We start from the raw sequence: 113,668 nt of genomic DNA on the forward strand, positions 1-113,668 counted from the left end.
CCGCCGAAGCTGCAGCTGTTCGATGCGCGCGGTAACCGGCGCGACGAGGTCGAATTCCATCCATCCTATCACGAGCTGATGGCGAACAGCGCTCATGCCGGTCTCCACAATTCCACCTGGACGGCCGAGGGCAAACCCGCAGCCGGTGCGGTGGAAGTGGTGCGCGCGGCAAAATTCTATATGGCTGCGCAGGTCGAGACCGGACATCTCTGTCCGATCACCATGACCCGCGCCTCTGTGGCGGCGCTCGCGGTGCAGCCGGACATGCTGGCGAAAGCGATGCCGGTGATTGCGACCCGCAGCTACGACCCGTCGGTTGCGCCGTGGTGGACCAAGCGCGGCATCACCCTGGGCATGGGCATGACCGAGAAGCAGGGCGGCACCGACGTGTCCATCAACCAGACCCGCGCTGTCCGCGATGGTGACGCCTATCGTATCACCGGTCACAAGTGGTTCATGTCGGCGCCGATGTGCGATGCGTTCCTGGTGCTGGCACAGGCGGATGGCGGACTGACATGCTTTTTTATGCCACGCTTCCGTCCAGACGGCTCGGTCAACACGATTCATTTCCAGCGGCTGAAGGACAAGCTCGGCAATCGCTCCAATGCTTCGTCCGAAGTGGAATTTATCGAGGCTTATGCCCGGCGTGTCGGTGACGAAGGAAACGGCATTCGCACCATCATCCAGATGGTGCAGTTAACACGGCAGGATTGCGCCATCGCCTCGGTCGGCTTGATGCGCTCGGGGCTGGCACATGCGCTGCATCACACACGTCATCGCAGCGTGTTCCAGAAACGTCTCGTCGATCAGCCCTTGATGCATGCGGTTCTTGCCGATATGGCGCTACATGTGGAAGCGTCGTTGGCATTGGTGATGCGGCTGTGTCGCGCGTGCGATGAAGCCCCATCTAACCCGAAAGCGGCGACATGGATGCGGCTTTTGACGCCCGCGGTGAAATATTGGATCTGCAAGAGCTCGCCGGGCTTTCTGTATGAGGCGATGGTGTGTCTGGGGGGAAACGGCTATGTCGAGGAGAATATTCTGCCTCGTCACTATCGCGAGGCGCCGGTTAACGCGATCTGGGAAGGGTCCGGAAACGTGATGTGCCTCGACGTGCTGCGGGCGCTGGCCCACGAAGGCGAGGCGGCTGTCGCCGTGCTCGAAGACTTCGTGGTGGATACCAATGGTTTGCCCGGTGCGGCGGAAGCGGTAGCATTTCTTGCCAAGACTTTCCGTCGGCCCGACTGTGAGCGCGTCGCGCGCCAGGCGGTGGAGACGCTCGCGCAACTGGCCGCGGTCGCGGCGCTCAACCGGACCTCGCCAAATCAGGCCGCGCTGTTTGCGACGACACGGCTCGGCGGCACGCATGGGCGCCTGTTCGGAACGGCTGAATTGTCCGCCGCCCAGAGCCGCGATCTGCTAGAGCGGGCGCTGCCGTGAATCGGGGGTAAGCAAATGTCGAGCGGATTAAGTATACCCGAAAGTGATCCTGTGACGCCGCCGACGTTGGCTCCTTCACCGCCCCGCATCCCGCAAACGTGGAAATTTCTCGGCACCAGCCTGTGGGGGATCGTGGTATTCGCCGCGATGTTTGCAGGACAGCTATCCGTCCTTGCTTATTTCCTGATCACCGATCGCGCGCCGTTCAGTTTCGACGAGGTCAAGGAATTGGCCGGCGGAGGTCTGACCATCTCACTATCGGTCATCATGGGGCTGCCTGCGGCCTTGCTCGCCCTGTGGATCGCGATCCGGCTGTCGGGGGTGCCGTTCGCCGATTATCTCGCGCTACGCTGGACCTCATGGCGCTACCTGCTGCTTGGCATCGTCGCTATGGTCGTGCTTGTCATCGGCTGGGAGGGAATATCCAATGCGGTGGGACACGAAAGTTCGGCTGCATTCATGGTCGATGTGGCAAAGTCGGCCCGCGCCGATGGCGCGCTGTGGCTTCTGATCGTTTCATTTTGTGTCGTGGCGCCTGTCAGCGAGGAACTTCTGACGCGCGGATTCCTGTATCGCGGCTGGTCGGAGTCGTTCTTGCGTCCCACCGGCGCGATCTTGCTGTCATCGATGGTATGGACCGCGATGCACCTTCAATACGACTGGTTTTTCTTCGGGCAGATTTTTTCGATCGGATTGCTGTTCGGTTACCTGCGATACCTCAGCGGTTCGATCTGGCCGACCGTGATCCTGCATGGCCTCAACAATCTTGCGGCGACGCTACAGACCTTATGGCTCGCCAATCAGCCGTGATCGTCCGGTCCGGACGAGCGCCGCTGCGCCGCAAGCCGGTCCAACGCACCCTGCAGAATAAAGATCGCGGCATGCTCGTCGATCACCTTGGCGCGCCTTGCGCGGCTCATGTCCAATCCGATCAACTCGCGCTCGACGGCGACCGTCGAGAGACGCTCGTCCCATAGCCCGATTGCGAACTCGGTGAGTTTTGCCAGATTGCGCGCAAAAGCACGAGTCGACTGCGCGCGTGGCCCCTCACTGCCGTCCATGTTGATCGGCAATCCAAGAATGAAACCTTCCGCGCGACGTTCGCTTGCAATGGCGAGAAGCCGCGCGGCATCGACCGTGAACGTTTTGCGTTGGATGGTTTCCACGCCGGTGGCGAGGCGACGATCCGGATCGGACACCGCGACGCCAATGGTTTTGGTGCCGAGGTCGAGTCCGACAAGCGCTCCGCGCTCAGGCCAATGCGCGGCAGCTTCGATCAGCGGAAGGACGGATGCAGGCATGGGACCGCATATCATGGGCAAGACAGGCAGGGCAAAAGGGGGCTAACGAACCGTTTGTGCAACCTTCGCAATCACGGATGGTTGCGGTGCGAAAGCCGGGTCTGCTATAGGCGTAACGCTTGTAGGGTGCCAATGCCTTACAACAGACGCCTGCGGGGCCTAATATGTCCGTCGATGCCGCTACCGTCCGCCGCATCGCGCATCTCGCGCGCATAGCGGTCGATGACACCGAGGTTCCCCATCTCCAGGGCGAACTGAACGCGATCCTTGCCTTCGTTGAGCAGTTGCAGGAAGTGAACGTCGACGGTGTCGAGCCGATGACGTCTGTGACGCCGATGGCGATGAAAATGCGGCCCGACCTGGTGAATGACGGCGAGATCGCGGACAAGATCGTCGCCAACGCGGCGGTGACTCACGACCACTTCTTTCTGGTGCCGAAGGTCGTCGAATAGCAGGGTTTGATTCGATGTGTCTGCTCTGTGGCGATGAAAAGTCGTATCGGGCTTATATGGACTACCTCGACGCCATGGAACGCGAGGGCCGCACCGCCGATCTCGACGAGGCGATGAAGGCCGTTTTCGAAAGACTTCAGGCAAACGATACGACGTTTGCCGATGACCCTAGGAACGACAGAACCCTATCGCCTTTTTTTTGCAGCGCGGTTCATAAATGACAGACCTGACTTCGCTTACGCTGGCCGAGGCCCGTGACGGTCTCGCGGGCAAATCGTTCACCGCGCTTGAATTGGCCGACGCGCATCTTGCGGCGATGGAGCGGGCGCGCGTTTTGAACGCCTATGTGCTCGAGACGCCGGAGCAGGCGAGGGCGATGGCGCGCCAGGCCGACGGCCGGATTGCCAAAGGCGAGGGCGGACCGCTCAATGGCCTTCCGCTCGGCGTGAAGGATCTGTTTGCGACGGAAGGCACACGGACCACGGCGTGTTCGCGAATCCTGGATGATTTCAAGCCGCCTTATGAATCCACGGTGACGTCGCAGCTCTTCACGCGTGATGGCGCGGTGATGCTTGGCAAGCTTAACAATGATGAATTCGCGATGGGTTCGTCAAACGAGACCTCGTGCTTCGGTCCGGTGCTCAATCCGTGGCGGCGGCAAGCCTCCGACGCGAAACTGGTGCCCGGTGGATCATCCGGCGGATCGGCTTCGGCGGTGGCGGCCGGACTATGTCTCGGAGCAACCGCAACCGATACCGGCGGCTCCATCCGCCAGCCCGCAGCCTTCACCGGTACCGTCGGCATCAAGCCCACCTACGGGCGTTGCTCCCGCTGGGGCATTGTCGCGTTTGCGTCGTCGCTCGATCAGGCCGGGCCGATTGCGCGTACCGTCCGCGACGCAGCGATTCTGCTGCGCTCGATGGCAGGCCATGATCCCAAGGATACGACTTCAGTCGATCGTGCCGTGCCCGACTATGAAGCCGTGGTCGGCAAATCCGTCAAGGGAATGAAGATCGGCCTTCCCAGGGAGTACCGGCTGGACGGAATGCCCGCCGAAATCGAGAAACTGTGGTCGCAGGGAGCCGACTGGCTGAAAGCCGCTGGCGCCGAACTTGTGGAGGTGTCGCTGCCCCACACGAAATACGCGCTGCCCGCTTACTACATCGTCGCACCGGCCGAGGCGTCCTCAAACCTCGCGCGCTACGATGGCGTCCGTTACGGCGCCCGTGCAGCGGGTAACAACATTGTGGAAATGTATGAAAATACGCGTGCGACAGGCTTTGGCGCGGAGGTCCGCCGTCGCATCATGATCGGAACCTATGTTTTGTCGGCGGGTTACTACGATGCCTATTACCTCCGCGCACAAAAGGTTCGTACCTTGATCAAAAAGGATTTCGAGGATTGCTATGCAGCGGGGGTCGACGCGATCCTCACTCCGGCGACGCCGTCCGCCGCCTTCGGCATCGGCGAGAAGGCTGGCTCCGATCCGATCGAGATGTATCTCAACGACATCTTCACTGTGACGGCAAACATGGCGGGCTTGCCGGGTATTTCCGTGCCTGCGGGCAAGGATGCTCAGGGACTTCCGCTCGGACTGCAACTGATTGGTCGGCCGTTCGACGAGGAGACGCTGCTTTCGCTCGGCGCGATTATCGAGCAGGCTACCGGGCGCTTTAAACCCGAGGTGTGGTGGTGACTCCAGATGCTTTCAAAGCCAGCCTGACGAGTGCGGACCCGCCGGGGGGAGTTTCGCCACAACTTACGGCGTTGTGGTGGGCTGCCAAGGGTGACTGGAATAAGGCGCATGTCATCGTGCAGCCGCTGGTAGGGCCGGAGGCCGCCTGGGTGCACGCCTATCTGCATCGGCTTGATGGTCGCGAGATCGGCAACGCCGCTTACTGGTATCGCCGCGCCGACAAGCCGTTTGCGAAAGGTTCGTCCGAGGACGAGTGGAACCAGATCGTCGCGGAATTGCTGGGCGGCCAAAGCGGCTAGCTCATTCGGGGGTGGTTGCCCCGCCAATTTCATTGCCGCTTTATGCGCGGTATCAGCGCCGCAAATTGACCACAACGGGAGGTAGGCCGGTCGAGACGGATTGCCATTCGCCGCGCCCCGAACCATAGTCGGCGCGCGATTGGCGGGGCGACTTTAGGACCATGCGTTCAGCATTAGTCATCGGACTGTGTGCGATGCTGCTTGGTTGCGCATCGATCCAGAACGCGCCTGTCAACCAGCCGGGCAGCAGCGCCGATCTCGCGAGCCAACTGCACGAAAACTTCGAAGCACGCACCGCCACCGACGACGATCTGGTCGCGCTGTCGTTTTCAGGCGGCGGTACGCGGGCGGCAGCTTTTTCCTTCGGCGTGCTGGAAGAACTGGCGCAGACGCCAGTGCGCGGCGGCGGCGCATCCATGATCGACCGCATCGATTTCATTTCCGGAGTGTCGGGAGGGTCGGTAACCGCTGCGTATTTCGGATTGCGCAAACGAGCGGCCATAGCTGACTTCCGTGAAAAATTCCTGCTGCGCAATGCCGAGGAGGGGCTTCAAACCAACCTCAACCTTGCCACGCTTAGCAAAGCGTTCGCCGGCGGTATCAACGATTCCAACGGCCTGCCGCGCTGGCTCGATGCCAACCTGTTTCATGGCGCGACCTTCGCCGATTTGCGAAAGACGGTACGCCCGCGGGTGTGGATCAACGCCTCCGACATCTACAATCGCACGCCCTTTGTCTTTGGTGTGACTGCGTTCAGCGCAATGTGCAGCGACCTCGAGTCCTATCCGATGGCAAACGCGGTGGCAGCGTCGGCGGCAGTGCCCGTCGCGTTCGCGCCGGTGGTGATTCAGACCTTTCCGGGTCGATGCAAGGATCCGCTGCCGGCCTGGATCGTGAAAGCGCGCGACAATCGCAACGCGCCGCCGATGTTGAGCGCCTTTGCGAAAGCGATCAGTCGCTATCATGATGGCGAAATTCCCTACATCAAGCTGCTCGACGGCGGTCTGGTCGACAACTACGGCTTGGCCGGTTTCACCATCGCGCTGCTGTCGGCGCGAGCACCCTATGAACCGCTGTCGCCCGAGCAGGCCGTCAAAATCCGGCGCGGACTGTTTGTGGTCGTGGATGCCAAGACCGGCGTTTCAGGCAACTGGATCAATACCATTGAAGGTCCAAGCGGCGCCGATCTGGTCAAGGCGGCGGCGAATACCGCGATCGATGCCAGTGTGGGCGCGGGTTACACCGCCTTCGAGCGCACCATGGGTGATTGGCAGGCGGCGCTGGTCCGTTGGCGCTGTGGTCTGACTGCGGCGGAGCGCGCCCGTTACGGGGCGCGCCCCGGTTGGAACTGTCACGATCTGAAATTTTTCGTTGGCCGCGTCGGCTTCGATCAACTTGATTCCGCGCGCGCTGCTCGCCTCGAGACCGTTCCGACCCGATTCCACTTGCCGCCGCAGCAGGTGGACGAGGTCATCGCGGCAGGCCGGGACGCATTGCGGGCAAGCTCCGCGTTTCGCATGTTTGCCGGAAGCAAGTAAGCGAGCGTGGACATCCCGCGTAAGATGGGGTTTCCCAATCGCGAACCCCGGAGTAAAAGCCGCGCATGAACGCACCTGTCAAACCGTCTAACTTGATCAAAGGCGCAACCGGCGACTGGGAGATGGTGATCGGGCTTGAAGTCCACGCCCAGGTCACTTCCAACGCAAAGTTGTTTTCGGGCGCCTCGACCGCCTTCGGCGGCGACCCCAACAGCCATGTCTCGCTGGTCGATGCGGCGATGCCCGGAATGCTGCCGGTCATCAACGAGGAATGCGTCCGCCAGGCGGTGCGCACCGGGCTTGGGCTGAACGCGCAGATCAACCTGCGCTCGGTGTTCGATCGCAAGAACTATTTCTATCCCGACCTGCCGCAGGGCTATCAGATCAGCCAGTACAAGTCGCCGATCGTCGGTGAGGGTGAAGTCGTGGTCGATCTTGCTGATGGCACGAGCTTTGTGGTCGGGATCGAGCGGCTACATCTCGAACAGGACGCCGGCAAGTCTCTGCACGAGCAGCATGCGGACATGAGCGCGATCGACCTGAACCGCTCCGGCGTAGCGCTGATGGAAATCGTATCCAAGCCTGACATGCGTTCATCCGAACAGGCCAAGGCCTATGTGACGAAACTGCGGACGATCCTGCGCTATCTCGCCACCTGCGACGGTGACATGGAGAAAGGCAGCCTCCGCGCCGACGTCAATGTCTCGGTGCGCCGGCCGGGCGAGCCCTTCGGTACGCGCTGCGAGATCAAAAACGTCAACTCCATCCGCTTCATCGGTCAAGCGATCGAACATGAGGCGCGGCGTCAGATCGGCATTCTCGAGGATGGCGGCAGCATTGATCAGCAAACCCGGCTGTTCGATCCGGATAAGGGCGAGACCCGCGCGATGCGCTCTAAGGAAGAGGCGCACGACTATCGCTATTTTCCAGATCCCGACCTGCTGCCGCTGGAGTTTTCGCAGTCCTTCGTCGATGCGTTGAAGACCGATCTGCCGGAGTTGCCGGACCAGAAGAAGGCAAGGTTCATCGCGGATATCGGCCTGACACCCTATGACGCAGCCGTGCTTGTCAACGAGCATGAGAGCGCCAACTTCTACGAGGCGGTTCTGGCCGGTCTTGCGAACGCGCGACGCGATGGGAAAGTTGCCGCCAACTGGGTGATCAACGAACTGTTCGGACGCCTCAACAAAGAGGGCCTGAGCATCGCGGCATCGCCGGTATCGGCGCCCCAACTCGCTGCGATCATCGACCTGATTGGCGAGGGAACCATCTCCGGCAAGATCGCTAAGGATCTGTTCGAGATCGTTTGGATCGAGGGCGGCGATCCGCGGGTGCTGGTCGAGGCGCGCGGGATGAAGCAGGTCACCGATATGGGTGCGATCGAGAAGGCGGTCGAGGATATCGTCGCTGCCAACCCGGACAAGGTCGCGCAGGTCCGCGCCAAGCCACAGATGATCGGCTGGTTCGTGGGTCAAGTGATGAAAGCGTCCGGCGGCAAGGTCAATCCGCAGGCGGTGAATGATCTGCTCAAGACCAAGCTTGGTCTGTAACCTTCGACCGTAGTTTCTACGCGGCGCGGCTGCATTCCTCGCCCCGACCCATGGTGCGACGGCGCCTGCGTTTGTTTGGCGAAGCGTTGCGGGCCTGGCTGAAGGAGTTGGCCTCGCATGGCGCGGAGTGGCGCTACGTTACGCCTGCCAACCGATGCAGAAGGCTTTGTCAAAAGCTTCAAAGGCCGCTTCGCGCCTAATGGCTCAACGAGCATCTGTTCGTCAGCCCGACAAGGCCCGCCAGTCATCGAGGACTGAAGGAGCGACTACAACACCAACCGCTCGCAAACGTCTTCACGGGCTCGTACCAACTGAGTTCGCAACCTGTCCCAACGAGCCGACAGCGCCCGGAAGAGTAGTGAGAGCAGGATCAATTTTGCGAATCGTATTTCACGATTCGCAAAAGCGATGCGTCATGGCGGGCGCCGAGCGGTGGCTTTCAAGCTTGTCGGTGAAAATATTTTTATTGCCAAAAGTTGCGACTCGGAGTCCGCACCTATATCGATTTCACCTTCGCCCCGACTCGTCACGATGCGTGCTGCGCATCTATCGCTGATTTGTTGAATGCAGAATATCGCTGCGGCGCAGTGGTTTTCTTAAAAATATTGAGAAGCGCCTGCGCAGGGTTTCTTAGCTTGCTGGCGCCTCTCGTCAACGAGTCTCCGCATCATCGCGGTGCGCGCTGCCGTCTTGCCGCTGTAAGGCGTCAACACTTCCTTAAGCGAGACGCTGTTTTTTTCAATATGTTGGTGTATTCGAAGGATGTGCACTTCGATTCCCGAGTGCATGCAGCGACTAAGCCATCTCACTACATCTGGAGGGCAACATGGCCAAGAAAGCGAAGAAGGCGAAAGCGAAAACGAAGAAGGTGAAGAAGACCAAGAGCGCAGTGAAGAAGACTGCGAAGAAGACCCGTAAGGTCGCCAAGAAGAAGAAGTAAGTTCGCTTTGGAATCGCCGGCAGCTTGATGCCGGCGAAGTCGTAGGAGCCGAAGAGAGTTTGTTTCCAAACAGATTTTAATTCGGGCTTTGGCGACGAGAGAGGGTGTCGGCGAGACATCAGGTCAAACGGTCGGATCGTCGTTTCGGAACTCCCCCCGCGACAACCGATCCGAAGGAAGGGCGCGGTGAGTTTCACCGTCGGTCTTCGTCGACGCGGATATCAAGATCCGCGATCACTTGCAGCCTCGGCTGCGGTGAGAGTTGGTCCTGACGTGTTCACCGACGCCCTCGTCCTGCGCTGGCGTGGCTCAGCCCCGGCGCTGCCATTTTCCATCATTTGCAGTTGATCTGTCGCGGGAAGGCGGCGAATCGTGATGCCTACGGCGTCCGGCCTCCTGCTTTAGCGAGCGCGGTTGGATCCGGGCTGTGGCGATGGTTAGCAGTTTGCCAAATGAAACAGTAAATCGAATCCTGTGAAATTACAAAAACCCCTGTCACATAAGGGCTTTTTGATTCGATGCGATTCCTGTCCGCGCCGGCGTTCACGTTCGATTCATCCCAATACTTAAACTGCTCTTCAAATTTAACCTCCATGATCCGTGTGTCTGGACGGCACGCCGGCGAACGGCGGTTGGATCTGGCGGGGCGCCAACAGGTGGATGGGCCGCACTCGAAGCAGGGGTGGCAAAAAAAGGAACAGAGGGATGTTTCAGGGGCAGATCGACTACGAGACGGCGGTGCCAGTAAGCGCTGACGCTATTCAGGATATTCTTTTTGAACAGGGCCTGTATTGGGCGAGCGGTCGGGCCGGCCTGGTCGATCTGGTGGCCGCGCATAAATGGTTCAATCTTGCAGCGGTTAAGGGACATACTGAAGCGGCCGCGATGCGTCGCGAGGTTGCGGCGCTGATGTCCGAGGCCGAGATTGTCATGGCGCAACGCGACGCGCGGGCCTGGATGACGGTGCACTGAGCCGCTTTGACTTTCGCGTCCAATGCGCCGCGGGAGTCTTGCCGCTTGGTATCGCCTTCGGGTTGCTTGCGATTGAATCTGAAATCACGGGCAGCAACGGCACTGGAGCTGTGCCATATGGCCACCGACAACTAAGGTCTCTCGGTTCCGCCTGGCGACGCAGCAAGCGTCTCGAGAAGGGCGCGCACGAAAGGGCTGTGCCAGCATAGCTTCGGCGATGTCGGTGCGGGTTTTGGAATTCCTTCCATCGTTTGTTTCATAGCTGCACGAATGGACTGCGCACCTCCTTTCAAGGGCCTCTGAAGCAGGCGCGCGCGTCGACGTCGGCGAGGGCAAGATTCCTCTCAGGAAGGGAAGGCGGCAAATCCCCGACCGACCCATCAGTGTTATTGATCGAGGCTGCGGCTAGACACCTGCAGAAAACACACGAGGCCCAGTAGAACGAGGCATTCTGTTTGTTCGCCAAGTACGCGCGAGCAACTGGCTTGGACTGTTTCCGTTGCTCGATTGCGAGGGGCTTCGTTTTCAACCGCTCGTTGGCGTGCGCTGCATGTTTGCCAGAGATCGTGCACCAATCAGCGCCAGCCATGAGCGTGAACGGCGTTGCCGCTAATAGGCTAATGAGATGTAAAGCGTGCGATCATTCATCTTTCGCAGCCTCCACATCCTGCGACCTGACGCTGAGGTGATGCGACCCGTCGTCACAGATCGTTGCACGGCACGCGCCACCCGCAGCTCTCCGCTGCCACCGACATCTGCTGCGAAGCGCGGCGGTGAGGACGCCTGGAGGCACTAACCTGACCGAGCAAAGGGCTGGTTTCGAACTCGGGCCGCCGCAGGCCAGCTAATCGTTATCGTCGAGTTCAGCGTCCCAGCCACGCGCCCTTGCACGGGCGATGGCCTCGGCATAAACGCGCTTGTGGCGATCGGCCAACTCCGGTGGCAACGCGCTGGGAACGTTGCCGTATTGATCCCAAAGCTGGTCCACTTTGCTCATCAACGCCTGCATCTGGCCGGCGTCCCAATTCGCGCAGTCTTGTGTTTCGGGAATGAGACCGAACACGCGCGCATCAAGCACGGTTCGCCCGAGCGGGGTCATCCCATGTCTGTCTTGGTCGAGTCCGACGTATTTGGCCATGGACGATTCTCTTGCATGAAAAACGATTCGCCGAGTGCTGGCGGTAAGCGTTGTTATCAGCTCGCCTTAGGGACTGAATAAGAAAATCAAATTTGCTTATTCAGTCTATCCTTTATGATGTTGCGGTCGGCCTGCTTGGCCAGCCGGGGCTGCGGGGCCCCCGAATGCTTCGGCATCGCGCTATCCCGATCGAACAAGGAGTGTTGCCGTGGACCAATGGGTCTCTTGGTGTCTAGTGGTGTTGCCGTTGCTACCGGCACTATCGGCGATCGTCGCCCCGCTAGCCGGAGCCGGTCGGCCGGCACAGGCGGCGCGCATCAGCGTGACGATGACCGCTGTCACCTGCGCTGTCGCGCTGGCGATGCTGGTGGCGGTGCTGAGCGCGTCGGAGAGCGAGGTGGTGCTGGCTCGACTCGGGCCGGCGGCTCTGTTGCTCGACCATCTCGCGGTGGCGATGGCGGTGCTGGTGGCGGCTATCAGCTTGGTGGTGCATGTCTATTCGGTGCGCTACATGGCCGACGAGCCCGGCTACGTGCGGTTTTTTGCCAAGCTTGACCTGATGACGGCCGTGATCCTGCTGATGGTTATCGCCGCCGATCTGGTCACGCTGCTGGTCGCCTGGTTCCTGATTGGGGTGCTGCTGTTCTTTCTGCTCGGCTTCGACACCAGTCGCAAAGCCAGCGGCCGCTATGCGTTGTGGACGTTTCTGACCTATCGCGTGGGCGATCTGCCGCTGGTGGGCGCGGCTTTGCTGTTGTGGCATGGCTATGGAACGGCTCAGTTGCCGGAACTGTTCACACGGATCAGCGCCGATCCGGGCGTGCAACTCGGCGGAATAGCGGTGGTGCCGGTGGCGGCGCTGCTGCTGGCGCTGGCTGCGTTTGCCCGCTCGGCGCAGTTCCTGTTGCATACTTGGCTACCTTACACAATGGACGGTCCCACGCCGGTGTCGGCACTGATGCATGCGGGCATCGTCAACGCCGGGGGATTTTTATTCAACCGCTTCGCTCCGGTGTTTGTTCACGCGCCCAACGTGCTGCACCTTGCCTTCGTCGTCGGGCTGGTGACGGCGCTGATCGGCTCGGCGCTGATGCTCACGCAAAATGACGTCAAGAAATCCTTGGGCTATTCCACCATGGGGCAGATGGGCTTCATGATCATGGAATGCGGGCTGGGCGCATTTTCGCTCGCCGTCTATCACCTCATCGCACATGGATTGTTCAAAGCCACGCTGTTTCTAGGCTCGGGCAATGTCATCAGCGAAAGCCGCCACGAGGATGGCGTGCCGCCCGATGATATCTATAGCTTCGTGGTCGAGCGCCGTCCCCTGCGCGAAGTTAAGAAGGTGCCTTGGCTGTTGGCCGCGCTCGTCACCGTGCTGGTGCCGGCGCTGGTGCTGGGCTTGTCACACGGGGTGGTGGCGGAGGACTTCTTCCATAAGCAAGGCTCGGTGGTGCTGCTGTTCTTCGGCTGGGTCACTGGCGCGCAATTGTTCTTCTCCATTCACAAGCTGCCCAGCGAGAACGCGTGGGGCTTGCTGACCATGATCCTTCTGTCATTTTTCATCGTGGTGGTGGGCTATACACTCATCGCACATGCGTTCGAGGCCTTCCTCTACCCGGATCCGGTGCTGCGCGACGCCATCTATGCCGCGGCGGGTATCAACGACCTCGCTTTCGGCATCCTTGTGCTGTTCTTCACTGCGTTGCTGGTCGGCGCCTGGCTGGTGACATTTTATGCGCAGTCGCTCGAAATTGGGGGGAAACCCGGCACACGGTGGAACGCTATTTACCTCAATCTCTACGCCCTGTTCTCGCGAGAGTTCTATGTGTCCGTCATTTACACCCAACTGTCACGCGGCCTGCTGGCCGCGACCAAGCGGGTGAATATTTGGCTGCGTTGGGTCTGACCGCCATGATCGCTCTGCTCCTTGCCTTGATCCTGCTGCCGCTGTTTCCCCTGAGCATGTTGTTCAACGCCGGGCTCCAGGCGCTACCCGTGTGGTTGCGCGCTCCAGTGCTTTTGGCGTTTCCCATTGCGGGGGTGCTGTTGCTCGACCGGGCGGCCGCGCCACCCGAGCAATACATAACTCCCCTGCAGCTATTGGCAGCGTTCACCGCGCTGCTCTATGCATGGCGGCTGCTTGCGGTGCAGGAGGTGTTCATTTGGGCGCGGCTGCAGGCCACCTCTGCTTGGCCGCTGGTGTGGCTGGCGTGGCTGCACGGTCTGCACGGTAAAGCCCTCATGTTCGTGGCTCTGGCGGTGACAATCCCCGCTGCGCTGCTGATGGTTCTCGGCTCCAGCCTGAGCGAGCGTCTCGGAGGGGCGTATCTCGGACTGCGTGGGCGCATCGGCCCGGCCTTTCCGCGCCTGACCTGCGCCTTGGTGCTGACCTTGCTCGCGGCTCTGGCGGCACCTCCTTTCCCCGGGTTCTTCGCTATGTTTGCGGTGCTGCAGCAGATTCCCGCTGGTCTGGTGGCTGTCGTGCTTGCGGTGTGGTTGCTGTGGAGCTGGGCGGTCGCAATCTTGTGGCAGCATGGCCTGTTCGGGAAAGAATGGCCGCGCCCGGCGGGCGCAGTTGACTTGTCACTCAGCACTGGCCTGTTGCTGATGCTCGCAGCCGTTGCCGCAGTGCTGGGTTCGATCGGAGGGTGGTCATGGTGGATGCATTGAACCTCGGCCGGCGTCTGCGGGTACGCTCGACCGCCTATGTGGCGGGTGAGCCGGTGCCGTTTTTCTGGCCGATGCGTACCTTCATTCACCACAACCCGCTCTACGGCCTCGAGCACATGCCGTTCGAACAGGCGGTGCGCCGCGGTGCGGAGCTGTTCCACGCGCGCATGTTCCTGCCGCGCAGCAACTATCAGCAGTGGCAGCGCGACGGCAAAGTACGGAAGGATACGCTCACCGAGGAAATCGGGCGACGGTTGCAGGACTTGCCTTCGGTGCCGGGCATCGACTGGCCTCGCTGGCTGTACGCGCTGATGCAGTTGCCGCATGACCGCGACGTGGTGGTGCGGGGCGTGCGGGCTAAGGACGTGCACGCTGCGCTGCACGGTCGGCCGTCTTCCGCGGAGGCTGTCGACGTTGCGGCGCTGCTGCCGGATCTTGAGCAGCGCCTGCACGCGCGCACATTGCCCGAGGCGGTCGACGCAATGTGGGGCACCGGCCTGGCCGACGAACTCGACGAACTGGTGATCAAAAACTGCCTGGATTTTTTCGACGAAGACCAGTCTGCCTGGCGTATGCCCGGGCGCGAGCGCGGCCTGTTCGTTGCCTGGAGCGAGCTCACGCGGCGCAATGCGCGTATGTTCCTGCGCGGGCTACACATGCCACGCATTCTCGATCTGGTGCAGGACGCCGAGAGCGCCGTCGTGTACGTCATGGAGGAGATGGGAATCAGCGCCGATACTTGGCCGATCTACTTCACGCGCGTGCTCACCCGGTTGCATGGCTGGACCGGCTTTGTGCGTTGGCGCGCGTCGGCCAAGCACTACTATTGGGCGCAGCAGTACCCCGCCGACATCGTCGATCTTCTGGCAATTCGGCTCGTAATGGGCTTGGCGTTGCTGCAGGAGAGTGCGCGCAGTCGCGGCACGCCGGTCCGGCGTGAGCAGCTCAATAGCGTGTTGCGCGAACGTGGTGCGGAAAGCGTACTGCGCTATGCGCTGCACAGTGGCGAGGTGTTGCCCAATTGGGCGCAGCGCATCGACGACACGCTGTCGCGCGGCAACGGCACCCGCTGCCATGATCTCCTGCAACGCTACTGGCCGTTGTGGCATACTCAACTTGGGCAGGAACAAGCCGCCGCGTTGCGCGAGCTGGCCACCGCGGCGAATGCCACCGCGGCGCTCGATGCGTTGACGCCGGAGGACGTCGCGGGTCTGTTGCAGGGCTTGCGGGAGTTCGCGCAGCAGGAAGGCATGGTGTGGACCCTGGCGATGGAGGCGCAGTCCATCGACCGGCTGCTTACGCAGGTGCAAGCGCCGCAGGACTCGCCGTCCGACAAGGCGCCGTTCGCGCAGGCCTGGTTCTGCATCGACGTGCGCGCCGAGCCTATCCGCCGCCACCTGGAGCGCGTGGGAAATTACAAGACCTTCGGCATCGCCGGATTCTTCGGTGTCCCCGTGGGCTTCCTCGGCTACGGCAAGGGCAGCGAGAGTCACTATTGTCCGGCGGTGATCACGCCCAAGAACCTGGTGCTGGAGCTGCCTGCCGCACTAGATCCCAACAACGAAGATTTCCTCACCACCCTCGGCCATGCGCTGCACGATCTCAAGAAATCGGTGCTCTCGCCTTACGTCACGGTGGAGGCGGTGGGTATGCTGTTCGGGTTGGACCTGTTCGGCAAAACCCTGGCGCCGCTGGCCTACAACCGCTGGCGCAGCCGCATCGATACAGAAAAGCCGGTCACCCGCTTGTTGGTGGACAAGCTCACCCGCGAGCAGGCCGACTCCATCATTCGCACGCTGCAGCGAGCGATGATCGTTAAGGCGCTGCATGAGGAACTGAAAATCGAGCGCGAGCGGGTGGATGACGACATGATCCGCGAACTGCGCGAAATCGCGCTGCGCCACCGCGACGGGCCGACGCGGTTGCGCACGGAGTTCCGCGTGCCTCAGACGCAGGAGGTCGAGTTCATCGACAAGCTGCGCGAGGCATATGGTGTCGATGCCGACTACACCAATCATCAGCTCGAACGGTTGGGGCGCATAGGTTACTCGCTCGACGAGCAGGTCAACTATGTGCACACGGCCCTGACGATGATCGGGCTGACCCATACCTTCGCGCGCTTCGTGCTCGTTGTCGGCCACGGTGGGAAGACCGAGAACAACCCCTACGAGTCGGCGCTGGACTGCGGCGCCTGCGGAGGCGCGAGCGGCCTGGTTAATGCCCGGGTGTTCGCGCAGATGGCCAACAAGGCCGCGGTGCGCGAGCGGCTGGCGGCCATGGGCATCACCATTCCGGAAGACACCTGGTTCATGCCCGCGCTGCACGTCACCACCACGGATGCCATCGAGTTGGCCGACCTCGACCTGCTGCCGCCGCGCCATCTGGTGTATCTGGAGCGCCTGCGCGAAGGCCTGCGCGCGGCCTCGCGCCTGACGGCGGCCGAGCGCATGCCCAAGCTGTTGCCGGAGGCGAAGGCGATCGAGCCGGCGGAAGCCTGGCGCCTGGCGAACCGCTTGGCGGTGGATTGGGCGCAGGTCCGGCCGGAGTGGGGGCTGTCGGGGAACGTATACGGCATCGTCGGCCGGCGCGCGCTCACCGAAAACGCGGATCTAAAGGGCACCGCCTTTCTGTTATCTTACGACTGGCGCTGCGACCCTAAGGGCCGGCTGCTGGAAAATCTGCTCGCTGCCCCGGTGGTGGTGGGCCAGTGGATCAACCTCGAACACTTCTTCTCCACCGTGGACAATGCCCATCTGGGCAGCGGCAGCAAGGTCTACCACAATGTGTCCGGACGCTTCGGCGTGATGACCGGTAACCTGAGCGATCTGCGGACCGGCCTGCCAATGCAGACGGTCATGCGCGAGGGACGTCCTTACCACGAGCCGATGCGCCTGATCGCGCTGATCGAGGCGCCGCTGGACTTTGCCGGCCGTGTGCTCGAACGCGTGGTCAAGGTCAAGAGTCTGGTGCTTGGCGGGTGGATTCGCGCCATCGTCATCGACCCCACTCAGGGTTACAAGCCTTTTGTCTTCAACAATGGCCAGTGGGAAGAGCGTCCGGCTCTGATTGCTCCTGCCGAGAAGGAACACTCCGCATGAACGAGATCAAACTGCATCCGCTGAAAAAGCTTGAAATCATTCTCCAGGGCGAGCACAGGGAATTCGCCACCGACTTGCTCGATCGCGCTGGGGTCAAGGGCTACACCATCATCGGCAATCTGTCCGGGAAGGGTGCCCACGGCATGTACGAAGGGCATTTGATGTTCAATGAAGATGACGTTCTCATCATGATCATCGCCGCCGTGCCGCAAAGTCTGTTCGATCCGCTGCTCGAGGGTTTCCAGCCGTTTTTCGAGGCCCATTCAGGAGTGCTTTTCGTCAGCGACATCCAGGTCGGTCGCCTGGTCAAGTTCATGGCGTGAGCGGAATTGCTGCGGATGCTTGGGCGAGGCCAGCGGCCGCGCTTGCTGGCTGATGAACGCCAGAAAGGACTGCGCCACCGCCGACAGCCGCTTACCCTTGCGATGCACGACGAACCATTGCCGCACGATGGGGAAACTCTCCACATCGAGGGTGACCAGGCGGCGTATCGCCAGCTCCAATTCCAGGGTGTGCAGCGACAGGATGCCCAGCCCCAGTCCAGCTTCGACAGCCTGCTTGATGGCCTCGTTGCTGCTCATCTCCATTACCGAGTGGAATTCCACCCCAAGACGCGAAAAATGACGCTCCGCGGCGTTTCGTGTGCCCGAGCCGGGTTCGCGTGTAATGAACGGCTGGTGACCCAATTCCACCAGCGGAATCTTCCGGCGTCCGGCCAGCGGATGCTCGGGCGAGGCGATGACCATTAGCGGGTTGTCGAGAAATGCGCGCGCGACGAGCTCACCGTCCTCGGGCGGCTGTCCCATGATGGCCAGGTCCTGGTTCGCCGCTGAGAGCGTCTCGAGGATATGCGTCTGGTTGGACACCTGCAGCCGCACCTGCACCCTCGCATGGCAGGCGCAGAAAGCTGCGATGAGCTTTGGCATGAAGTAGTTGGCCGTGCTGGCCACGGTGAGGTCGAGTTCTCCGCGATGGACGCCACGGAACTCCTCCATCGCCGACTCGAGGTCGCGCATCTTGGCGCCGAGGAGCGTGGTATGACGGTGCAACTCGCGACCTGCATCGGTCGGATGGATCTTTTTCCCGACGTGGTCGAACAGCGGTACGCCGATCTGCTCTTCCAGCTGTCGCATCTGCATCGAGACCGCCGGCTGCGTGAGGTGCAGCGCTTCGGCCGCGCGTGTAAAGCTCTGCTGTTGCAACACAGCGTCGAAGATCTGGAGCTGTCTCAGGGTCAGATGCATGGTCGATACATAAGTGACACTAATGCATTCGATCAAAAATATCAATTAGTGTTTATGCCCATCCTCTTCTATGTTCTTTACTCGTGAATCGCTGGGCTGGCTGAATCACAGGCCTTGCTGAGACCCACGAACGTCATCCCCGGGCCGGGTGGGGGGATGGCCACCGCACCGCGGTAGGTCCTCGCCCGTCGTTCGCTTATCGCAGTTCGCTTACCGCAAAAGCGCGCATGAAGGAGTCCTCGAATATGGCAGTCAAATCGTACCAGGCGGGCGTCACGCAATATCGGCAGAGCTACTGGCAGCCGGATTACATGCCTCTCGACACCGATATTTTGGCGTGTTTCAAGATCACGCCGCAGCCTGGGGTGGATCGCGAAGAAGCGGCGGCGGCGGTTGCTGCCGAATCGTCCTGCGGCACGTGGACCACAGTGTGGACCGATCTGCTGACCGACCTCGATTACTACAAGGGACGCGCCTATCGCCTCGAAGACGTGCCGGGCGACGATACCTGCTATTACGCTTTCATTGCCTATCCCATCGACCTTTTTGAAGAAGGTTCGGTTGTCAACGTGTTCACCTCGCTGGTGGGCAACGTGTTCGGGTTCAAGGCTGTCCGGGCTCTGCGTCTGGAAGATTTGCGCTTCCCCATCGCTTACGTGAAGACCTGCGGTGGTCCTCCGCACGGTATCCAGGTCGAGCGCGACAAGCTTAACAAGTACGGCCGCCCGCTGTTGGGTTGCACCATCAAGCCGAAGCTTGGTCTGTCCGCGAAGAACTACGGCCGCGCCTGCTATGAAGCGCTGCGTGGCGGTCTGGACTTCACCAAGGACGACGAGAACATCAACAGCCAGCCCTTCATGCGCTGGCGTGATCGGTTCGATTTCGTGATGGAGGCGGTTCAAAAAGCCGAACAGGAGACCGGCGAGCGGAAAGGTCACTATCTCAACGTGACCGCGCCAACGCCTGAGGAAATGTACAAGCGCGCCGAGTATGCCAAAGAAATCCGCGCTCCGATCATCATGCACGATTACCTCGCTGGCGGGCTTTGCGCCAACGCGGGTCTGGCGAACTGGTGCCGCAACAACGGAATGCTGCTGCACATCCACCGCGCCATGCATGCGGTGATCGATCGCAACCCGCATCACGGTATCCACTTTCGCGTATTGACCAAGATCCTGCGTCTGTCGGGCGGCGACCATCTGCACACCGGCACCGTCGTGGGCAAGCTCGAAGGCGATCGTGCTTCCACCCTGGGCTGGATCGATCTGCTGCGCGAATCCTTTGTTCCCGAAGACCGCTCGCGCGGCATCTTCTTCGATCAGGATTGGGGCTCGATGCCGGGCGGCTTCGCCGTGGCGTCCGGTGGTATCCACGTTTGGCACATGCCTGCGCTGGTCACGATCTTCGGCGACGATTCAGTGCTGCAGTTCGGTGGTGGCACGCTGGGCCATCCCTGGGGCAACGCCGCTGGCGCGCACGCCAACCGTGTGGCGCTCGAAGCCTGCGTCCAGGCGCGCGGCGAGGGTCGTCATCTGGAGAAGGAAGGCAAGGATATCCTCACCGCTGCCGCCGCTCACTCGCCCGAACTGAAGATCGCCATGGAAACGTGGAAAGAGATCAAGTTCGAGTTTGAAACCATGGACAAGCTCGCCGTCGCCAACAAGTAACCGGTCGCCGGCTAGGGTCGGCAGCGCCCCCATTGGGCGCCGCCGCCCAGCAAAAATCGAAAGGACTAAGTCATGGCTGTTCAAGCTTACCGTTCGCTCAAGAAATACGAGACCTTCTCCTATCTGCCGCAGATGACGCCCGAGCAGGTGCGCCGTCAGATCGCCCACGCGATTGCTCAGGGTTGGAATCCGGCGGTCGAACACACCGAAAAGGGCACGCCCGCCAAGGCGAGCTACTGGTACATGTGGAAGCTGCCGCTGTTCGGCGAGCAGTCCGTTGACGCCGTAGTGGCCGAAATCGAGGCCTGCCACCGCGAGTTTCCGGATCAGATGGTGCGTTTCGTTGCGTACGACAATTACGCCCAGAGCCAGGGCATGGCGTTCGTGGTGTATCGCTGATGAAGTGGGCGCTGGAGCCAACTCGATTCGGCGCCCATGATTTGAACGTGGCGCGGCGCTTTGGCGCCGCTCCTTCATCGGGTTCTTTGTGCTGAGGTCCGAATGACAAACGTCGCCCCCGGTCATGCCACTGCAACTCTATCCGGCCGTGAACTGGCGCTCCAGCGCCGGCAGGCTATGGCGCGTCACGGCAAGGCCGGGACCGTCTCGATGGCGCAAACCGTCAAGCATTCCGCCGCCGGCCGCTTGCAGCTAAATGCGGCGCATCTTGTTAGCGCGCATCACGGCGGTGCTGCTACGGCCGCATCGGCGGTGGCGTCTGCATCGGCCGCATTTAATCAACCGGTGACATCGAAGTCCGCGGCGCGAATCCGACGGCAGGCGCTGTCCACGGTTGGTAAGGCCGGGTTGAAGAACGCCGGGCAGGGCGCGGCATCTCGTCCGGCGGCGCATTTGCGCCCGAGCCGTACGGCTCAAGCTGAGGTGCGTGGCTCCGATTGCGGTTGCGGCTGCGGCGGGCAATGCAGTTGCGGCGGACAGTGTGGCTGTAGCCACGGCGCGCAGCGGAAGGAAGCAGCGCAGATTGAAGCGGTGCAAATCGATACTCCGGCGGTCGCGCGTGCAGCCGTGAGCGCGCCGGAGGCGACCGGCCGCGCGCTCGCTAAAATGCGCCGTGCTGCGCTGAACCAAGATGGCAAAAAGGGTCTGAAGCGCATCGCCCAAGCGACGCGGATCGCCGCTTCGATGCCGGCGCAGGATTGGCAGAGTGCCATGCTGAAAGGCGCAACCGGCCGTCAGGTCGCGATGCAGCATCGGTTGGTGCGGGCGCTGGCGGGCCGAATCGACAAGACGTCGGGTGCCGGTACGCGCCCGACCGGTCGGGTGCGCGCTCGTAACGTGGTCGATGCGCCGGCCAAGGTCGAGGAGGGGCGCACGCTCTCTGGGCAGACCGTCACCGGTACCCAGGTCGAACGCAATTCCAAGGTGACCGGCAATGAGCCGGGCTCCTGCCGCGCGATTACCGGCACCGAGTATATCGGTTTCGAGCAGTTCCAGACGATCTGTGGCACCCGGCCCGAGCCGGCAGCGCCCAAGGTCGCGATCAGCAGCACGCTGCGCGAGCAACGCATCACCGGCACCGCGCTGGGGCGCTCCACCAAGACCACGGGCGATGAGCCGGGTGCGTGCCGTCCCGTCACTGGCACGGAATATCTCTCGAGCGAGCGCTTTGAGCAGTTCTGTTCGACGCGGCCGTCCGCCCCGCTGGGGAAGGTGGCGCTCACCCGTACCGACAAGGGCCAAACCGTCACCGGTGCGCTGGTCGATCGTCCGCGCCGCGTCACAGGCGTCGAGCACGGCGCCGATCGCTCTATCACTGGCACGCGTTACAGCCAGGGAGAAACCGACGACGCGCCCCCTAAAGTGGCGGTCACGCATACAGCTGCGGGCAAGCCTGTCACCGGCACGGTGGTTGGCCGCAGCGAACGGCAGACCGGCGACGAGGCTGGAAGCTGCCGTTCGATTACCGGCACCGAGTATCACACTGTTGAACAGTTTCGCGATTTCTGTCGAACGCCGCCACCAGGGGGAGGCCCGCGAAAGGTCAGCGTGATGTCCACTCGCGACGAACAGGTCGTCTCGGGGACCGCAGTTGATCGGTCGGCCAAGGTAACCGGCAATGAGGTCGGTTCCTGCCGCAGCATCACCGGCAGCCAGTACTACACCACTGCCGATTTCGCGGGGCTGTGCCAGACGCAGAGCCCCAAGAAGGTGGCGGAGATGCAGACGCTGCGTGGTCGTACTGTGACCGGCTCGGAGGTTGCCCCAAGCCCAAAATTGTCCGGTGACGAGTCTTATGGGTGCGAACCCGTCACCGGCACGGACTACATTGGCACCCGCCAGTTAGCCGCAGTATGTCCAGTCGAAGCGTTGCCGGTAGTCTCGCCGGTCAGCAAGGTCGTGGTCGACACCACGCTGCGCGGCCAGACGATCACGGGCGTTGCTGCTGGGCGTGCGGAACACGTCACCGGAAACGAGGCCGGGACCTGTGCGCCGATCAGTGGCACCCCATACATCGGTCAGGGCCAGTACACGGGGTTCTGCGAGGCGCCGCAGCGTCAGCAACAGGCTGCGCGGGTACGCGACAGCGCGGTGATTCCGGCCACCTTCGTCACCGGCGATAGGCCGGGCGCGGGCGGGTCGCAGGTCACCGGCGACGAGCGTGGCGCTTGTGAGCCGATTTCGGGAACGCCTTATCTCGGGCTGGACAATATTGCGTCCGGGCAATGTGCGATGAGTGATCGCTTCCGCTCGCGGAGTGTGGATCAGCGTCCGCCCGCTCCCCGGGATTTCAGCGTTACCATTCCGGCGCGGCAGGCGCGCGAGCGGCAGACCGAGGTCATTACCGGCAGCGGCATGGGCAGTTCGCGCATCACAGGTCCGATCAACAAGGCCGATGGCCTGATCACCGGCACACCGGAATTCCGGCACGGTGACCAATCGCGCCGTCCGCGTGACGAAGAGCATTCGCTTCCTGCTGCTCGTCGTTTGAGCGGCGAAGGCAGTCAGCAGGGTCGGCGCGTCTCGGGAGATGCTTGGGACGGTAACAGCCGTGTCACTGGTACCGAGGGTTCGTCCAGCCTTGCGCGCAATCCTTCTATGCGTGGTCAGCCGCGTGGAGTCGGGGTTAGTGCCGTGACGTTTCGCGGAGTCGAGCGGCCGGAAGTGCCAGACTCGGTGATTACGGGTTCTGCGGGGAACGCCCGTGGTGGCGCCGTGGTGACCGTCTCCGGCGGGGCGCGCGGCTGAGGATCGCGGATATGAACACGCGCAAACGCCTTCAGGCCCTGCGACGAGAAGCCAGCCCAGTTGCTGTGGCGGCTCCCGTGGCGGCGGCCATGCCCGATCATCCGGCGTGTATGATCGGCGGCGGGCAGATGTGCGAGCATGCGCTGGTTGATCGCGATCTCAATCGCATGCTGTTCGATTACGAGCGAACCGTGCGCTCGCGGTTTACCCGCATCGTCGATGTGCTCAAACATATCTCGACGTATCAGCACGACGGAAATTTCACGGAGCGCGCGCAGCAGCTTGCCCACGAGCAACTCGGCTTCGATCTGCCGTCGCAGGTGCTCGAGGACGCCTGGGTGTGCGGGCTGGATTTGTCCGCACTGCACTCGCGCTGCATATTCAGCGCTCTGAAGGCGAGTGTTGACAATGCGTCGACAGAGCAGGCCGGCTGGCGCCAACGTCTCCCGCTCGATGAGAACTTCCTTCGTTCGTGCGGCTACCACACCGTGGACATTAGCCCTTGTTCCGACGGCCGGCTGCAGGGCGTCAGCCCCTACGTGCTGCGCATTTTGCCTGGGCCAAATGTGCGGGTGAAGGCGTATGCCGGCGCACTGTTCGATGTCGACGTCGATGTATCAGACTGGGCGCAGCGCGAAGTCGAGCGGCTGTCGGGCGCTATGGTCGATGGTGATCGCCTGAATTACCTCAAGATCGCCGTCTATCATTTCAGCAGTTCCTCGCCCGACGGCCAGGGTTGCGCTGCTCACGGCAGTAACGACCGTCAGGCCACCGAGGCGGCGCTGCACCGCCTGCAGAATGAGTTGCGGACGGCAATCGACCAGACTTTCGGTGCGGGCGCCGCGCCAGATGTGTTGCTTATCGGCGTTGACACGGATCTGGATGCGTTGCGCATCCATCTGCCCGATGGCTTCGGCGAGCTTAACGCGCACCGCTACTTCGAAACCGCGCAGGTCTACCGCGACACCCTCGGGCTAGCGCCCGATGCGGCGCGGGCGCGTATCGCTGGGATCGTTGCCGATGCCGAGGGCATGGGTGGCTGGGGCCAGGGCAACGGCCGTATGCACGAGGGTATGCGCCGCCTGGTGCTGGCGCTGGCTGAGGCCAACCTGTCGCAGGTCGAGTACGTCATCAAGCACCACACCGGGCGCTACGCGACCATCGGGCACGACGAGGAATGCATCGTTGCCGGTGAAGCGCTGCGGCCGCTGCAATTGCGCAATCTGTTTTATTTCGCTCACCTCAATACAATCGAGGAAGGCGCGCCCGACATGGATGTCGGGATCAATATCTTCTCCAAGCTCAACGTGGCGCACGGCCTGCCCGTGCCGGTTCTGGTGCATTTCGAATACGACGTGCGGATTCCTCAGTCGCGCGAGCGGGCGATCGCGCGGGGTCGGCGGGTGCGTGACGCGATCGAGTCGCGTTACCCCGATCTGGCCGCCCGGGGTCTACTCAATTGCGCGATTGCGGTGAGCGAACGTGGCGGCGACGAGCGCTGCGCCTTCGTCGCCGACGACGCTGTCGATGATCATTGAGGACGTATGAGCCATGAAGATCATGCGTGTAAGTACCACCCTCGTGTCGACCAATCGCATCCATGCCATGGGTCATCGTCCGTTGCTTGTCGTGCAGGAAACGCCGAATGGACCGCGCAGCGTCGCGGTCGATGCCGTCGGCTGCATCCCGGGCGACTGGGTGATTTGTGTCGGGTCCTCCGCGGCGCGCGACGCGGCTGGGGCCAGGGATTATCCATCCGATCTGACCATCGTCGGTATCATCGACCATTGGAATCCGGAGGTGGCGTGATGGAAGTCTGGCGCGTGGTCGATGAATTGGTCTGCACCCGGCGTGTGCCAGAGATGAACTCTGCTTCGCTTCGGATTCTGAGGGGTCAGAAGGGAGAACTATCGGTGGCGACCGACCCGGTCGGAACGCCGCCTGGCAAGTGGGTATTCACTGCTGCCGGCACAGCCGCACGTATGGCCATGCCTGATCGAACAGTGGCCACCGACCTGACTATCTGCGGCATCATTGATGGCTGGGAGGAGGAGTGATGACGCGGTGAGCAAAGAGCAAAACGGCGCGCGCGTAGCGGGCGCCAGGGTGCAGTGACTGGCTTGTGATTCTTTTATTTCGACACAACAAGGAGTGAACAGATGGCTGAAACAATGGGTATTGCGCTGGGCATGATTGAAACTCGCGGACTGGTTCCTGCGATCGAGGCGGCGGACGCGATGACCAAGGCTGCCGAGGTGCGTTTGATCTCGCGTCAGTTCGTCGGGGGCGGCTACGTCACCGTGCTGGTGCGTGGCGAAACCGGTGCGGTCAACGCGGCGGTGCGTGCCGGGGCTGACGCCTGCGAGCGCGTGGGCGACGGTCTGGTGGCCGCGCACATCATTGCCCGCGTGCACAGCGAGGTCGAAGGCATTCTGCCGAAATCGCCGAGCGCTTAAGCTCGGCTTTTTCTCCTGCTGGTAATTGGAAGGACAACGACATGGCAACACACGTGAACGGCATTGCCCTGGGCATGATTGAAACCCGCGGGCTGGTGCCCGCGATCGAGGCGGCCGACGCGATGACCAAGGCCTCCGAAGTGCGGCTGATCGGCCGGCAATTTGTGGGCGGCGGCTACGTAACCGTGCTGGTGCGCGGCGAAACCGGTGCGGTCAACGCGGCGGTGCGTGCCGGGGCTGACGCCTGCGAGCGCGTGGGCGATGGCTTGGTGGCCGCGCACATCATCGCGCGAGTGCATAACGAGGTTGAGGGCATCTTGCCGACCCAACCCGAGGTCAACGGCGGTAGCCGCGGCGGTCGCGACGCCGAGCTCACGTCCACCCGCAGCTGATCCTGCGCGGAGGACGTCGTGGCGGTCGATCGGCGAACCTGGCTGGCTCGCACGCGCGCTCAATCGAGAGTTGGCGGCGTGCAGCAAGTATCTCGTCCAAGCGTGCTCGCACGCTCCTGGGGAGATGCCGAAAATTTGGCACGCAAGCGGCGCGCCGGGCCGGAGCGGCCGGGTCATGCCGAGCGTTTGACGGCGCGGCAGATCCTGTTGGGTATGACACCTTGCGGCGGGCAGTTGCCCGCGGCGCGGCTGGGCCGGACAACGGTTCGGGTCGAGACTCTGCAGTTGTCGACGCGTTGACATACGCGCCGTCGGCTGCGCGGTAACGATACCGCGTCGCTATTCGAAGCCTTGCTACAGGAGGCGCTAGCGCATCTCGATCACGTAACCCAGATCGAACCGGGGTAGGACGCCCATGACTGATGATTTCCAAGGTTGGGAGCGCCGCGACAAGCCGCCGACGTTGTTTCGTCGCTTTGCGTTTGCGCAATATGCGCAGACCCGCGCTTTCCTCGACGCGCTTTCGGCACTGTCCGAGGAGATTCAGCGCCATCCGCAGAACATCAACTTCGGCACCACCTACGTCAACATTACGATCGGGGCGGCCGACGGCGCCGCATTGAGCGCCGAGGACGAACAGTTCGCCGGGCGTATCGCTGCTCTGGCCGGGCGCGGGGAGTGAGCGATGGGCGGGCCACTGGTCATCGCGGTGATCAACCAGAAAGGCGGCGCCGGCAAGACCACCGTGGCCATGCATCTCGGCGCGGGGCTGGCGCGGCGTGCATCCGCGGTTGTGGTGGATCTGGATCCGCAGGGCTCGGCCACGCAATGGGCCGCGGCAGGCACGCAATCCTTTCCGGCCACGGTCAAGCACTTGCGCGTGGGTGTGGGCGCGGTCGATCTGCGGCGGGACTTTCGCGCCTATCCGTTCGTCGTGTTGGACTGCCCGCCAGCGGTCGAGAGCCGTGCGGCGGCGCTGGCGCTGCAAAGCTGCGACGTGGCTGTCATTCCGGTGCTGCCTTCGCCGATGGATCTGTGGGCCAGCCTGCGGCTACCGCAGGATATCGATGAGGCTCGGCGACTCAACCCGGGGCTCCGAGCCTACTTGCTGCCGAATCAGATCGAGGCGCGTAGCGCGCTATCGGCGGCGATGCAGGAGGCGCTGGCCGAGTTCGGGCTGCCGGTGATGCGTACCCCGGTGCGCCGCCGCGGCATCTACAAGACCGCTGCGCTTGAGGGCGTATCGGCATACCAACTAGGGGCGCGCGGCCAAAGTGCGGTCGCGGAGATCGAAGGCCTCATAGAGGAGATTCTTGCATGACCAGCATCAAAGACAAGCTCGCCAGCAGCGTCCGTCAGGCCAAGACTGGCGCGGAGCCTATCCCTGAAGAAAAGACCGAGACCCGCAAGACGCCGCGCTCGGCTTCGACCACTGCAAAGGCCGCTACCAACAAGCGCGCCCCTACAGAATCACTAGCGGCGGAGCCGCCGGATAGTAAGCACGAATTGTTCCCCGACCGCATTTGGCCGGATTGAGATTTCCAGGAACCCGATCATGCGTGACGATCCCACCAGGCGCGGCTACCTTCCGCGACGAAACCCAGCCTTCCACGTGCCCGCGGATTCCCCTGCGCCGAGCGGCGCGGCCCGCCGCGCCGTGACGGATACGGCCGGCGCTGCGGCCGGGCTCGACGCTTACCGCGTCGCCAAGGAGCCCTACTACCGTGCGGTAGCCGATGAAATCGAGCTTTATGAAGCCGCCTATTCGGTCCGTATGCCGATGATGCTGAAGGGCCCGACAGGCTGCGGCAAAACGCGCTTTGTTGAATACATGGCGTGGAAGCTCCGCAAGCCGCTGGTCACCGTGGCGTGCAACGAAGACATGACCGCCAGCGATCTCGTCGGCCGCTTTTTGCTCGACGCCAACGGCACCCGCTGGCAGGACGGACCTTTGACCATGGCGGCCCGTTTCGGCGGAATTTGCTATCTCGACGAAGTGGTCGAGGCGCGCCAGGACACCACGGTCGTGATCCACTCTCTGACCGACGCGCGGCGCATTCTGCCGCTCGAGAAAAAGGGCGAGATCGTCGAAGCGCATCCGGATTTCCAGGTCGTGATCTCTTACAACCCCGGCTACCAGTCGCTCATGAAGGATCTGAAGCAGTCGACCAAGCAGCGGTTCGGCGCGCTGGACTTCAACTACCCTGAGCACGAGGTCGAGGCCGAGATCGTCGTGCACGAGAGCGGCGTCGACTTGGAAGCGGCAAAAAAGCTGGTCCACATCGCCGAACATGCGCGCAACCTCAAAGGCCATGGGTTGGACGAGGGCATCTCGACCCGCATGCTGATCTACGCCGGCTCGCTGATTTCCCGTGGCGTCGCGCCGCTGGCCGCCTGCCGCGTGGCTTTGGTGCGCCCCATCACCGACGATCCCGATATGCGCAACGCGCTCGATTCCGCGGTGACGACATATTTCTAAGCGGCTTCGACGGCTTGCGGGCGCGAGTTGAGAAAGGAAACGAGAGGTCGGCCGGGCTAGAATTACCAGGGCAGTCCGAACTTACACATCATGGCCATCCACCTAGACGAATTCCAGGAGCTTCTCGACGAACTGCCCGGCCGTGCGCAAGAATTGTTGCGCGCCTCCTGGAACGAGGCTGCGCGCACCCTCAGCCCGCGCGGACTGGATAATTATCTCAAAGGCGCGGTAGCGCTGCATGAGCTTGGTCGCGGCGAAGACCTGGTGGTGAGTTTCATCCAGTCCATGCCGGAGGTCGGGCGTGCCATCGGCGAGGAGGTGCTGCCAGATCTGGTCAACTTCCTGTTGAGCATGGCATCCAAAACCTCGGGGCAGGTACTGGCGCTGATCGCCAGTACCGCGCCGCTCGCAGCCCACCGAGTGGGCGATGCCGAACTGTTTCGCCAATACCTCAATGTGCTCGAGATCGTGCTGGCGCAGGCTCCGCGCGGCCTGCGGCCGATGCTGGAAAATCTCGACCGTCTGCTCAGCCAGCTCACGCTGGGTGGCTTGCGCCGCTGGGTGCAATGGGGAGCGCAGGCGTACAAGGCGGATTTCGAAGGGCAGGCGACGTATTTCGGACTGCAGAGCGCCGATGCGATGGCCGTGCTGCAGCAAGAGCGCAAAGGCACGCTGTTCGTCGACATCCAGCGGCGGCTCAACATCTACATGCGTGCGATCTGGGGTCGCGATTTTTTTCTGCGCCCAACCGCCGGCGATTACGAGAGCCGCGAAGGGCTCAGGCCGTACATCGAGCATTATGTAATCCACATCGCAGACGCCTATGACGACTATAAACCCGAGGGCGATGCGACCGCGCCCGAACGGATCGTCAGTGCGCTTGAGGTCTACCGCGCCGCCATCAACCATTGCGCTGCGCATCTTGTATTCACGCAGACACCGCTTTCGATGCAGCAGCTGTTGCCGGTGCAGATGGCGCTGATCGAGCTGTTCGAGGATGCGCGCGTGGAGGAATTGGCGATTCGAAAATTCCCCGGGATGCGCCAAGCCTGGTTGGCGCTGCATCCGGTGTTTGACTATTCGGCCCAGCCGCAGACCGTGGGGGAGTTGCTTGATCGTCTCGCCCGCGCCTTGCTCGATCTCAACGCGACCGACCCGCATCCGTTTGTGCAGCAGGGTGTGGCCGCGTTTCGTGCCCAGTCTGATCTGGACAGCAATCAGGTGAGCTGGAATTTGGGCGTGGATTTATCGCACCGCCTGTTCGAACTCGACCTGCCTACCTACAACAAGCTTACGGATGCGCTCAGCGCCATCTACCGTGATGACAATCGCGCCGTCTGGTTTCTGGAGGAATACGACGAGGCGCAGGTGATGGCTGCCACCTGGGAGACCCGCCAGCAGGTGCGCAGAAAAGTCAACGTGATGGAAATGGTCAACGAGGTGGACGTCGAGTTTTCCGGCGACGATGCGCAGGAGGTTTGGGAGCTTCCGACCGAGTTCTATCTCGATCAGGAGAACGTCAGCATCAACTCGTTGGAAGGCCGTCCGCCGGTCTCCGAGCCTTTCCACTATCCTGAGTGGGACTATCAGATCCAGCTCGAGCGTCCAAACTGGGTGACGTTGCTTGAGTACCACCCGGTGATGGGCGAACTGGAGGTGATCGAGGGTATCATCCTAGAGCACAAGCCGGTGATCTCGCGTCTCAAGTTCCTGATCGAGTCGATGGTGCCGCAAGGTATGCAGCGCATTCGTCACGTGGAGGATGGCGACGAGATCGACATCAACGCCGCGGTGCGCGCGATGATCGATATTCGCATCGGCCAGCAGCACGATCCGCGTATCATGATGCGCTACAAGCGAGCGCTGCGCGATCTGGCGGTGCTGGTGCTGCTGGACATGTCCGAGTCGTCAAACGAAAAGGTGCGTGGCCACGACTACACAGTGATGGACCTTACGCGCGCCGCCACGGTATTGCTGGCAGGTGCGCTGGATCGTATCGGTGACCCGTTTGCCATCCATGGGTTTTGCTCTGACGGCCGGCACGATGTGCATTACCACCGCTTCAAGGATTTCGATCAGCCGTATGACGATGTAGTCAAGGCGCGGTTGGCGGGGATGAAAGGACGGCTCTCCACTCGCATGGGCGCAGCGTTGCGTCATGCCGCCCACTACCTGGCGCTGCAGCCCAGAAGCAAACGTGTCATATTCGTCGTCACCGACGGCGAGCCGGCTGACAACGACGTCACCGATCCGAAATACCTGCGCCACGATGCTAAGGCCGCAGTGGAAGAACTGAGCCGTCAAGGTATCACGGTCTATGGTCTGTCGCTCGATCCGCATGCCGACCAATACGTGTCGCGCATTTTTGGCATAAAGAACTTCACCGTTATCGATAAGGCTGAGCGCCTGCCGGAAAAACTGCCCATGCTCTACATGAGCCTGACGCGGTGAGGGTGGGCTGAGAATGAAGATCACCCTGCGAACCTACGTGTTCATGGACGCGCTGCAGCCGCAGCTGGCGTCCTATATCGCGACGTCCTCGCAAGGTTTTCTACCGGTGCCTGGCGATGCCTGCATGTGGATCGAGGTCGCCCCCGGCATGGCGGTGCACAACCTCTCGGATATTGCGCTGAAGAAAACCAACGTGCGCATGGGTGAGCAGGTCGTCGAGCGCGCTTTCGGTTCGATGGAGCTCCACTTCCGCAATCAGAGCGAAGTGCTCGCCGCGGGCGAATTGATCCTGCGGCAGCTCAACACCACGATGGATTCTCGGCTGCGCTGCAAGATAGCGTGGAACGAGATCATCCGCGCCATCACGCCCGACCACGCCACGCTGATCAACCGCCAACTGCGGAAGGGCTCGATGATCCTGCCCGGCAAGAGCATGTTCATCCTGGAGGTCGAGCCGGCGGGCTATATCATGTATGCCGCCAATGAGGCCGAGAAGGCAGCGCACATCACCTTGGTGGATGTCAAAGCCTTCGGTTCTTTCGGCCGGTTGACCATGATGGGCAACGAGGCCGAGGCCGAGGAAGCACAGCGCGCCGCAGTGGCCGCGATAGAGCGCTTGAATCAGCGCGCCGTCCCGCACGGGTGAGCTTATGGAAATCGACTCTATCGCAAAGAAACTGCTGTTCTCCACCGTGCGAGTGGATACCGAACTCGAGGACGGCAGCGCCGGCTCGGGCACGGCCTTCATCCTCAGCCACGCCCACGCGAAAGGCAGTACGCCGTTTATCGTCACCAACCGGCACTTGGTCGAGGGCGTGCGTCGCGGTGGCCTAGTGTTCACTCAGACGAGCGAGGGCAAGCCGGCATTCGGTCAGCGCTTTCAACTCAACATCGACGACTTCCCCGCGGCGTGGTTCGTCCATCCCGACCCCGCGGTCGATCTCGCTATCGTGCCGCTGCGGCCGCTCGAGCGTGCGGCGCGCGATCTCGGCGTGCAGCTGTATTACCACGCGATCGACAGCCAGCGCATTCCCGATGCGGCAACGGTGCGGGGCTTCGATGCGCTGGAGGAGGTCCTGTTCGTCGGCTATCCCAGTGGGGTATGGGATCAGGTCAATCTCATGCCCATCCTGCGCAGGGGCACCACCGCCACGGCGCTGGAGCTCGATTTTGAGGGGCACAAGCAATTCCTGATCGACGCCGCGGTGTATCCCGGATCGAGCGGCAGCCCGGTTTTTGTGATGCGCGACGATCCGCTGCGCCCGCGCGGCGACGCTGCGCGTACGATATGGTTTGCTGGCGTGGTGGCGGAGGTATTCTTCCGAGAAGAAGCCAACCAACTCGTGCCGGGGCCGGTACCGACGCAGACCGCGTCCGGGTTCATCGGTGCGGAAATGATCGACCTTGGCTTGGTGATCAAATCCGAATCCGTGCGCGAGCTCATCGACGCATACGTACAGAAATGGCTGTCTGACTGAAACAGTCTACGCGGCAGCTCGAAGCTTGTTGAGATAGCAAAGTTTATTCGTGCAACGGGCGATGATGCGGGTCGCCCGGAATAGCTTGCAGCAAAAGCAACTACGCTCAAGAAGTGCGACGCTTGTCAGCTAAACATCGACCATCAATGAACTGACATGCGCACGATATCTCGTCCGAATGAACGCCAAGCACTAGGTCGAAGCTATTTCAGGATAGCCCCTTAGCTGATCGAATAAGACGATCCCAGAATGATATCGTCCCAAGACAAACCTAGTTCGACCCGCTTGGCTTCCGCTTTTTTCGCAGCCGCCAGAACCTCACCGTCTTGAGACGATCCTAGCATTCCAAGAATCTTCGAGATCAATTTCAACCGTTCGTTTTTCTGCTGCACAGGCGACTCAGGTCCTCTGCGCCTAAAGCTCCGAGCTTCCCTTTGTCGCGACGCGAGAGCCCATCTCCCATCGAGACGGACGACTTTGCCCACGGCTTCCAGAGTTCGAAGCGCACGATGAACTGATGCAATCATCGACCTGCTGCGCACCCCGCCGTTGACGACGTGAGCGAGGTCAAGTGTCGAGAGGGTGATGATCAATTTGTCCGACAACGCATCGAGTATCGCACGTTGAATCGCGCCAAAGCCCCGGGACATTTGAAATCTCCACTGTCGAGCACCTAAACGTTATTTCGATGCAACGCTTAGAATCAAGAAACAAGCGCCAATCTCGATGAACCACCACGTAATGCGATCACGCTTCTGCGAGACCCACGCGGCCTTCACGTCTAGATGCTGACGTTGCTCACGCTAATCCCGGTGATTTGGTATTCGGTGAAACTGCTGCGCTTCATCTTTGGTTCGGTCGCGTCTAAGCAACAGCGTTGACCGAAATGTGGGTTGTGGAGCATCCGTACTGATTTTTTCACTGCGTATGAATTCGCGCTTTGGTGGTAGGCCGCGATATATTCCTCTTATTAGACGCATTTTGTTCTAAATGGGCACAGACCCGCGGAGGTTACCCTTGTGGCAAAGCTCTATTACTCCGAATATTCCGTCGTTGGCGCATTCGAATCCCCCGCGCAAATGGCAGTGATTGGACAGATTGTTCTGGGCTTGATCTGAATGAGGGAGACCAGATCGTCGTCTCCTACACGACTGGCGGCTCAGGGCAGGCATCGACTCGAATAAACGCATCGGCCACCAATGCAGACACCTACCCGGTGCGTCATTGCCGTCCCCATAACGAGTCGGGCTATTTCGACAAAGCAAGGGACCAATACAGCGGTACAGGCGAGATGCCGAGTCCAGCATAGAGCCCGGCCAAAAGCCGGGCTCTATTTGGTTTACCAGCGCCGCCCAAGACGAGGATAACGCCAAGGGCGTCAATAAGGCCGTGGCGCATAGAAGCGGCCGGGCAGGATGGTAGGTTATCATCCTCGCGGGCTGCGGCCCGTCCGGGCTGACCGAGTATGACATGGCCGGATGCGCGGTGCGCAGCGGTGGCCCGTTGATCTTAAGCAGAGAGTTGCCGACTGCACTGTCGATCAGGCGAAGTTAAAGCGAAACCGGGAGCGCTAAGACGAGCCGCCTGCAAAAAGACCCCGTGAGGCGTACAGCGGGCCACCCGGCGATACTCGGCCCTATCAGGTGCCACCGCTATACTCAGTATCTTGTTGGCCCTGAGGATGTTTCGGGTCGATCATATCTGCCCTTACGGCTTTCCTGATTTCGGCCATCCTGATTTCGTCCTCGTCGGCCTGCTCGCTCGGATTTTGACTTTGTTTCTGCTGCTGCAGGTCCGGATTTTTCTCGTTCTGATTGGACATGGGGAGCTCCTTTTTTTGTTGCCCCCACGGCTGAACATATAGTGACAGCCGGTACGCTCTTGCAGAGTCGGGCCACTTTTTTTTGTCCCTCGTCAGCTTCCGCTTTTCCCACCATTTGGCCTGAGCGCCGTACGCCGGATCGCCCGAGGGCGGGGTTACATCCGGAACTGTGAAAACCCTGTGCGGTTGTTGTTCCTAGACAGGCATGGAGTGCAGGCAACATGGCATCCCCACATGACAATCCCCCCAGGGGGAAGGACCAGATAAGGCGCGTCAACAACACCACGATCGGCTGGGCTATCGGAGTTGCAGTGCTCGTGATGCTACTCAGTCTCTCAGTCTTAACCGGGCACGGCACGCCACCGAAATCCGGCGCGAATGCGCCGAATAGCTCAACGCAGACACAACCGCAGAGATGAGCTCGCCTTAGATCAGGCTCCCGATAGAGGCCGGCGGGCCTCGAACCGAAGCGCATTCTGGCGGCCCAGCTCCTTCGCCAGGGCCCTTGCGCATCCCGCCTGGGACCGGCGTAGGCACAAATCTCAGGTCGCGCTCGAGGGACAGTAGGGCGTCAGCTTCCACATCGCGAAAATGCGCGAAGGGGATTCGCCGGAATGGCTGGCGGCCGAGCTTTCGGACGGGGTGGTTGGTGAGCATGTCTGGCGGCAGCCGCGCCACATGCGGGAGCATTTTGCGAAGAATATTGCAGGAAACCTGCATAAAACATTGATTGGCGGAGCCGGAGGGATTCGAACCCTCGATAGGGCTTTACAACCCTATAACGGTTTAGCAAACCGCCGCCTTCAGCCACTCGGCCACAGCTCCGTTGGTGACCGATATGCCTGACACGCTCGCCAGCCGCAAGCACAGGATCGCGAGATAAGGCGTCGTAATGGAATCCATGGGACTATGTGACGCAGATATGTGATGCCGATGCTGATCGGCGCCACCTGACCCTGCATTTGCGGTGCAGAAGTACAGGTCTTCGCATTGTATTATACAGCATACAACGTTGAATTCGTGTAGCTTTTTCGCGTTTGAAACGGCGATCCACTGATCGAATCAGGTGTCTATGATTTGCGATGTTTGAAAAGGGGAGGCGAACAGCCTGTCATGTGGGGCGGAAGTGCCGTTTTAGACGCCTCAAACACGCTATAAGAAAAATATACTACAAACCAATGGCTTATCGAAAAAATTCAAGTGATTGGTGTGTGTTATTTGCGCAACATGCCACCAAAAATCGTTTCGACTTATTCCATTTCGAAGCTTCCTTCATTGCGTGTGCAAGACGGTTCGGTAATTCTGATCGTGCGACGGAGGGGGGCATCCCAAAGTCGTTCTGTTTTAGATGGTCGCTGTTGGTCGCCCGTTTGCGTCCCTCCTCGTGTTGAGCGGGGGTCAGCAAGCACGAATGCTATCGGTTAGTCCGCAATTGGGGAAACGCTCTTGAGTGCTGCGTTTAGCGGACCCGGTCGCCCTGCAGAGCAACTTGGAGGTTTGACGATGAATTTGATGAAGAGCCTTTACCTCGGCTCGGCGGCAGGGCTGGTCGTCATGAGCGGGGCTCACGCTGCCGATCTTCCGTTAAAGGCCAAAGCGGTCGAATACGTGAAGGTCTGCTCCCTGTATGGCGCGGGCTTCTATTACATCCCCGGCACCGACACCTGCATCAAGCTCGGCGGCTATATGCGCGCCGATCTGGGCGTCAATACGAATACGATCTTCCAAGGCAACACTGGGCTTCAGGCCGGTGCGCAGAACCGTAGCTCCAACGATTTCACTTGGCGCGCGCGATCGGATCTGACCATCGACACCCGAACCGCGACAGAGTACGGCGTGGTTCGTACCTTTTTCGAGGGTGTCTTCACCTGGACCTCGGGCGGCTACCAAGGTGTGCGCGTCGGCGGGAGTGCATATGACGGAAACCCGAACGGCGGCGTACTCGGCGGCCAGCTTGGTGTGTTCCACGCCTTCATCCAGTTTGCTGGCTTCACGATCGGTAAAGCTGCCTCTCAGTTTAGTGCTCCCTGGGGGCAATATCCCGGAAACGTCTATGACGGTCTTGTCGGCGGTGGCGGCGCGCTCACGGGTGTGAACCAGTTCACTTACACAACAGAGTTCGGCAACGGCGTATCAGCTTCGATCGGGGTGCAGGATCCGAGCGCATACTACCAGCCCGGCATTCAAAACCTCGGGATAACACCGCCCGGCAACGCCGTCCTCGATGTTCAACCCCCCTTCTTCGGTCCCGTCCCCTATGGCACCCCCCAGCTCGGCTACGGCCTCAGCGCTTATGGTGGAACCACTTTTCCGGATATCGTCGGCCAGCTCCGCGTCGATCAAGCCTGGGGTATGTTCCAGGCCTCGCTCGCAGGGCATCATAACAACCCGGCTTACTACACTGGCGTTGAAACCAGCGGCGGTCCCGGAGGCAAGTGGGGTTGGGCCGGTCAAGGCGCTCTGACGATCAAGAACATCCCGACTGGTCCGGGTGACGTGATCAATGTCTCGGGTGTCTACACCAACGGTGCAACCCGCTACAACATCCAGGACATGACCGCTTTGGCAGGTGCTAACCTCATCTACGGCGGCGGCGGCGGCATTAGCAGCGTTGGCTTCGGCTTTGCGCCCGATTCTGTCTATGCACCCAACGGCCAGCTTCAACTGGTCTCGACCTGGGGCATGCGCGGCGCCTTCACCCACAACTGGAGTCCGCACTGGAGCAGTTCGGTATTCGGCGCCTACGCAGCGGTCAGCTTCACCGGTGAAGCCAAGTCATATATGTGCGGTGTCTCAATTCCGAGGGCCCTTGGTGCGGGTTTCACCTCCTGCAACCCCGATTTCAACATCGCGCAGGTCGGTGCGAACCTTCGCTGGACGCCAGTCAAGAACCTGACGTTCACGACGGAAGGAGTGTACTCCATGTTGGATCAGAAGCACGCCGGTGTGGCGAATCTTCCAAACAACTACGCGGTCTACAAGGCGACAGGCGGTTATCAGCTGAAGGATCAGGACATCTGGACTGTTATGTTCCGCGCTCAGCGCACCTGGTAAGACACATCGTCTGACGACACACTCTCATAAACCCCCGGCGGGAGACCGCCGGGGTTTTATTTTGTGGCGAAGCCAGATGTTTGCTCAGTTTCAGGAAGGTGCTGCGCCGCCGCTGAGCGGGACAAGGACGACGATCGTCTGAACCACTGATAAGAACCTTCCGACGCATTTGGCTGCGAGTCGCGAGCAACCTGGATACTTTCATCGGCGACGGAGATAGCGGCGACAAATCCGATATTACGGCGTTCACGCGTGGATGCGGTACTGCTGGAGTGTCCCTAGCGCTTTTTAGCGAAGTAGATGCCGGTTCGCGCGAAGAAAATGCGTTAAACAACAATCCAGAGCTCGCTTCTGATTCAGCTAGAAGCAAAAATGCTCTCCAATGGGACGGACTGATCCGGCCTGCGCGCAGGCTCCGTTGCTTCAGGCACTCGCGTCAATCTTGTTCCGCAAACGAAGGTCCGCAGCCGGCAAGGAGGATCACCAAGGACGTTTCCTCCACGTGGACTGTGCCCCGCACGAGGCGTTATCCGCCTCCAAACGTCACTGGTTAGCGCCGCGCTGCAAGTCCGCCTCGATCTGTAACTTCGAGCCGCCGCCAAAGCGGGCGCGATAGACCTGCAGGTTTTCCATTATTCGCTGCACGTAGTTGCGCGTCTCCGAGAACGGGATCAGTTCGACCCAGTCCACCGCATCGACTCCCGGATCCCGCGGATCACCGTAACGCGCGATCCATTTTTGGACGCTGCCGCGGCCGGCATTGTAGGCCGCGAACGTGATGATGTAAGAGCCGCGATAGTCTTCGAGCAGGCCGCCGAGCTCCGCTGCGCCGAGTGCAGCATTGTAGGCGCTGTCGGTCTTCAGGCGATGAAGGTCGAAGCTGGCGCCGTACTTCTTGCAGACATACCGTCCAGCATCCGGCGTCACTTGCATCAGCCCATAGGCGTGCGCCGGCGAGACCACCGACGGATTGAAGGCGCTTTCCTGTCGGGCAATCGCATAGATGATGCTGCGCTCCACATCCGGTCCAATTGATTTGACCGGCGGCATTCCACTGACCGGGTAGGCATAGAAATCGAATGGCAATCCGCGATTTAGCGCGGCCTTGCCGGCGAGCAGCATTCCCTGCGCGTCGCCATGACGTGCGGCGAGTTCGCCAAGCCCCAACACCGCATCGGGGTCGCCGTTTGCGCCTATATCGGCAAGGATCGGAATTGCGAGGTCGTCTTTGCCGAGAGCGTAGAGAAGCACCGTGGCGCGGACTATCTCTAGCCGCTCGATTCCCCGTGACTGGCTGCTTGGAACGCTGTGCAGTTCGATCTGCGGGAGCCCGAGCTTGGCGCGTGCGAGTTGACCATAGTAACTGGTGGATTGTTCCGCCGCCGACGCGTAGGCGCGACGAGACTCCTGAATCCGGCCTGCCGCTTCGGCGGCGCGACCCTGCCAGTAGCCGGCCCGCGCCAGCGCGGTCGGATTGACGCTGCCGACGCCGATGCGCGCAAAATGCCGGGCGGCCGTATTGGGGTCCTTCAGGAATCGGAGAGCTATCCAGCCGGCGGTAAACTCTTGTTCCGTTTTGTAGATATCGCGCGCGGGGAGCGCCGCGTCGCGGGCGATGAGATACGCGGTGCGGTAGTCTCCGACGTCGATCATCTTGCGCGCAAGGAGCCGCCGCTCGATCCACCACTGATCGACATTGTAAAGCCGGTTGGGATCCCGCGGCGCGCTCTGCATCAGCCGCGCAGCTTCCGCAAACTTCTCTTCACGACGCAGTAGCTGAATGTAGGCCAAGACATAGCCAGGATCGCTGTGCAGTTCGTGTGGCACTCTCTCGAGCAGTGCACGCAGGCTGGACGATTTTTGATCGGCCGCAATTCGCGCCCTGGCGAGGGCCTCTTGCGACCTTCCGAGACGCTGCGCCGCACGCATTCCGACTTCGCGGTCCTCGCCGTAAAGCATATAATCCATGCGTGCCTTGTGGTCGCTCGGCGTAATCAGCGCTCCGAACATCTCCAGCGCTTTTCCCTCGACCGCGGCCGACATCGTATCTGTCCGCCAGGCCTCGCGGACCAATTGCTCGGCGCGGGCGCGGTCTCCGCGTGTGAGCAGTGCGCTTGCCAGAGCAAAGCGTCCTTTGCCCGACAGTGGTCGTTCATTTTCGAACCAGGCCATCACAGTGGCGCTGTCGCGATGGTCGTCCCATAGCGCAGCTTCCGCGCGCCGGCGCAGGAATGTCTGCGAGGGCCAGCTTGGATTGGCGTCGAGGAAGGCGCGGTAGCGCTCGGTCGGCGCGCCGTTGTCGTTGCTGCGCAGGATGATCCACTCGGCGAGCTTGCGAGCCACCGGGTCTGTCATGGTGGCCTGGACCTGGTTGGCCTCCGAAAATCTATTCTTGCGGGTAAGGTCTATGACATTCTCAAGCGCAGCGACATCGGTGCGCGACGTCGATGACGTTGCGGCCATCGCAGCTCTTGGAGCGGGCTTGCGAGCCGGTGGCGCGGGAAGCGTGGCGTGCTGACGTGTGGCGGGTTGAATGATCGAGGCTGCGGGGGCCTTGCTTTTGCTCGGAGCGACGGTCTTGCCGTGCCCATGGCCGGAGGCGGGTTTTGGAACGGCGTGGCCTGAAGGTTTAGACTTCGGCGCGGGACTTTTGGCGACTTTCTCCGCATGGGCGATCCCCGCCCAGAGCGCGGCCGCCACCAGACTCGCGCTTAAAGCCGCAGTTCGTAGCTTTGATGCACGGGCAGGCGATGTCACGACAAATCCCTTTTTCAGCGAATTAAGCAGGCCCCTAAAATCTTATTTACTATTTCATTGAATGTGTGGACAAAACACTAAAACCCCGACATTGCGATCATATGCCTCGACAACGGCGGAATCGCGGCCATGGCTTCAGCCGTGGACCTTTCGTGGCAGCGTCAGACCCGATATGACTGATCCAGCATCAAAATCGGCAGACGGCGAAGCCGCGCAACGTGTTGGAGCGGACTAATGGCAAGCAAGGCGAAGTTCCAAGGATCGTATACGGCTCTGGTGACGCCATTCAAGAACGGCTCCGTCGACGAGGCCGCCTTTCGCAGTCTGGTGAGTTGGCAGATCGCCGAAGGAATCCACGGGCTTGTGCCGGTCGGCACAACTGGTGAGAGTCCGACGCTGAGCCACGACGAACACCGCAAGGTCGTGGAATGGTGCATCGAGGAGGCCGGGGGTCGTGTGCCGGTGATCGCGGGCGCGGGTTCAAATTCGACTCGCGAAGCCGTCGATCTGGCCTTGCATGCCGAGAAGGCCGGCGCTGACGCGGTGCTGGTGGTGACGCCGTATTACAACAAGCCGACCCAGGAAGGTTTGTACCAACACTTCAAGACCGTGAACGATGCGGTTGGTATTCCTATCATTATCTACAACATTCCCTCGCGCTCGGTCGTCGATCTTTCCGTCGAGACAATGGCGCGATTATTCGAACTGAAGAACATCGCCGGCGTCAAGGATGCTACCGCTAATCTGGCGCGGGTCTCGCTGCAGCGCCGGGCGATGGGGCCAGAATTCATCCAGTTGTCGGGCGAGGATATGACGGCGCTCGCCTTCATGGCGGCGGGCGGACATGGTTGCGTCTCCGTTGTCGCGAACGTCGCGCCAAAATTGTGTGCGGGCCTGATGTCCGCCGTCCTGAAGGGCGACTATACCACCGGGCTCGCAATTCAGGACCGCCTGGTGCCGCTGCATGACGCTATTTTCAAGGAACCTGGTCTCGCCGGAGCAAAGCATGCGCTCAAGCTGCTCGACCGGATCGACGAAGTCGTGCGGCTGCCACTGATGCCGGTGACCCCGCCGACCGGAAAGCTCATCCGCGATGCCATGGTCCATGCCGGTTTGATGAACTGACTTGGGGCTAATTGCTGCCGCACGTGGCGGTGAAGGACTGCTGGAGATTGCGATGCTCAAAGAATTTCGTGAATTTGCGATGAAGGGCAATGTCGTCGATCTCGCCGTCGGCGTCATCATCGGCGCCGCCTTCGGGGCCATTGTGTCCTCAATGGTAGCCGACGTCATCATGCCGATCATCGGCGCCGTTACCGGCGGTCTCGATTTCTCCAACTATTTCACTGGTCTTTCGAAAACCGTTACTGCGACCAACCTTGCGGATGCGAAGAAGCAAGGCGCGGTATTGGCTTGGGGCAACTTCCTCACGCTGACGTTGAATTTTATGATTGTCGCTTTCGTCCTCTTCATGGTCATCAAGGGCATGAACAAGCTGAAGCGCAAGGATGAGGCAGCGCCTGCCGCGCCGCCGAAGCCTTCTCGCGAGGAAGAACTGCTGACCGAGATTCGCGATCTCCTGAAAGCGAAGGTATAGGACGCAACGCCGCCAGATCGGTGTCGCCGCCGTCCCTCGAAAGATAACGCCTGGAGGTTTCAGGGATATGGCCGAGAAAGGCGAGCGCGCCATCAAGGTCGTCGCGGAGAATCGCAAGGCGCGATTCAACTATGCGATCGAGGATACCGTCGAAGCCGGCATTGCGCTGACCGGTACGGAGGTTAAATCGATCCGTAACGGTAAGACCACGATTGCCGAATCCTACGCCGATTCAAAGAACGGCGAAATCTGGCTTATCAATTCCAACATCCCCGAATATCTGCAAGCCAACCGCTTCAATCACGAGCCGAAGCGGCCGCGCAAGCTGTTGCTGCACAGGAAGCAGATCAACAAGCTGATGGGTGCGGTCGATCGTGAGGGGATGACGCTGATTCCGCTCAAGCTCTATTTCAACGAACGCGGCCGGGCCAAGCTGTTGCTGGCGATCGCCAAGGGCAAGAAACTGCACGACAAGCGCGAGACCGAGAAGAAGCGCGACTGGGGCCGCGAAAAGGGCCGGTTGTTGCGGGCGAGGGGATGAGAGTAGCAAGCCTGACGGAGGTCGATCCGGTCGTTAAACTTTGAAGGATCGGTTCAACTTAATTTTAGGGTTGAGGTGATTTGCTCTCGACATGCGCATCAAACAGAAACGTGCGATTCGGCGGATGCGTCGGCGGCATCAACGAGCGTGGCTTGTGCTCGACTCGGTCGAGGGCAGATCCAAATCGGAGTGTGAGGTGATGGACATCTCCCACGATGGCGCGCGCCTGGTGATTGCCTCCGGCCTGACTGTGCCAAAGCGTTTCGGCGTCGCGCTGGTGCCGAATTCAGCGCCGAGGGAATGCGAGCGCGTCTGGCGAAACGGCGAGATGATGGGAATCCGCTTCACGGAGCCGGGATAGACTTGCCGGAGTTTCAGCGGCAGGTCAGATCGGCACGCACCTGCGCGAATACGCTCTCGAACATTGCGGGCGTCAGGACGCGCGTGTTGGTGTTGTAGCGCGAGCAATGATAGCTATCATAGAGGCTCACCGCGCCGACAGGATGCACGGCGCCGTGGGCGAAGGGTGCGGCGGCAGCGCGGACTCCGAGCGCCTTCACCGCGGAATCGTGTGCGACGCGGCCGAGTGCGACGATCGCTCGCAATCTGGGCATTGTCGCAAGTGTGGCGCTGAGAAACGCACGGCAGGTGTTGATCTCGGCCGGTAGAGGTTTGTTCTGTGGCGGCACGCAACGTACTGCATTGCTAATGCGGCAATCGACCAGTTTGAGGCCATCGTCGGGGCGGGCCTGGTAACGTCCGGCGGCAAAGCCGTATTTGAGAAGCGTCGCGTAAAGCAGGTCGCCTGCATAGTCTCCAGTAAAGGGTCGTCCGGTGCGGTTGGCGCCTTGCACGCCCGGCGCCAGGCCGACGATCAGAACGGCCGCGTCTGGATCACCAAAAGAGGGCACGGGCGCGTTGAACCAATCCGGCTCGCGCGCCCGCACCGAAAGGCGATAGTCGACCAGCCGCGGGCAGAGCGGACAATCATGGCCTGGTTCTGAACTGGCGGAAGCCGCGCCGGACCGAGAGGTTCGGGTGCGCGGGCGTGTTTCAGTCCTCAAAGTCGTCGTCATCGCCCCGGGGTGCCATAGTGGCGGTGCGCTGCAGGAACTGCGGCGCGTGGTGGCGCGATTGACGCTCCGACGGGTCGCGGCCGAGTTTCGACTGCAACTCAACGAGATCGGTGAAGACGTCGGCCTGACGGCGTAGCTCATCGGCGATCATCGGCGGCTGACTTGCGATTGTGGAAACAACGGTCACGCGAACGCCGCGACGTTGTACCGCTTCGACAAGAGAGCGGAAATCGCCGTCGCCCGAGAACAGCACGATCTGATCAACGTGCTCGGCAAGCTCCATCGCATCGACCGCAAGTTCGATGTCCATATTTCCCTTGACCTTGCGACGGCCGCTGGCGTCGATGAACTCCTTGGTGGCTTTCGTGACCACCGTGTAGCCGTTGTAGTCAAGCCAGTCGATCAACGGTCTTATCGATGAGTATTCCTGATCCTCGATGATCGCCGTGTAATAGAAAGCGCGGATGAGGGTGCCTCGGGAATGAAATTCTTTCAGGAGGCGCTTGTAGTCGATGTCGAAGCCAAGCGTCTTGGCTGTTGCGTAGAGATTGGCGCCATCGATGAAAAGCGCGATCTTGTTGGAGGCAGATGGCATCGAGCGTTCTCGTGATCGTTGTTCGCGTTATTGGTGCGGCTGAATCCAGCCCCACGGTTCAATGATGCATCGCGTCTTGCGGATCAGACTGAAGAAGCCAATATGCGCAATGAGGTTGAGGCAAAGGCAGCGTGATACGATGGAGAAGCAATGAAGCGAATTGTTGTCCGGTCAGGACCCCGTTCGGCGCTTCTCCGGACGCCGGCCTTCTGGCTCCAATAACGGGTATCAGAGACCGGCCGTCACGCCAAATGCTAAATTCCCTGTTGCGAAACCCGCAAACGCTCTATACGTAGCGTATATATTCACCAGTTTCAGCCCTGCAACGGAGCGACAGGCGATGGCGCGCGTCACCGTGGAAGATTGCATTGATAAGGTCGACAACCGGTTCGATCTAGTTCTTTTGGCCGCACATCGCGCGCGGACGATTTCATCCGGTTCGCAACTTACGATTGACCGCGATAACGACAAAAATCCCGTTGTTGCGCTTCGCGAGATAGCCGAACAGACCATCTCCCCGGAGGATATGCGCGAAGAGTTGGTTCATTCCTTGCAGAAGTTTGTCGAGGTTGACGAGCCCGAGCCCGACACCGTGCCTTTGATCGGTTCAGCCGGGGCAAGCGTCGATGCGGACGATACCGAGGTTGCCGTCGAGCGCATGACGGAGGAAGAACTGCTGAAAGGCCTGGAGGGACTCGCGCCTCGCGAGGAACAACCAGAAGAGGACGAATGATCGGCTCATCACCGATAGTAAGGTTTAAAAGCCCGGACCTCGGTCCGGGCTTTTGCGTTTAGCCAGGCCGTACGGTCGGCGGCCGCTTTGATAACCAAAATCTGGTACGCCTAAAGATCGAATTCGACTTTCGGTTGGGACAATCTAGGATAGACACTGGAGGGTGAACGGCGGGTTCCGGGCGATGAAGACACTTGGTTCTATGACAGGTTGGCCTCGCAGAAGGCGACAGATAGAGGCCGCGACCGACTCGGCCGCAGCGGCGCCGATGCCGGCTGCCCCCGTCAAGCCGCCGCGCCCGCGAATGATGCGTCAGTACGACCTGGTCGAACGCGTTCGCTCCTACAACCCGGACACAGACGAGGATTTGCTGAACCGAGCCTACGTCTATGCCATGAAAGCTCATGGCGAACAGATACGGGCGTCGGGCGATCCCTATTTCTCCCATCCGCTTGAGGTGGCGGCCATCCTGACCGGTCTCAAGCTCGACGATGCCACCATCGTCGCGGCGCTGCTGCACGATACCATTGAGGACACCGAGGCCACCCGCGCCGAGATCGACAACATGTTCGGGCCAGAGATCGGTGCGCTGGTCGAGGGCCTGACCAAGCTGAAACGGCTGGAACTGGTCTCGCGCGAGGCCAAGCAGGCCGAAAATCTGCGCAAACTGCTGCTGGCGATTGCTGACGACGTCCGCGTGCTGCTGATCAAGCTTGCGGATCGGCTGCACAACATGCGTACTCTTGAGTTCGTGCCGCCGATGTCGCGTCAGCGCATCGCCGAGGAAACCCTCGACATCTACGCGCCCCTTGCAGGCCGCATGGGTATGCAGGAGATGCGGGAGGAGCTTGAGGATCTGGCGTTCCAGACCCTCGATCCGGAAGCCCACGCGGTGGTGGGGCAGCGGCTTGATGCGCTGGCCGAGCGTAACCGCAACCTCATCGGCGAGATCGAGAGCCAGCTCACGACCAGTCTTGCGAACAAAGGTATCGCTTCGCGGGTAAGCGGTCGTCGTAAGCAGCCGTTTTCGATCTGGACCAAGATGGAACGGAAATCGGTCGGGTTCGAGCAGCTTTCCGATATTTTCGGATTTCGCGTCGTGGTGCCCGATGTCGAAGCCTGCTATCGCGCTCTCGGTGTGGTCCACATGACGTGGCCGGTCGTGCCAGGCCGTTTCAAGGACTATATCTCGACGCCGAAGCAGAACGACTATCGCTCGATCCACACCACGGTGATTGGACCGGGCAATCAGCGTGTCGAATTGCAGCTCCGAACCGAGGAGATGGATTGCATCGCCGAGCTCGGCATCGCCGCACATGCCTTTTACAAGGAAGGCGCGGGATCGCCGACCGAATTGCTCAATCGGGAGTCCAATGCGTTCGCATGGCTGCGTCATACCATCGAAATGCTATCGGAAAGCGCCAATCCGGAAGAGTTCCTCGAACATACCAAGCTCGAATTGTTTCACGATCAGGTCTTCTGCTTCACGCCGAAGGGGAAGTTGATCGCGTTGCCGCGGCACGCCAATGTCATCGACTTCGCCTACGCCGTGCATACCGACGTCGGCAACAGCACGGTGGGTTGCAAGATCAACGGCAAATTCGCGCCGTTGTCGTCGCGATTGCAGAATGGTGACGAGGTCGAGATTCTGACTTCGGACGCTCAGTCCGCACCGCCATCTGCCTGGGAATCGCTTGCGGCAACCGGCAAAGCGCGGGCGGCGATCCGGCGCGCCACGCGCGCCGCCGTGCGCGGTCAGTATGTCAGTCTTGGTCGGCGGATTGTGGAACGCCTGTTCATCCGCGCGAAGATCGAATACGCCGACGACAAGCTGACCGGCGCGTTGCCCCGGTTGGCGCGCGCCACGATTGAGGATGTCATGGCTTCGGTGGGGCGGGGGGAAATGCGCGCCGCCGATGTCGCGCGCGCGATGTACCCAGACTACAAGGAGGAGCGCTTAGGGCGCCCAGGCGTCAAGAAGAGCCTGGCGGCGAAACTCAAATTGAAATCGCTGCCGGATCCGGCTCGTGGCCCGGCGGTGATTCCGATAGGCGGCATCAATTCGGGCTTGCCGATCAAGTTCGCGCCCAGTGGCGGCGCGGTGCCGGGTGATCGTATCGTCGGCATCATCACGCCGGGTGAGGGCATCACAATCTATCCGATACAGTCGCCGGCGCTGACGAATTTCGAGGAAGAGCCCGAGCGCTGGCTCGACGTTCGTTGGGACGTCGACGACACCACGCCTCAGCGGTTCCCGGCGCGCATCGTGCTGGATAGCCTCAACGAACCCGGCAGCCTCGCGCAGGTCGCGACCGTGATCGCCGAGCACGATGGCAATATTGACAATATCAGCATGACGAGGCGCTCGTCCGACTTTACCGAAATGACCATCGATCTCGAGGTCTACGATCTCAAGCATCTCAGCGCCATCATCGCTCAGTTACGTGCCAAGGACGTTGTGGCACGGGTCGAGCGGGTCAATGGCTAGTAATAAAGTGATATGGATCGCGACCGGCCTTCATGTGCAATCTCAGTTTGTCTTCCTAAACCGGCAAAGTTGACTGCTCACATTTTAGTTTAACGTCGCGATGCTAAGCCAACGCGATACGAAGCAGATTAGAGTTCTTTGATGTCCCATCCTCCATCCATACGTCTAGGAGTTAATGTCGATCACGTCGCCACCATCCGTAACGCGCGCGGTGGCGATCGGCCGGATGTGGTGCGAATAGCGCTCGCGGCGATTGCGGCTGGCGCCGACGGCATTACCGCGCACCTGCGCGAGGATCGCCGTCATATTCGCGACTCCGACATGGCGCGGCTAAAGGCTGGAATTGCAAAGCCTCTCAATTTCGAGATGGCGGCGACGGCGGAGATGCAAGGGATTGCGCTCGCCACCAAACCGCACGCCGTTTGTCTGGTCCCCGAGCGGCGGGAGGAGCTGACCACCGAGGGCGGTCTCGACGCGGCCGGCCAATACAACGCGCTGGCGCCTTTCATCGCGAAACTGAACGATGCCGGCATCCGGGTCTCGCTGTTCATCGCCGCCGACCCCAGGCAGATTGAGGCTGCGGCGAAACTGCACGCGCCGGTGATCGAGATTCACACCGGTGGCTGGTGCGATGCTGTCGTGGAGGATGACAAAGAGAAGGCGGATGCCGAGTGGCGTCGTATTGTCGAAGGCGCGGCGTTAGCCAAGTCGGCGGGCCTTGAGGTTCATGCCGGCCATGGTCTCGATTACGCGACGGCGGAGACGATCGCGGCTCTGCCCGAGATCGTCGAACTGAATATCGGATACTTTATGATGGGCGAGGCGTTGCTCGTCGGCGTCGCCGAGACCGTTCGCACCATGCGTGCGGCCATGGATCGCGGACGCGCAACGTTGAAGATACGGACGGCATGATCATTGGCATCGGCTCCGACTTGATCGATATTCGCCGCGTGGCGACAGTCATGGAGCGTCATGGGGATCGATTTCTCAACCGGATCTTCACGGAGGTCGAGCGGGCGAAGGCCGAGCGTCGCGCCAGCAATGAGAAGATGGTGGTTGCAACCTATGCAAAACGGTTTGCCGCGAAGGAGGCGTGCGCAAAGGCGCTTGGGACCGGAATCCGGCAGGGCGTATGGTGGCAGGACATGGGCGTCATCAGTCTGGCGACCGGGCAACCCTCTATGAGGCTCACGGGCGGGGCGCTGAAGCGGCTGGAACTGCTCACGCCCTCCGGCCTTGAGGCCCGCATTGACGTGAGCCTTACCGATGACTGGCCGTTAGCGCAGGCTTTCGTCATAATTTCGGCCGTTGCACCGGGCAAGTTTTGAGTCGACTAGCAATAGGCTTAAACTAAAATATGCTATTTATCAGATAGTTATCTGATTTTCACGACACGGTTGATTGCGCGGTCGTAAACAACCGTCTAAAACGCCGCAGGGACCACGATCAGGGTGAATCAGCTCGAATCGTGAAGAATTGCGTGCGAGTTCGTCCAAATACCAGAATTCACTGCGTTATTGTGCGGAACGGATACGCTTCGCTTGAAACGCTTTGCCATCGCTTTGAAGCGGCGGCCACCGAGATAGGGAAACGATGAGCGTGTCATCCGGAACCAAAACTGAAAGCGGCGTCGGCGAGACCGTCCGTGTCGTTATCCACGCTCTCCTAATCGCACTGGTGATCCGGACCTTTCTGTTCCAGCCGTTCAACATCCCCTCGGGCTCGATGAAGGCGACGCTATTGGTAGGTGACTACCTGTTCGTTTCGAAATACTCATACGGCTACAGTCATTATTCCATCCCATTCTCACCGCCGCTGTTTTCAGGGCGGGTGTTCGGTTCTGAACCGAACAGGGGCGATGTCCTGGTGTTTCGTCTGCCGAAGGATAACACCACCGACTATATCAAGCGGGTGATCGGGCTGCCGGGCGACCACATCCAGATGAAGGAGGGGCTGCTCTACATCAACGACACACCGGTGCAGCGCGAACGGTTGCCGGATTTCGTGGGTGAAGACCCTTGCGGCTCCGATGCGACGGCGCGCGTAAAGCAGTGGCAGGAAACGCTGCCGAACGGTGTCACCTACAAAACGCTCGATTGCGTCGATAACGGCTTCTACGACAATACCAACGTTTACACCGTGCCGCCGGGCCATTTCTTCATGATGGGCGACAACCGCGATAACTCGACCGATAGCCGCGTGCTCTCCGCGGTTGGTTATGTGCCGTTCGAGAATCTGGTCGGACGGGCGCAGATGATCTTCTTTTCGATCGCGGAGGGTGAGCATGCCTGGCAGATTTGGCGCTGGCCCGCCGCGGTGCGCTGGAATCGCATATTCTCTATCGTGCGATGATCGACGAATCGGCTGATATTAAGCCAGTCCCGCCTCCCCACGACGTAGCCGTGCCATCCGGCGCGGAGCCGGTGGCGCTTGCCCCGAAGAAGAAGCGAGCCCGGACCACCACAAAAGCCATTATGGCCGCGATCGAACAGCGGTTGGGTCATAAGTTTGCTGATATCTCGCTGCTCACGACGGCTTTCACCCATGTCTCGGCGCTAAAGTCATCGCGCGGACGCTGCGATAGCTACCAGCGTCTTGAATTCCTCGGCGATCACGTGCTCGGTCTGGTGGTTTCCGACATGCTCTACCGTGCCTTCCCGCAGGCGGACGAGGGCGAATTGTCGAAGCGCCTGGCTGATCTGGTGCGCAAGGAGACATGTATCGACGTTGCCAAGTCGCTCGATCTGCAAGAGGGCGTCAAGCTCGGCGCGGTCGGCGCTGGCGCCGGGGCTCGGCTACGCCGGTCCGTGCTCGGCGACATCTGCGAGGCGGTGATCGGGGCGGTTTATCTCGACGGTGGCTATGCGGCGGCAGCTACCTTCGTCGAACACAACTGGCTTGAGCGGATGCGCAAGCCAGTGCGACCGCTGCGCGATCCCAAGACCGTGCTGCAGGAGTGGGCGCAGGGCAAGGGGCTGCCGACGCCGGTTTACCGCGAAGTGGAGCGCACCGGGCCGCATCACGACCCGCGCTTCCGCGTTGCGGTGGAATTGCCGGGGTTGGAGGCTTCGGAAGGTATTGGCGGCAGTAAGCGTGCGGCGGAGAAGGCTGCGGCATCCGCCATGATCGCTCGTGAAGGTGTCAAGTGAGCGAGACCGGCCCGGCTGCGCGATGCGGTTTCGTGGCGTTGATCGGAGCACCGAACGTCGGCAAGTCGACCCTGGTGAACGCGCTGGTGGGCTCCAAAGTCACTATCGTCTCGCGCAAGGTGCAGACCACTCGTGCGTTGATCCGCGGCATCGTTGTCGAGAACAACGCCCAGATCATTCTGGTCGATACTCCCGGTATCTTCGTCCCGAAGCGGCGGCTCGATCGCGCCATGGTTTCGACCGCATGGAGCGGAGCCTACGACGCCGATCTCGTCTGCGTGCTTCTTGATGCGCGCGCGGGCATCGATGACGAGGCCGACGCCATCCTGACGAAGCTAGCTGGCGTGGCGCATCCGAAAATTCTGGTGCTGAACAAGATCGACCTCGTCCCCCGCGAAAAACTGCTCGCGCTGACCAGCGCGGCCAACGAACGTCTCTCGTTCGAGAATACGTTCATGGTATCCGCGTTGTCGGGCGACGGCACCGATGATCTGCGTCGTGCGCTGGCCGGGCGCGTTCCGGAAGGGCCGTTTCACTATCCGGAAGACCAGGTGTCGGACGCGCCATTGCGCCATCTCGCTGCCGAAATTACCCGCGAGAAAATCTACCGCCATCTGCATCAGGAACTGCCGTATCAATCAACCGTCGAGACCGACACTTGGACCGAACGCAACGATAAGACGGTTCGTATCGAGCAGACCATCTTTGTTGAACGTGACAGTCAGCGTAAGATCGTTCTGGGAAAGAGCGGCGCGACCATCAAGGCGATCGGTGCCGAATCCCGCAAGGAGATCGGCGAGATCATCGGGCAGCCCGTGCACCTGTTTCTGTTCGTGAAGGTGCGTGAGAAGTGGGGCGACGATCCGAACCGTTATCGAGAAATGGGACTGGAGTTTCCCAAGGAATAGGCCGACGGAATGACCATCCCTAGAAACGTGCTGCGGTTTGAAGTTCTGCTGTACCTTTCGCTCCTGATCGATACGTTGTCGGCTGCTTTTATCGCACGCCCGTCGGCCGAGATCGACCAGGCGGCTACGGTGAGCGCCGACACGTTCGTCGTTATCGTGTTTGTGTTCTTTCTGCTTTTGGTGTGGCTTGCAGCACGGCAACGAAAGAATTGGGCGCGATGGGCGCTGGTCGTCGCGCTTGCGCTTTCGGTGCTTTCGATGCTCGGTTCCTTAAACTATGGGCTGACTCTGGCATTGTTAGTCGATCTGTTTTCGACCGGTTTGGCCGGAGCCGGACTTTATTTTTCATTCTCCGATGACGCGGAAAAGTGGTTCCACTGACGTTGCAATCGAATTGCTGCGAAACGGCAGGATACCGTAGACTGGCGCCATGGAATGGACCGACGATGGCATCGTGCTCGGAGTGCGGCGACATGGCGAGTCCGCGGCTATCGTCGAGCTTTTGACCCGCAGCCATGGGCGCCATCTCGGCCTTGTGCGTGGCGGAGCCGGATCACGGATGCGTCCGTTGTTACAACCCGGAAATTCGGTCAACGCGCTGTGGCGGGCGCGGCTTGACGAGCACCTCGGCACCTATGTGCTGGAAGGAACGCGCATGCGCGCAGCGAGCCTGCTCGCATCGTCACATGCGACCTATGGCGTGACCCATCTGGCAGCGTTGGCGCGCCTGCTGCCGGAGCGCGACCCGCATGAAGGCATGTTTGCGATGCTGGAACGGACGCTGGATGATTTCGATCACGCGGGCGGGGCGGCGATCCATCTGGTCCGGTTCGAGCTGGCGATGCTGACCGAACTCGGCTTCGGCCTCGACCTCACGATCTGTGCTGCGTCGGGCGTTACCACCGAGCTGATTTACGTCTCGCCGAAATCCGGCGGGGCGGTGTCGCGGCGGGCTGGCGAACCCTGGCGCGAGAAGCTTTTGCGGCTGCCACCGTTTCTGCGCGGGGCCGGCGAAGAACAAAGCGGTTGGTCGGATCAGGATTTGCTCGACGGGTTCGAACTGACCGGGCGCTTTTTAATGCGCCACGTGCTGGAACCGCGGGGGCAAAGACACTCCGATGCACGTGCCGGGTTCATCAACGCGGTGGTCCGAAAGCGGACCAAGCTAACCTTGGAGGCGGAATGACTGATCCTGTTAAACCGGGCCAGAGAAGATGGGGCATTGTCCAACTCGGCGAGATAGCAAGTTGGATAGAGTTCGCGGTGTATGTGGCAGTGTTCGTTCTGTTCATTATCAGCGTGGTTTTTTGGAGATAGGCCGGGCGACCTTTGCTCGCGCCGTGGCCGATTCGCGTCTTGTTCTCGGACTCGTCCGGGTCTAACCCGTCCGCATGGGAAAACGATTGATTCCGGCTGAGCCGGCCGAAATTCACGAAGTGCAACTGCGGGATGCGCTGGAAGAGCGCTATCTCGCCTATGCGCTGTCCACCATCATGCACCGCGCATTGCCGGACGCCCGCGACGGCTTGAAACCCGTGCACCGGCGCATCCTTTACGGCATGCGGTTGCTGCGGCTCGATCCCGGCTCGGCTTTCAAGAAGTCCGCCAAGATTGTTGGCGATGTGATGGGCTCGTTCCATCCTCACGGTGATCAAGCGATCTACGATGCCATGGTGCGGCTCGCGCAGGATTTCGCCTCGCGATATCCGTTGGTCGACGGCCAAGGAAATTTCGGCAATATCGACGGCGATAATCCCGCCGCCTACCGTTACACCGAAGCGCGCATGACCGATGTGGCGCGGCTGCTGCTCGACGGTATCGACGAGGACGCCGTCGAGTTCCGTCCGAACTATGACGGCCAGAGCCGCGAGCCGGTGGTCCTGCCCGGCGGCTTTCCTAACCTGCTCGCCAACGGCGCGCAGGGTATCGCGGTCGGGATGGCCACCGCGATTCCACCGCACAACGCCGCCGAACTTTGCGACGCCGCGCTACATCTGATCGACAAGCCGGACGCGAAATCGAAATCGTTGCTGAAATGGGTCAAAGGGCCGGACTTCCCGACCGGCGGCATCATCATCGATTCCAAAGAGAGCATCGCTGAGGCCTACACGACCGGGCGCGGCGCCTTCCGCACCCGAGCCAAGTGGCATCAGGAAGAAGGCGCGCGTGGCACCTGGGTCATCGTGGTCACGGAGATTCCGTGGCTGGTGCAGAAATCGCGACTAATCGAGAAGATCGCCGAACTGCTCAACGAGAAGAAGCTGCCGCTGGTCGGCGATATCAGGGACGAGTCGGCCGAAGACATCCGCGTTGTCATCGAGCCGAAGTCGCGCAACGTCGATCCCGAGCTGGTGATGGAATCGCTCTTCAAGCTGACCGAGCTTGAGAGTCGCATTTCGCTCAACCTCAACGTTCTCATCAAGGGCAAGATTCCAAAAGTCGTTGGCCTTGCGGAGTGCCTTCGCGAATGGCTGGACCATCTGCGCGACGTGCTGCTGCGTCGCTCCGCCTATCGCAAGGCGCAGATCGAGCATCGGCTGGAAGTGCTTGGCGGCTACCTGATCGCGTATCTGAACATCGACAAGGTCATCAAAATCATCCGCACCGAAGACGAGCCGAAGCCAGCCTTGATGAAGGCGTTCAAGCTGACGGAAGTCCAGGCGGAGGCCATCCTCAACATGCGCCTGCGTAGTTTGCGCAAGCTCGAGGAAATGGAGATACGCACCGAGGACAAGAACCTGCGGGCGGAACTCAAGGGCATCAATGCCGTGCTAGGCTCCGAAGCCAAGCAGTGGGAGAAAGTCGGCGAGCAGGTGCGCAGCGTGCGTGACATGTTCGGCCCCAAGACACCGCTCGGCAAGCGCCGCACCGTCTTTGCGGACGCACCCGAGCACGATCTTGCCGCGTTGGAAGAATCGCTGGTCGAGCGCGAGCCGGTCACGGTCGTTGTATCCGACAAGGGTTGGGCGCGGACGCTGAAAGGTCACGTCGAAGATCTGTCGAACCTGTCCTTCAAGACCGACGACAAGCTCGGCTTCGCGTTTTTCGCTGAAACGACGTCAAAGCTGTTGCTGTTCGCCACCAACGGTAAATTCTATTCGCTCGACGTCGCGAAATTGCCGGGCGGACGTGGTCATGGCGAGCCGATCCGTCTGTTCATCGATCTCGAGCAGGATGCAGCGATTGTGTCGTTATTTGTCCACACTGGCGGCCGCAAGTTTCTGATCGCGAGCCATGAGGGGCAGGGGTTCGTCGTCAACGAAGACGATTGCGTCGGCACCACGCGCAAGGGCAAGCAGGTGCTCAATGTCGAGATGCCGAACGAGGCCAAGGCGATTGTGACGGTCGCGGGCGATCAGGTCGCGGTCATCGGCACCAACCACAAAATGGTGATCTTTCCACTCGATCAGGTGCCGGAGATGGCGCGCGGCCGCGGCGTGCGATTGCAGAAGTATAAGGACGCAGGGCTGTCCGACGTCGCCGTGTTCGATTCGAAAACCGGATTGACGTGGCGGGACTCCGCGGGTCGCGAGCAGGGCTTGAGTTGGAAGGAGTTGTCCGACTGGCGCGGCAACCGCGCCGACGCCGGACGCCTCGCACACGGCCTACCGAAATCGAACAGGTTCGGCCGAACCATATGACATCGTGCATAGCGTTTTCGAGCGAAGTGGATACCGGTTCGCGTGAAGAAAACGCGTCAAATCAAAATGCTGGACACCTGAGCGGATACGACCATGACCGTGACGATCTATCATAACCCGTCTTGCGGAACCTCCCGCAACACGCTGGCGATGATCCGGGAGAGCGGCGAGGAGCCGGTGATCGTCGAATACCTCAAGCACCCGCCGGACCGTGCACGGCTTCGCGCGCTGGCTGACGCCATGGGTCTTCCCGTTCGCGCGCTGTTGCGGGAGAAGGGCACGCCCTATGCCGAGCTTGATCTCGGCAATCCCAAATGGACCGATGATCAGCTTCTGGATTTTATGCTGGCGCACCCGATCTTGATTCAACGCCCGATCGTGGAAACCCCGAAGGGCGTGCGGATTTGCCGTCCGGCCGAAACGGTGCTCGAACTGCTCGATTCTCCCGTCGCTTCTGGCAAGTAAGTCTCACATACCAGCATCCTTGAATCCCGCGATCTTCGCGTCGCGGAGCATCGCCGCTTGCGAACCGCGTGGCGGAAACCGCTACACACTTTATACCCCATCTTGTTCTAGATGCATTTGCAAATGAGTTGCAATAAAGGTGGAGTTAGCCCATTATCCCATCCGATGGATATGAAAACATCCGCTTTGTCGCCCGAACCGGCTTCGGAGCCGTCGCAAGGGACCTTCTCGGCTGGGACTGGCTGGAGTTCGGAAGCGCCAGTCCGTCCCAGTCTCGAGGAGGTCCATGCGACGGTGCGGGTTCCCGCGAACGGGCACTGGCTGCGCCGCATGCTGGCCTTTGCGGGACCCGGTTACATGGTCTCGGTGGGGTATATGGACCCCGGCAACTGGGCCACGGACATCGCGGGCGGCTCGAAGTTCGGTTACACGCTGCTATCTGTCATCCTGCTGTCGAACCTCATGGCGATCCTGTTGCAGGCCCTGGCCGCCAGGCTCGGTATCGCTGCCGGCCTTGATCTCGCGCAGGCATGCCGCGCCAGCTATTCGCGGCCCGTCAATTTCATGCTCTGGCTGGTCTGTGAGGCTGCGATCATTGCATGCGATCTGGCCGAGGTGATCGGCACGGCAATCGCGTTGCAATTGCTGTTCGGCATCCCGCTGATCGGCGGTGCGCTGATCGCGGCGCTGGATGCCTTTCTGCTGCTACTGTTGATGAACCGCGGCTTTCGTTTCCTCGAGGCTTTTGTGGTCGCGCTATTGATCGTGATCGCCGTCTGTTTTGCGATCCAGATCGTTGCCGCCGCGCCTCCGGTCGCCGAGATTTTGCGCGGCTTCGCGCCGTCGCGCGAGATCGTCACCAATCCGGCAATGCTCTATATCGCCATCGGCATTATCGGCGCGACGGTCATGCCGCATAACCTCTATCTGCATTCGTCGATCGTGCAGACTCGGGCTTATCCGCGAACGAAGGAGGGTCGGCGGAGTGCGATCCGCTGGGCGACCGCCGATAGCACGCTAGCCTTGATGCTGGCTCTGTTCGTCAACGCCGCTATCCTGATCGTGACCGCCGCAGTGTTTCACCGCAGCGGTCACACCGAGGTGGCCGAAATCGGAGACGCGTTCAGGCTGCTGTCGCCGCTATTGGGTCTCGGCATCGCCTCGACGCTGTTCGCGGTCGCGCTTCTCGCCTCCGGCATCAATTCCACAGTGACGGCGACGCTCGCAGGCCAGATCGTGATGGAAGGCTTTCTGCGTTTGCGGATGCCAATGTTGGCGCGGCGGTTCGTCACCCGCGGCATTGCCATCGTTCCCGTGATCGTCGTCACCGCGCTCTATGGCGAGAGCGGAACCGCACAGCTTCTGGTTCTCAGTCAGGTCATTTTGTCGATGCAGTTGCCGTTCGCGGTGATCCCGCTGGTCCGCTTTGTCTCGGATCGGCGCAAGATGGGCGACTTCGCGATCTCAACCGGGACCGCCGCCGTGGCATGGATCATCGCCGGCGTGATCGTGATCCTCAATCTCAAGCTGCTGGCAGACACGTTCGCCGGATAGGATCGGTCGAGTTTCTTAACCTACAGCAGCAGCACATTCTAGGCTGTGGGATCGTACTCGTCCGGCTGGACCGCCGGAAGGCCCTTAGTATGAAGATCATCGGAATTCTGCTGGCTGTCATCATCGTTGGAATCGTCGCCTATAAGATGGCGTATCCAAGTGTGACGATCCGCTATCGTCTCACGCTTAACGCTGAAGTTGATGGCGTTCCGAAGATGGGTTCTGGCGTTATTGAGGTGAGCTACGGCAAAAACTCCCAGATTCTGGGAGCCTCCGCCGAGCTTAAGATAAATGTTCGTGGGGAGGCAGTCGCACTTGACCTCGGTTCGCGTGGAACTCTGTTTGCGCTCCTCAAAGGAGGCGAAGACAGTCGTTCTTCCGCTGAATGGATTGTCTTGCGCGCTTTCGATCTGCCGGGAGGTGCATTCCCGTCGCCTGTTGAGAAAGGCGTAAAAGAGGTAAGTCAGCTTTCCGGGAAGGTCGACTTTCCGATGAAGAGTTTGCCGATTCTTGTGCGCTTCGGTGACACCAACAACCCGTTGACGGTCGAGAAAGTCGATCCATTCAACCTCGAAGCAAGCTTTGGTGCAGGGGTCAAACTAACCGGGGCGTCAATTGAGATCGTCTCGGCTGGAATATGGCCCTTCAGTTGGTATGGCATAACGGGCGAGAGGATCACGAGTGAGGCAAGTACGAAGCTCAAATGGCTAACTGAATACTTCGATCTTCAGCTCGATGGTCAGCGTTTTGAAAGTGCTTCATCTCAAAGTAGGTTTCAAAATTCGCTCAACGCGGGTGCATTCAAAGCAGGATGGTAACGATGACGATAGATGGCAACGTCCAATAGTGACCTGTTTCTCTCAATCCTCGCAATGAGTGCTTACAATCGTTGTGGTGGAATGACAGGAGCGCGGTCGGCTTAGATTGCCGCGTCGCCTGTTGATTGACTGTTCTCATCCACGCGCAACCAGCCCGTCGGCGCAAGGCGTTGCTGCGGCAGGAAGCGACCCTTGTAATCCATCTTCCGCGATCCCTCGATCCAGTAGCCGAGGTACACATAGGGGAGACCGAGCCGCCGCGCACGCGAGATGTGATCGAGGATGATGAAGGTGCCGAGCGAACGGTTCTGTTCGGACGGTTCGAAAAACGAATAAACCATCGAGAGCCCGTCGCTGAGCACATCGGTCAGCGCCACGCCCACCAGTTCGCCGCGTTCGTTGTTGCCGATGTCCGGGCTGCGCCTGCGATATTCGATGATGCGGGTCTCGACGTGGCTGTCTTCCACCATCATCGCGTAGTCCAGCACGGTCATATCGGCCATGCCGCCGTGGCGATGGCGCTGGTCCAGATAAGCGCGAAATACCGAGTATTGCTCCGACGTCGGCATTGCGGCACGCAGGTTGCCGACAATGTCAGCGTTCCGCGCCAGCACCCTGCGGGCACTGCGCGACGGCCGAAACTCATCGGCGATCACCCGCACGGAAATGCAAGCACGGCACTGGTCGCAAGCCGGACGATAGGCGATCGACTGACTGCGGCGGAAACCTCCATAGGTCAGCAGATCGTTGAGTTCGCCCGCTTTTTCGCCAACCAGATGAGTGAATACCTTGCGCTCGCTGCGATCGGGCAGATACGGACACGGCGAAGGCGCGGTCAAATAGAACTGCGGGGTATCTCGCGAGTGGTGGGTCACGGCGCCTTGTCAGCCTCCGAACAAATTACATTCCAGCATCGCGCTCCCAGGGCTGACCGTCAATCCGGGTTGCCGCGATATCAATAGCTTCCATGTGGTTCCGCAACTGTCGCAAGATCCGAACTGTTGATGATGACGGTTCCCAACAACATGTCGTGCAGCATGCGTCGCCGGTTGTTGAACAGGCTGATCAGAAGGATAAGCGGCGTAAACATCGACACCGAGATCCAGAACAGGATCGCGTGCATGGCACCGAGCACAAAATAACTCGGCTCGCCGTGCCAGGTCCGCATTTCCAGACCCATGGCGCGCATCCCAACCGTCGCCGAATATCGGCCGCCAAGTGTCGCGCCGTAGTAGACGATGGCCCAGATCAAGGAGGCGGGCGACACCAGCCAGAACAGCGCCCAGCCGAGCCCGAGCGTGATGACGCCGAATATTGCGATAAAGATCACGCCAAGGATCACTGGTATCGAAAGCACCAGCAGATCGATCAGAAATGCAAAAAAACGCCGGGCCAAAACACCGCGAAACAGTTCGGGCTGCATCCAAGGATCAGACGCATGCCGCTGAAACTCGGCAGAGTTGCCGCTCTGCGCAGTGTTGAAGCCACCATCGGCCATGTCCAATCCTCCACGGCGCTCAGCACGGCATTTCTGCTGCCCTTCGACATGGCGACGTGCTGCCTGGGTTACAAGCCCTCAGAAGCTCAGAGGCGTAGGTAACGATGGCATACGGCGGGGGAGGGAGGCTCAGCCGTTTTTTTGTTTCAGCTTCTCCGCTGCCTCCGCAGCAAAATAGGTGAGCACGCCGTCGGCGCCGGCGCGCTTGAAAGCAACGAGGCTTTCCATCATCGCCCGGTCGCGGTCAATCCAGCCATTGCCAGCGGCGGCAGCGATCATCGCGTACTCGCCCGACACCTGGTAGGCGAAGGTTGGCATTCCAAACGTGTCTTTTACTCGCCGCACGATGTCGAGGTAGGGCATACCGGGCTTCACCAAGACCATATCGGCGCCCTCGGCAATATCGAGTTCGACTTCACGCAGCGCTTCGTCGGAGTTGGCGCTGTCCATCTGATAGGTGCGCTTGTCTCCGGTGAGCGCCTTGGCCGAACCGATGGCGTCGCGGAACGGGCCGTAAAACGCGGATGCATACTTCGCGGCATACGCCATGATCTGCACATCGACGAACCCCGTTTCGTCGAGAGCCCTTCGAATCGCACCGACGCGGCCGTCCATCATGTCGGACGGAGCAATGATGTCGCAGCCGGCTTCCGCCTGCACCAGCGCCTGCTGGACCAGAACCGCAACGGTCTCATCATTGAGTATCCTGCCGTCCTCGATCAGACCGTCATGGCCATGACTGGTGAAGGGGTCGAGCGCCACGTCGCAGAGCACGCCGAGGTCCGGAAATTCCCGCTTGATGGCGCGGACCGACTTGCAGACCAGATTCTTGGTATTGAGGGCTTCGCTGCCGGAGAGGTCTCGCAAGGCGGGATCGGTGTAGGGGAACAGCGCGATGCAGGGGATGTTCAGCTTGAGCGCTCGTTCAGCGTCACGCACGCACTGGTCCACGCTAAGACGGTCGACCCCGGGCATTGAGGGAACAGGCGTCCGCCCATTGACGCCATCGGCGACGAACAGCGGCCAGATGAGGTCGTCGGTTGTCAGAACGCTTTCGCGGACCAAACGGCGGGCCCATTCCGCCTTGCGGTTACGACGAAGCCGGGCCACGAGATCGAGCGGCGGGGCGGTGATCGCGGCATCGCGGCGGGGTCCATCCCGCATTTCAATGGGACGCCCGTATTTTATCGCCATGTTGCCGACACTCCCGAAGGCCAGAACCAATTGGATTTTTGTAGCATCAGGAACCGGCTTCGTCACCGCGCTCGTGCATCTCGGTGCATTGCAATTGATTTTATGGTTCCGGAAAGTCATGAATTGATCTCGCATGGCTGTCGGTTCCGGTTGTGAGCATCCTGATGTCTAAAACCTCATCGCGCGAGCAGATCCCGCGGGATCAAGCCATGTCGGTGGCAAGAAGTTCGACTGCACAGACAGAAGCCGACGAAAATCTCTGGACCCGGCGACTGGTGGTGTTTCTGCGGGCCATGGCGGTGCTATCGCTCGCCGTTGGGCTCTATCATTGGGCTCAATTGACCGGATTCATAGGCAGCGAGGACGGCGCCTTTGAGAACCAGATGGTGGCCTGGCAGGCGGCGACGATCTACTTTGCCGTGATCGAGCTTGTGGCTGCCGTGGGTCTATGGCTGGCCACGCCATGGGGCGCCGTCGTGTGGCTTACCACGGTGGTCTCAATGGCCGTCGTCGAACTTATGTTTCCGGCGATCTACGGCGGCAACCTGGTCGTCGTTGGATTGGAAATTGCAATGCTCACGGCCTATCTCGCGCTGGCATGGATGGCTGCGCGTGAACGGCCGCCATAGATGAGACGTGCGACGAGCGTCGGGTCGATAGAAGGGAGCGCGATTTGAACTGTAGCGGCCCTTCGGAACGGACGTCATTTCCAGATTGGAGATGACAAAGTCCCGTAAAGTTTTCCGAGAATTTTTCGCAATAAGAATTTGGTCACCCTAACGGCCCGGTTATCTATATTGACCGAGTATTTCAAATCTGAGCCGTGCTGTTTCTGAATGCGACAGCAGTCGCACACGAAGCGTGAACAGCGCAGCGGAAACGTCAACGAAGGGTTGCGAAATGCCCTTTTCTGGCGACTTAATCGGCGATTCACTCTCTTAAATTCATGATGTCTTTATTGTCTTATTTAAGCTGATCTTCAAACGCCCCCCCTAAGGTCTCAGCTATCAGGCGGAACACAAGTTTCGTCGAATAAGTCGAAAAACGACAACAGGGGATGTCACCATGAAAGCCGTTGCGAAGGCTCACGAGCCCGCGGAACAGGTTGCCGGCCAGGCACCGGTGCAGTCGCTCTATCTCGAAGCATTGACCTTGGTCGAGCGACTACATCGCAGACTGCTCGATGTTATTAAAGATGAATTCGATCGCCGCGGTCGGGCCGACATCAATTCGGTGCAGGCGCTTCTTCTCTATAACATCGGCGACAAGGAACTAACGGCCGGCGAGCTGCGGACCCGTGGCTACTATCTCGGCTCCAACGTTTCTTACAATCTGAAGAAGCTCGTCGAGCTTGGATTCCTCGATCATCAGCGCTCGCGCGTGGATCGCCGCTCGGTGCGAATCCGCTTGACCACGCAGGGCCAGGAAATTCGACGCATCGTCGATGCGCTTTATCAAAAGCACGTCAAGACTGTCGAACAGGTCGGCGGCATCTCGAACGAGGAGTTCGCAACGCTGAACAAGTCGCTGCATCGCCTTGAGCGCTTCTGGACTGATCAGATTCTGTATCGGCTCTGAGTTTTCTCCGGAACAGGGCGAAGTCGGCAGCAAGATCGGCAGCCCGTTCTCCGGATACCCTGCGATATTCCCTGCATTTGCGCCCATCGGCCCGGTCTGTCCGGAGCCGGGGGCGTTTTGTTGTTGTCTGATGGTGCGAGTGATAACAGCACCTGGTAACGCGGCCTGAACGCGACTTGCCGTTCGCTTCACGGTTGCAGTCGATTGCGGTACAGACGCAAGGCATATGAAAGGTCTGCTCACATGATCACCGAAATCGCGCAAATCGAGATCAAGCCGGGCAGCGAGAAAGATTTTGAGGCAGCCGTGTCGCAGGCTCAAACGATCTTCAAGCGCTGCATCGGCTGGAAAGGTTTTGAGTTGCACAAGTCTATCGAGAGGCCGTCACGCTATAGGCTGCTGATCAAATGGGAAACGCTTGAAAACCATGTCGTGGATTTTCGCGAATCCTCAAACTTCACCGAATGGCGTGCGTTGGTGGGGTCATTCTTCGTTTCGCCCCCCGAGGTCGAGCACACTGAAACGGTGGTGATTTCCAGCGTCTGATGGGCAAGAGCCTTTCCGCTTCTGATGGAAACAGTAGCGGCGCTCTCGGATTTTGATTTGATGTGTTGTCCTCGCGCGAACCGGTACTCACTTCGCTCGAAAACGCTATAGTTAGCTCTGGGCGGCTGCAGTTTGATCCGGCCAGACGTGGTTCAGCACCACCTTGATGACCGCAATCAATGGCAGCGCCAGCGCCAGACCCCATACTCCGAACAGCACACCGAGAAAGATTTGTGCCGCGAACAACGTCGCCGGCGGAATGCTGATGGCGTGGCGCTGGATCAGCGGCGTCAGTACGTTGCCTTCAAGAAATTGCACGGCGAGATAGAGCACGAAGGAGCTGACGATCGCGGTGAATCCGGAGCCAAGGCTCGCCAGCACAATGAGAGCGCCCGCTAGGATGGCGCCGACGTTGGGGATGAATGTCAGGAGCCCGGTAACGAAGCCCAGCACCAGCGCGCCGGGAATGCCGATCACGGTCAACCCGATCCATGTCAGCAGGAACAGCGTGGCCATGGTGGCCATTTGACCGAGCAGCCAGCGGCGTAGCGTCTCGCTGACGTCGTCGATGAGGCGCGTTGCTTCGGGTAGTCGTTGTCTCGGCACGAAACGCAGGATGCCGTCTCGATAGAGTTTTGGCTGTGCCGCCAGTAACAGCCCCAGGAAGATGATGATGAAGAAGTTGCCAACGCCCTCAAAGACGTGGGCCAGAATTTTGATGGTCTGAGTGACGATTGCGCCGGTTCCGGAGGCGATGGTGCTGGCGTCGGGTAGTTTCGGGCCGCGCGACGGCGAGGCAGAAGTTGTGGGCGTCGGAGTGGCACCGGCGTCGGTCGGCGCCGCCTTGGTGCCCACGTTGAGGAAGCTGGTGTCGATCCCTTGCTTCTCAAGAAAATCCTTGGCGTTGCCAAGTTGCGCGCGGAGGGTCGAACTCAAGGCCGTAGCCTGTTGGGCGATGGTTGCGCCGCCGAGTACAGCCACACCCGACAACAGCCCGGTGAACAGGAGGCAAACGATCACCAGGCGCAAGGTTTGATTTCCGCCGAACACCCGGCGTAGCAGATCCGCCATGGCCGTGAGGAACACGCCAAACAAGATGCCAGCGAACAGCATGAACAGCGTTGCTGCGGAATACCATGTCAGTGCGAGGGCTGCGCCAAAGGCGACAATGCCAATGCCGCCGGCTGCGATCGAGCGGGCAAAAGACCGCCGTTCGAAGCCCTGAGTTTCAGGCGAACCGTCCACTTTGAACCTCACTGATTCCCAAAGCAGGCACTCTTTCTGCAAACCCCGCGGGGATCAAGCTGGCGCGACCTTGCGGAGTACGACCGTTCAACAAAAAGGGCGCCCCGCGATGGGCGCCCTTGAGCTTTCGAAACCTGCAGAAGATTTCGTAGGTCGTCGATTACAGCGAGTAGTACATATCGAATTCGATAGGGTGCGGCGTCATCTCGAAGCGCTCCACCTCGGCCATCTTCAATTCGATGAAGGCGTTGATGAAGTCGTCGTCAAACACGCCGCCGACCTTGAGGAAGGCGCGATCCTTGTCGAGGTTTTCCAGCGCTTCGCGCAACGAGCCGCAAACCGTTGGAATTTGCTTCAGCTCTTCCTTCGGCAGATCGTAGAGGTCCTTGTCCATGGCGGGGCCGGGATCGATCTTGTTCTTGATACCATCGAGGCCCGCCATCAGCATCGCAGCGAAAGCGAGATACGGATTGGCCATGGGGTCAGGGAAACGAACCTCAACACGCTTGGCCTTCGGCGAGGTGGTGTAGGGGATACGACAGGAGGCGGAACGGTTGCGCGCCGAATAGGCGAGCAACACCGGCGCCTCGTAGCCCGGGACCAGGCGCTTGTAGGAGTTGGTGGAGGGATTGGTGAAGGCGTTGATCGCCTTGGCATGCTTGATGATGCCGCCGATATAATACAGGCAGGTTTCCGATAGGTCGGCGTACTTGCTGCCGGCGAAGGTCGGCTTACCGTCCTTCCAGATCGACTGATGGACGTGCATGCCCGAGCCATTGTCGCCGTAGACCGGCTTCGGCATAAAGGTGGCGGTCTTGCCGTAGATGTGCGCGACCTGATGAATGCAGTATTTATAGACCTGCATCTGGTCAGCCATGTGGGTCAGCGTATCGAACTTCATGCCGAGTTCGTGTTGGGCAGATGCCACCTCGTGGTGGTGCTTCTCGACTTTCACGCCCATGCGGGCCATGGAGCCAAGCATCTCCGAACGCATGTCCTGGATCGAATCCTGCGGTGGAACGGGGAAGTAGCCGCCTTTGTTGCGGATGCGATGACCTAGATTGCCGCCCTCATATTCGGTATCGGAATTAGTCGGCAACTCAGAGGAATCGAGCTTGAATCCGGTGTTGTAGGGCGTGGACTGAAAGCGCACGTCATCGAACACGAAGAACTCGGCTTCCGGGCCGACGTAGACCGTATCGCCGATGCCCAGCGATTTCACCATCGCTTCGGCTTTTTTGGCGATTCCGCGCGGGTCGCGGTTATAGGGCTCGCCCGTGGAAGGCTCCAGGACGTCGCAGGTGATCACCATGGTGGTCTCGGCGAAGAACGGATCAATCGACGCCGTCGCCGGATCGGGCATCAGCATCATGTCGGATTCGTTGATCGCCTTCCAGCCGGCGATCGATGAACCATCGAACATCGTGCCCTCGGCGAAAAACTCCTCGTCGATCATGCTCACGTCGAAGGTGACGTGTTGCCACTTGCCGCGCGGATCAGTGAATCGCAGATCGACGTACTTTACGTCGTTGTCCTTGATTGATTTCAGGACGTCATTGGCGGTCTTCATAAATACCCCTTGTCTATGCTGGTCTTGGTAATCGGCGGCGCGAAGCGGCCGTCGGTATGGCTTGTTGTGCGGATGTCGTTCTCAAAGGGTCTAGATTGCGTCGAGGCCGGATTCCCCCGTTCGGATCCGAATAGCCTCTTCGATATTGGATACGAAGATCTTGCCGTCGCCGATGCGGCCCGTTTGGGCGGCGCGCCTGATGGCCTCGATGGCTTTTTCGACCAGATCATCGCCGATCACAATCTCGATTTTGACCTTGGGCAGGAAGTCCACCACGTATTCCGCGCCGCGATAGAGCTCGGCGTGTCCTTTCTGCCGGCCAAAGCCTTTCGCTTCGATCACGGTGATGCCTTGCAATCCGATCTCCTGCAGAGCTTCCTTTACTTCGTCAAGCTTGAACGGTTTGATGATGGCTTCGATCTTTTTCATTGAACGTCTCCTGGCGCTTTCAATATCCAGCCAGGGGCTGATGCGCGCTCACACTGCCGCCTGCAGCAGCGGTCATGCACTGGTTTTCGGACGGACAAAAGTCGCGGGACACGCTTCATTGTCCGCCAGTGGATACATTGGGTCGAATTTCGTCTTCAAAGCAGAGTTTATGCCAATACGCAATTTGTAAAAAACATCCATAATATCATACGATTAAGGTGAGTTGGCATATCGATAGATGAGCGTCTGACCATCGACCAGACTATAAATTAGGCACTGCGTTTATTTTTTGTGCAGTGTTGGATATGCGGACGGGCAACTTGCGCTATCAGGTTTGAGGCCATGGAGATTCTGACGACCGGTGAAATGGAGCAGGCCGATCGGCTGGCGATTGCGGGAGGCACGTCGGGTTTTGCCCTGATGCTGCGTGCCGGGCAGGCGGTCGCGGACACAGCCGCCGACCTCGCGGAGGAAGGGCCGATCCTGGTTGTCGCCGGATGCGGTAACAACGGCGGCGACGGGTTCGTGGCTGCTACGGAACTGGCGGCGCGCGGTTACGACGTTTCGGTCATCCTGATGTGCGAGCGAAGCAGCCTCAAGGGCGACGTCGCGCTCGCAGCGAAAGGTTGGAAAGGGCCGGTGCTGCCCTGCGACCTCTCCGCGCTCGGCTCACCCGCGCTGATCATCGATGCGCTGTTCGGCGCGGGTCTCAACCGGCCGGTCATGGGCGACGCCCGTGCGATGATCGAGGCAATCATCGCCAACGGCGCGCCGGTACTCAGCATCGATCTGCCGAGCGGCATTAACGGCACCACTGGCGCGATCATGGGCGCAGCGATACGCGCTACCGAGACGGTAACGTTCTTTCGCAAAAAACCGGCGCATCTGCTGTTACCAGGTCGGATTTTTTGCGGCCGGGTGCGCGTGGCCGATATCGGCATCACCGATGCGGTACTAGATAAGATTCGTCCCATAACCTTTGAGAATATCCCGGATTATTGGCAGAGCGCGTTTCCGGTGCCACCTATCGACGGTCACAAATATGCGCGTGGCCATGCTGTCGTTGTGTCCGGCAATCTGACATCGACGGGCGCGGCCCGACTGTCCGCGCGCAGTGCGCTGCGCATGGGAGCCGGGCTTGTAAGCGTGCTTTCCCCCGATGATGCGCTGGGCGCGAACGCGGCGGCGCTGACGGCCGTGATGGTACGCCGCATGAATGACGCGGCCGGTCTCGCGGAAATCCTGGAAGATCGGCGCATCAATGCCTGCGTGATCGGACCCGGCGCCGGGATCGGCGAGGAAACCCGAGCACTTGTGACGACGGCTATTGCAGCCAGGCGGGCGCTGGTGCTCGACGCCGACGCACTGACGAGCTTTGCCGATGCGCCGGGTCGCTTGTTCGAGACCATCAAGCAGAGCGGAAGCGCCGACATTATCCTGACCCCACACGAAGGAGAGTTCCGTCGTCTTTTCAGTGAGATGATTGATGAACATCCACTTCGATCAAAACTTGAGCGGGTGCGTGCCGCGGCCGAGCGTTCGGGAGCGGTCGTTCTGCTCAAGGGACCGGACACGGTGGTGGCCTCGCCCGACGGCCGTGCGACGATCGCGGCCAATGCGCCGCCATGGCTGGCCACGGCAGGCTCAGGCGACGTGCTGTCCGGCATGATCGGCGGACTGCTGGCGCAGGACGTGCCGGCCTTCGAGGCTGCCTGCATCGGAGTCTGGATGCACGGCGAGACGGGGCACGAGGCGGGACCGGGACTGATCGCCGAGGATTTGCCGGAGGTGCTGCCCGCGGTCTTGCGGCGGCTCTACGATCGGTTCGGGGTTGATTACTGAACAGCTACTCCACAGCGAACCAGCTGACCTGGCGCGGCGCGCTCCATTCCACAGCCATGGTCTCGATCAGCCATGCTCCGGCGACGTCAGCGACAAAAGCGATGCGTTGGGTCTGCCCTGTATCGACCAGCACCGTATCCAGCCAGAACGGTTTCCATCCGTCGTCGAGCCGGTCCAGCAGGCGGGCGTGATGGCCATGCAGGCGAAAGACCATGGGCTTTGCTGTCGTGTTTGTCAGCGCAAGCACGGCGGTCCGGCCGCGTTTGACACGGAAGGCGGGGGTTCTACGCGTGCTAAAGAGCGCCGGGCGACTCCATGAAGTTGGAGTTCCTTCAGAGGAGGTGAGCGGCACGTCGGCGCGCAGCGCGTTCCTGAGATCGAGTCTCGCAGGCAGGCTGGTGGATGGCAACGCAGGCGGCACCGGCAGCGGCGCGGCGCGGCCCGGCCCGTCAGCTGAAACGTGCAGGCGGGCGATCTCACGTGGGTTGCCGCCGCCGTCATGCAGGACGATGGCAGATGTCGTTCCCGACGGAAGCGTGACATCTATAACGGCGTCGATCCGGGTTCCCGGGGCCAGTACCAATCGGCCGTTGCGCGCCAGAAACGGCTCCGCCGGCTGGCTGTCGATCGCTATGATCCGTACACCAAGATTTTTGATTTCAATAGCAATTGCATTGCGTTGACAGGCATTTATGAACCTCAGCCTGAGTCGCTCGTTGATGTGAAGGTTAAAGTCGAGCGATGGCTTCCCATTCACCAGGTAGATGGGCGGTCCGACCTTCTTTTCGGTTATCCCGGGCGCGACAGGAAGTCCTTCGGCATCCAGCCGCCAGTCCTCAATCAGCATGACCTCGTCACGGTCGACTTCCGTCGGCGTCCGTTCCTCGACGATCAGAGCCTGCGCGGGCGAGGGCTGCGCCAGACCGTCTCCCAGCAGGCGGCTATCGCACATAAAAGTTCCGGCCTGCTGGAAGGGGAGTGAATAGCGATCGGTTTCGCCCGGCGAGATAGGAGGTCGAGCGGTCAATGGCTCGATGGCAGCCGCGCCATCTAATCCATGCCAGTTCAAAACAAACGGCGCCGGCAGGCCGTTGTTCACGACGAGGCCCATGCTCTCGCTTTGGCGGAAACGGAGGCTCCCAGAGGAGCCGTCGGTCTTCAGGGACCAGACCGTGGTTTCGCGATGATCCGGCCCAAGTGAAAGGGGGGTGGGCATTGCGTCAATGGCCTGTATTTGAGGATGTTGCGATTGCGCATGAATCGTGGCGGCGGGTCCTGCCGCGGCGGCTGCCCCGAAACCGGCCAGAAGATGCCTCCGGGTTAATTGAGCAGGACGAAACGTCATTTGCCAATGCCGATCATGTTCTTGGGACCCTGTCCAGCACGGCCATTTTTTTACTGCAGACGGATGCCACCATGTTATAAGCCCGCCGCATCGAAGCGCCTCGATGACAGCGGGAGATGAACCCGTTGCCCTCGATGCGCCTGGTTTCAACTCGTTCCGGTTTTAACCCGTTGGAGCATGAGGTCTACCGAAAGCCGCTTCGCATTTTTCGGCATCATTTGACATTCGCTTTGCCGACTCCCAGCCAGATGGTAGCAAATGTCAAACCCACTCCACCGGCGGGCGTGGCGGAATTGGTAGACGCGCTGGATTTAGGTTCCAGTGACGAAAGTTGTGGGGGTTCGAGTCCCTCCGCCCGCACCAAGCGCTAAAGCGTTTGAGCAGATGATTTCAGGCAGCTATCCGGGTTGGATACATGCCGGCCATACACCGATGCAGGCGTTTTGCCGCGCATCGACCGATTGACAATGATCCGGCCATTCCAGCCGGATCGAGCGGAAGAAGATTGACGTCATGCAGGTGAACGAAACCCTCGCCGAGGGACTGAGACACGAGTTCCAGGTCAGCATTCCGGCCGCCGAAATCGCGGCCAAGGCGGATGAGCGGCTCGTCGACCTCAAGGACAAGGTGAAGATCAACGGCTTTCGTCCAGGGAAAGTGCCGGTCAGCCACCTCAAGAAGCTCTATGGCCGCTCCTTGATGGTCGAGACCATCGAAGACACGATCCGCGATACGAATATGCAGATCGTCAACGACCGTGGCTTCAAACTCGCAGGTAATCCCAAGGTAACGATGCCTTCGGAGGAGAAGGAGATCGAGGATATCCTCGCGGGCAAGTCCGACCTCAGCTACAGCGTGGCGATCGAAGTCGTGCCGCCGATCGAACTAGCGGACTTCAAGTCCTTCACCATCGAGAAGCCGGTGGTCGATGTTAGCGATGCCGATGTTGACGAAGCCATCAAGCGGATCGCCGATCAGAATCGCACCTACTCCAACAGGACGGAAGGTGCGAAGGCCGAGAACGGCGATCGCGTCACCATTTCGTTCAAGGGCACCATCGACGGCGAGCTGTTCGAGGGCGGGAGCAGCGAGGATATCCTGGTCGTGCTGGGATCGAATGCCCTCATTCCGGGGTTCGAAGAGCAGTTGGTCGGGGCCGGAGTCGGCGAGACTCGCACGGTCAAGGCGTCGTTCCCTCAGAACTATGCGGACTCAGAGCTTGCCGGGAAGGATGCAGAGTTCGAGACCACGGTAAGCCTGATCGAGGCGCCGGAGGATATCAAGATCGACGACGAGTTTGCCAAGTTGCTCGGTCTGCAGGAGCTCGATCAGTTGAAGCAAGTCGTCCGCGAGCAGCTCAGCGCTGAGTTTGCCCGAGCGATGAGGCAACAGGTCAAGCGCGCGCTATTTGACCGTCTCGATGAGACGCACAAGTTCGATGCGCCCCCGACGCTGGTCGAGGAGGAGTTCGAGCAGGTTTGGCGGTCGATCACGGCGGAGATGGAAAAAGAGAAGAAGACCTTCGCCGACGAGAACACCACCGAAGAAGAGGCCAGGGCAGAGTACCGCCGGATTGCAGACCGCCGGGTACGGCTCAGCCTGGTACTCTCGGAGATAGGCGAAAAGAACAAAATCACGGTCGCGGATGATGAAATCAACCGTGCGTTGATTAGTCGCGCCCGCCAGACGCCGGGCCGTGAGAAGGAAATTTGGGATTACTATCAGAAAAACCCGCAAGCGCTGGCTCAGATTCGCGCGCCCCTTTTTGAGAACAAGGTGGTGGATTACATTCTTGAACTCGCCACGATCACGGAAAAGAGCGTGACGCGCGAGGACCTCTTTAAGGAACACGAGGCGCACAGTACCGACATCTGACCGGCTGCACGTCGGGGTCTGTACGGCGCCGCGTGGTATTATGGGTATGGATCGGATCCGGCGTCGCGATACGGTCCCGTCAGGCTGCGAATCGGTTCAGTTTGTGGAGTGAGCCTGACATTCGAGACGGTGGTGCCGTCCAGGACCAGCTCGCGCTGTGCGACCTTTCGTAACGAACGTCACAATCGAGGGCGCCAACAGATTACGATTCCGGCGTGGCCTAGGTTCAGTCTTGTCGCCCAAGCGATGAACTTATATCTGTGGGCCGTGCTTGCCGAGTCCTGCATCACGGGACATTCATCCGCGCCGGAAGAACTGAAGACTCTCGGTTTCTCGGATGTTCGTCGCCGCCAACCGCTGACACAAACTTTTGGGTGATCAATGCGCGATCCAGTGGAAACCTACATGAACCTCGTGCCGATGGTGGTCGAGCAGACCAATCGCGGCGAGAGGGCCTACGATATCTTCTCCCGGCTGCTGAAGGAGCGCATCATCTTTGTGACCGGCCCGGTCGAAGACAACATGGCGATGCTGACCGTTGCGCAGCTCCTTTTCCTGGAGGCGGAGAATCCGAAAAAGGAAATCTCGATGTACATCAATTCGCCGGGTGGCGTGGTGACTTCGGGTCTGGCGATCTACGACACGATGCAGTTCATTCGTCCGCCGGTTGCAACGCTGTGCACCGGACAAGCTGCGTCGATGGGCTCGTTGCTGCTGGCCGCAGGCGAAAAGGATATGCGGCACGCACTGCCGAACGCGCGCATCATGGTTCATCAGCCCTCTGGCGGTTTCCAGGGGCAGGCGACGGACATTATGCTGCACGCGCAGGAAATCCTGAGCCTCAAGAAGCGACTCAACGAGATCTACGTCAAGCATACGGGACAGACCTACCAGGCGATCGAGGAGGCGCTGGAGCGCGATAAGTTCCTCACGGCTGACATGGCTCGTGACTTCGGCATCGTTGATAAAGTGATCGACAAGCGCGCTGAAGAACCGGCCGCACCGAAGGCTTCGTAACGTATCAAGGCTCCGTCCAGGGACGAACGCAAGGCCGGTTGATCCCGATCCAGTTTGAGCCATCGCGATTGCACGGCGATGGTTTCTGAAAAGTTCCTTTTCTTTCCGCGCGAAGTATCCGCCTGACTGGCATGATACTGGCGCAACGCTGGACTAAATTTTGGCAAGGGAAGAGTCGCCTCCCTGGGCCAAATCAGGCTATTGTCGCATTGCGGATGGCTGCCGATTAGCGAATTCTTGAGAGTCGGGGAGCCATGGTGCGGTTGCTGCGTTTCAACTGGCGGTATGCGCAGGAGAATCGAATGGACCCGCGATTCGCGCGGGGTTGAGAGCGCAGGGTCTTTTCTGGTACGGACTTTGCTCATATGTAAACTCGTTAGACCGGATGTGCCGGATCGGAACGGGTGAGCAGGCGAACAGGCGGGATCGAGCGTCGGACGGAGACAGGAATGAGTAAGGTCGGTACGGGCGACTCCAAGAATACGCTGTATTGTTCGTTTTGCGGCAAGAGTCAGCACGAGGTGCGCAAACTGATCGCGGGCCCGACCGTGTTCATCTGTGACGAATGCGTCGAGCTCTGCATGGACATCATTCGCGAGGAGAATAAGTCCTCGCTGGTGAAGTCGCGCGACGGCATTCCGACTCCGAAGGAAATCTGCAAGGTTCTGGACGACTACGTCATCGGGCAGGGCCATGCCAAGAAGGTACTTTCGGTTGCAGTCCACAATCACTACAAGCGGCTTAACCATCAGACCAAGCATAACGACGTCGAACTCGCGAAGTCGAACATCCTGCTGATTGGACCGACCGGATCGGGCAAGACGCTGCTTGCGCAGACGCTGGCGCGTATCCTCGACGTTCCGTTTACCATGGCGGATGCGACGACACTGACCGAGGCCGGCTACGTCGGCGAGGATGTCGAGAACATCATCCTGAAGCTGTTGCAGTCTGCGGACTATAATGTCGAGCGTGCGCAGCGCGGTATCGTTTATATCGATGAAATCGACAAGATTTCACGCAAGTCCGACAACCCCTCGATCACGCGTGACGTGTCGGGTGAGGGCGTGCAGCAGGCGTTGCTGAAGATCATGGAAGGCACAGTGGCTTCGGTTCCGCCGCAGGGCGGCCGGAAGCACCCGCAGCAGGAGTTCCTGCAGGTTGATACCACGAATATCCTGTTTATCTGCGGGGGCGCGTTCTCCGGCCTAGAGAAGATCATCTCGGCGCGAGGACGCACGACGTCAATCGGTTTCGCTGCGCAGGTGCTTGCGCCGGAAGACCGCCGCACTGGCGAAATCTTCAGGCATGTCGAGCCGGAGGATTTGCTGAAGTATGGCTTGATCCCGGAATTCGTCGGACGTCTGCCCGTCGTGGCCACGCTCGAGGATCTCGACGAAGCGTCGCTGAAAAAGATTTTGACTGATCCCAAGAATGCGCTGGTGAAACAGTATCAGCGGCTGTTCGAGATGGAGAATATCGAGCTGACGTTCGCCGACGAGGCGCTCGGCGCGGTGGCCCGCAAGGCTATCGAGCGCAAGACCGGCGCGCGCGGGTTGCGCTCGATTCTCGAAAGCATCCTGCTCGAAACTATGTTCGATCTTCCGGGCCTGGAAGGGGTCGAGGAGGTCGTGATCTCGCGCGAAGTGGTCGAAGGAACCGCGCGACCGCTGTACATTTACGCCGACCGCTCTGATCGCGCGAGCGAAAGCAGCGCCAGCGCCTGATCCGACCGTTTTTCGGCTGTCGGATGCCTCGCTGGCGGTTAGTCGCGAGGGGGCCTTGCTTTACAAGCCGATGGCTCCTGTAGGTTGCAAGCCGACGCTCCGTGTAGGTTACAAGCCGCTGATTTCCTTCACTTGACACGCTGGTGGTGGATGGCCACCTTATGCTGTCGGCGGCGGCGCATGTTCGCTAGCTGCTCACGACCTCGGGCAGGTGAGGCCTCGGTTCGCAAAGGCCCATTCTTCTCCAGGAAACTCGGCACCTTGTGGCGGTTGCGCATGATATGCGGCTGCGAACAAGGGGGCGCAACAAAAGGAACAAGGCTATGACCGCCTCGAAACCCCGGCCAGCTATAGTCCACGGCGAAATCCATGCCTATCCGGTGCTTCCGCTTCGCGACATCGTCGTTTTCCCGCACATGATCGTGCCGTTGTTCGTCGGCCGCGAGAAATCGATCAGGGCGCTGGAAGAGGTGATGAAGAACGATGGGCTCATCATGCTAGCGACGCAGAAGAACGCGTCGGACGATGATCCTGCGCCAGATTCTATCTATAAAATCGGAACGCTCGCCAGCGTGCTGCAACTGCTGAAGCTACCTGACGGCACGGTAAAAGTGCTGGTGGAAGGTCTTGAGCGTGCGCGCGTGGAGGCCTATTCCGACCGCTCCGACTATTATGAGGCGACCGCGGTCGCGCTGGCTGATACCGATACCAACAGCGTCGAAGCCGAGGCGCTGGCGCGTTCAGTCGTGTCGGATTTCGAAAGCTATGTGAAGCTGAACAAGAAGATCTCTCCCGAGGTTGTGGGTGTCGTGCAGGCGATCACGGATTTCGCCAAGCTTGGTGACACCGTAGCGTCGCACCTCGCCGCCAAGATCGCGGATCGCCAGGGCATTCTTGAGACGCTGTCTGTAACCGCACGTCTGGAAAAGGTGCTCGGTCTGATGGAGAGCGAGATCTCCGTCCTGCAGGTCGAGAAACGCATCCGTTCACGCGTCAAACGCCAGATGGAGAAGACCCAGCGCGAGTACTACCTCAACGAGCAGATGAAGGCGATCCAGAAGGAACTCGGCGATGACGAGGGCCGGGACGAGCTCGCCGATCTCGAAGAGAAGATCGCCAAGACCAAGCTTTCGAAGGAGGCTCGCGAGAAGGCCCAGCACGAACTGAAGAAGCTGCGGCAAATGTCTCCGATGTCCGCGGAGGCCACCGTGGTGCGCAACTATCTCGATTGGTTGCTGTCGATTCCGTGGGCCAAGAAGTCCAAGGTGAAGAAGGATCTCAACGCCGCCCAGGAAGTGCTGGACGCTGATCATTACGGGCTCGAGAAGGTCAAGGACCGTATCGTCGAGTATCTCGCGGTGCAGTCGCGCGCCAACAAGCTGACCGGACCGATCCTGTGCCTTGTCGGTCCGCCCGGCGTCGGCAAGACCTCGCTCGGGAAGTCGATCGCGCGGGCGACGGGCCGCGAATTCGTGCGCGTCTCGCTTGGCGGCGTGCGCGATGAGGCGGAAATCCGCGGTCACCGCCGGACGTATATCGGCTCGATGCCCGGCAAGATTATTCAGTCGATGCGCAAGGCCAAGACCTCGAACCCGCTGTTCCTGCTGGACGAGATCGACAAGATGGGCGCGGATTTCCGCGGCGATCCGTCGTCTGCCCTGCTTGAGGTCCTCGACCCCGAGCAGAACTCGACGTTCAACGATCACTATCTGGAAGTCGACTACGATCTGTCCAACGTGATGTTCCTCACGACCGCGAATACGCTGAATATTCCCGGTCCCTTGATGGACCGCATGGAGATCATCCGGATCGCCGGCTACACGGAGAACGAGAAGGTCGAGATCGCTCGCAAGCATCTCATCCCGAACGCGCTCACCAAGCACGGCCTGGATTCGAAGGAGTGGTCAATCGATGACGACTCGCTCCTGCTCATCATCCGTCGCTACACCCGCGAAGCGGGCGTGCGAAACCTGGAGCGTGAGCTTTCCACACTCGCCCGCAAGGCGGTGAAGGAACTGATGCTCTCGAAAAGGAAGTCGGTCAAAGTCACCGAGAAAGTCGTCGAGGAATTTCTTGGAGTTCCGAAATATCGCTACGGCGAGATCGAAACCGACGATCAGGTCGGTGTCGTAACCGGTCTGGCATGGACCGACGTCGGCGGCGAGTTGCTGACGATCGAAAGCGTGATGATGCCCGGCAAGGGACGCATGACGGTTACCGGCAACCTGCGCGACGTGATGAAGGAATCGATCTCGGCGGCGGCTTCCTACGTCCGTTCGCGCGCGATCACCTTCGGGATAGAGCCGCCGCTGTTCGAGCGACGCGATATCCACGTTCACGTCCCCGAGGGTGCTACCCCGAAGGATGGTCCTTCGGCCGGTGTAGCGATGGCGACGACGATTGTGTCGGTGCTGACCGGAATCCCGATCCGGCGCGACATCGCCATGACGGGCGAGATCACGCTGCGAGGCAGGGTTTTGCCGATCGGCGGTCTCAAGGAGAAACTGTTGGCAGCCGCGCGAGGTGGCATCAAGACGGTGCTCATACCGGACGAGAATGCCAAGGATCTCACTGAGATATCCGAATCTATCAAGGCTGGGCTGGAGATCATTCCGGTCGCCCGGATGGACGAGGTGATTGCCAAAGCGTTAGTGCGGCAGCCCAAGCCGATTGTCTGGGAGGAGGATACGAAGCTCCCGGTCACTCCCGATGCGGCTGACGAGGCGGCGGGCGGCCTGACCGCTCACTGACCGCTACGACATAATTGACGGAACGGCGCCTTCGAGGGCGCCGTTCTTGTATTATGATGCGACTATGCCTCTGGACTAAAATCAGGGATATCAAGGAGGGATGGAGGTGCGCTTTATTGAAGCGTTCCCATGCATCAAAATTCGGGGAAGCTGGCGGGGAGCCGAATCAAAACAGCTAAATATTGGTAGGCGGCGAGAGATTCGAACTCCCGACCCTCTCGGTGTAAACGAGATGCTCTAACCAGCTGAGCTAGCCGCCCTCCGCTCCTTGTTTAGCCCCGACGCATCCCAGCATGCAAGCCGCTGTCGCAGCCCTAGGCTTTATCATACGGCTTTGCCCGTTGATCCCGATGCAAACGGAAGCCGCAGACGCATATTCGGGTCGGTTATGATGAGACTCTACGATAGATCAAACCGGGGGCGATAAGGCATTCATTCCGGGCCAGCTGCGATGGCTCGAGCCCGCCGGCTCCTTCGAGAGCGATACGATCAAACTCAAACCGGGCGCCACTCGAATCGACGATGTATTCGGGGATCGATTCCCGGCGATACTCACCGATGGAAGGGCCTTGCTCGACGATCGTCTTATCTTCCTCATCTGCCATCTCATCTCTCCATTCTGGTCCGAACCGCAGTCGGCCTCTCCTCTGTCCCGCTGCGGCGGGATATCGCCCTCGGCTTAGGTGTGGTACGTTTTGACCTCGGCTTGTTACCAAGCCGCTAGATCGAGTGGTTTCCTCCATAAGCGGCGTCACCGATTTTGTGAAGGGCAATCGCTCGAATTGCGCGGGAGCGGTGATGGCAGGGGTTCCTCTGACGCGAAACGCGGACCAGATCGCCTATTGGAATGGATCCGGCGGTCAGCGCTGGGCTGATCGTCAGCATATGCAGGATGAACTGCTGCAGCCGGTCTCCACCCTCCTGCTGGATCGTGCCAAAGCCATGCCCGGCGAACGCATCATAGATGTCGGCTGCGGCTGCGGTGCAACTACGCGGGCATTCGCGGAGAGGGTCGGCGCTTCCGGCTACGTCCTGGGAATCGATATTTCTGCACCGATGCTGGAACGGGCAAGGCAGGTTGTGCCGAAGAGCGCGTCGGTAGAATTCCTGCTCGCCGACGCCACCGTATATCCGTTTGAGCCATCGCGTTTCGATCTGGTGGCCTCCCGGTTCGGCGTGATGTTCTTCGACGAGCCGGTCGTGTCGTTTGCTAATCTGCGTCAGGCGCTGCGACCCGGTGGCCGCTTGGCATTCATTTGCTGGCGGGAGCCTCGCCTAAATCCCTGGCTCATGGCCCCGCTCCAGGCGGTCTACAACCATGTTCCGAAGCTCCCCGAGGTCGGGCCGGAAGACCCCGGTCCGTTCGCGTTCGTGTCCGAAGCGCGTGTCCATCGTATTCTCGGTGCTGCCGGTTTTTCCGACGTCGCAATGGAGGCCTATGACCTCACATTGGACATTTCCGTCGGCGGCGGGATTGATGCCGCGGTCAAGTCCGCGCTTCAGCTCGGTCCCGCCAGCCGCGCGATTGAAGGCCAGCCTGTTGAAATCATCGCTGCTGCGGCGAACTCGATCCGGGAAGCTCTTGCTCCGTTTGCCAGTGGGCAAACAGTGGTTCTACCGGCATCGATCTGGATCGTAACCGCGCGAAACCTTTGATCGCGGCGCAGGCCCTGAGTTCGTCGACTCGCCGATTTAGAGATCCAAGTTTATCAGATCATGCCCTAGCAATATCCGTAAAGTCCGCAAGCGTACGGCAATCGGTCGAAATAGAACGAGAGCACTGGCCGCTCCTCGTAGTACGGGCGATAGTAGAAATCGTTTGGCCTTCCGTAATAGCCCGGCACCGGCGGCGGAATCCGAAAACGGTAGAGCACGCTCTCGGGGTAATCCTTCTCCTGCGCGACACGGACCGGCGGAGGTGCCGGCTCCGCGAAGATTTTGCCGATGCGGCTCTGCACTGGAAGGTCGGCGGCTGATCCCGTCGCTCCCATCATTGCAACTCCGATGATCGCAAGCGAGATGGTGCGTAGCATTCTTGAATCCCCGATGATTCGAGGATCATATCTTCTGATGTTTAGGAAAGATTAACGATGTTCGCGCGGTCGTATCCCGCGATGACCGCGCGGCATCCGGACCTGCGATCTCTTGCTCGCGATATCAGAAACGTCAGGCACGTTCTTCCCAGATCGCAGCGAGATGGACGATGGTGCGCACAGCGGCTTCCATGTCCTGTACGCTGACCCACTCGGTGCGTGAGTGGAAAGCATGTTCACCGGCGAAGATGTTAGGGCAGGGAAGCCCCATGAACGACAGCCGCGAGCCGTCCGTGCCGCCGCGAATGCTGCCTTTGGCTGGCTTGAGACCGGCGCGGCGGATCGCCTCCATCGCGTTGTCGACAACCTCCGGATGACGATCCACAATCTGCTTCATGTTGCGGTACTGCGGCTGTATGTCCAGCCGATACGTCGAATGTGGGAAGTCCGTCATGACATCGCGGATGATGCCCTCCAGCAGGGCCTCCTTCTCCGCCAGACCTGTTTCCGTGAAATCGCGCACGATGAAGTTTAGCGTCGCGTGCTCAAGCTCGCCGCTGATTCCGGTCGGGTGAAGAAAACCTTCGCGGTCCTCGGTAGTCTCGGGCGAGCAAGTATTTTTCGGAAGCCGGTCCACAATGCGAGATGCGATCTTGATTGCATGTTCCATCTTTCCCTTGGCGAATCCGGGATGGGCGCTAACTCCGTTGATGGTAATAACCGCAGCATCGGCCGAGAACGTCTCGTCCTCGATATGACCTGCGGTCTCGCCGTCGATGGTGTAGGCGAAGTCCGCGCCGAGTTTTTTCAGATCGGCCTTGTCGACGCCGCGTCCGATTTCCTCATCGGGCGTGAACAGGATTTTGATCACGCCATGCCTGATATCTCGGTTGGCAAGCAGGACCTGGACTGCATCCATGATTTCGGCAACGCCGGCTTTGTTGTCGGCGCCAAGCAGCGTGGTACCGTCCGACGTGACGATGTCGTTGCCGACCTGATCGGCCAGTGCCGGATTATCCGCCATGCGGATGATCTGCGACGGATCGCCGCATAGAACGATGTCGCCGCCGCGATAATTCCGGACAATCTGCGGTTTGACGTTAGCGCCTGAACAGTCCGGCGACGTGTCCATATGCGAACAGAAGCAAATAACTGGAACCTGCTTTGAGCTGGTTGCCGGAATGGTCGCATACACGTAACCGTGCGGGTCGAGATGCGCATCGGCGGCGCCGATCTCCTGCAACTCCTTCACCAGCAGCCGTCCAAGATCCTTCTGCTTCCCGGTGGAGGGACAATTGGAAGACGTCGGATCGGACTGGGTATCAATGGTGACATAGCGAAGAAAGCGCTCCGTCACCGTGTGATTGAATGTCATGGGCGCGGCCGTTCGGGAATCCAGGGCAGGGCTGAACAGTAAGAAATCAGCCTCGCCAAATCCGCGGTTGGGCTTTGCGTGGGCAACCGGTTCGTTGCGGCAAATCCTCGAGCGTTTGAACGGAGCGTCCTGGACCCGGTATTTCTGGTCAGATGGCTTCCTTGAGCTCTTTGGCAGCTCGGAACGCGACTTTCTTGGATGCTTTGATCTGAATTTCCTCGCCGGTGGCCGGGTTGCGTCCCTTGCGGGCGGCGCGTTTGCGGACTTGGAGGATGCCGAGGCCGACGATGCGGATACGATCGCCTTTCTTGAGGTGCTTGGTGATGCGGGTAACCATGTCGGTCAGGATGGCCTCGGAGGCCTTCTTGGACAATTCATGGTCCTCGGCCAATGCTGCTGCGAGATGTTTCAGGGTCACGGTGCTTGGGGTCGCTGCCTTCTTCGCCATAATATAGCACTCCTCGTCATTGCCAGCGTCGAAAAGCAAGGCGTATCAGCCCTTGTTTGATTCGGGGAGATGCCGCTCGCGCCATTTTGCCTGCAAATAGCTGATTTTTTGCACCGACCCCTCAAAAAGCCTGATAGCAAAGGAGATCTGCAACTGCCTTGACTTGGAAAGGCCCCCCCTTTAAGCCGTCACACCTATTCGCGGATAAACGGCTTCCGCGGGAGTAGCTCAGTTGGTTAGAGCGCCGCCCTGTCACGGCGGAGGCCGCGGGTTCGAGTCCCGTCTCTCGCGCCATTTCGTGTGATTTCAGCTTCGGGTTTTGACGAGGGCTCGCAGCTCGGGCCAGTTCCAGCCAGCGGTTGCCTCAATGAGCGCCACCAGATGGCGCTTCGGTCGCCGGCGAGAAATCAGGATCATCTAACGAGCGATGGTTCCGAACTGGATACCATCGTTGGTTGTCCGGCCTTGATCACGTGAACAGTCTGGATGAAGTCGGTGCTTGGGCGAAGCGAAGTCCCGAAAGTTGTCAATACGGCACCTGCGACAAGCGCGACAATCACGATCTTTAGGTGGGTGGCGCGGTCTGCGCTCTGGATCGAATGGTTCATGGTTTGCCTCCCGCCTCGCGGCAACTCGTGGTCCGTAGGCGAGAGCAATAAAACCAGTTTGTTTCAGCCCGGCTTCGCGGCACTCCCGAAAGGGTTTCATTGGGCCTGATTTTTCGGGCCGTGGTTCGACGGGATGAGCGAGCAGCGGGTTGACCGCCTGGCCGCGGTCCATGCTCCGATGTCAAGTCGCAAAATCTCCGTCACGGGGTGCGTCAAATTAGGCTATCTTGCCACCCCTGTTTTGCTAGGCTAAAGCCTCTCAAAAGTTCCAATATCTAAACAAATCTGCGGGTAAAGCATCGCAGCAAGGGGAAGCGCCCATGAGTGGCATTTTGCAGAACTATCTTCCGCTTGTGGTGTTTATCGGGATAGCGGGTGTGATCGGCGCGGTGCTCCTGATCGCTCCATTTATCGTCGCATACAAGCAGCCGGACCCGGAAAAGCTTTCCGCTTATGAGTGCGGATTTAACGCATTCGACGATGCCCGGATGAAGTTCGACGTCAGGTTTTATTTGGTCGCTATTCTTTTCATCATTTTTGACCTTGAAGTCGCGTTTCTCTTTCCTTGGGCGGTCACGTTCGGCAAGCTCGGCGTGACAGGCTTCTGGTCGATGATCGTGTTTCTAGGGGTGCTGACGGTCGGTTTTGCCTACGAATGGAAGAAAGGCGCTCTCGAATGGGATTGAACTCTCCCACGGCAAAGGTCGCCTACGCCGGCAGCCCTCTCTCGGCTCCGTCGGGAGGCTCGATTTTGGACCCCAGCACCGGCCGGCCCGTCGGTGCGAGCGATCCGTACTTTCTCGAGGTTAATCACGAACTGTCGGACAAAGGCTTCTTTGTCGCCGCAGCCGACGACCTCATCACCTGGGCGCGTACCGGTTCGCTGATGTGGATGACCTTCGGCTTGGCCTGCTGCGCGGTCGAGATGATGCAGGTCTCGATGCCGCGTTATGACGTCGAGCGCTTTGGCTTCGCGCCGCGTGCATCGCCGCGGCAATCGGACGTGATGATCGTCGCCGGAACGCTGACCAACAAGATGGCGCCCGCGCTGCGCAAGGTCTACGACCAGATGCCGGAACCGCGTTATGTTATCTCGATGGGATCGTGTGCCAACGGTGGCGGTTACTATCATTATTCCTATTCGGTGGTTCGGGGTTGCGATCGCATCGTGCCGGTCGATATCTACGTGCCGGGCTGTCCGCCGACGGCCGAAGCACTTCTCTACGGCATTCTTCTCCTGCAGAAGAAGATCCGGAGAGTTGGAACTATTGAACGCTGAGGTTTAAAGGGATGGACGAGAGCAGGCTCGATGCCTTGGGCCAGATGATCGTCGCCACGCTTCCGGGCGCGGCCACGGGTCATTCCGTGTCGTTTGGTCAACTGACCGTGACGGTCGAGGCCGCGAAGATTGTCGAGGTTGCCCGCTTCATCCGCGACGACCAGCGCTGCCGCTTCGTCAACTTTATCGACGTGACTGCGGTCGACTATCCCGGCCGTGAGAAGCGCTTCGATGTGGTCTATCATTTCCTGTCGCCGACGCTGAACGCGCGCATCCGTTTGCGTGCTCACGCTTCGGAGACCACCCAGGTTCCCTCGTTGATCGACGTGTTTCCCGGTGCGGACTGGTTCGAACGGGAGGCCTACGACCTTTACGGCGTGATCTTCACTGGCCATCCCGACATGCGGCGTTTGTTGACCGATTATGGATTTGACGGACATCCGCTGCGAAAGGATTTTCCGCTGACGGGCTTCGTCGAGGTGCGCTACGACGACGCCGAGAAACGGGTCGTGTACGAGCCCGTGCGTCTCAACCAAGAGTTTCGCAAGTTCGATTTCATGTCACCTTGGGAGGGCGGCGACTATCAGTTGCCGGGTGATGAGAAGGCGACGGGCGGCAAGGCGGGTAGCTGATGACGGAAGCACTTGGTGCCGTAACTCCCGGTATGCGTAACTTCACCATCAATTTCGGCCCGCAACATCCGGCGGCCCATGGCGTTTTGCGCTTGGTGCTGGAGTTGGATGGCGAGGTGGTCGAGCGCGTCGATCCGCACATTGGCCTGCTTCACCGCGGCACCGAGAAGCTGATCGAGCAAAAGACCTATCTTCAGGCGATCCCGTATTTCGATCGGCTCGATTATGTAGCGCCGATGAATCAGGAGCACGCGTTCTGTCTCGCGGCCGAGAGACTGCTTGGGATCGCGGTGCCGCGACGCGGCCAGTTGATCCGGGTTCTCTATTGCGAGATCGGACGCATTCTTTCGCATCTCCTCAACGTCACCACGCAGGCGATGGATGTCGGCGCGTTGACCCCGCCACTGTGGGGTTTTGAGGAACGCGAGAAGCTCATGCTCTTCTACGAGCGCGCGTCCGGCTCGCGGATGCATGCTGCGTATTTCCGCATTGGCGGGGTGCATCAGGATCTGCCGCCAAAGCTGATCGATGACATCGACGCCTGGTGCGATCCGTTCCTCCAGGTTGTCGCCGATCTCGATAGGCTGTTGACCGCCAATCGCATCTTCAAGCAGCGCAACGTCGATATCGGCGTGGTTACGTTGAAACAGGCCTGGGAATGGGGCTTTTCCGGCGTCATGGTTCGCGGCTCCGGAGCGGCTTGGGATTTGCGCAAGGCGCAGCCCTACGAATGCTACGCCGAAATGGACTTCGATATTCCGATCGGCAAGAACGGCGACTGCTACGATCGCTACCTCATTCGCATGGAAGAGATGCGGCAGTCGGTTCGCATCATGAAGCAGTGTATCGCCAAGCTGCGCGCTCCCGACGGGCAGGGACCGGTAGCGGTCGAGGATAATAAGATTTTCCCGCCCCGTCGCGGCGAGATGAAGCGCTCGATGGAAGCTTTGATCCATCACTTCAAGCTTTATACCGAGGGTTTCCATGTTCCGGCAGGTGAGATCTATGCGGCCGTGGAAGCGCCCAAGGGAGAGTTCGGCGTCTATCTCGTCTCCGACGGCAGCAATAAGCCCTACAAGTGCAAGATCCGCGCGCCGGGTTTTGCGCATCTGCAAGCGATGGATTTCATCTGCAGGGGACACCTGCTAGCGGACGTTTCCGCTATTCTCGGTTCGCTTGACATCGTGTTCGGAGAGGTTGACCGGTGATCGCACAGCCGCCGATCCAATTCGACCGAACGTCCGGTGTTCTTCAGGGAGCGAACGCCTGGGAGCGTGCGGCTGCGCGGGCGCTAGTGGCTGGCTCCAAAGTGTCGTCGCTGTTCTCGCATCGCGGCTACAATAGTTGCGCCAACCTACTGCGCAAAACCTTGCCGGAGCGGGATATCGCCGTCAGGCTCAATCCCGATGCTACGTTCGCGTTTCCCTATGGCGACGGCTATTGGAGCAAGCTGCTCAATCGCTCTTTCAAGTATGAAGACGAACTTGAGTTGCTGTTTCGCGATTCCGCCGACGTCGACTACACGCTGCTCGATTGCGGCGCTAACTACGGTTACTGGTCGGTGCTGGTATCCAGCAAGCCGTTCGGATCACGCAAGGCGATCGCGATTGAGCCGTCGTCCAAGAATTTCGCCAGGCTTTCGAACAATGCAAAGATCAATGGCAGTCGCTTCGAGGTGATGCAGAGCGCCATTGGCGCGACGCGCGGCACCGCGCGCCTGTCCGGCACCAAGCACGAGGCATTCAGCATCGCCGGCGGCGCCGATGCCGGCGGCGAAGTTGTGCCAGTGGTGGCGCTAGATAATCTACTCGATGACGGCAAGATTTCACCTGACGGCAAGTACCTCATCAAGCTTGACGTCGAAGGCGTTGAGATCGAAGCCATCAAGGGCGGCACCCGTGTGCTGCAAGGTGATGCCGTGATCCTATGCGAGGAACACGGCAACGACCGAAATCACACCGTATCGCGCTATATTCTTGAGCAGACGCCGTTAGATCTGATCGTGCACGATCCGGCCAGTGATCGTTTCGAGACGTTAACCGAACTTTCCATTTTGGACCGCATCAAGGTTGCCTCCCACGTTGGATACAACGTGTTCGGAACCTCGAGCGCATTCTGGCGAGATCGTTTTCGTCGCCTGAACGCGACCGCGTCGCAACGTGTTCATTGAGAGACTAGAGTACGATGTCCGTTCGCCGCCTGGCACCGAGAGAACAACAGCCCGAGAGTTTCGCCTTCAGCGAGGAAAACCTCGCATGGGCCAACAAGCAGATCGCGCAATATCCGGCGGGTCGCCAGGCGTCCGCCTCCATCGCTATCTTGTGGCGCGCGCAGGAACAGCATGGTGGCTGGATCTCCGAGGCAGCGATCCGCGTCGTCGCTGACATGCTCGACATGCCCTACATCCGGATGCTGGAAATCGCGACCTTCTACACGATGTTCCAGTTGCAGCCGGTCGGCAAAAAGGCTCACATTCAGGTCTGCGGCACCACGCCTTGCCGGCTGCGGGGCGCTGAGGACATTCTCGCCGTCTGCAAAAGCCGCATCCATCACGAGCCGTTTCATCTTTCGAAGGATGGCGACTTCTCGTGGGAAGAGGTCGAGTGCCTCGGCGCCTGCGTCAACGCGCCGATGGTATTGATCTGGAAGGACACTTACGAAGATTTGACGAAGGAGAACTTCGGCAAGGTGCTGGATGGGTTTGCATCGGGCCAGCCGCCGAAGCCCGGTCCTCAGATCGACCGCCAGTTTTCCGCGCCGGTCGGCGGTCCGACCACATTGAATACGGCGGCTGCGAAAGGCGAGGGACGATCGCGCGGTGGTGTTCGGCCGGCATTGACGGATGCGGACGCCAAGAAGCCGTCCGCCGATGACGCGACCAAAAAGGGCAAGACCTGATGCTCGACGACAAGGATCGCATCTTCCGAAATCTCTATGGTCTCGATGACTGGCGGCTGGCTGGCGCGCGCCGTCGTGGTGCGTGGGACGGCACCAAAGCGATCGTCGACAAGGGTCGCGACTGGATCATCAGTGAGATGAAGGCCTCGGGCCTGCGTGGCCGCGGCGGGGCCGGATTCCCGACCGGCATGAAATGGTCCTTCATGCCGAAAGACAACGCCGACGGCCGCCCGAGCTATCTCGTCGTCAATGCCGACGAGTCCGAGCCCGGCACCTGCAAGGACCGCGAGATCATGCGGCACGATCCGCATCTACTGATCGAAGGTTGCCTGTTGGCCGGCGTCGGCATGGGCGCTCATGCCGGCTATATCTACATTCGCGGTGAATTCATCCGCGAGCGCGAACATCTTCAGGTCGCCATCGACGAGGCCTACGAGGCCCGGCTGATCGGCAAGGATAACATTCATGGCTTCCCGTTCGATCTTTACGTCGCACATGGCGCGGGGGCCTACATCTGCGGCGAGGAGACGGCGCTGCTGGAGAGCCTGGAAGGCAAGAAGGGCCAACCGCGGCTGAAGCCGCCGTTCCCGGCCAATGTCGGTCTTTACGGTTGCCCAACCACGGTGAACAACGTCGAGTCGATCGCGGTGGCGCCGGACATTCTGCGCCGCGGCGCGGCCTGGTTCGCCGCCATCGGCCGCCCCAACAATGTAGGCACCAAGCTGTTTTGTGTTTCGGGCCATGTCGAGCGCCCCTGCAATGTCGAAGAGGCGATGGGGATCACGTTCCGCGAATTGATCGATACCCATTGCGGTGGCATCCGCGGCGGCTGGAACAATCTCAAGGCGGTCATTCCGGGCGGCTCATCGGTGCGCATGGTGCCGGCCGAGCAGATCATCGATACGCCGATGGATTTCGACAGCCTCAGCAAGCTGCGTTCCGGCCTCGGCACCGCGGCGGTCATCGTCATGGACAAGTCGACTGACTTGATCCGGGCGATCGCGCGCATTTCCTATTTCTACAAGCACGAGAGCTGCGGCCAGTGTACGCCGTGCCGGGAAGGGACCGGCTGGATGTGGCGGGTGCTGACCCGGATGGCCGAAGGTCGCGCTCACAAGCGCGAGATCGACATGCTGCTCGAAGTCACCAAGCAGGTTGAGGGCCACACCATCTGCGCGCTGGGCGACGCAGCGGCCTGGCCGATTCAGGGTCTCATCGCGCATTTCCGGCACGAAATCGAGGCGCGCATCGACCAGTATTCGCACAAGGCCGACCGCGACGATCAGGGCATCCTCGATCCCGCCCATATGGTTGCGGCGGAGTAGAGACATGACGAAGCTTATCATCGACGGCAAAGAGATCGACGTACCAGCAGAGTATACGCTCTTGCAGGCGTGCGAGGCCGCCGGCGCCGAGATTCCACGCTTCTGCTATCATGAGAGGCTGTCGATCGCCGGCAACTGCCGGATGTGCCTTGTCGAAGTGAAGGGTGGTCCGAAGCCGGTCGCGAGTTGCGCCTGGGGCGTACGCGATTGCCGTCCCGGTCCCAACGGTGAACCGCCGCAAATCTCCACGCGCTCACCGATGGTGAAGAAGGCGCGCGAAGGCGTGATGGAGTTCCTGCTGATCAACCATCCGCTTGACTGTCCGATCTGCGATCAGGGCGGCGAGTGCGATTTGCAAGATCAAGCGATGGGGTACGGCGTCGATACTTCGCGTTTCGCCGAGAACAAACGCGCGGTCGAAGACAAGTATCTCGGTGCACTGGTCAAGACTTCGATGAACCGTTGCATCCAGTGTACGCGCTGCGTCCGCTTCTCCGCCGAGATATGCGGCGCGCCGGAAATGGGCGCGACCGGCCGCGGCGAGGACATGGAGATCACGACCTACCTCGAAAGTGCGCTCACGTCGGAATTGCAAGGCAACCTCGTCGATATCTGTCCGGTCGGCGCGTTGACATCGAAGCCCTACGCATTCGCCGCCCGGCCATGGGAGCTCGGAAAGACTCAATCCATCGACGTCATGGACGCGGTTGGCTCAGCCATCCGCGTCGATACGCGCGGACGCGAGGTGATGCGCATCCTGCCGCGCTTCAACGGCGCCGTGAACGAGGAGTGGATCTCGGACAAGACCCGCCACATCGTCGACGGGCTTCGCACCCAGCGGCTCGATCGCCCCTACATTCGCGAGAACGGCGCGTTGCGCCCGGCCTCGTGGCCGGAAGCATTCAAGGCGATTGCTGCGAAGGTGAAGGGGACCGACGGAAAGCGGATCGGCGCCGTTGCCGGCGATCTTGCTGCTGTCGAGGAATTGTTCGCGCTTAAGGATCTGCTGTCAAAACTCGGCTCGGTCAACATGGCGGTGCAGGGAGGCGACGCCTTCAATCCCGCGCGGGGGCGGGCGTCCTACATCTTTAACCCGACCATCGCCGGCATCGAGCAGGCCGACGCGCTGCTGATCGTCGGGTCCAATCCGCGCAAGGAAGCGGCGATCCTCAACGCGCGCATCCGCAAGCGCTGGCGGACGGGTCAGCTCAAGATCGGTGTGATCGGAGAGCGAGCCGATCTGACCTACGAGTATGACTATATCGGCGCCGGCGCAGATTCGCTTGCGGACCTCGCTGCGGGCAAGAACAAGTTCCTCGATGCACTAAAGGGCGCCAATTATCCGATCATACTGGTCGGCGGTGCTGCAACGTCACGGCCTGACGGCGCGGCAATTCTCGCGGCCGCGGCCAAACTTGCCGTTGATATCGGTGGGCTGAACGACGACTGGAACGGATTTGCCGTGCTTCACAATACGGCGTCGCGGGTAGGCGCGCTGGACCTCGGCTTCGTCCCTGGGAAGGGCGGCCTGACCGCAGGACGGATGACCGCACCGGGCGAGCTCGACGTTTTGTTTTCGCTCGGCGCAGACGAGATCAAAGTGCCGGACGGGGTATTCGTCGTCTATATCGGAACACACGGCGATGCCGGCGCTCACCGCGCGGACGTCATTTTGCCGGGCGCAGCCTACACCGAAAAGACCGGCATTTATGTCAACACGGAAGGCCGGGTCCAGATGGCGAACCGGGCCAGCTTCCCGCCCGGCGAGGCGCGAGAGGACTGGGCGATCATTCGTGCGCTGTCCGAAATGCTAGGCAAGACCCTGGGTTATGACTCGCTTCCCGCCCTGCGCCAGGCGATGTTCAAGACAGTGCCGCATCTGATGCGGATCGACCAAATAGAGGCCGGCGATATCCGCGCGATCAAAGATCTGGTGGGCAAGGGCGGCAGTATCGAGAAGTCGCCGTTCAAGCCTGCGATTGACGACTATTATCTGACCAACCCGATCGCGCGGGCCTCGGCCGTGATGGCCGAATGCTCGCGGCTTGCGTCGGGTCGTATGCTGACGGCAGCGGAGTAAGCGTGATGGCCGATTTCTTCGCAATGCCATTAGTGACGGACTTTCTCTGGCCCCTGATCGTGATGGTGGCGCAGAGCCTGCTGTTGCTCGTCGTTCTGCTGATAGCGATCGCCTACATTCTGCTCGCCGACCGAAAAATCTGGGCCGCGGTGCAGATCCGGCGAGGCCCCAATGTTGTCGGACCGTGGGGTCTGTTTCAGTCGTTCGCCGATCTTCTGAAATTTGTGCTGAAGGAACCGATTATTCCCTCCGGTGCCAACAAGGGCGTGTTCCTTCTGGCGCCGCTGGTCTCCTGCGTGCTGGCGCTGGCCGCGTGGGCGGTGATCCCGGTGAATCTGAACTGGGTCATCTCCGACATCAATGTCGGGATTCTCTACATCTTCGCGATCTCGTCGCTGTCGATTTACGGCATCATCATGGGCGGCTGGGCGTCGAACTCGAAATATCCGTTTCTCGCCGCTTTGCGTTCGGCGGCGCAGATGGTCTCCTACGAGGTGTCGATCGGTTTCGTCATCATCACGGTTTTGCTTTGCGCAGGTTCACTGAACCTCTCTGCCATTGTCGAGGCGCAGCATACCCGCGGGTTGGCTAGTCTGATCGGACTGCCGTGGCTGACGTTCCTGAACTGGTACTGGCTGCCGCTGCTGCCAATGTTCGTGGTGTTTTACGTTTCGGCTCTGGCCGAGACCAATCGCCCGCCGTTCGATCTCGTCGAGGCGGAATCCGAACTCGTCGCAGGCTTCATGGTCGAATACGGCTCGACGCCGTATCTGTTGTTCATGCTCGGCGAGTACGTCGCGATCACCACCATGTGCGCGATGGGTGCGATCCTTTTCATGGGCGGCTGGCTGCCGCCGGTCGACTTGCCACCGTTCAGCTGGGTGCCCGGCGTCGTCTGGTTCTCGCTGAAACTGTTTTTTATGTTCTTCCTGTTCGCGATGGCGAAGGCGATCGTGCCGCGCTACCGCTATGATCAACTGATGCGGCTCGGCTGGAAGGTGTTTCTGCCGCTGTCGCTGGCGATGGTGGTGATCGTGGCTGGCGTGTTGCAGTTCGCTGGCATCGCGCCGAATTGAGATTTGTCATGAGTATCAATGCAACAGCCCGTTCGCTCCTGCTGACCGAATTCATCTCGGCGTTCTTCCTCACCATGAGGTATTTCTTCAAACCGAAGCCGACTATCAACTATCCCTTCGAGAAGAATCCGATCTCGCCACGCTTCCGCGGTGAGCATGCGTTGCGCCGTTATCCAAACGGCGAGGAGCGTTGCATCGCCTGCAAGCTGTGCGAGGCGATCTGCCCTGCGCAGGCCATTACCATCGAGGCCGGTCCGCGCCGAAATGACGGCACCCGCCGCACAGTGCGGTACGACATCGATATGGTGAAATGCATCTATTGCGGATTGTGCCAGGAGGCCTGTCCAGTCGATGCGATCGTCGAAGGGCCGAATTTTGAATTCGCGACCGAGACCCGCGAGGAGCTTTATTATGACAAGGCCAAGCTGCTCGCCAACGGCGACCGCTGGGAGCGCGAGATCGCGAAAGCGATCGAACTTGACGCGCCGTATCGGTAAGGTGGGTATGTTCAATCGCATTGTAGTATGGGGCGTTGCCTCCATTCTCCCGCCCCGACAAAGGGGGAGAGGGTGTGTTCTCCGCGCGGCAAGGTTGCAGCTAGCTGGCGGGGGTATCGCATGATCCTTCCAGCGCTGTTCTTCTATCTGTTCGCCGGCGTGTGCGTAGCATCTGCCGCGATGGTCATTTCGTCGCGCAATCCCGTGCACTCGGTGCTGTTCCTCATTCTGGCGTTCGTCAACGCCGCCGGTCTGTTCATCCTGTTGGGTGCGGAATTTATCGCGATGATCCTCATCGTGGTCTATGTCGGCGCAGTCGCGGTGTTATTCCTCTTCGTCATCATGATGCTGGACGTCGACTTCGCCGAATTACGAGAGGGCTTTCTTGAATATTTGCCGTTTGGTTTGGTGATCGCAGCGATCTTTTTGCTGGAACTGCTGCTCGTTGTCGGGGGCTGGACCCTCAATCCGACGGTCACGAAATCGATCACGGCGGCCATTCCGGGCGACGTCAGCAACACCGAGGCGCTCGGTCTCGTGCTCTACACGAAGTACATTCATTATTTCCAGCTCGCCGGCATGGTGTTGCTGGTGGCCATGATCGGCGCCATCGTCCTGACGCTGCGACACAGGGCTAGCGTCAAGCGTCAGGATATCAATGTCCAGAACGCGCGGACTCCTGAGATGGCCATGGGCGTGCGCCAGGTTGCCTCGGGGCAGGGGTTGCAGGACGCTGACTCGGCGGAGTGGGTGAAATGACAATCGGCCTCGGACACTATCTGGCGGTTGGCGCGATCCTTTTCACGCTGGGGACTCTCGGCATCTTTCTCAACCGCAAGAACATCATCATCATCCTGATGTCGGTGGAATTGATCCTGCTGGCCGTCAATATCAACCTGGTGGCTTTTTCGGCGTTTTTGGGCGACATCGTCGGACAGGTGTTTACGCTACTAGTGCTCACGGTTGCCGCGGCCGAGGCGGCGATCGGCCTTGCTGTTCTCGTTGTGTATTACCGCAACCGCGGTTCGATCGCGGTTGAGGACGTCAATCTGATGAAGGGCTGAAGCATGATCCGGAAAAGTGAGGACCGGCTTTCTCCGGCCAATGGATGCATTGGTTGCGAGATCATGCTTCGTGGGGTGGATGCATGATCGAGGCAATCGTCTTCTTGCCGCTGATCGGCGCGATCCTCGCCGCGTTGATTGCATTGGTGGGCGCGCATGGGCGCAATCCCAGCGGTGATGCGGTCGATCATCACGACGACCATGGTCATGCTCACGCGGCGGCTGCGCATGATGAACATGGGCACGGTGACGCCCACGGTCACGACGACCATCATGTCAGCGAGCCTCCGGCTGCTGGATCGCGAGTAGCCGAACTGATCACGACCGCGTTTCTGATTGCATCGGCAGTTCTGTCATGGGTGACGCTGGTCGACGTCGGCTTCATGCATCACGACGCACGGATTGCGCTCTTCTCTTGGATTTCCTCGGGCGATCTTCAGGTTGGTTGGTCGTTACGGGTGGATACGCTTACAGCGGTGATGCTCGTTGTCGTCACCACGGTGTCGTCGCTGGTGCACTTCTATTCCATCGGCTATATGGACGAGGATCCCAACCGGCCGCGATTTTTCGGCTATCTGTCGTTGTTCACCTTCGCGATGCTGATGCTGGTGACGTCGGACAACCTGGTCCAATTGTTCTTCGGTTGGGAAGGCGTCGGTCTCGCTAGCTATCTGCTGATCGGATTCTGGTATCAGAAACCGTCGGCTAATGCGGCAGCGATCAAGGCGTTCGTCGTCAACCGTGTCGGAGACTTCGGCTTTTCGCTCGGCATTTTCGCGGTGTTCATGCTGATCGGTTCGACCGATTTCGACACCATCTTCAGCGCGGCGCCGGGCTTGGCTGGAACGAAGGTTCACTTCCTCGCCTGGGACGTCAACGCCCTGACTTTAATCTGCCTGTTGCTGTTCATGGGCGCCATGGGCAAGTCGGCCCAGTTCCTGTTGCACACCTGGCTGCCCGACGCCATGGAAGGCCCAACACCAGTATCGGCACTGATTCACGCAGCGACCATGGTGACGGCCGGGGTGTTCATGGTGGCGCGGCTGTCGCCCCTGTTTGAACTGGCGCCGGACGCGCAGGCTTTCGTGATGTTCGTCGGCGCGACCACGGCGATCTTCGCGGCGACGGTCGGTCTCGTGCAGAACGACATCAAGCGCATCGTGGCGTATTCGACCTGCTCGCAGCTCGGCTACATGTTCGTGGCAATGGGAGCAGGAGCCTACACCGTTGGAATGTTCCACCTGTTCACTCACGCCTTCTTCAAGGCGCTGCTGTTCTTGGGTTCGGGATCGGTGATTTATGCGATGCATCACGAGCAGGACATCCGCAATATGGGTGGCCTGAAGGATCGCATTCCTTATACCTACTTCGTGATGGTGATCGGTACGCTGGCGCTGACAGGATTTCCGCTGACGGCAGGTTATTTTTCCAAGGACGCGATTATCGAGTCCGCTTATGTGTCTCACAACCCCTTCGCGTACTACGGTTTCCTCATGACCGTGGTTGCTGCCGGCCTGACCTCCTTCTATTCGTGGCGGCTGATCTTCAAGACTTTCCACGGCAAGCCTCACGATCAGGCGCACTATAAGGCTGCGCATGAAAGCCCGATCTGGATGCTAATTCCGATCGGCATTCTTGCAGCGGGCTCTATCCTCGCAGGCTTTCCCTTCAAGGAACTATTCACGGGGCACGGGGTCGAAGAGTTCTTCCGGGAATCCGTGAAGATGCATCCGCACATCCTTGAGGAAATGCACCATATTCCAAAGGCAATCGCTTACCTGCCGACGGCGATGATGATTTTGGGGTTCGCGGTGGCGTGGCTCTTCTATATCCGTCGCCCCGACGTGCCGGTCCAACTCGCCCGTGAACACCCGATGCTCTACCAGTTTCTGCTCAATAAGTGGTACTTCGACGAACTCTATGAGGTGATCTTCGTGCGTCCGGCGAAGTGGCTTGGTCGCTTTCTGTGGAAGAAGGGCGATGGCTTCGTCATTGACGGATTTGGCCCCGATGGCGTCTCGGCGGGGGTGCTTGATGTCACCCGCAATGTCGTCAGGCTACAGACCGGCTACCTTTATCACTATGCGTTCGCAATGCTGATGGGCGTCGCCGGCCTGATCACCTGGTTCATGTTCTCGGGAGGCCGGTAAGAATGACGACCTGGCCCATTCTGTCTGTCACGACCTTTCTGCCGGCGGTCGGCGCGGTTCTGATTTACGTGATGGCTCGTGGCAGCGACGAAGCCGCCAACCGCACCGCGCGCTGGATTGCGCTGTGGACTACGATCGTCACCCTCGCAGTGTCGCTGATCCTGGTTGCGCGCTTCGATCCAACCAATACGGGATTCCAGTTCGTCGAGCAGGCGACCTGGCTTGCCACCGGCATTCGCTATCACATGGGCGTCGATGGCATCTCGCTGCCGTTCGTCATTCTCACCACGGCGCTGATGCCGCTATGCATCATCGCAAGCTGGAAATCGATTACCCGTCGCGTGCCTGCCTACATGATGGCGTTTCTGCTTCTGGAAACGCTGATGACCGGAACGTTCTCGGCGCTCGACCTGCTGCTGTTCTACGTATTCTTTGAAGGCGGTCTGATCCCGATGTTCCTTATCATCGGGATCTGGGGCGGCCCGCGTCGGGTCTATGCCACCTTCAAGTTCTTCCTCTATACGCTGCTCGGCTCGGTTCTGATGCTACTGGCCATCATGGCGCTCTACTGGAATGCCGGAACGACCGACATTCCGACGCTGATGCGCACATCCGTTCCGTACAATCTGCAGATGTGGGCGTGGCTTGCCTTCTTTGCATCGTTCGCGGTCAAGATGCCGATGTGGCCCGTGCACACCTGGCTTCCGGATGCGCATGTCGAAGCGCCCACGGCGGGATCGGTGATCCTTGCAGCTATTTTGCTGAAGATGGGGGGCTACGGCTTCCTGCGCTTCTCGCTGCCGATGTTTCCGCTTGCGTCGCATGACTTCGCGCCGCTGGTCTTCGTTCTCTCCGCTGTCGCGATCGTTTACACCTCACTGGTGGCCCTGATGCAGGAGGACATGAAGAAGCTGATTGCCTATTCGTCGGTGGCTCACATGGGCTTCGTGACCATGGGAATTTTTGCCGGCACCATGCAAGGGGTTCACGGCGGCGTATTCCAGATGGTGTCGCACGGGATCGTGTCGGGCGCGCTGTTTCTCTGTGTCGGTGTGGTTTATGACCGAATGCACACGCGCGAGATCGCGTCCTATGGCGGGCTTGTCAACCGGATGCCACTTTATGCGATGGTGTTTCTCGTCTTCACGATGGCCAATGTCGGACTGCCCGGAACGTCCGGATTTGTCGGGGAGTTCCTTGCGCTGATCGGCACCTTCAAGGTCAACATTCCCACAGCGGTCGCGGCAACGCTCGGCGTGATCCTGTCAGCCGCCTACGCTTTGTGGCTCTATCGCAAGATCGTGTTCGGGGCGCTGGTCAAACCGTCGCTTGCGACCATTAAGGATCTTACTTTCCGCGAGGGCTTGACGCTGGCGCCGCTTGTGGTGCTGACGATCCTGTTCGGCGTTTATCCGAAGCCGGTGCTCGATTTCTCGGCGGCTTCCGTACAAAATCTTGTCAATAATTACGCAAGCGCGACCGCCGCCATCAAGGCTGCGGCGCTGCCATGATCGCGGCAGGTCAGGGACGCCAGCTATGATGTTTGAGGCCGCTGGGTATCAACTGCTTCCCGTATTGCCAGAAATTGTTCTGGCGGTCGGCGCGATGGTGTTGCTGTTGATAGGGGCATGGTGCGGCCAGCGTGCAGCCGGCCTCGTGACCGGTCTTGCGATCTGTTTTCTGATCGGGACCGGCGTGATTGAGTATCTGTTGCCGCACGGCAGGCTGATGACATTCGGCGGCAGCTTCATCGTCGATGAGTTCGCGCGGTTTCTGAAGATACTTGCCTTGCTTGGCTCTGCGGCGACGCTCGTTCTGTCCCGGGAGTTTCTCGAGGACCAGTCCCGTCGGATGTTCGAGTTCGCAATTCTGGTGATGCTTTCGACAGTCGGCATGATGGTGCTGATTTCGGCGGCCGACCTGATCATGCTGTATCTCGGGCTCGAATTGATGAGCCTTGCGCTCTACGTGGTAGCGGCGAGCAACCGTGACAACGTCAAGTCCACCGAAGCGGGTTTGAAATACTTCGTCCTTGGCGCTCTGGCGTCCGGAATGTTGCTGTATGGCGCTTCTCTAATCTATGGCTTCACGGGAACGGTCAGCTTTGCTGGCATTGCAGCCGCTGCGAAGACGGGTAGCGCTGGCGTTGTGTTCGGCCTTGTCTTTCTGCTGGCTGGCCTTTGTTTCAAGGTGTCGGTGGTGCCGTTCCACATGTGGACGCCCGATGTCTATGAAGGCGCGCCGACGCCGGTCACGGCCTTCTTCGCCTCGGCGCCGAAGATTGCGGCGATGGCTGTGTTTACCCGCGTGGTGCTGACGGCATTCTCCGGGGTCGTCGCCGAGTGGCAGCAGATCGTGGTTTTCGTGGCGATCGCGTCCATGGCGCTTGGGTCGTTCGGCGCGATCGGACAACGCAACATCAAACGCCTGATGGCTTATTCGTCGATCGGCCACATGGGTTTTGCGCTGGTCGGCCTTGCTGCCGGCACGGTCGAGGGCGCGCAGGGCGTCGTGCTGTATCTGGTCATCTATACCGTGATGACGTTCGGGGCGTTCACTGTCATTCTCGCCATGAGCCGTAACGGTCAGCCCCTGGAGCAGATCAGCGATTTCGCGGGACTATCGCGAACCAATCCACTGCTGGCGTTTTTCTTTGCGATGCTGCTGTTTTCGCTCGCCGGAATTCCGCCGTTGGCTGGTTTCTTTGCCAAATTCTATGTCTTCAGCGCGGCCATCAAGGCAGGATTGTTTGCCCTATCCGTGATCGGTGTCATCACCAGTGTTGTCGGCGCGTTCTACTATCTCAATGTGATCAAGGTGATGTATTTCGACGAGCAGGCCGAGGCGACAGACACAGTGCACATCGAATTGCGTTCGGTGGTGGCTGCGACGGCGCTTTTTAACATGCTGTTCTTCGTGTATCCGGGACCCTTGGTCAGCGCAGCCACGGCGGCTGCGAAATCATTGTTCTAATGGCATTCTCGCTCGGTCCACGAGCTGCATCGGCTGGTTATCGACTCGCGGTTTTTGACCGCATCGGCTCGACTAACACCGAAGCGCTGGTGCGTGCGCGAACGGGCGAGACCGGTCCGATCTGGCTGGTAACGGCGGAACAAACCGCGGGACGCGGTCGCCGGCAGCGTAGCTGGATCTCTCCTCGGGGCAATCTGGCCAGCAGCGTACTGGAGGTTATCGATACCTCGCCTGCCGTAGCGGCGACCCTGAGCTTTGCGGCAGGGTTGGCGCTCGAAGCTGCGCTTCAAGCAGTCAGCCTTGAAGCGCGCATGAGATCTCCAGTTTCGGAGAAGGTGACGTTTCATTTGAAATGGCCGAATGACGTGTTGGCAGGTGGGAGGAAACTCGCGGGAATCCTGCTGGAGGCCGAGATGGTCGCGCATAACCGTCTGGCCGTTGTTGTCGGCATAGGCACCAATGTGATCGCTGCGCCTGAGGGAATGCCGTATCCGGCGGTTGCGTTGAGGGACCTCGGCATCGATATCGGCGCGGAGGATTTATTTCGCGCGCTGACCGAGGCCTGGGCTGAATTTCGCGCGATCTGGGACATGGGTCGTGGCTTTGGCGAGATCAGGCGCTTGTGGCTCGATCGGGCGGCCGGCGTCGGCCAACAGGTCTCGGTCCAGTCCGGCCCGTCAACGGTATCCGGCCTGTTTGATACCATCGACAAAAACGGTTGTTTGATCGTTGCGACCTCCGACGGTAAGCGAGTTGCGGTCTCCGCCGGTGATGTGCATTTCGGCACGGCAGCCTCGGTCGGAGCAACATGATAGCGCGGCCTGATGAGTTGATGTTCGCCCCACTCGGCGGCGTGGGTGAGATCGGCATGAACCTGTCGATCTACGGGCTTGGCAATCGTCATCAGCGGAGCTGGCTGGCGGTCGATCTCGGTGTATCCTTCGGCGACGAGGAACATTTGCCGGGCATAGATCTCATCATGCCGGACATCCGGTTTCTCGAACAAGAACGAAAGAACCTCGTCGGCCTGGTGCTGACGCACGCCCATGAGGATCACTTCGGCGCAATCATCGATTTGTGGCCGCGTCTGAGATGCCCGATCTACGCGACCAAATTCAGCGCAGCTTTATTCGAGGCCAAATGCGCAGCCGAACGTAATTCGCCCGACATCCCTGTGACCGTCGTACCTTCGGGAGGGCGTATCGAGATCGGTCCCTTTGGCGTGGAATTCATTCCGGTGGCGCACTCGATTCCGGAATCCCATGCCCTTGCGATCCATACGGAAGCTGGAATTGTTGTGCATACCGGCGATTGGAAGATCGATCCGACGCCCATCGTCGGCCCGCCGACCGACGAGCGGCGCTTTCGCGAACTAGGCGACGAGGGCGTGCTGGCGCTGATCGGCGATTCGACCAACGCGGTGCGGGATGGGCGTTCGCCGTCTGAAATCGAAGTCGCCAAAACCATCGCGGAATTGGTGAAGGCCGCCAAGGGCCGAGTTGCGGTGACAACGTTTGCGTCCAACGTCGGACGGCTGCGCGCGGTGGCCGATGCCGCGCGTGAGACAGGACGCGAGGTCGTGGTGGTCGGTCGTGCAATGGCGCGCGTGGTGCAAGTCGCGCGCGAGACCGGGCATATGGACGGGGTGCAGGATTTCCGTAGCGCCGAAGTCTATGGCCACCTTCCAGCGGACAAAGTATTGGCGTTGTGCACGGGCAGTCAGGGCGAACCGAGGGCGGCACTTGCCCGCATCGCCCGGGACGATCATCCGGAGGTCACGCTAAACGGTGGCGACACCGTGATCTTTTCCTCACGCACCATTCCCGGCAATGAGAAAGCCGTCGGCGCTATCATCAACGGTCTTGTGGCGCAGGGCATCAAGGTCATTACCGATCGCACCCGACTTGTTCATGTGTCCGGCCATCCGCGCTGCGACGAGCTACGGGACATGATTTCCTGGGTTCGCCCACGTCTGCTGATCCCGGTGCACGGCGAGGCTTTGCATCTCTCCGAGCATGCGCAGTTGGCGCGTGCTTCAGGCGTGCCGAAAGTTCTAATCTGCAAGAATGGCGATCTGGTCCGGCTTGGGCCAGGAGACCCAGGCATCATCGATGAATTGCCATCAGGGCGGCTTTACAAGGATGGCGCCATCCTGGAGGATTCAAAGTCGCGCGCGGTCGTCGAGCGGCGGCGCATGGCATTTGCCGGCTGCGTGTTCGTGGCAATTGCTGTCACGGATAAAGGTGAACTGGTTGAGGACCCCGAAGTTGATCTCGTCGGAATACCGGAGAAGAACATGGCCGGCGAGATACTCGACGACATCGTTTTCGACACGGTGGTCTCGACGGTGAAAGAGTTGCCGCGGACTCGGCGGCGCGATCCGGATGCAATGGCCGAGTCAGTGCGCCGCGCGGTGCGGGCAGCAGTCGCGGAAGAGTGGGGCAAGAAGCCGCTCTGCTATATTCACGTTCTGGTGATTTAGTGCAGCGGATTAGCGCCGCCCCTTGACGGTGTTTCCGGGACGTGAAGGTGGATGTGGTGCAGGTGCGACGAAACTAAATCCAACCATTGCATTGCGGGATGACATGCTGGGTAGGCTCAATCATGTGGCTATCGCCGTCAGAGATGCCGAAAAGGCGGCAAAGATTTACGGCGCCGCCTTCGGCGCGGAAATTTCTGCCGCGCTGCCGTTGCCCGAGCATGGGGTGATCACAGTGTTTGCGGTTCTACCAAATACGAAGATCGAGTTCATTCAGCCGCTCGGCGAGACATCTCCGATTGCGAAGTTTGTCGAGCGTAATGCGGACGGCGGTATTCACCATGTCTGCTATGAGGTTTCTGACATCGTCGCGACTCGTGATATTCTCATAGCAGAGGGCGCGCGCGTTCTCGGCGACGGCGAGCCCAAGATTGGTGCGCATGGCAAGCCGGTGCTTTTCTTCCATCCGAAAGACTTTTCCGGCGCGCTTGTCGAGATCGAGCAATCCTGATGATTTCCGCAATTTTCTCCGGTGTCGCGATCTATTTTGTCTTCTGGTGGATAACGCTGTTTCTGATGCTGCCGTTCGGTGTGCGAAGCCAGCATGAAGATGGCGAGCATGCTCCGGGCACCGATCCCGGAGCCCCTGTGAGGGCGTTGATGCTGCGCAAAATGATCTGGACCACGATTATTTCACTGACGCTCTATGGTATCGCGGCCTGGGCGTATTACTCAGGCCTGCTGAATGTGGTGCGGTTGTCGCGGCTGATGGGTTTTCCGGATTAGCTAGTCGCGAAGCACTGTGCGCGTGGTCCCAGCGCGGCTTCGGATTTTGCATTCAAGAGAAGAGCCGGGCCAGCGTTAGAATACAAAACCGCAGAGCGTTGTAGTCGTGTATTCGCTCGAACATCCGTCCGCCGACCTGTAGGATATCGGCTCGACACTCGACACCGGCCATGATAGCTCTCAACGCGAACGGCTGAGGGGATCATGCGGCGGCGGCTGGGAAGGCTTCTTCCGATCGTCATGTTTGCGATGCTGGTGCAGATTTTTGCACCAATCGCCGCCTGCCGGGCGTTGAGCAACACGACGGGTGATCCGACTGTCGGCGCCATCTGTTCCCACGCTACTGACGGCAGCATTTCGCAAGACGGTCAGGCGGACCATCAAAAGGCAAGCGGCGCGTGCTGTACATTATGCTGTGTCGGCAGTGGCGCGACCCCGACGGCTGACCCGCAAGCCTCCATTGTCGAGGTCGAGCGGAATGCCAACGCGGTCCGCTGGCGCGATCTGACCTTCGTCCTGCCGCCATCGGCGGTCGGCTCCAACGCGCAAGCGCGTGGCCCTCCCGTTATTTCCTGATCGGTGAATTTGAACGATTGCTGCGATCTTGCAGCGATCCGAATCCGCTCGAACGCTCCGGGCGAATGTCCGGTATCAGGTAAATTATCATGTTCAATTGCTTTGCCTCCGTCGGAGGCAACGGGCTTCGCCGTGTGCTCGCGACGTCCGTTGCGATCATGTTGCCTTCCGCGGCTTTCGCGCAATCCGGAGTAACGTTGCCGGCGGTAACAGTCATGGCGGCCCAGCCCGACAAACCTCAGTTGAACCGCGCCATGCGAAGCACGCCGCGGCAAAATCAGGCCGTTCGTCATGCACAGGCCCCTTCGCAGGCCGCTGCTCCGACAGCAGTCCCCGGATCGTTGACGGTCCTCACCGCGCAGCAGGCGCTGCGGGAAATCCAACAGACGCCCGGCGGCGTCGCGCTGGTGATAGCCGATGCCTACAAGAACTCGACCGTCGCCAACAGCATCAAGGACGTGCTGGAATACGTGCCCGGCGTGTTCGTCCAGCCGAAATGGGGCGACGACACCCGGCTGTCGATCCGAGGTTCGGGCTTGTCGCGTAACTTCCATCTACGTGGCGTACAGCTCTATATGGACGGAATCCCGATCAACACGTCCGACGGCTATGGCGATTTCCAGGAAATCGATCCGACTGCCTATAAGTATGTCGAAGTCTTCAAGGGCGGCAATGCGCTACGCTTCGGCGCCAATTCCCTCGGCGGCGCCATCAACTTTGTGACGCCGTCCGGCCGCGACCCCTTCATCAACGGCGTCAGCGTCGATGCCGGCGCTTTCGGCTTCCGGCGGTTGCAGGCCAAGGCCGGAGGCAACAACGGTCCGTGGGATGGCTTTATCACGGCTGCGACGCAGAGCAGCGATGGATTTCGCGATCACAGCTTCGGCCAGGCGACGCGCCTCAGCGGCAACGTCGGCTATCAATTCTCGCCGGATGTCGAGACGCGGTTTTATCTCAACGCCAACAGTGTGCGGCAACGCATCCCCGGCAGCGTGAGCAAGTTTTCGGCGCTGACGTCACCCGAGACCGCTGCTGTGAACAACCTTACAGGCGACTGGCAGCGAAATATCGATTCCGTGCGTATCGGTAACAAGACCACGATGCGGTTCGATAATACGACGGTGGAGTTCGGTGCATTCGGGATCGATCGCCACCTGATGCACCCGATCTTCCAATGGCTTGATTATCACTATCAGGACTATGGGGCGTTCGTGCGAGCGGTCGATGACCGGGTGATCGGTGGTTTCCGCAACCGGCTGGTGGCGGGCGTCAACGTGATCAACGGCCGGATCGACAATCAACAGTTCGCCAATCTCGCCGGCCAGAAGGGTGCGCTGCTGTGGTCGTCGATCGATCGCTCGAAGAACACTTCGGTCTATGCCGAGGATTCATTCTATTTCCTGCCAAATGTCGCCGCGGTCGCGGGCACGCAGTTTCTTTACGCGACGCGCGACAGGCAAGACCGCCTCCTGAGCGACGGCGATCAATCGGGACGGACGGAGTTCAACCTGTGGAGCCCGAAAGGCGGGTTATTGTGGCAGATCGATCCGACCTGGCAGGCTTTTGCCAACATCTCGCGCAGCGCGGAAGTGCCGAGCTATGGCGAGAGTGCGATCGGTCCCGGAATTCCGACCATTCCTTTTACCAGCATTCGGCCGCAGCGTGCGACGACGTACGAGATCGGCACGCGCGCGGGGCGGCCTGACGCCACTTGGGAGCTGACGTACTACCGGGCGCAGATCCACAACGAACTGCTTTGTCTATTCAGCGCGTTCGGTAACTGCAACGTCACCAACGCTGATCGCACGATGCATCAGGGCATCGAGGCCGGCGCGGGCGCGGCGATCTTCCGCAATCTTTTCGTGCGCGGCGATCGGCCGGACCGGCTCTGGCTTAACATTGCCTATACCTTCAGCGATTTCCGTTTCAGCAATGATCCGGTGTTCGGCAATAATCTGCTGCCTGGAGCGCCGCGCCACTTCGTCCGAGGCGAACTGCTCTACAAGCATCCGAACGGGTTCTACATCGGTCCGAATATCGAATGGGTGCCGCAAGGCTATTATGTGGACAGCGCGAACACGCTGAGCACGGACGGCTATGCGATTTATGGACTGAAAACCGGTTTTGACGATGGCGGCAGGTATTCTGGCTACGTCGAGGCCCGCAACATCGGCAACAAGGCCTACATCGCCTCCAGTTCGATCATCGATCGCGCCAACGCCAACTCACCATTGTTTGAACCTGGATTTGGACGTGCGGTCTATGCTGGGTTCAAGGTGCGATGGTGAGCGCCTGTACGCGCACTTCGGCGTTGTTCGACCGATTAGCGCTTATGATCGAACAATCCTCTTGTGACAAAACCCAAAGGAGAACGTGATGAAATCATGTTTGGCGCTTCGCGGCATCATCGGCGTCGTGGCGGTCGCTGCGCTTGGCCTGGTGACGCCGGTCCACGCTGAATCCGCCAGCGTCGGCGATCTGGTGATTTCTCAGGCCTGGACTCGTGCCACGGCGGGCGGCGCCAAGGTCGGTACCGGATATCTCACCATCGAGAACAAAGGTGCGGTTGCCGATAAACTTGTCGGCGGTTCGACCGATGCAGCCGGTAAGCTCGAAGTTCATCAAATGAGTATGAGCAACGGCGTGATGGAAATGCATCAGGTCAAGGGTGGCCTCGCCGTCGAGCCGGGCATGACGGTCAAGCTGGAGCCCGGCGGCTATCACCTGATGTTGGTCGATCTCAAGCGTCCCTTCAAAAAGGGTGAAAAGGTGCCGGTGACGCTCGAATTCGAAAAGGCCGGCAGCGTCGCGGTCACGCTCGATGTGGAAGGCATCGGTGCGCGAGCGCCGGGCGCGCCGGCCGGTGGAGCGATGATGAAAAAGATGCCGGATCATTCACATGATGGAGGCGAGAAGTGACGCGCGCGTTAGGATCGTGGATCGGTTTGGCCATCGCGGCGGCTGACGCAATCATCTCGTGTAACGCAGCGCTGGCGCATGTCACGGTCCAGCCGGCGGATGCACCCGCGGACAGCTATGCGCATCTCACCTTTACCGTGCCGCACGGCTGCAACGGCAGCGCGACCACGGCGCTGCGGATCAAATTGCCGGACGGCATTCTGTCGGCGAAACCGCAGATGAAGCCGGGCTGGAATGTCGAAATCAAGAACAAAAAGCTCGAAACACCGGCACAAGGGCCACACGGAAAAACCGTCACGGATGTCGTGGAGGAGGTCACCTGGCGCGGTGGTCCGTTGCCGGACAACCTTTATGACACGTTCGGTCTGGTCGTCCGTCTACCGGACAAGGCGGGGCAGAGCCTTTATTTCCCCGCTGTGCAGGAGTGCGAACAGGGGTACCAGCGCTGGATCGAAATCCCACAGGCCGGACAGGTCCCTGACGGACTGCGCAAGCCTGCGCCGGTGGTTCGGCTGAAAGCCAAGCGCTGAGACTCATCGTCGGTGAGACGTTTCGCGCAGGTGGTGTGGTGCTGGCTGTTGATGACAATGCTGTTGTCGTCGGCGGCCTGGGCCCACGCCAGCCTGATAGCCAGTGATCCCACGGACGGCGCTCTGTTGGCACGTTCGCCGGCGACCCTGACGCAGCTACAGCACGCGCTCAGAGCTTCAGGTGCGTGAAATTCCGTCGCTTTCGCGCGGCTTGTCGTCTTGCAGACCTTGTATTTTGCTGGCCGATCCGGTTTCACTGCTAGCGTCCGTGTCCCCAAGCGATTCCAGGCCTGCCCATGCGATTGTCGCGGTTCTTTTTGCCGATTCTGAAGGAGACCCCGAAGGAAGCCGAGATTGTCTCGCACCGGCTGATGCTGCGGGCGGGCATGATACGCCAGGAGGCGGCCGGCATCTATGCCTGGCTGCCGCTGGGTCTTCGGGTGCTCAAGAAGATCGAGGCGATCGTGCGCGAGGAGCAGAACCGCGCCGGCGCGATCGAACTATTGATGCCGACGTTGCAACTTGCGGATCTCTGGCGCGAGAGCGGGCGTTACGATGCCTATGGGCCGGAGATGTTGCGGATTCAGGATCGCCACAAGCGCGAGCTGCTGTTTGGTCCGACCAACGAGGAAATGATCACCGAGATCTTCCGCGGCTATATCCGTTCCTATAAAAGCCTGCCGCTCAACCTCTACCATATCCAGTGGAAGTTCCGTGACGAGCAGCGCCCCCGTTTTGGCGTCATGCGCGGCCGCGAATTCCTCATGAAGGATGCCTATTCCTTCGATATCGATGAAGCTGGCGCGCGGCGATCCTACAACAGGATGTTCGTCGCTTACTTGCGCACATTCGCGCGCATGGGATTGAAGGCGATCCCGATGCGGGCGGAGACCGGCCCGATCGGGGGCGATCTCAGTCATGAATTCATCGTTCTCGCCGAGACCGGAGAATCCGGCGTTTATATCGACAAGGATGTTCTCAATCTTCCGGTCCCTGACATGGATGTGGATTACGACGGCGATCTGACACCGATCGTTAAGCAATGGACCACAGCCTATGCCGCGACAGAGGACGTTCATGATGGGTCGCGCTATGAGTGCGAGGTTCCGGAAGAGAGACGCGTTCATACCCGCGGCATTGAGGTCGGCCAGATCTTCTATTTCGGCACCAAGTATTCCGAGTCGATGAAGGCGCTGGTGGCTGGCCCCGACGGCATTGAGCAGCCGATCCATGGCGGCTCCTACGGAGTGGGGGTCTCCCGTCTCGTCGGAGCGATCATCGAGGCCTGTCATGATGAGACGGGCATCAAATGGCCGGACGCGGTGGCGCCGTTCACAGTGGCGATCCTGAATCTGAAACAAGGCGCCAGTGATACTGATGCGGCCTGCGAACGGCTCTATCGCGAACTTTCCGCCAAGGGAGTTGATGTGCTTTACGACGACACCGACCAGCGGGCAGGCGCGAAGTTCGCAACCGCCGACCTGATCGGCATTCCCTGGCAGGTGATGGTGGGCCCGAAGGGGCTCGCCGAAGGCAAGGTCGAGATCAAGCGACGGAGCGACGGGACGCGAGAGCATGTCGCGTTGGAGGATGCGATTGCGCGGTTGATGACGTAGCGATTATCCACCGCGCGCGGCATTCAATGCCATTCCGGCCACAATTGGCCGCGAATCATGGGATTATCGAACGATGGATGAGACCATGAACGAGCCGCTTCGGACCAAACCGTTTGCCGCCTTTGAATGGATGCTGTCCGGGCGCTACCTGCGAGCGCGGCGGAAGGAAGGGTTCATCTCCGTCATAGCCGGCTTCTCATTCCTCGGCATCATGCTCGGCGTGGCCACGCTGATTATCGTGATGGCTGTCATGAATGGCTTTCGCACGGAACTGCTCAGCAAGATCCTTGGCCTGAACGGGCACCTTTTGGTTCAGCCGCTGGAGTCGCCGCTCACCGACTGGAAGGACGTTGCGGACCGTGTCAGTCAAGTGCAGGGGATACGGCTTGCCGCGCCTGTCGTCGATGGTCAGGCGCTCGCGTCTTCGCCGTATAATGCCGCCGGTGTTTTCGTCCGGGGCATCCGGGCTAATGACCTCAATAATCTCACCTCCATCGCCCAGAATATCAAACAGGGTACGCTCGACGGGTTCGACGACGGACAAGGCGTGGCCATCGGCCGGCGTCTTGCCGATCAGCTCTCGCTGCACGCAGGCGACAGCGTGACGCTGGTCGCACCGCGCGGGGCCGTAACTCCGATGGGCACGACTCCGCGCATCAAGCCCTACAAGATCGCGGCGGTGTTCGAGATCGGGATGTCCGAATACGATTCCACCTTCGTGTTCATGCCGTTGGCGGAAGCGCAGGCTTATTTCAATCGCGCCAATGATGTCACCGCGATTGAAGTCTATACGGACAATCCGGACAAGATTGATGACTTCCGCAAATCGGTAACGGAATCCGCGGGCCGGCCGGTGTTTCTGGTCGACTGGCGGCAACGGAATTCGACGTTTTTCAATGCGCTCCAGGTCGAACGCAATGTGATGTTTCTGATCCTGACGCTGATTGTCCTGGTCGCGGCGCTGAATATCGTTTCGGGACTGATCATGCTGGTCAAGGACAAGGGGAGCGATATCGCCATTTTGCGCACCATGGGGGCTTCTCAGGGAGCGATCATGCGCATCTTCCTGATCACGGGGGCGGCAATCGGTGTGGTCGGCACGCTTACCGGCTTTGTGGTGGGGCTCGTGATCTGTCTCAATATCGAGTCGATCCGCGAATTTCTCTCATGGCTTACCAGCACGGAGCTGTTCTCACCTGAACTTTACTTCCTGTCCAAACTGCCGGCGGAAATCGATGTTCGGGAGACCAGCGCCGTTGTGATCATGGCGCTGACGCTGTCGTTTCTCGCGACTCTTTATCCGTCATGGCGCGCGGCGCGGCTCGATCCCGTCGATGCCCTGCGGTACGAGTGAACCCGACATGGAGCAAGAGACGAAGGAAGTACCGGTTGTTTATCTTCACGACATCAGGCGTCAATATACGCAGGGTGAAACGAGACTGACCATTCTGGACAGCACGAAGCTTGCCTTGTGGGCGGGCCAGTCCGTTGCGCTGGTGGCCCCGTCGGGATCGGGCAAGTCAACCCTGCTGCATATTGCCGGGCTGCTCGAAAGTCCTGATGCAGGGGAGGTCTATATCGGAGGAACCGCGACGTCCGGCCTCTCGGACGTGGAGCGTACGCAGATAAGGCGCACCGATATCGGGTTCGTCTATCAGTCGCACCGTCTTCTTCCGGAGTTCACCGCGCTCGAAAACGTTATGCTGCCGCAGATGATCCGCGGTCTCAAACGCGCAGAGACGGTCAAGCGCGCACACGAAATTCTCGCCTATCTCGGCCTCGAGGACCGCGTCACCCATCGTCCGGCAGAGTTATCCGGCGGAGAACAGCAGCGGGTTGCGATCGCGCGAGCCGTTGCCAACGCACCGCGGGTGCTGTTTGCGGATGAACCGACCGGCAACCTCGATCCCCAAACAGCAGATCATGTGTTCAATGCGCTGATGCAGCTTGTGAAAGCGACTCAGGTGGCAATGCTGATCGCGACGCACAACTTGGAACTCGCAGATCGGATGGACCGGCGAGTATCGCTTGAGAACGGTCACGTGGTCGAACTCGACTGAGGGGATTCGGCCCGACGCCGCCGACTTTCGTCTCAATCATTGGTAGTGGTGTCGTCGTCGTGGTCGCCTTCGATCGTCCGGCGTGCCGGCGAAATAGGGGTTCTCCATGCATTGGGCGTACAAGCCCCTTGTTGACGCCCTACATTGCTCCATCGTTTCAAAGCGGCAGTCACTCATCGTGACCGGTGAGTAAAGCATCTGGCAGACCGGATAACGGGGGTCCCAGTTCTGGGCGTTAGCTGTGGCGCACGAGAAAATCAGAGCTAGAGCGATGAAAGTTCCGCGCATCAAATGAGTCCTGAATGAATGAACTGATAAGCACTTTCGCTTTTTGGCCGCGTATCAAGTTATCAAGTCGCAAAGCTTGCAGGTGGGCGTGTGACTGCCCTGCATATTGATATATATCCTCGCCTGAAGTAGTTCCATCTCGCTAAACGCAAAACTTCAAAAGTTCGGTGTCAGGCTAACCAATCCTCGAACTTTCGAGGTCCTGTGACAAGCATTGAGATGGCCCGCGGCATGACCGGCTCACACTATCTTGATCTCGCCCGTGAGAAGCTGATTGTCGCTCTCGATTACTGGAATATCGAGGATGCAAGGAAGCTCGTTCGGGACCTGGGCGACGAAGTCTCTTTTTACAAGGTCGGTTTAGGACTGCAACTCGTCGGCGGAAACGAATTTGCCAAGGAACTCATTGCGGAGGGCAAGCGGGTTTTCCTGGATTACAAGTATTACGACATCGCAGAGACCGTTCAGCGCGCGGTCGCCCAGGCTGCCGAGTTGAAGATCACCTTCCTGACCGTGCATGGCGTTGCGAGCATCATGAAAGCAGCCGTCGCCGGTCGCGGCAATTCCGACATGAAGGTTCTCGGCGTCACTGTGCTCACAAGCATGGATGCCGAGGATATCAAGGAAATGGGATTCGAGTGCAGCGTCGAAGACCTGGTCGTTGCACGCGCGAAGAGGGCGCTTGAGGTTGGAGTCGATGGCGTCATCGCGTCGGCCCTGGAAGTCGCCGAGCTTCGCAAGCAGACCAGCAACAAGCTGATGATCGTGTCGCCTGGTATCCGCCCGAGCGGCGGCGCCAGGCATGATCAGAAGCGGGTGGCCACACCGTTTGAAGCCATGCGTGCGGGGGCGGATTATCTGGTGTTGGGCAGGCCGATCTACGCCGCGGATAATCCAAAAGCCGCCGCGCAAGCGATCATTCAGGAAATGGCGGATGCGTTGCGCCCGGATTAAGGCTTAGCTCTCGAAAGCTGAAGCGTTTTCAAGCGAAGTGGAATCCGGTTCGCGTGAAGAAAGCGCGTCAAATGAAAGACTCTTAGGAATCCCGACCCGGTTTTTCCTATTCGGCGGTAACCACGCGAGATACGGCAGGTCATTTCTTCTCAACTAAGCCGTGCCTGAACCTTTGGTAGTTTGTTCTCTTCGCGGCAAACGAAATGACTTGCGAAGTGGACCAAGGAGCGCTATCGGCCCCTTATGGCTCAGAAACTCAAACCTGGCGTGCGAAGCCGCGACGGCGGTGAATATACCTGTTCTGGTTGCGGCGCCGTCTACGCAGTGACGGTCTATACCAGTCCGTTCAAGGACACTGGGCATGCAGATTGTGACGTCTGTAGTCTCCCCATCAAAAGCTGGAACCACGCAACGGCTTGGTGGTCGTACAAATTGACCAAGCGGCCACGCAAGTGATGGTGGTCGGCAAAACCCCGCGTCATTAACCAAGGGATTTTTTCAAAGGTCGTCCTTACTTGACTTTTTAGAACATAAAGAGAACAATGTTCTTCCTATGTTCTAGTCAGAGGAGGGCCTAACCATGTTAAGAATGTTTGTGGAGGAGGCGTCGGCGCTGGCGTCGATCGTGCTGTTCGTTGGAATGGTTGCCGTCTGGGCGCAGCTTATTCCTCAACTTTCGTGAACGAGGTCCGGCGGACTGGGGAAAGTGAGAACAGCTGCGTCGGTGTGGGGGTTTCGAATGGACTCACCAGGTGCAAGCCCTCACCATTCATTCGCTGCGGGTCGGCCTGTGCCGATTCGCCCCGATGATTGCTCAAAGCCATGATCCAGAAAACCGTCGCGGCTAACGCTGGTTTCGTTCACCTGCATGTCCATTCGGCCTATTCGTTGTTGAAGGGCTCGATCAAGATCCAGAAGCTGGCGGAGCTCGCCAAGGCGGATCACCAACCGGCATTGGCGCTCACTGATACCGATAATATGTTCGGTGCGCTGGAATTCTCCGACAAAGTCGCGGGCCAGGGCATTCAGCCGATCATCGGCTGTGAACTGGCAGTTGATTTCGGAGATCAGGACGCCAATGCCCGGAACGCGCTTCCGTTTGCCCGAATCGTCCTGCTGGCAACGCGCGAGGCCGGTTATCGTAACTTGATGAGACTAAACTCCCGGGCGTTCCTCGAAACGCCGGTGCATTACAGCCCGCACATCAGTTGGGAGTGGCTTCGGGATGAGAACGAAGGTTTGATCGCCTTGACCGGCGGGCCGGAGGGCCCTGTGGCGTTGGCGTTCAACGCCGATCATTCAGCGCTTGCGATGGCCCGCTGCGATCAACTCGCCAGGATTTTCGGCGACCGGCTCTACGTGGAATTGCAGCGTCATGGCCTGGACAAGGAACGGCGAGTCGAAGGTGCGTTGATCGACCTCGCTTATGCGAAGGGTCTTCCGCTGGTTGCAACCAACGAGCCGTATTTTGCCACCTCCGATGATTATGAAGCCCATGACGCCTTGCTGTGTATCGCCGGCGGTCGCCTGGTTGCGGAGACCGAACGCGAGCAATTGACTTCCGATCATCGCTTCAAAACCCGCGCGGAAATGGCTGTTCTGTTTGCCGACCTCCCCGAAGCGTTGTCGTCCACGGTTGAAATCGCAGAACGTTGCGCGTTCCGGCCCATGACACGCAAGCCGATCCTTCCGAACTTTACGGTAGCCTCCGACGCCGCCGCGGCAGAAGGCAAAAACGATGAAGCCGCCGAATTGCGGCTGCAGGCTGAAGAGGGGCTTGCGAAGCGGCTGGCGGTGCATGGCGTCTCGACTGGAATGACGGAGAACGACTACGCCGCACGTCTTGGTTTTGAACTCGACGTCATCACTCGCATGAATTATGCGGGCTACTTCCTGATCGTTGCGGACTTCATCAAGTACGCCAAGTCCGAGGGAATTCCGGTCGGGCCTGGACGCGGTTCCGGCGCCGGCTCATTGGTGGCCTATGCGCTCACGATCACCGATCTCGATCCGATCCGGTTCGGCCTGCTCTTCGAGCGTTTCCTCAATCCCGAACGCGTATCGATGCCGGACTTCGACATCGATTTCTGCCAGGAGCGGCGCGGAGAGGTCATCGACTATGTGCAAAAGCGCTACGGTCGCGATCAGGTCGCGCAAATTATTACCTTTGGCACGCTACAGGCGCGCGGCGTGCTGCGCGACGTCGGCCGCGTCCTGCAGATGCCTTACGGTCAGGTGGATAAGCTCACCAAGCTAGTGCCGCAAAATCCCGCAGCGCCGGTCTCGTTGAAGCAGGCGATCGAAGGGGAGCCGAAGCTTCAAGCGTTTCGCGATGAGGATCCTGTAGTGGCGCGCGCGTTCGATATCGCCCAGCGCCTCGAGGGGCTGACACGTCACGCCTCGACCCATGCGGCGGGCATCGTGATCGGCGATCGCCCCTTGAGCGAACTCGTGCCGCTGTATCGCGATCCAAAGTCTGACATGCCGGTGACTCAGTTCAATATGAAGTGGGTGGAGCCGGCAGGCCTCGTGAAGTTCGACTTTCTCGGCCTGAAGACGCTGACCGTTCTGGACGTTGCGGTGAAGTTGCTAAAGCAGCGCAATATCCACGTCGATCTCGCTACACTGCCGCTCGATGATGCACCCAGCTACCAGATGCTGGCGCAAGGCGACGTGGTCGGCGTGTTTCAGGTTGAAAGCCAGGGTATGCGGCGAGCGCTGGTGGACATGCGCCCGGACCGTTTCGAGGACATCATCGCGCTGGTCGCGCTGTATCGGCCGGGGCCGATGGCAAATATTCCGACCTATTGCGCGCGCAAGCACGGCGAGGAGGAGGCGGAATTTCTTCATCCAATGCTCGAGCCGATCCTGAAGGAAACCTTCGGCGTCATCATCTATCAGGAACAGGTGATGCAGATCGCCCAAGTTATGGCCGGCTACTCGCTCGGAGACGCCGACCTGCTGCGGCGGGCGATGGGCAAGAAAATCCGCGCGGAAATGGAAAAGCAACGCGCGATCTTCGTTGCCGGCTCCGTAAAAAGCGGCGTTCCCAAAGGCCAAGCGGAAACGATCTTTGAGCTGCTGGCGAAATTCGCTGATTACGGATTTAACAAAAGCCATGCGGCGGCCTATGCGCTCGTCTCCTATCAGACGGCGTATATGAAAGCGCATTTCCCCGTCGAGTTTCTCGCGGCGTCAATGACGCTCGATATGAGCAACACCGACAAGCTTTCGGAATTTCGCGCGGAAGCCCACCGCCTGGGCATCAAGGTCGAAGCGCCGTCGATCAACCGTTCTGGCGCGACCTTCGAGGTGAACGAAGGCGTCATCTATTATGCGCTGGCCGCGCTGAAAGGGGTTGGCGCGCACGCTGTCGAGCTGATCGTCGAAGCCCGCAAGAACGGCTTTTTCACCTCGCTGGCCGACTTCGCCGCCAGGGTGTCGCCACGCGCCATCAACAAGCGCGTGATCGAAAGCCTCGCAGCCGCCGGAGCGTTCGATGCGCTCGAGCCCAACCGCGCCCGCGTGTTCGCCGGCGCCGAGGCGGTCCTTGCCGCGTGCCAGCGCAGTCACGAGGCAACGATACTCGGCCAGAATGACATGTTCGGCGGCATGGCCGACGCGCCCGACATCATGCTGCCTCGGGCGGAGTCTTGGTTGCCTGCTGATCGGCTAAGACGCGAATACGAGGCGGTTGGATTTTTCCTCTCAGGACATCCGCTCGACGACTATGCGACAGCGCTAAAGCGGCTGCGCGTCCAGTCCTGGGTCGAATTTTCCCGCGCGGTGAAGGCTGGTGCGACCGCCGGCAAGGTGGCTGCGACGGTGCTTTCGCGGACGGAGCGGCGAACCAAGACCGGTAATAAGATGGGCATCATCGGCCTGTCCGATCCGACCGGCCATTTCGAGGCGGTGCTGTTTTCAGAAGGTCTGGCGCTATTTCGGGACGTACTTGAGCCGGGAGCAGCAGTGCTGTTGCAACTCGACGCGGAGTTGCAGGGGGAGGATGTGCGGGCGCGGGTATCCCGTGCCGAGCCGCTCGACGATGCCGCGGCCAAGACACAGAAGGGACTGCGGATTTTCCTGCGCGATTCCAAGCCGCTCGAGTCGATCGAAAAGCGTCTCCTGGCAAACGAAAGCGGTGACCCGGCCGGGGTCGCCGGAGTTTCAGCGTCAAGGCAAGCCGGCGACGGTGACGTCTCGCTGGTGATGTTGCTGGACCTTGAAACGGAGGTGGAGATAAAGCTTCCGGGCCGCTTTCGGGTTTCGCCTCAGATCGCGGGCGCGATCAAGGCGGTGTCGGGGGTCGTGGACGTTCAGGCTGTCTGACCGGCCCGGGCAGCGCAGCCGGCGGGGTCGGATTGCCTTGCGTATAGCGGGTACCCTCGCTATACAGGCCGCATCTCACACGGAAACATGGCCTAAAAAGCCGTCCGGTGGCTTGCCGGACCGCATTCCTTTTGGTTTGACGGTTCGGTCTGCTCACACGTTTCCGGAGGAACCAACCGGAGAATTTAACCATGGCGCTACCTGAATTCACCATGCGTCAGCTGCTTGAGGCTGGCGTTCATTTCGGTCACCAATCGCACCGCTGGAATCCGAAGATGGCGGAGTACATTTTCGGTGCGCGTAACAACATCCATATCATCGACCTCGCGCAGACCGTGCCGATGCTGCACCGCGCGTTGCAGGCCGTCAGCGATACCGTCGCCAAGGGCGGCCGCATCCTGTTCGTCGGCA

106 protein-coding genes and 4 tRNA genes (2 of these 110 only partly in view) are annotated in these 113,668 nt (G+C 60.0%); 87 read left to right on the top strand and 23 right to left on the bottom strand.

What is annotated here, in order from left to right; translation table 11 throughout:
* Positions 1-1,440, top strand: the 3' portion of a protein-coding gene (locus ACZ5IL_RS10920; protein WP_464591333.1) for an acyl-CoA dehydrogenase family protein. The gene continues 201 nt to the left of window position 1, outside the view; the window shows 1,440 of its 1,641 coding nt (coding positions 202-1,641); the start codon falls outside the window, past its left edge; the stop codon is at positions 1,438-1,440.
* A gap of 15 nt (positions 1,441-1,455) precedes the next feature.
* Positions 1,456-2,250, top strand: a complete 795-nt coding sequence (locus ACZ5IL_RS10925; RefSeq protein WP_464591335.1) for a lysostaphin resistance A-like protein — start codon at positions 1,456-1,458, stop codon at positions 2,248-2,250.
* Here ACZ5IL_RS10925 and ruvX read toward each other — a convergent pair.
* Complete coding sequence (ruvX, locus tag ACZ5IL_RS10930) at positions 2,241-2,741, bottom strand: Holliday junction resolvase RuvX (RefSeq protein ID WP_464591337.1); 501 nt, start codon at positions 2,739-2,741, stop codon at positions 2,241-2,243. The two genes, ACZ5IL_RS10925 and ruvX, sit on opposite strands and share 10 nt — an antisense overlap.
* A 164-nt stretch (positions 2,742-2,905) precedes the next feature.
* Between ruvX and gatC the strand changes: the two genes are divergently transcribed.
* The 6 genes from gatC to gatB all read left to right on the top strand — a co-directional run bounded on the left by gatC (position 2,906) and on the right by gatB (position 8,276).
* Positions 2,906-3,193: an Asp-tRNA(Asn)/Glu-tRNA(Gln) amidotransferase subunit GatC gene (gatC, locus tag ACZ5IL_RS10935; RefSeq protein WP_079447090.1), complete on the top strand. Its 288-nt coding sequence runs from the start codon at positions 2,906-2,908 to the stop codon at positions 3,191-3,193.
* Positions 3,194-3,207: 14 nt separating this feature from the next.
* A complete protein-coding gene (locus ACZ5IL_RS10940; protein WP_464591339.1) occupies positions 3,208-3,414 on the top strand; it encodes a hypothetical protein in 207 nt (68 codons plus the stop codon).
* Entirely contained in the window at positions 3,411-4,889 is a 1,479-nt protein-coding gene (gene gatA, locus ACZ5IL_RS10945; protein ID WP_464591341.1) for an Asp-tRNA(Asn)/Glu-tRNA(Gln) amidotransferase subunit GatA, read from the top strand. The genes ACZ5IL_RS10940 and gatA overlap by 4 nt, the downstream gene beginning before the upstream one ends.
* Complete coding sequence (locus ACZ5IL_RS10950; RefSeq protein ID WP_464591343.1) at positions 4,880-5,188, top strand: hypothetical protein; 309 nt, start codon at positions 4,880-4,882, stop codon at positions 5,186-5,188. The genes gatA and ACZ5IL_RS10950 overlap by 10 nt, the downstream gene beginning before the upstream one ends.
* Positions 5,189-5,349: 161 nt before the next feature.
* Entirely contained in the window at positions 5,350-6,726 is a 1,377-nt protein-coding gene (locus ACZ5IL_RS10955; RefSeq protein WP_464591345.1) for a patatin-like phospholipase family protein, read from the top strand.
* Between the two features lie 65 nt (positions 6,727-6,791).
* Positions 6,792-8,276, top strand: a complete 1,485-nt coding sequence (gene gatB / locus ACZ5IL_RS10960; protein ID WP_464591347.1) for an Asp-tRNA(Asn)/Glu-tRNA(Gln) amidotransferase subunit GatB — start codon at positions 6,792-6,794, stop codon at positions 8,274-8,276.
* Positions 8,277-9,595: 1,319 nt separating this feature from the next.
* Here gatB and ACZ5IL_RS10965 read toward each other — a convergent pair.
* A complete protein-coding gene (locus ACZ5IL_RS10965; RefSeq protein WP_464591349.1) occupies positions 9,596-9,811 on the bottom strand; it encodes a hypothetical protein in 216 nt (71 codons plus the stop codon).
* A 110-nt stretch (positions 9,812-9,921) separates the two neighbouring features.
* On the opposite strand from ACZ5IL_RS10965, the gene ACZ5IL_RS10970 reads away from it, so the two are divergent.
* Positions 9,922-10,188: a hypothetical protein gene (locus tag ACZ5IL_RS10970; RefSeq protein ID WP_425904883.1), complete on the top strand. Its 267-nt coding sequence runs from the start codon at positions 9,922-9,924 to the stop codon at positions 10,186-10,188.
* 844 nt (positions 10,189-11,032) lie between these two features.
* On the opposite strand, the gene ACZ5IL_RS10975 is transcribed toward ACZ5IL_RS10970, so the two are convergent.
* The gene (locus tag ACZ5IL_RS10975) at positions 11,033-11,326 is read right to left on the bottom strand and encodes a hypothetical protein (protein WP_425904881.1); all 294 of its coding nucleotides are present in this window, start codon (positions 11,324-11,326) and stop codon (positions 11,033-11,035) included.
* A gap of 208 nt (positions 11,327-11,534) precedes the next feature.
* Between ACZ5IL_RS10975 and ACZ5IL_RS10980 the strand changes: the two genes are divergently transcribed.
* The 4 genes from ACZ5IL_RS10980 to ACZ5IL_RS10995 are packed head-to-tail and all read left to right on the top strand — an operon-like array spanning position 11,535 to position 17,420.
* Positions 11,535-13,235, top strand: coding sequence for a proton-conducting transporter transmembrane domain-containing protein (locus ACZ5IL_RS10980; protein WP_464591352.1), 1,701 nt, complete (start codon positions 11,535-11,537; stop codon positions 13,233-13,235).
* Between the two features lie 5 nt (positions 13,236-13,240).
* Positions 13,241-13,999, top strand: coding sequence for a hypothetical protein (locus tag ACZ5IL_RS10985; RefSeq protein ID WP_464591354.1), 759 nt, complete (start codon positions 13,241-13,243; stop codon positions 13,997-13,999).
* Complete coding sequence (locus ACZ5IL_RS10990) at positions 13,984-17,097, top strand: DUF2309 domain-containing protein (protein WP_464591356.1); 3,114 nt, start codon at positions 13,984-13,986, stop codon at positions 17,095-17,097. Before ACZ5IL_RS10985 ends, ACZ5IL_RS10990 begins: the two co-directional genes overlap by 16 nt.
* The gene (locus ACZ5IL_RS10995; RefSeq protein ID WP_079446747.1) at positions 17,094-17,420 is read left to right on the top strand and encodes a P-II family nitrogen regulator; all 327 of its coding nucleotides are present in this window, start codon (positions 17,094-17,096) and stop codon (positions 17,418-17,420) included. The genes ACZ5IL_RS10990 and ACZ5IL_RS10995 overlap by 4 nt, the downstream gene beginning before the upstream one ends.
* Here ACZ5IL_RS10995 and ACZ5IL_RS11000 read toward each other — a convergent pair.
* Positions 17,361-18,341, bottom strand: a complete 981-nt coding sequence (locus ACZ5IL_RS11000) for a LysR family transcriptional regulator (protein WP_464591359.1) — start codon at positions 18,339-18,341, stop codon at positions 17,361-17,363. The two genes, ACZ5IL_RS10995 and ACZ5IL_RS11000, sit on opposite strands and share 60 nt — an antisense overlap.
* 245 nt (positions 18,342-18,586) lie before the next feature.
* Here ACZ5IL_RS11000 and ACZ5IL_RS11005 point away from each other — a divergent pair, with 245 nt between their 5' ends.
* The 16 genes from ACZ5IL_RS11005 (at position 18,587) to ACZ5IL_RS11080 (ending at position 32,471) form a co-directional block, all read left to right on the top strand.
* Entirely contained in the window at positions 18,587-20,008 is a 1,422-nt protein-coding gene (locus tag ACZ5IL_RS11005) for a form I ribulose bisphosphate carboxylase large subunit (RefSeq protein WP_040673904.1), read from the top strand.
* Positions 20,009-20,080: 72 nt separating this feature from the next.
* Positions 20,081-20,407 (top strand): ribulose bisphosphate carboxylase small subunit, encoded by a 327-nt coding sequence (locus ACZ5IL_RS11010; RefSeq protein WP_011315232.1) that lies wholly within the window; start codon positions 20,081-20,083, stop codon positions 20,405-20,407.
* 102 nt (positions 20,408-20,509) lie between these two features.
* A complete protein-coding gene (locus tag ACZ5IL_RS11015; protein WP_464591362.1) occupies positions 20,510-23,215 on the top strand; it encodes a CsoS2 family carboxysome shell protein in 2,706 nt (901 codons plus the stop codon).
* Positions 23,216-23,226: 11 nt separating this feature from the next.
* On the top strand, positions 23,227-24,753 hold the full coding sequence (locus ACZ5IL_RS11020) for a carboxysome shell carbonic anhydrase (protein WP_464591364.1): 1,527 nt from the start codon (positions 23,227-23,229) through the stop codon (positions 24,751-24,753).
* Between the two features lie 13 nt (positions 24,754-24,766).
* The gene (locus ACZ5IL_RS11025) at positions 24,767-25,024 is read left to right on the top strand and encodes a carboxysome peptide A (protein ID WP_079446743.1); all 258 of its coding nucleotides are present in this window, start codon (positions 24,767-24,769) and stop codon (positions 25,022-25,024) included.
* Positions 25,024-25,272: a carboxysome peptide B gene (locus ACZ5IL_RS11030; protein ID WP_309772882.1), complete on the top strand. Its 249-nt coding sequence runs from the start codon at positions 25,024-25,026 to the stop codon at positions 25,270-25,272. The genes ACZ5IL_RS11025 and ACZ5IL_RS11030 overlap by 1 nt, the downstream gene beginning before the upstream one ends.
* A 102-nt stretch (positions 25,273-25,374) precedes the next feature.
* Positions 25,375-25,671 carry a BMC domain-containing protein gene (locus ACZ5IL_RS11035; RefSeq protein ID WP_009797089.1) on the top strand — a complete coding sequence of 99 codons (297 nt, stop codon included), beginning with the start codon at positions 25,375-25,377 and terminating at the stop codon, positions 25,669-25,671.
* Between the two features lie 74 nt (positions 25,672-25,745).
* Positions 25,746-26,063, top strand: coding sequence for a BMC domain-containing protein (locus tag ACZ5IL_RS11040; RefSeq protein ID WP_274533958.1), 318 nt, complete (start codon positions 25,746-25,748; stop codon positions 26,061-26,063).
* An 18-nt stretch (positions 26,064-26,081) separates the two neighbouring features.
* Positions 26,082-26,363, top strand: a complete 282-nt coding sequence (locus ACZ5IL_RS11045) for a hypothetical protein (protein ID WP_464591367.1) — start codon at positions 26,082-26,084, stop codon at positions 26,361-26,363.
* Between the two features lie 115 nt (positions 26,364-26,478).
* On the top strand, positions 26,479-26,745 hold the full coding sequence (locus tag ACZ5IL_RS11050) for a 4a-hydroxytetrahydrobiopterin dehydratase (protein ID WP_464591369.1): 267 nt from the start codon (positions 26,479-26,481) through the stop codon (positions 26,743-26,745).
* A gap of 3 nt (positions 26,746-26,748) precedes the next feature.
* Positions 26,749-27,384: a ParA family partition ATPase gene (gene parA / locus ACZ5IL_RS11055; RefSeq protein ID WP_079446738.1), complete on the top strand. Its 636-nt coding sequence runs from the start codon at positions 26,749-26,751 to the stop codon at positions 27,382-27,384.
* Positions 27,381-27,599 (top strand): hypothetical protein, encoded by a 219-nt coding sequence (locus tag ACZ5IL_RS11060; protein ID WP_464591372.1) that lies wholly within the window; start codon positions 27,381-27,383, stop codon positions 27,597-27,599. The genes parA and ACZ5IL_RS11060 overlap by 4 nt, the downstream gene beginning before the upstream one ends.
* Before the next feature lie 19 nt (positions 27,600-27,618).
* Positions 27,619-28,542 (top strand): CbbQ/NirQ/NorQ domain-containing protein, encoded by a 924-nt coding sequence (locus ACZ5IL_RS11065; RefSeq protein WP_464591374.1) that lies wholly within the window; start codon positions 27,619-27,621, stop codon positions 28,540-28,542.
* Between the two features lie 90 nt (positions 28,543-28,632).
* A complete protein-coding gene (locus tag ACZ5IL_RS11070; RefSeq protein ID WP_464591376.1) occupies positions 28,633-30,993 on the top strand; it encodes a nitric oxide reductase activation protein NorD in 2,361 nt (786 codons plus the stop codon).
* Positions 30,994-31,006: 13 nt separating this feature from the next.
* Positions 31,007-31,639, top strand: coding sequence for a hypothetical protein (locus ACZ5IL_RS11075; RefSeq protein ID WP_425904862.1), 633 nt, complete (start codon positions 31,007-31,009; stop codon positions 31,637-31,639).
* A gap of 4 nt (positions 31,640-31,643) precedes the next feature.
* A complete protein-coding gene (locus ACZ5IL_RS11080) occupies positions 31,644-32,471 on the top strand; it encodes a S1 family peptidase (RefSeq protein ID WP_464591378.1) in 828 nt (275 codons plus the stop codon).
* 1,639 nt (positions 32,472-34,110) lie between these two features.
* Here the strand turns inward: ACZ5IL_RS11080 and ACZ5IL_RS11085 are convergent.
* Both ACZ5IL_RS11085 and ACZ5IL_RS11090 read right to left on the bottom strand, forming a co-directional pair.
* Positions 34,111-34,293 (bottom strand): hypothetical protein, encoded by a 183-nt coding sequence (locus tag ACZ5IL_RS11085; protein ID WP_464591380.1) that lies wholly within the window; start codon positions 34,291-34,293, stop codon positions 34,111-34,113.
* A gap of 731 nt (positions 34,294-35,024) precedes the next feature.
* A tRNA-Ser gene (locus ACZ5IL_RS11090) sits at positions 35,025-35,118 on the bottom strand.
* A gap of 678 nt (positions 35,119-35,796) precedes the next feature.
* Between ACZ5IL_RS11090 and ACZ5IL_RS11095 the strand changes: the two genes are divergently transcribed.
* Positions 35,797-37,347, top strand: a complete 1,551-nt coding sequence (locus ACZ5IL_RS11095) for a porin (RefSeq protein WP_464591382.1) — start codon at positions 35,797-35,799, stop codon at positions 37,345-37,347.
* Positions 37,348-37,890: 543 nt separating this feature from the next.
* On the opposite strand, the gene ACZ5IL_RS11100 is transcribed toward ACZ5IL_RS11095, so the two are convergent.
* Entirely contained in the window at positions 37,891-40,104 is a 2,214-nt protein-coding gene (locus ACZ5IL_RS11100) for a lytic transglycosylase domain-containing protein (RefSeq protein WP_464591384.1), read from the bottom strand.
* Positions 40,105-40,338: 234 nt separating this feature from the next.
* Here ACZ5IL_RS11100 and dapA point away from each other — a divergent pair, with 234 nt between their 5' ends.
* The 4 genes from dapA to ACZ5IL_RS11120 all read left to right on the top strand — a co-directional run bounded on the left by dapA (position 40,339) and on the right by ACZ5IL_RS11120 (position 42,603).
* A complete protein-coding gene (gene dapA, locus ACZ5IL_RS11105) occupies positions 40,339-41,229 on the top strand; it encodes a 4-hydroxy-tetrahydrodipicolinate synthase (protein ID WP_464591386.1) in 891 nt (296 codons plus the stop codon).
* Positions 41,230-41,281: 52 nt separating this feature from the next.
* The gene (mscL, locus tag ACZ5IL_RS11110) at positions 41,282-41,701 is read left to right on the top strand and encodes a large conductance mechanosensitive channel protein MscL (protein ID WP_464591388.1); all 420 of its coding nucleotides are present in this window, start codon (positions 41,282-41,284) and stop codon (positions 41,699-41,701) included.
* Positions 41,702-41,768: 67 nt separating this feature from the next.
* Positions 41,769-42,242 (top strand): SsrA-binding protein SmpB, encoded by a 474-nt coding sequence (smpB, locus tag ACZ5IL_RS11115; RefSeq protein ID WP_079446714.1) that lies wholly within the window; start codon positions 41,769-41,771, stop codon positions 42,240-42,242.
* Between the two features lie 199 nt (positions 42,243-42,441).
* Complete coding sequence (locus ACZ5IL_RS11120) at positions 42,442-42,603, top strand: hypothetical protein (RefSeq protein ID WP_425904848.1); 162 nt, start codon at positions 42,442-42,444, stop codon at positions 42,601-42,603.
* A 13-nt stretch (positions 42,604-42,616) separates the two neighbouring features.
* Here the strand turns inward: ACZ5IL_RS11120 and ACZ5IL_RS11125 are convergent, their stop codons facing one another.
* Positions 42,617-43,318 carry a uracil-DNA glycosylase gene (locus ACZ5IL_RS11125; protein ID WP_464591391.1) on the bottom strand — a complete coding sequence of 234 codons (702 nt, stop codon included), beginning with the start codon at positions 43,316-43,318 and terminating at the stop codon, positions 42,617-42,619.
* Positions 43,296-43,913 carry a LabA-like NYN domain-containing protein gene (locus ACZ5IL_RS11130; protein ID WP_464591393.1) on the bottom strand — a complete coding sequence of 206 codons (618 nt, stop codon included), beginning with the start codon at positions 43,911-43,913 and terminating at the stop codon, positions 43,296-43,298. The genes ACZ5IL_RS11125 and ACZ5IL_RS11130 overlap by 23 nt, the downstream gene beginning before the upstream one ends.
* A 340-nt stretch (positions 43,914-44,253) precedes the next feature.
* Between ACZ5IL_RS11130 and rpoZ the strand changes: the two genes are divergently transcribed.
* The 13 genes from rpoZ (at position 44,254) to ACZ5IL_RS11195 (ending at position 57,669) form a co-directional block, all read left to right on the top strand.
* Positions 44,254-44,646 (top strand): DNA-directed RNA polymerase subunit omega, encoded by a 393-nt coding sequence (gene rpoZ, locus ACZ5IL_RS11135; RefSeq protein ID WP_079446711.1) that lies wholly within the window; start codon positions 44,254-44,256, stop codon positions 44,644-44,646.
* A gap of 202 nt (positions 44,647-44,848) precedes the next feature.
* Complete coding sequence (locus tag ACZ5IL_RS11140; RefSeq protein WP_464591396.1) at positions 44,849-47,134, top strand: RelA/SpoT family protein; 2,286 nt, start codon at positions 44,849-44,851, stop codon at positions 47,132-47,134.
* Between the two features lie 141 nt (positions 47,135-47,275).
* The gene (locus tag ACZ5IL_RS11145; protein WP_464591398.1) at positions 47,276-48,046 is read left to right on the top strand and encodes a pyridoxine 5'-phosphate synthase; all 771 of its coding nucleotides are present in this window, start codon (positions 47,276-47,278) and stop codon (positions 48,044-48,046) included.
* Positions 48,043-48,462: a holo-ACP synthase gene (acpS, locus tag ACZ5IL_RS11150; protein WP_425904838.1), complete on the top strand. Its 420-nt coding sequence runs from the start codon at positions 48,043-48,045 to the stop codon at positions 48,460-48,462. Before ACZ5IL_RS11145 ends, acpS begins: the two co-directional genes overlap by 4 nt.
* 265 nt (positions 48,463-48,727) lie before the next feature.
* Positions 48,728-49,486, top strand: a complete 759-nt coding sequence (lepB, locus tag ACZ5IL_RS11155; RefSeq protein WP_079446709.1) for a signal peptidase I — start codon at positions 48,728-48,730, stop codon at positions 49,484-49,486.
* The gene (gene rnc, locus ACZ5IL_RS11160) at positions 49,483-50,283 is read left to right on the top strand and encodes a ribonuclease III (protein WP_079446757.1); all 801 of its coding nucleotides are present in this window, start codon (positions 49,483-49,485) and stop codon (positions 50,281-50,283) included. Before lepB ends, rnc begins: the two co-directional genes overlap by 4 nt.
* Positions 50,280-51,191, top strand: a complete 912-nt coding sequence (era, locus tag ACZ5IL_RS11165) for a GTPase Era (RefSeq protein ID WP_464591401.1) — start codon at positions 50,280-50,282, stop codon at positions 51,189-51,191. The genes rnc and era overlap by 4 nt, the downstream gene beginning before the upstream one ends.
* Before the next feature lie 9 nt (positions 51,192-51,200).
* Complete coding sequence (locus ACZ5IL_RS11170) at positions 51,201-51,572, top strand: hypothetical protein (RefSeq protein WP_464591404.1); 372 nt, start codon at positions 51,201-51,203, stop codon at positions 51,570-51,572.
* A 49-nt stretch (positions 51,573-51,621) separates the two neighbouring features.
* Positions 51,622-52,377, top strand: coding sequence for a DNA repair protein RecO (gene recO / locus ACZ5IL_RS11175; RefSeq protein WP_464591406.1), 756 nt, complete (start codon positions 51,622-51,624; stop codon positions 52,375-52,377).
* Between the two features lie 205 nt (positions 52,378-52,582).
* Positions 52,583-54,832 carry a DNA topoisomerase IV subunit A gene (gene parC / locus ACZ5IL_RS11180; RefSeq protein ID WP_464591408.1) on the top strand — a complete coding sequence of 750 codons (2,250 nt, stop codon included), beginning with the start codon at positions 52,583-52,585 and terminating at the stop codon, positions 54,830-54,832.
* A 93-nt stretch (positions 54,833-54,925) separates the two neighbouring features.
* Positions 54,926-55,297, top strand: coding sequence for an arsenate reductase (glutaredoxin) (gene arsC, locus ACZ5IL_RS11185; protein ID WP_464591410.1), 372 nt, complete (start codon positions 54,926-54,928; stop codon positions 55,295-55,297).
* 165 nt (positions 55,298-55,462) lie between these two features.
* Positions 55,463-56,851, top strand: a complete 1,389-nt coding sequence (locus ACZ5IL_RS11190; protein ID WP_464591412.1) for an Nramp family divalent metal transporter — start codon at positions 55,463-55,465, stop codon at positions 56,849-56,851.
* A gap of 89 nt (positions 56,852-56,940) precedes the next feature.
* Entirely contained in the window at positions 56,941-57,669 is a 729-nt protein-coding gene (locus tag ACZ5IL_RS11195) for a hypothetical protein (protein WP_464591414.1), read from the top strand.
* Between the two features lie 101 nt (positions 57,670-57,770).
* Here ACZ5IL_RS11195 and ACZ5IL_RS11200 read toward each other — a convergent pair whose 3' ends face one another.
* The 3 genes from ACZ5IL_RS11200 to hemB form a co-directional block, all read right to left on the bottom strand.
* Entirely contained in the window at positions 57,771-58,544 is a 774-nt protein-coding gene (locus tag ACZ5IL_RS11200) for an arginyltransferase (RefSeq protein WP_464591416.1), read from the bottom strand.
* Between the two features lie 80 nt (positions 58,545-58,624).
* Positions 58,625-59,167, bottom strand: a complete 543-nt coding sequence (locus ACZ5IL_RS11205) for an RDD family protein (protein WP_464591418.1) — start codon at positions 59,165-59,167, stop codon at positions 58,625-58,627.
* Positions 59,168-59,296: 129 nt separating this feature from the next.
* Positions 59,297-60,361 carry a porphobilinogen synthase gene (gene hemB / locus ACZ5IL_RS11210; RefSeq protein ID WP_464591420.1) on the bottom strand — a complete coding sequence of 355 codons (1,065 nt, stop codon included), beginning with the start codon at positions 60,359-60,361 and terminating at the stop codon, positions 59,297-59,299.
* A 164-nt stretch (positions 60,362-60,525) separates the two neighbouring features.
* Between hemB and ACZ5IL_RS11215 the strand changes: the two genes are divergently transcribed.
* From ACZ5IL_RS11215 to ACZ5IL_RS11225, 3 genes are all read left to right on the top strand, one after another.
* A complete protein-coding gene (locus ACZ5IL_RS11215; RefSeq protein ID WP_464591422.1) occupies positions 60,526-60,990 on the top strand; it encodes a DUF6163 family protein in 465 nt (154 codons plus the stop codon).
* 436 nt (positions 60,991-61,426) lie between these two features.
* Positions 61,427-61,939 (top strand): transcriptional regulator LdtR, encoded by a 513-nt coding sequence (gene ldtR, locus ACZ5IL_RS11220; protein WP_464591424.1) that lies wholly within the window; start codon positions 61,427-61,429, stop codon positions 61,937-61,939.
* Between the two features lie 243 nt (positions 61,940-62,182).
* Positions 62,183-62,485, top strand: coding sequence for an antibiotic biosynthesis monooxygenase family protein (locus ACZ5IL_RS11225; RefSeq protein ID WP_464591426.1), 303 nt, complete (start codon positions 62,183-62,185; stop codon positions 62,483-62,485).
* Between the two features lie 111 nt (positions 62,486-62,596).
* Here ACZ5IL_RS11225 and ACZ5IL_RS11230 read toward each other — a convergent pair whose 3' ends face one another.
* The 3 genes from ACZ5IL_RS11230 to ACZ5IL_RS11240 all read right to left on the bottom strand — a co-directional run bounded on the left by ACZ5IL_RS11230 (position 62,597) and on the right by ACZ5IL_RS11240 (position 65,729).
* Complete coding sequence (locus ACZ5IL_RS11230) at positions 62,597-63,730, bottom strand: AI-2E family transporter (RefSeq protein ID WP_464591428.1); 1,134 nt, start codon at positions 63,728-63,730, stop codon at positions 62,597-62,599.
* Positions 63,731-63,890: 160 nt separating this feature from the next.
* Positions 63,891-65,300, bottom strand: coding sequence for a type I glutamate--ammonia ligase (gene glnA / locus ACZ5IL_RS11235; RefSeq protein ID WP_464591430.1), 1,410 nt, complete (start codon positions 65,298-65,300; stop codon positions 63,891-63,893).
* A gap of 90 nt (positions 65,301-65,390) precedes the next feature.
* Positions 65,391-65,729: a P-II family nitrogen regulator gene (locus ACZ5IL_RS11240; protein ID WP_011315159.1), complete on the bottom strand. Its 339-nt coding sequence runs from the start codon at positions 65,727-65,729 to the stop codon at positions 65,391-65,393.
* 342 nt (positions 65,730-66,071) lie between these two features.
* Between ACZ5IL_RS11240 and ACZ5IL_RS11245 the strand changes: the two genes are divergently transcribed.
* Positions 66,072-67,571, top strand: a complete 1,500-nt coding sequence (locus ACZ5IL_RS11245; protein ID WP_464591432.1) for an NAD(P)H-hydrate dehydratase — start codon at positions 66,072-66,074, stop codon at positions 67,569-67,571.
* A 4-nt stretch (positions 67,572-67,575) separates the two neighbouring features.
* Here ACZ5IL_RS11245 and ACZ5IL_RS11250 read toward each other — a convergent pair whose 3' ends face one another.
* Positions 67,576-68,916, bottom strand: a complete 1,341-nt coding sequence (locus ACZ5IL_RS11250) for a multicopper oxidase family protein (protein ID WP_464591434.1) — start codon at positions 68,914-68,916, stop codon at positions 67,576-67,578.
* 278 nt (positions 68,917-69,194) lie between these two features.
* Here ACZ5IL_RS11250 and ACZ5IL_RS11255 point away from each other — a divergent pair.
* From ACZ5IL_RS11255 to lon, 5 genes are all read left to right on the top strand, one after another.
* Positions 69,195-69,279: transfer RNA gene (locus tag ACZ5IL_RS11255), tRNA-Leu, on the top strand.
* A gap of 150 nt (positions 69,280-69,429) precedes the next feature.
* A complete protein-coding gene (gene tig, locus ACZ5IL_RS11260) occupies positions 69,430-70,791 on the top strand; it encodes a trigger factor (protein WP_464591436.1) in 1,362 nt (453 codons plus the stop codon).
* Between the two features lie 381 nt (positions 70,792-71,172).
* Positions 71,173-71,808 carry an ATP-dependent Clp protease proteolytic subunit gene (locus tag ACZ5IL_RS11265; RefSeq protein ID WP_079446692.1) on the top strand — a complete coding sequence of 212 codons (636 nt, stop codon included), beginning with the start codon at positions 71,173-71,175 and terminating at the stop codon, positions 71,806-71,808.
* Between the two features lie 449 nt (positions 71,809-72,257).
* Positions 72,258-73,532 (top strand): ATP-dependent Clp protease ATP-binding subunit ClpX, encoded by a 1,275-nt coding sequence (gene clpX / locus ACZ5IL_RS11270; protein ID WP_040675983.1) that lies wholly within the window; start codon positions 72,258-72,260, stop codon positions 73,530-73,532.
* Between the two features lie 323 nt (positions 73,533-73,855).
* Positions 73,856-76,282, top strand: coding sequence for an endopeptidase La (gene lon / locus ACZ5IL_RS11275; protein WP_464591439.1), 2,427 nt, complete (start codon positions 73,856-73,858; stop codon positions 76,280-76,282).
* A gap of 183 nt (positions 76,283-76,465) precedes the next feature.
* On the opposite strand, the gene ACZ5IL_RS11280 is transcribed toward lon, so the two are convergent.
* A tRNA-Val gene (locus tag ACZ5IL_RS11280) sits at positions 76,466-76,542 on the bottom strand.
* Between the two features lie 126 nt (positions 76,543-76,668).
* Positions 76,669-76,887, bottom strand: coding sequence for a hypothetical protein (locus tag ACZ5IL_RS11285; protein WP_464591441.1), 219 nt, complete (start codon positions 76,885-76,887; stop codon positions 76,669-76,671).
* Positions 76,888-77,080: 193 nt separating this feature from the next.
* On the opposite strand from ACZ5IL_RS11285, the gene ACZ5IL_RS11290 reads away from it, so the two are divergent.
* On the top strand, positions 77,081-77,938 hold the full coding sequence (locus ACZ5IL_RS11290; RefSeq protein WP_464591443.1) for a methyltransferase domain-containing protein: 858 nt from the start codon (positions 77,081-77,083) through the stop codon (positions 77,936-77,938).
* A gap of 65 nt (positions 77,939-78,003) precedes the next feature.
* On the opposite strand, the gene ACZ5IL_RS11295 is transcribed toward ACZ5IL_RS11290, so the two are convergent.
* From ACZ5IL_RS11295 to ACZ5IL_RS11305, 3 genes are all read right to left on the bottom strand, one after another.
* A complete protein-coding gene (locus ACZ5IL_RS11295; RefSeq protein WP_464591445.1) occupies positions 78,004-78,315 on the bottom strand; it encodes a hypothetical protein in 312 nt (103 codons plus the stop codon).
* A 133-nt stretch (positions 78,316-78,448) separates the two neighbouring features.
* On the bottom strand, positions 78,449-79,690 hold the full coding sequence (gene pepT / locus ACZ5IL_RS11300; RefSeq protein ID WP_464591447.1) for a peptidase T: 1,242 nt from the start codon (positions 79,688-79,690) through the stop codon (positions 78,449-78,451).
* A 148-nt stretch (positions 79,691-79,838) separates the two neighbouring features.
* The gene (locus ACZ5IL_RS11305) at positions 79,839-80,138 is read right to left on the bottom strand and encodes an HU family DNA-binding protein (protein ID WP_079446753.1); all 300 of its coding nucleotides are present in this window, start codon (positions 80,136-80,138) and stop codon (positions 79,839-79,841) included.
* 217 nt (positions 80,139-80,355) lie between these two features.
* Here ACZ5IL_RS11305 and ACZ5IL_RS11310 point away from each other — a divergent pair.
* Positions 80,356-80,432: transfer RNA gene (locus tag ACZ5IL_RS11310), tRNA-Asp, on the top strand.
* A 119-nt stretch (positions 80,433-80,551) separates the two neighbouring features.
* Here ACZ5IL_RS11310 and ACZ5IL_RS11315 read toward each other — a convergent pair.
* Complete coding sequence (locus ACZ5IL_RS11315; RefSeq protein ID WP_464591449.1) at positions 80,552-80,746, bottom strand: hypothetical protein; 195 nt, start codon at positions 80,744-80,746, stop codon at positions 80,552-80,554.
* A gap of 320 nt (positions 80,747-81,066) precedes the next feature.
* On the opposite strand from ACZ5IL_RS11315, the gene ACZ5IL_RS11320 reads away from it, so the two are divergent.
* The 26 genes from ACZ5IL_RS11320 to ACZ5IL_RS11445 all read left to right on the top strand — a co-directional run bounded on the left by ACZ5IL_RS11320 (position 81,067) and on the right by ACZ5IL_RS11445 (position 107,686).
* Positions 81,067-81,432 (top strand): NADH-quinone oxidoreductase subunit A, encoded by a 366-nt coding sequence (locus tag ACZ5IL_RS11320; RefSeq protein ID WP_079446687.1) that lies wholly within the window; start codon positions 81,067-81,069, stop codon positions 81,430-81,432.
* Positions 81,402-82,025 (top strand): NuoB/complex I 20 kDa subunit family protein, encoded by a 624-nt coding sequence (locus ACZ5IL_RS11325; protein ID WP_087881145.1) that lies wholly within the window; start codon positions 81,402-81,404, stop codon positions 82,023-82,025. Before ACZ5IL_RS11320 ends, ACZ5IL_RS11325 begins: the two co-directional genes overlap by 31 nt.
* 11 nt (positions 82,026-82,036) lie before the next feature.
* On the top strand, positions 82,037-82,657 hold the full coding sequence (locus ACZ5IL_RS11330) for an NADH-quinone oxidoreductase subunit C (RefSeq protein ID WP_464591452.1): 621 nt from the start codon (positions 82,037-82,039) through the stop codon (positions 82,655-82,657).
* Positions 82,657-83,865 (top strand): NADH-quinone oxidoreductase subunit D, encoded by a 1,209-nt coding sequence (locus tag ACZ5IL_RS11335; RefSeq protein ID WP_079446682.1) that lies wholly within the window; start codon positions 82,657-82,659, stop codon positions 83,863-83,865. The genes ACZ5IL_RS11330 and ACZ5IL_RS11335 overlap by 1 nt, the downstream gene beginning before the upstream one ends.
* The gene (locus ACZ5IL_RS11340; RefSeq protein ID WP_464596895.1) at positions 83,865-84,827 is read left to right on the top strand and encodes an FkbM family methyltransferase; all 963 of its coding nucleotides are present in this window, start codon (positions 83,865-83,867) and stop codon (positions 84,825-84,827) included. Before ACZ5IL_RS11335 ends, ACZ5IL_RS11340 begins: the two co-directional genes overlap by 1 nt.
* A gap of 14 nt (positions 84,828-84,841) precedes the next feature.
* Positions 84,842-85,555 (top strand): NADH-quinone oxidoreductase subunit NuoE, encoded by a 714-nt coding sequence (gene nuoE / locus ACZ5IL_RS11345; protein WP_464591454.1) that lies wholly within the window; start codon positions 84,842-84,844, stop codon positions 85,553-85,555.
* Positions 85,555-86,880 carry an NADH-quinone oxidoreductase subunit NuoF gene (nuoF, locus tag ACZ5IL_RS11350; RefSeq protein ID WP_464591456.1) on the top strand — a complete coding sequence of 442 codons (1,326 nt, stop codon included), beginning with the start codon at positions 85,555-85,557 and terminating at the stop codon, positions 86,878-86,880. Before nuoE ends, nuoF begins: the two co-directional genes overlap by 1 nt.
* 4 nt (positions 86,881-86,884) lie before the next feature.
* Positions 86,885-88,960, top strand: a complete 2,076-nt coding sequence (nuoG, locus tag ACZ5IL_RS11355) for an NADH-quinone oxidoreductase subunit NuoG (protein WP_464591458.1) — start codon at positions 86,885-86,887, stop codon at positions 88,958-88,960.
* Between the two features lie 5 nt (positions 88,961-88,965).
* Positions 88,966-90,036, top strand: a complete 1,071-nt coding sequence (nuoH, locus tag ACZ5IL_RS11360) for an NADH-quinone oxidoreductase subunit NuoH (RefSeq protein WP_464591460.1) — start codon at positions 88,966-88,968, stop codon at positions 90,034-90,036.
* An 8-nt stretch (positions 90,037-90,044) separates the two neighbouring features.
* On the top strand, positions 90,045-90,533 hold the full coding sequence (gene nuoI / locus ACZ5IL_RS11365) for an NADH-quinone oxidoreductase subunit NuoI (protein ID WP_079446677.1): 489 nt from the start codon (positions 90,045-90,047) through the stop codon (positions 90,531-90,533).
* 120 nt (positions 90,534-90,653) lie between these two features.
* Positions 90,654-91,292, top strand: a complete 639-nt coding sequence (locus ACZ5IL_RS11370) for an NADH-quinone oxidoreductase subunit J (RefSeq protein WP_079446676.1) — start codon at positions 90,654-90,656, stop codon at positions 91,290-91,292.
* A complete protein-coding gene (gene nuoK, locus ACZ5IL_RS11375) occupies positions 91,289-91,597 on the top strand; it encodes an NADH-quinone oxidoreductase subunit NuoK (protein WP_079446675.1) in 309 nt (102 codons plus the stop codon). The genes ACZ5IL_RS11370 and nuoK overlap by 4 nt, the downstream gene beginning before the upstream one ends.
* Before the next feature lie 83 nt (positions 91,598-91,680).
* Positions 91,681-93,747 (top strand): NADH-quinone oxidoreductase subunit L, encoded by a 2,067-nt coding sequence (gene nuoL / locus ACZ5IL_RS11380; protein WP_464591463.1) that lies wholly within the window; start codon positions 91,681-91,683, stop codon positions 93,745-93,747.
* Between the two features lie 2 nt (positions 93,748-93,749).
* A complete protein-coding gene (locus ACZ5IL_RS11385) occupies positions 93,750-95,258 on the top strand; it encodes an NADH-quinone oxidoreductase subunit M (RefSeq protein ID WP_464591465.1) in 1,509 nt (502 codons plus the stop codon).
* A 25-nt stretch (positions 95,259-95,283) separates the two neighbouring features.
* Complete coding sequence (gene nuoN, locus ACZ5IL_RS11390; protein ID WP_464591467.1) at positions 95,284-96,720, top strand: NADH-quinone oxidoreductase subunit NuoN; 1,437 nt, start codon at positions 95,284-95,286, stop codon at positions 96,718-96,720.
* Positions 96,720-97,532: a biotin--[acetyl-CoA-carboxylase] ligase gene (locus tag ACZ5IL_RS11395; protein ID WP_464591469.1), complete on the top strand. Its 813-nt coding sequence runs from the start codon at positions 96,720-96,722 to the stop codon at positions 97,530-97,532. Before nuoN ends, ACZ5IL_RS11395 begins: the two co-directional genes overlap by 1 nt.
* On the top strand, positions 97,532-99,202 hold the full coding sequence (locus tag ACZ5IL_RS11400; RefSeq protein WP_464596896.1) for a ribonuclease J: 1,671 nt from the start codon (positions 97,532-97,534) through the stop codon (positions 99,200-99,202). Before ACZ5IL_RS11395 ends, ACZ5IL_RS11400 begins: the two co-directional genes overlap by 1 nt.
* A gap of 103 nt (positions 99,203-99,305) precedes the next feature.
* Positions 99,306-99,710 (top strand): methylmalonyl-CoA epimerase, encoded by a 405-nt coding sequence (mce, locus tag ACZ5IL_RS11405; protein WP_464591471.1) that lies wholly within the window; start codon positions 99,306-99,308, stop codon positions 99,708-99,710.
* Positions 99,710-99,985, top strand: a complete 276-nt coding sequence (locus ACZ5IL_RS11410; RefSeq protein WP_464591473.1) for a DUF1467 family protein — start codon at positions 99,710-99,712, stop codon at positions 99,983-99,985. Before mce ends, ACZ5IL_RS11410 begins: the two co-directional genes overlap by 1 nt.
* A 204-nt stretch (positions 99,986-100,189) precedes the next feature.
* Positions 100,190-100,561, top strand: coding sequence for a DUF2946 domain-containing protein (locus ACZ5IL_RS11415; RefSeq protein ID WP_464591475.1), 372 nt, complete (start codon positions 100,190-100,192; stop codon positions 100,559-100,561).
* Between the two features lie 89 nt (positions 100,562-100,650).
* The gene (locus tag ACZ5IL_RS11420) at positions 100,651-102,849 is read left to right on the top strand and encodes a TonB-dependent receptor family protein (protein WP_464591477.1); all 2,199 of its coding nucleotides are present in this window, start codon (positions 100,651-100,653) and stop codon (positions 102,847-102,849) included.
* An 88-nt stretch (positions 102,850-102,937) separates the two neighbouring features.
* Entirely contained in the window at positions 102,938-103,480 is a 543-nt protein-coding gene (locus tag ACZ5IL_RS11425) for a copper chaperone PCu(A)C (protein ID WP_464591479.1), read from the top strand.
* A complete protein-coding gene (locus ACZ5IL_RS11430) occupies positions 103,477-104,010 on the top strand; it encodes a YcnI family copper-binding membrane protein (protein WP_464591481.1) in 534 nt (177 codons plus the stop codon). Before ACZ5IL_RS11425 ends, ACZ5IL_RS11430 begins: the two co-directional genes overlap by 4 nt.
* A gap of 296 nt (positions 104,011-104,306) precedes the next feature.
* Positions 104,307-105,626, top strand: coding sequence for a proline--tRNA ligase (gene proS, locus ACZ5IL_RS11435; RefSeq protein WP_464591483.1), 1,320 nt, complete (start codon positions 104,307-104,309; stop codon positions 105,624-105,626).
* Between the two features lie 73 nt (positions 105,627-105,699).
* Positions 105,700-106,980, top strand: a complete 1,281-nt coding sequence (locus ACZ5IL_RS11440; protein ID WP_464591485.1) for a lipoprotein-releasing ABC transporter permease subunit — start codon at positions 105,700-105,702, stop codon at positions 106,978-106,980.
* 7 nt (positions 106,981-106,987) lie between these two features.
* Complete coding sequence (locus ACZ5IL_RS11445; protein WP_425904773.1) at positions 106,988-107,686, top strand: ABC transporter ATP-binding protein; 699 nt, start codon at positions 106,988-106,990, stop codon at positions 107,684-107,686.
* Between the two features lie 36 nt (positions 107,687-107,722).
* Here ACZ5IL_RS11445 and ACZ5IL_RS11450 read toward each other — a convergent pair whose 3' ends face one another.
* Positions 107,723-107,974, bottom strand: a complete 252-nt coding sequence (locus ACZ5IL_RS11450; protein ID WP_079446660.1) for a DUF3551 domain-containing protein — start codon at positions 107,972-107,974, stop codon at positions 107,723-107,725.
* 231 nt (positions 107,975-108,205) lie between these two features.
* Between ACZ5IL_RS11450 and pyrF the strand changes: the two genes are divergently transcribed.
* From pyrF to ACZ5IL_RS11465, 3 genes are all read left to right on the top strand, one after another.
* Positions 108,206-108,928 (top strand): orotidine-5'-phosphate decarboxylase, encoded by a 723-nt coding sequence (pyrF, locus tag ACZ5IL_RS11455; RefSeq protein WP_464596897.1) that lies wholly within the window; start codon positions 108,206-108,208, stop codon positions 108,926-108,928.
* A gap of 822 nt (positions 108,929-109,750) precedes the next feature.
* On the top strand, positions 109,751-113,257 hold the full coding sequence (gene dnaE / locus ACZ5IL_RS11460) for a DNA polymerase III subunit alpha (protein ID WP_464591488.1): 3,507 nt from the start codon (positions 109,751-109,753) through the stop codon (positions 113,255-113,257).
* A 191-nt stretch (positions 113,258-113,448) separates the two neighbouring features.
* Positions 113,449-113,668: the 5' portion of a 30S ribosomal protein S2 gene (locus tag ACZ5IL_RS11465; protein WP_464591490.1), read on the top strand. 779 nt of this gene lie beyond the right edge of the window; only the first 220 of its 999 coding nucleotides appear in the window; its start codon is at positions 113,449-113,451; its stop codon lies beyond the right edge, outside the window.

Source organism: Nitrobacter sp. CN101 (genome assembly GCF_055390255.1).

What these genes read in the sequence shown, in the direction of transcription:
- ACZ5IL_RS10925 (WP_464591335.1), top strand. Translation starts at nt 1,456, where the DNA reads ATGTCGAGCGGATTAAGTATACCCGAAAGTGATCCTGTGACGCCGCCG.
- ruvX (WP_464591337.1), bottom strand. Translation starts at nt 2,741, where the DNA reads ATGCCTGCATCCGTCCTTCCGCTGATCGAAGCTGCCGCGCATTGGCCT.
- gatC (WP_079447090.1), top strand. Translation starts at nt 2,906, where the DNA reads ATGTCCGTCGATGCCGCTACCGTCCGCCGCATCGCGCATCTCGCGCGC.
- ACZ5IL_RS10940 (WP_464591339.1), top strand. Translation starts at nt 3,208, where the DNA reads ATGTGTCTGCTCTGTGGCGATGAAAAGTCGTATCGGGCTTATATGGAC.
- gatA (WP_464591341.1), top strand. Translation starts at nt 3,411, where the DNA reads ATGACAGACCTGACTTCGCTTACGCTGGCCGAGGCCCGTGACGGTCTC.
- ACZ5IL_RS10955 (WP_464591345.1), top strand. Translation starts at nt 5,350, where the DNA reads ATGCGTTCAGCATTAGTCATCGGACTGTGTGCGATGCTGCTTGGTTGC.
- gatB (WP_464591347.1), top strand. Translation starts at nt 6,792, where the DNA reads ATGAACGCACCTGTCAAACCGTCTAACTTGATCAAAGGCGCAACCGGC.
- ACZ5IL_RS10965 (WP_464591349.1), bottom strand. Translation starts at nt 9,811, where the DNA reads ATGGAGGTTAAATTTGAAGAGCAGTTTAAGTATTGGGATGAATCGAAC.
- ACZ5IL_RS10970 (WP_425904883.1), top strand. Translation starts at nt 9,922, where the DNA reads ATGTTTCAGGGGCAGATCGACTACGAGACGGCGGTGCCAGTAAGCGCT.
- ACZ5IL_RS10975 (WP_425904881.1), bottom strand. Translation starts at nt 11,326, where the DNA reads ATGGCCAAATACGTCGGACTCGACCAAGACAGACATGGGATGACCCCG.
- ACZ5IL_RS10985 (WP_464591354.1), top strand. Translation starts at nt 13,241, where the DNA reads ATGATCGCTCTGCTCCTTGCCTTGATCCTGCTGCCGCTGTTTCCCCTG.
- ACZ5IL_RS10990 (WP_464591356.1), top strand. Translation starts at nt 13,984, where the DNA reads ATGGTGGATGCATTGAACCTCGGCCGGCGTCTGCGGGTACGCTCGACC.
- ACZ5IL_RS10995 (WP_079446747.1), top strand. Translation starts at nt 17,094, where the DNA reads ATGAACGAGATCAAACTGCATCCGCTGAAAAAGCTTGAAATCATTCTC.
- ACZ5IL_RS11000 (WP_464591359.1), bottom strand. Translation starts at nt 18,341, where the DNA reads ATGCATCTGACCCTGAGACAGCTCCAGATCTTCGACGCTGTGTTGCAA.
- ACZ5IL_RS11005 (WP_040673904.1), top strand. Translation starts at nt 18,587, where the DNA reads ATGGCAGTCAAATCGTACCAGGCGGGCGTCACGCAATATCGGCAGAGC.
- ACZ5IL_RS11010 (WP_011315232.1), top strand. Translation starts at nt 20,081, where the DNA reads ATGGCTGTTCAAGCTTACCGTTCGCTCAAGAAATACGAGACCTTCTCC.
- ACZ5IL_RS11015 (WP_464591362.1), top strand. Translation starts at nt 20,510, where the DNA reads ATGACAAACGTCGCCCCCGGTCATGCCACTGCAACTCTATCCGGCCGT.
- ACZ5IL_RS11020 (WP_464591364.1), top strand. Translation starts at nt 23,227, where the DNA reads ATGAACACGCGCAAACGCCTTCAGGCCCTGCGACGAGAAGCCAGCCCA.
- ACZ5IL_RS11025 (WP_079446743.1), top strand. Translation starts at nt 24,767, where the DNA reads ATGAAGATCATGCGTGTAAGTACCACCCTCGTGTCGACCAATCGCATC.
- ACZ5IL_RS11030 (WP_309772882.1), top strand. Translation starts at nt 25,024, where the DNA reads ATGGAAGTCTGGCGCGTGGTCGATGAATTGGTCTGCACCCGGCGTGTG.
- ACZ5IL_RS11035 (WP_009797089.1), top strand. Translation starts at nt 25,375, where the DNA reads ATGGCTGAAACAATGGGTATTGCGCTGGGCATGATTGAAACTCGCGGA.
- ACZ5IL_RS11040 (WP_274533958.1), top strand. Translation starts at nt 25,746, where the DNA reads ATGATTGAAACCCGCGGGCTGGTGCCCGCGATCGAGGCGGCCGACGCG.
- ACZ5IL_RS11050 (WP_464591369.1), top strand. Translation starts at nt 26,479, where the DNA reads ATGACTGATGATTTCCAAGGTTGGGAGCGCCGCGACAAGCCGCCGACG.
- parA (WP_079446738.1), top strand. Translation starts at nt 26,749, where the DNA reads ATGGGCGGGCCACTGGTCATCGCGGTGATCAACCAGAAAGGCGGCGCC.
- ACZ5IL_RS11060 (WP_464591372.1), top strand. Translation starts at nt 27,381, where the DNA reads ATGACCAGCATCAAAGACAAGCTCGCCAGCAGCGTCCGTCAGGCCAAG.
- ACZ5IL_RS11065 (WP_464591374.1), top strand. Translation starts at nt 27,619, where the DNA reads ATGCGTGACGATCCCACCAGGCGCGGCTACCTTCCGCGACGAAACCCA.
- ACZ5IL_RS11070 (WP_464591376.1), top strand. Translation starts at nt 28,633, where the DNA reads ATGGCCATCCACCTAGACGAATTCCAGGAGCTTCTCGACGAACTGCCC.
- ACZ5IL_RS11075 (WP_425904862.1), top strand. Translation starts at nt 31,007, where the DNA reads ATGAAGATCACCCTGCGAACCTACGTGTTCATGGACGCGCTGCAGCCG.
- ACZ5IL_RS11080 (WP_464591378.1), top strand. Translation starts at nt 31,644, where the DNA reads ATGGAAATCGACTCTATCGCAAAGAAACTGCTGTTCTCCACCGTGCGA.
- ACZ5IL_RS11085 (WP_464591380.1), bottom strand. Translation starts at nt 34,293, where the DNA reads ATGTCCAATCAGAACGAGAAAAATCCGGACCTGCAGCAGCAGAAACAA.
- ACZ5IL_RS11095 (WP_464591382.1), top strand. Translation starts at nt 35,797, where the DNA reads ATGAATTTGATGAAGAGCCTTTACCTCGGCTCGGCGGCAGGGCTGGTC.
- dapA (WP_464591386.1), top strand. Translation starts at nt 40,339, where the DNA reads ATGGCAAGCAAGGCGAAGTTCCAAGGATCGTATACGGCTCTGGTGACG.
- mscL (WP_464591388.1), top strand. Translation starts at nt 41,282, where the DNA reads ATGCTCAAAGAATTTCGTGAATTTGCGATGAAGGGCAATGTCGTCGAT.
- smpB (WP_079446714.1), top strand. Translation starts at nt 41,769, where the DNA reads ATGGCCGAGAAAGGCGAGCGCGCCATCAAGGTCGTCGCGGAGAATCGC.
- ACZ5IL_RS11120 (WP_425904848.1), top strand. Translation starts at nt 42,442, where the DNA reads ATGGACATCTCCCACGATGGCGCGCGCCTGGTGATTGCCTCCGGCCTG.
- ACZ5IL_RS11125 (WP_464591391.1), bottom strand. Translation starts at nt 43,318, where the DNA reads ATGACGACGACTTTGAGGACTGAAACACGCCCGCGCACCCGAACCTCT.
- ACZ5IL_RS11130 (WP_464591393.1), bottom strand. Translation starts at nt 43,913, where the DNA reads ATGCCATCTGCCTCCAACAAGATCGCGCTTTTCATCGATGGCGCCAAT.
- rpoZ (WP_079446711.1), top strand. Translation starts at nt 44,254, where the DNA reads ATGGCGCGCGTCACCGTGGAAGATTGCATTGATAAGGTCGACAACCGG.
- ACZ5IL_RS11140 (WP_464591396.1), top strand. Translation starts at nt 44,849, where the DNA reads ATGACAGGTTGGCCTCGCAGAAGGCGACAGATAGAGGCCGCGACCGAC.
- ACZ5IL_RS11145 (WP_464591398.1), top strand. Translation starts at nt 47,276, where the DNA reads ATGTCCCATCCTCCATCCATACGTCTAGGAGTTAATGTCGATCACGTC.
- acpS (WP_425904838.1), top strand. Translation starts at nt 48,043, where the DNA reads ATGATCATTGGCATCGGCTCCGACTTGATCGATATTCGCCGCGTGGCG.
- lepB (WP_079446709.1), top strand. Translation starts at nt 48,728, where the DNA reads ATGAGCGTGTCATCCGGAACCAAAACTGAAAGCGGCGTCGGCGAGACC.
- rnc (WP_079446757.1), top strand. Translation starts at nt 49,483, where the DNA reads ATGATCGACGAATCGGCTGATATTAAGCCAGTCCCGCCTCCCCACGAC.
- ACZ5IL_RS11170 (WP_464591404.1), top strand. Translation starts at nt 51,201, where the DNA reads ATGACCATCCCTAGAAACGTGCTGCGGTTTGAAGTTCTGCTGTACCTT.
- recO (WP_464591406.1), top strand. Translation starts at nt 51,622, where the DNA reads ATGGAATGGACCGACGATGGCATCGTGCTCGGAGTGCGGCGACATGGC.
- parC (WP_464591408.1), top strand. Translation starts at nt 52,583, where the DNA reads ATGGGAAAACGATTGATTCCGGCTGAGCCGGCCGAAATTCACGAAGTG.
- arsC (WP_464591410.1), top strand. Translation starts at nt 54,926, where the DNA reads ATGACCGTGACGATCTATCATAACCCGTCTTGCGGAACCTCCCGCAAC.
- ACZ5IL_RS11190 (WP_464591412.1), top strand. Translation starts at nt 55,463, where the DNA reads ATGGATATGAAAACATCCGCTTTGTCGCCCGAACCGGCTTCGGAGCCG.
- ACZ5IL_RS11195 (WP_464591414.1), top strand. Translation starts at nt 56,941, where the DNA reads ATGAAGATCATCGGAATTCTGCTGGCTGTCATCATCGTTGGAATCGTC.
- ACZ5IL_RS11205 (WP_464591418.1), bottom strand. Translation starts at nt 59,167, where the DNA reads ATGGCCGATGGTGGCTTCAACACTGCGCAGAGCGGCAACTCTGCCGAG.
- hemB (WP_464591420.1), bottom strand. Translation starts at nt 60,361, where the DNA reads ATGGCGATAAAATACGGGCGTCCCATTGAAATGCGGGATGGACCCCGC.
- ACZ5IL_RS11215 (WP_464591422.1), top strand. Translation starts at nt 60,526, where the DNA reads ATGTCTAAAACCTCATCGCGCGAGCAGATCCCGCGGGATCAAGCCATG.
- ldtR (WP_464591424.1), top strand. Translation starts at nt 61,427, where the DNA reads ATGAAAGCCGTTGCGAAGGCTCACGAGCCCGCGGAACAGGTTGCCGGC.
- ACZ5IL_RS11225 (WP_464591426.1), top strand. Translation starts at nt 62,183, where the DNA reads ATGATCACCGAAATCGCGCAAATCGAGATCAAGCCGGGCAGCGAGAAA.
- glnA (WP_464591430.1), bottom strand. Translation starts at nt 65,300, where the DNA reads ATGAAGACCGCCAATGACGTCCTGAAATCAATCAAGGACAACGACGTA.
- ACZ5IL_RS11240 (WP_011315159.1), bottom strand. Translation starts at nt 65,729, where the DNA reads ATGAAAAAGATCGAAGCCATCATCAAACCGTTCAAGCTTGACGAAGTA.
- ACZ5IL_RS11245 (WP_464591432.1), top strand. Translation starts at nt 66,072, where the DNA reads ATGGAGATTCTGACGACCGGTGAAATGGAGCAGGCCGATCGGCTGGCG.
- ACZ5IL_RS11250 (WP_464591434.1), bottom strand. Translation starts at nt 68,916, where the DNA reads ATGACGTTTCGTCCTGCTCAATTAACCCGGAGGCATCTTCTGGCCGGT.
- tig (WP_464591436.1), top strand. Translation starts at nt 69,430, where the DNA reads ATGCAGGTGAACGAAACCCTCGCCGAGGGACTGAGACACGAGTTCCAG.
- ACZ5IL_RS11265 (WP_079446692.1), top strand. Translation starts at nt 71,173, where the DNA reads ATGCGCGATCCAGTGGAAACCTACATGAACCTCGTGCCGATGGTGGTC.
- clpX (WP_040675983.1), top strand. Translation starts at nt 72,258, where the DNA reads ATGAGTAAGGTCGGTACGGGCGACTCCAAGAATACGCTGTATTGTTCG.
- lon (WP_464591439.1), top strand. Translation starts at nt 73,856, where the DNA reads ATGACCGCCTCGAAACCCCGGCCAGCTATAGTCCACGGCGAAATCCAT.
- ACZ5IL_RS11285 (WP_464591441.1), bottom strand. Translation starts at nt 76,887, where the DNA reads ATGGCAGATGAGGAAGATAAGACGATCGTCGAGCAAGGCCCTTCCATC.
- ACZ5IL_RS11290 (WP_464591443.1), top strand. Translation starts at nt 77,081, where the DNA reads ATGGCAGGGGTTCCTCTGACGCGAAACGCGGACCAGATCGCCTATTGG.
- ACZ5IL_RS11295 (WP_464591445.1), bottom strand. Translation starts at nt 78,315, where the DNA reads ATGCTACGCACCATCTCGCTTGCGATCATCGGAGTTGCAATGATGGGA.
- pepT (WP_464591447.1), bottom strand. Translation starts at nt 79,690, where the DNA reads ATGACATTCAATCACACGGTGACGGAGCGCTTTCTTCGCTATGTCACC.
- ACZ5IL_RS11305 (WP_079446753.1), bottom strand. Translation starts at nt 80,138, where the DNA reads ATGGCGAAGAAGGCAGCGACCCCAAGCACCGTGACCCTGAAACATCTC.
- ACZ5IL_RS11315 (WP_464591449.1), bottom strand. Translation starts at nt 80,746, where the DNA reads ATGAACCATTCGATCCAGAGCGCAGACCGCGCCACCCACCTAAAGATC.
- ACZ5IL_RS11320 (WP_079446687.1), top strand. Translation starts at nt 81,067, where the DNA reads ATGAGTGGCATTTTGCAGAACTATCTTCCGCTTGTGGTGTTTATCGGG.
- ACZ5IL_RS11325 (WP_087881145.1), top strand. Translation starts at nt 81,402, where the DNA reads ATGGAAGAAAGGCGCTCTCGAATGGGATTGAACTCTCCCACGGCAAAG.
- ACZ5IL_RS11330 (WP_464591452.1), top strand. Translation starts at nt 82,037, where the DNA reads ATGGACGAGAGCAGGCTCGATGCCTTGGGCCAGATGATCGTCGCCACG.
- ACZ5IL_RS11335 (WP_079446682.1), top strand. Translation starts at nt 82,657, where the DNA reads ATGACGGAAGCACTTGGTGCCGTAACTCCCGGTATGCGTAACTTCACC.
- nuoE (WP_464591454.1), top strand. Translation starts at nt 84,842, where the DNA reads ATGTCCGTTCGCCGCCTGGCACCGAGAGAACAACAGCCCGAGAGTTTC.
- nuoF (WP_464591456.1), top strand. Translation starts at nt 85,555, where the DNA reads ATGCTCGACGACAAGGATCGCATCTTCCGAAATCTCTATGGTCTCGAT.
- nuoG (WP_464591458.1), top strand. Translation starts at nt 86,885, where the DNA reads ATGACGAAGCTTATCATCGACGGCAAAGAGATCGACGTACCAGCAGAG.
- nuoH (WP_464591460.1), top strand. Translation starts at nt 88,966, where the DNA reads ATGGCCGATTTCTTCGCAATGCCATTAGTGACGGACTTTCTCTGGCCC.
- nuoI (WP_079446677.1), top strand. Translation starts at nt 90,045, where the DNA reads ATGAGTATCAATGCAACAGCCCGTTCGCTCCTGCTGACCGAATTCATC.
- ACZ5IL_RS11370 (WP_079446676.1), top strand. Translation starts at nt 90,654, where the DNA reads ATGATCCTTCCAGCGCTGTTCTTCTATCTGTTCGCCGGCGTGTGCGTA.
- nuoK (WP_079446675.1), top strand. Translation starts at nt 91,289, where the DNA reads ATGACAATCGGCCTCGGACACTATCTGGCGGTTGGCGCGATCCTTTTC.
- nuoL (WP_464591463.1), top strand. Translation starts at nt 91,681, where the DNA reads ATGATCGAGGCAATCGTCTTCTTGCCGCTGATCGGCGCGATCCTCGCC.
- ACZ5IL_RS11385 (WP_464591465.1), top strand. Translation starts at nt 93,750, where the DNA reads ATGACGACCTGGCCCATTCTGTCTGTCACGACCTTTCTGCCGGCGGTC.
- nuoN (WP_464591467.1), top strand. Translation starts at nt 95,284, where the DNA reads ATGATGTTTGAGGCCGCTGGGTATCAACTGCTTCCCGTATTGCCAGAA.
- ACZ5IL_RS11395 (WP_464591469.1), top strand. Translation starts at nt 96,720, where the DNA reads ATGGCATTCTCGCTCGGTCCACGAGCTGCATCGGCTGGTTATCGACTC.
- mce (WP_464591471.1), top strand. Translation starts at nt 99,306, where the DNA reads ATGCTGGGTAGGCTCAATCATGTGGCTATCGCCGTCAGAGATGCCGAA.
- ACZ5IL_RS11410 (WP_464591473.1), top strand. Translation starts at nt 99,710, where the DNA reads ATGATTTCCGCAATTTTCTCCGGTGTCGCGATCTATTTTGTCTTCTGG.
- ACZ5IL_RS11415 (WP_464591475.1), top strand. Translation starts at nt 100,190, where the DNA reads ATGCGGCGGCGGCTGGGAAGGCTTCTTCCGATCGTCATGTTTGCGATG.
- ACZ5IL_RS11420 (WP_464591477.1), top strand. Translation starts at nt 100,651, where the DNA reads ATGTTCAATTGCTTTGCCTCCGTCGGAGGCAACGGGCTTCGCCGTGTG.
- ACZ5IL_RS11425 (WP_464591479.1), top strand. Translation starts at nt 102,938, where the DNA reads ATGAAATCATGTTTGGCGCTTCGCGGCATCATCGGCGTCGTGGCGGTC.
- proS (WP_464591483.1), top strand. Translation starts at nt 104,307, where the DNA reads ATGCGATTGTCGCGGTTCTTTTTGCCGATTCTGAAGGAGACCCCGAAG.
- ACZ5IL_RS11440 (WP_464591485.1), top strand. Translation starts at nt 105,700, where the DNA reads ATGGATGAGACCATGAACGAGCCGCTTCGGACCAAACCGTTTGCCGCC.
- ACZ5IL_RS11445 (WP_425904773.1), top strand. Translation starts at nt 106,988, where the DNA reads ATGGAGCAAGAGACGAAGGAAGTACCGGTTGTTTATCTTCACGACATC.
- ACZ5IL_RS11450 (WP_079446660.1), bottom strand. Translation starts at nt 107,974, where the DNA reads ATGCGCGGAACTTTCATCGCTCTAGCTCTGATTTTCTCGTGCGCCACA.
- pyrF (WP_464596897.1), top strand. Translation starts at nt 108,206, where the DNA reads ATGACCGGCTCACACTATCTTGATCTCGCCCGTGAGAAGCTGATTGTC.
- dnaE (WP_464591488.1), top strand. Translation starts at nt 109,751, where the DNA reads ATGATCCAGAAAACCGTCGCGGCTAACGCTGGTTTCGTTCACCTGCAT.